Origin of the sequence: Pseudomonas sp. 2848, assembly GCF_003253945.1 — a bacterium.
Taxonomy (GTDB): domain Bacteria; phylum Pseudomonadota; class Gammaproteobacteria; order Pseudomonadales; family Pseudomonadaceae; genus Aquipseudomonas.
The window spans coordinates 57,672-173,014 of sequence record NZ_QKZD01000006.1 but is presented as its reverse complement, the minus strand read 5'-3'; the positions used below and the strand labels follow the sequence as shown (position 1 = coordinate 173,014).

General features: G+C 64.8%; 99 protein-coding genes (1 of these 99 only partly in view). 51 read left to right on the top strand and 48 right to left on the bottom strand.

Annotated features, from left to right (window positions below; translation table 11 throughout):
* The 4 genes from DFS21_RS13820 to DFS21_RS13805 all read right to left on the bottom strand — a co-directional run.
* On the bottom strand, positions 1–304 hold the beginning of the coding sequence (locus tag DFS21_RS13820; RefSeq protein WP_371926838.1) for a TonB-dependent siderophore receptor. Its footprint begins 2,087 nt before the window's first position; the window shows 304 of its 2,391 coding nt (coding positions 1–304); it begins with the start codon at positions 302–304; its stop codon lies beyond the left edge, outside the window.
* Positions 305–424: 120 nt separating this feature from the next.
* Positions 425–1,408 carry a FecR family protein gene (locus DFS21_RS13815; RefSeq protein WP_250888391.1) on the bottom strand — a complete coding sequence of 328 codons (984 nt, stop codon included), beginning with the start codon at positions 1,406–1,408 and terminating at the stop codon, positions 425–427.
* Positions 1,405–1,938 carry an RNA polymerase sigma factor gene (locus tag DFS21_RS13810; RefSeq protein WP_110700260.1) on the bottom strand — a complete coding sequence of 178 codons (534 nt, stop codon included), beginning with the start codon at positions 1,936–1,938 and terminating at the stop codon, positions 1,405–1,407. Before DFS21_RS13810 ends, DFS21_RS13815 begins: the two co-directional genes overlap by 4 nt.
* Positions 1,939–2,037: 99 nt before the next feature.
* Positions 2,038–2,553 (bottom strand): dihydrofolate reductase, encoded by a 516-nt coding sequence (locus tag DFS21_RS13805; RefSeq protein WP_110700258.1) that lies wholly within the window; start codon positions 2,551–2,553, stop codon positions 2,038–2,040.
* A 54-nt stretch (positions 2,554–2,607) separates the two neighbouring features.
* Between DFS21_RS13805 and DFS21_RS13800 the strand changes: the two genes are divergently transcribed.
* Together DFS21_RS13800 and DFS21_RS13795 are read left to right on the top strand one after the other, a co-directional pair.
* Positions 2,608–3,999: a DUF2868 domain-containing protein gene (locus DFS21_RS13800; protein ID WP_111532513.1), complete on the top strand. Its 1,392-nt coding sequence runs from the start codon at positions 2,608–2,610 to the stop codon at positions 3,997–3,999.
* On the top strand, positions 3,992–5,356 hold the full coding sequence (locus tag DFS21_RS13795; protein ID WP_110700254.1) for a GTPase/DUF3482 domain-containing protein: 1,365 nt from the start codon (positions 3,992–3,994) through the stop codon (positions 5,354–5,356). Before DFS21_RS13800 ends, DFS21_RS13795 begins: the two co-directional genes overlap by 8 nt.
* A 31-nt stretch (positions 5,357–5,387) precedes the next feature.
* Here the strand turns inward: DFS21_RS13795 and DFS21_RS13790 are convergent, their stop codons facing one another.
* The 15 genes from DFS21_RS13790 to tagH form a co-directional block, all read right to left on the bottom strand.
* Positions 5,388–5,801: a hypothetical protein gene (locus tag DFS21_RS13790; RefSeq protein ID WP_110700253.1), complete on the bottom strand. Its 414-nt coding sequence runs from the start codon at positions 5,799–5,801 to the stop codon at positions 5,388–5,390.
* Between the two features lie 4 nt (positions 5,802–5,805).
* Entirely contained in the window at positions 5,806–6,222 is a 417-nt protein-coding gene (locus tag DFS21_RS13785) for a hypothetical protein (protein WP_111532512.1), read from the bottom strand.
* The gene (locus DFS21_RS13780) at positions 6,222–7,124 is read right to left on the bottom strand and encodes an NAD synthetase (protein WP_046857471.1); all 903 of its coding nucleotides are present in this window, start codon (positions 7,122–7,124) and stop codon (positions 6,222–6,224) included. Before DFS21_RS13780 ends, DFS21_RS13785 begins: the two co-directional genes overlap by 1 nt.
* A 95-nt stretch (positions 7,125–7,219) precedes the next feature.
* Positions 7,220–8,146: a type VI secretion system-associated lipoprotein TagQ gene (tagQ, locus tag DFS21_RS13775; protein WP_102681842.1), complete on the bottom strand. Its 927-nt coding sequence runs from the start codon at positions 8,144–8,146 to the stop codon at positions 7,220–7,222.
* Between the two features lie 78 nt (positions 8,147–8,224).
* Positions 8,225–9,991, bottom strand: a complete 1,767-nt coding sequence (locus DFS21_RS13770) for an SUMF1/EgtB/PvdO family nonheme iron enzyme (protein ID WP_110700248.1) — start codon at positions 9,989–9,991, stop codon at positions 8,225–8,227.
* A complete protein-coding gene (locus tag DFS21_RS13765; protein ID WP_111532511.1) occupies positions 9,984–11,186 on the bottom strand; it encodes an FtsX-like permease family protein in 1,203 nt (400 codons plus the stop codon). The genes DFS21_RS13770 and DFS21_RS13765 overlap by 8 nt, the downstream gene beginning before the upstream one ends.
* Positions 11,186–11,890, bottom strand: a complete 705-nt coding sequence (locus DFS21_RS13760; RefSeq protein ID WP_110700244.1) for an ABC transporter ATP-binding protein — start codon at positions 11,888–11,890, stop codon at positions 11,186–11,188. The genes DFS21_RS13765 and DFS21_RS13760 overlap by 1 nt, the downstream gene beginning before the upstream one ends.
* On the bottom strand, positions 11,890–14,886 hold the full coding sequence (locus DFS21_RS13755) for a serine/threonine-protein kinase (protein WP_111532510.1): 2,997 nt from the start codon (positions 14,884–14,886) through the stop codon (positions 11,890–11,892). Before DFS21_RS13755 ends, DFS21_RS13760 begins: the two co-directional genes overlap by 1 nt.
* Positions 14,887–14,894: 8 nt before the next feature.
* Positions 14,895–15,614: a PP2C family serine/threonine-protein phosphatase gene (locus tag DFS21_RS13750; protein WP_111532509.1), complete on the bottom strand. Its 720-nt coding sequence runs from the start codon at positions 15,612–15,614 to the stop codon at positions 14,895–14,897.
* Positions 15,611–16,267 (bottom strand): type VI secretion system-associated protein TagF, encoded by a 657-nt coding sequence (gene tagF / locus DFS21_RS13745; protein ID WP_111532508.1) that lies wholly within the window; start codon positions 16,265–16,267, stop codon positions 15,611–15,613. Before tagF ends, DFS21_RS13750 begins: the two co-directional genes overlap by 4 nt.
* Entirely contained in the window at positions 16,264–19,770 is a 3,507-nt protein-coding gene (gene tssM, locus DFS21_RS13740) for a type VI secretion system membrane subunit TssM (protein ID WP_111532507.1), read from the bottom strand. Before tssM ends, tagF begins: the two co-directional genes overlap by 4 nt.
* Positions 19,767–21,083, bottom strand: coding sequence for a DotU family type VI secretion system protein (locus DFS21_RS13735; RefSeq protein WP_111532506.1), 1,317 nt, complete (start codon positions 21,081–21,083; stop codon positions 19,767–19,769). The genes tssM and DFS21_RS13735 overlap by 4 nt, the downstream gene beginning before the upstream one ends.
* Before the next feature lie 6 nt (positions 21,084–21,089).
* Positions 21,090–22,424 (bottom strand): type VI secretion system baseplate subunit TssK, encoded by a 1,335-nt coding sequence (tssK, locus tag DFS21_RS13730; protein ID WP_102683421.1) that lies wholly within the window; start codon positions 22,422–22,424, stop codon positions 21,090–21,092.
* A 15-nt stretch (positions 22,425–22,439) separates the two neighbouring features.
* Positions 22,440–22,934 carry a type VI secretion system lipoprotein TssJ gene (gene tssJ, locus DFS21_RS13725; RefSeq protein WP_110700234.1) on the bottom strand — a complete coding sequence of 165 codons (495 nt, stop codon included), beginning with the start codon at positions 22,932–22,934 and terminating at the stop codon, positions 22,440–22,442.
* A 49-nt stretch (positions 22,935–22,983) separates the two neighbouring features.
* The gene (gene tagH, locus DFS21_RS13720) at positions 22,984–24,351 is read right to left on the bottom strand and encodes a type VI secretion system-associated FHA domain protein TagH (RefSeq protein WP_110700232.1); all 1,368 of its coding nucleotides are present in this window, start codon (positions 24,349–24,351) and stop codon (positions 22,984–22,986) included.
* A 395-nt stretch (positions 24,352–24,746) separates the two neighbouring features.
* Here tagH and tssA point away from each other — a divergent pair, with 395 nt between their 5' ends.
* The 19 genes from tssA to DFS21_RS13625 all read left to right on the top strand — a co-directional run bounded on the left by tssA (position 24,747) and on the right by DFS21_RS13625 (position 48,480).
* Entirely contained in the window at positions 24,747–25,784 is a 1,038-nt protein-coding gene (gene tssA, locus DFS21_RS13715; RefSeq protein WP_111532505.1) for a type VI secretion system protein TssA, read from the top strand.
* 72 nt (positions 25,785–25,856) lie between these two features.
* Positions 25,857–26,372 carry a type VI secretion system contractile sheath small subunit gene (gene tssB, locus DFS21_RS13710; protein WP_023632506.1) on the top strand — a complete coding sequence of 172 codons (516 nt, stop codon included), beginning with the start codon at positions 25,857–25,859 and terminating at the stop codon, positions 26,370–26,372.
* A gap of 11 nt (positions 26,373–26,383) precedes the next feature.
* Positions 26,384–27,877 carry a type VI secretion system contractile sheath large subunit gene (gene tssC, locus DFS21_RS13705; protein ID WP_023632507.1) on the top strand — a complete coding sequence of 498 codons (1,494 nt, stop codon included), beginning with the start codon at positions 26,384–26,386 and terminating at the stop codon, positions 27,875–27,877.
* Between the two features lie 90 nt (positions 27,878–27,967).
* Positions 27,968–28,456 carry a type VI secretion system tube protein Hcp gene (locus DFS21_RS13700; protein WP_023632508.1) on the top strand — a complete coding sequence of 163 codons (489 nt, stop codon included), beginning with the start codon at positions 27,968–27,970 and terminating at the stop codon, positions 28,454–28,456.
* Between the two features lie 75 nt (positions 28,457–28,531).
* The gene (locus tag DFS21_RS13695; RefSeq protein WP_110700228.1) at positions 28,532–28,966 is read left to right on the top strand and encodes a type VI secretion system amidase effector protein Tae4; all 435 of its coding nucleotides are present in this window, start codon (positions 28,532–28,534) and stop codon (positions 28,964–28,966) included.
* Positions 28,963–29,373 carry a hypothetical protein gene (locus tag DFS21_RS13690; RefSeq protein WP_111532504.1) on the top strand — a complete coding sequence of 137 codons (411 nt, stop codon included), beginning with the start codon at positions 28,963–28,965 and terminating at the stop codon, positions 29,371–29,373. The genes DFS21_RS13695 and DFS21_RS13690 overlap by 4 nt, the downstream gene beginning before the upstream one ends.
* A complete protein-coding gene (gene tssE, locus DFS21_RS13685; protein WP_038707176.1) occupies positions 29,367–29,882 on the top strand; it encodes a type VI secretion system baseplate subunit TssE in 516 nt (171 codons plus the stop codon). Before DFS21_RS13690 ends, tssE begins: the two co-directional genes overlap by 7 nt.
* Entirely contained in the window at positions 29,879–31,741 is a 1,863-nt protein-coding gene (gene tssF / locus DFS21_RS13680) for a type VI secretion system baseplate subunit TssF (protein WP_110700225.1), read from the top strand. Before tssE ends, tssF begins: the two co-directional genes overlap by 4 nt.
* On the top strand, positions 31,705–32,754 hold the full coding sequence (tssG, locus tag DFS21_RS13675; RefSeq protein ID WP_111532503.1) for a type VI secretion system baseplate subunit TssG: 1,050 nt from the start codon (positions 31,705–31,707) through the stop codon (positions 32,752–32,754). Before tssF ends, tssG begins: the two co-directional genes overlap by 37 nt.
* Complete coding sequence (gene tssH, locus DFS21_RS13670; protein ID WP_111532502.1) at positions 32,747–35,422, top strand: type VI secretion system ATPase TssH; 2,676 nt, start codon at positions 32,747–32,749, stop codon at positions 35,420–35,422. The genes tssG and tssH overlap by 8 nt, the downstream gene beginning before the upstream one ends.
* A gap of 11 nt (positions 35,423–35,433) precedes the next feature.
* Positions 35,434–37,371 carry a type VI secretion system Vgr family protein gene (locus tag DFS21_RS13665; RefSeq protein ID WP_110700219.1) on the top strand — a complete coding sequence of 646 codons (1,938 nt, stop codon included), beginning with the start codon at positions 35,434–35,436 and terminating at the stop codon, positions 37,369–37,371.
* A gap of 12 nt (positions 37,372–37,383) precedes the next feature.
* Entirely contained in the window at positions 37,384–37,818 is a 435-nt protein-coding gene (locus DFS21_RS13660) for a DcrB-related protein (protein ID WP_111532501.1), read from the top strand.
* A 9-nt stretch (positions 37,819–37,827) separates the two neighbouring features.
* Positions 37,828–42,234, top strand: a complete 4,407-nt coding sequence (locus tag DFS21_RS13655) for an RHS repeat-associated core domain-containing protein (protein ID WP_111532500.1) — start codon at positions 37,828–37,830, stop codon at positions 42,232–42,234.
* Positions 42,235–42,236: 2 nt separating this feature from the next.
* Positions 42,237–43,022, top strand: a complete 786-nt coding sequence (locus DFS21_RS13650) for a hypothetical protein (RefSeq protein WP_110700215.1) — start codon at positions 42,237–42,239, stop codon at positions 43,020–43,022.
* Between the two features lie 124 nt (positions 43,023–43,146).
* Positions 43,147–43,749 (top strand): hypothetical protein, encoded by a 603-nt coding sequence (locus tag DFS21_RS13645; RefSeq protein ID WP_178082019.1) that lies wholly within the window; start codon positions 43,147–43,149, stop codon positions 43,747–43,749.
* Between the two features lie 69 nt (positions 43,750–43,818).
* Positions 43,819–44,961: an ankyrin repeat domain-containing protein gene (locus DFS21_RS13640; protein ID WP_111532499.1), complete on the top strand. Its 1,143-nt coding sequence runs from the start codon at positions 43,819–43,821 to the stop codon at positions 44,959–44,961.
* Positions 44,962–45,116: 155 nt separating this feature from the next.
* On the top strand, positions 45,117–45,902 hold the full coding sequence (locus DFS21_RS13635; protein ID WP_111532498.1) for a hypothetical protein: 786 nt from the start codon (positions 45,117–45,119) through the stop codon (positions 45,900–45,902).
* Between the two features lie 88 nt (positions 45,903–45,990).
* Complete coding sequence (locus DFS21_RS13630; protein WP_111532497.1) at positions 45,991–46,656, top strand: hypothetical protein; 666 nt, start codon at positions 45,991–45,993, stop codon at positions 46,654–46,656.
* A 153-nt stretch (positions 46,657–46,809) separates the two neighbouring features.
* Positions 46,810–48,480, top strand: coding sequence for an FMN-binding glutamate synthase family protein (locus DFS21_RS13625; RefSeq protein WP_111532496.1), 1,671 nt, complete (start codon positions 46,810–46,812; stop codon positions 48,478–48,480).
* Between the two features lie 30 nt (positions 48,481–48,510).
* Here DFS21_RS13625 and DFS21_RS13620 read toward each other — a convergent pair whose 3' ends face one another.
* Positions 48,511–49,830, bottom strand: a complete 1,320-nt coding sequence (locus DFS21_RS13620; RefSeq protein ID WP_110700207.1) for an OprD family porin — start codon at positions 49,828–49,830, stop codon at positions 48,511–48,513.
* A 609-nt stretch (positions 49,831–50,439) separates the two neighbouring features.
* Here DFS21_RS13620 and DFS21_RS13615 point away from each other — a divergent pair.
* Positions 50,440–52,530, top strand: a complete 2,091-nt coding sequence (locus DFS21_RS13615) for a TonB-dependent siderophore receptor (RefSeq protein ID WP_111532495.1) — start codon at positions 50,440–50,442, stop codon at positions 52,528–52,530.
* A 477-nt stretch (positions 52,531–53,007) separates the two neighbouring features.
* On the opposite strand, the gene aguA is transcribed toward DFS21_RS13615, so the two are convergent.
* Positions 53,008–54,114 carry an agmatine deiminase gene (gene aguA / locus DFS21_RS13605; protein WP_111532493.1) on the bottom strand — a complete coding sequence of 369 codons (1,107 nt, stop codon included), beginning with the start codon at positions 54,112–54,114 and terminating at the stop codon, positions 53,008–53,010.
* Positions 54,115–54,318: 204 nt separating this feature from the next.
* Complete coding sequence (locus DFS21_RS13600) at positions 54,319–57,219, bottom strand: aminotransferase (RefSeq protein ID WP_111532492.1); 2,901 nt, start codon at positions 57,217–57,219, stop codon at positions 54,319–54,321.
* 169 nt (positions 57,220–57,388) lie between these two features.
* On the opposite strand from DFS21_RS13600, the gene rfbB reads away from it, so the two are divergent.
* Genes rfbB through DFS21_RS13565 form a run of 7 tightly spaced genes read left to right on the top strand, consistent with a single transcriptional unit; the run spans position 57,389 to position 64,449 of the window.
* Positions 57,389–58,471, top strand: a complete 1,083-nt coding sequence (gene rfbB / locus DFS21_RS13595) for a dTDP-glucose 4,6-dehydratase (RefSeq protein ID WP_111532491.1) — start codon at positions 57,389–57,391, stop codon at positions 58,469–58,471.
* Complete coding sequence (rfbA, locus tag DFS21_RS13590; RefSeq protein WP_111532490.1) at positions 58,468–59,343, top strand: glucose-1-phosphate thymidylyltransferase RfbA; 876 nt, start codon at positions 58,468–58,470, stop codon at positions 59,341–59,343. Before rfbB ends, rfbA begins: the two co-directional genes overlap by 4 nt.
* Entirely contained in the window at positions 59,340–59,888 is a 549-nt protein-coding gene (gene rfbC, locus DFS21_RS13585) for a dTDP-4-dehydrorhamnose 3,5-epimerase (RefSeq protein WP_111532489.1), read from the top strand. Before rfbA ends, rfbC begins: the two co-directional genes overlap by 4 nt.
* Positions 59,885–60,745 (top strand): dTDP-4-dehydrorhamnose reductase, encoded by an 861-nt coding sequence (rfbD, locus tag DFS21_RS13580; protein WP_111532488.1) that lies wholly within the window; start codon positions 59,885–59,887, stop codon positions 60,743–60,745. The genes rfbC and rfbD overlap by 4 nt, the downstream gene beginning before the upstream one ends.
* Positions 60,746–60,785: 40 nt before the next feature.
* Positions 60,786–62,600, top strand: a complete 1,815-nt coding sequence (locus DFS21_RS13575) for an ATP-binding protein (protein WP_110700193.1) — start codon at positions 60,786–60,788, stop codon at positions 62,598–62,600.
* A complete protein-coding gene (locus tag DFS21_RS13570; protein ID WP_102683446.1) occupies positions 62,597–63,997 on the top strand; it encodes a sigma-54 dependent transcriptional regulator in 1,401 nt (466 codons plus the stop codon). The genes DFS21_RS13575 and DFS21_RS13570 overlap by 4 nt, the downstream gene beginning before the upstream one ends.
* A complete protein-coding gene (locus DFS21_RS13565; RefSeq protein ID WP_110700188.1) occupies positions 63,994–64,449 on the top strand; it encodes a YiiD C-terminal domain-containing protein in 456 nt (151 codons plus the stop codon). Before DFS21_RS13570 ends, DFS21_RS13565 begins: the two co-directional genes overlap by 4 nt.
* A gap of 109 nt (positions 64,450–64,558) precedes the next feature.
* Here the strand turns inward: DFS21_RS13565 and cysQ are convergent, their stop codons facing one another.
* Together cysQ and nudE are read right to left on the bottom strand one after the other, a co-directional pair.
* A complete protein-coding gene (gene cysQ / locus DFS21_RS13560; RefSeq protein ID WP_111532487.1) occupies positions 64,559–65,392 on the bottom strand; it encodes a 3'(2'),5'-bisphosphate nucleotidase CysQ in 834 nt (277 codons plus the stop codon).
* The gene (nudE, locus tag DFS21_RS13555) at positions 65,389–65,955 is read right to left on the bottom strand and encodes an ADP compounds hydrolase NudE (RefSeq protein WP_023630347.1); all 567 of its coding nucleotides are present in this window, start codon (positions 65,953–65,955) and stop codon (positions 65,389–65,391) included. The genes cysQ and nudE overlap by 4 nt, the downstream gene beginning before the upstream one ends.
* Positions 65,956–66,019: 64 nt before the next feature.
* On the opposite strand from nudE, the gene yrfG reads away from it, so the two are divergent.
* On the top strand, positions 66,020–66,682 hold the full coding sequence (gene yrfG / locus DFS21_RS13550; RefSeq protein WP_111532486.1) for a GMP/IMP nucleotidase: 663 nt from the start codon (positions 66,020–66,022) through the stop codon (positions 66,680–66,682).
* A 95-nt stretch (positions 66,683–66,777) separates the two neighbouring features.
* Here the strand turns inward: yrfG and lysM are convergent, their stop codons facing one another.
* Entirely contained in the window at positions 66,778–67,218 is a 441-nt protein-coding gene (gene lysM, locus DFS21_RS13545) for a peptidoglycan-binding protein LysM (RefSeq protein WP_111532485.1), read from the bottom strand.
* Positions 67,219–67,393: 175 nt separating this feature from the next.
* Between lysM and fdhD the strand changes: the two genes are divergently transcribed.
* The 5 genes from fdhD to DFS21_RS13520 all read left to right on the top strand — a co-directional run bounded on the left by fdhD (position 67,394) and on the right by DFS21_RS13520 (position 73,075).
* Positions 67,394–68,221, top strand: a complete 828-nt coding sequence (gene fdhD, locus DFS21_RS13540; protein WP_102683452.1) for a formate dehydrogenase accessory sulfurtransferase FdhD — start codon at positions 67,394–67,396, stop codon at positions 68,219–68,221.
* 8 nt (positions 68,222–68,229) lie between these two features.
* Positions 68,230–70,575, top strand: coding sequence for an FdhF/YdeP family oxidoreductase (locus DFS21_RS13535; protein ID WP_110700180.1), 2,346 nt, complete (start codon positions 68,230–68,232; stop codon positions 70,573–70,575).
* A gap of 223 nt (positions 70,576–70,798) precedes the next feature.
* Positions 70,799–71,281: a glycine zipper domain-containing protein gene (locus DFS21_RS13530; RefSeq protein ID WP_046857505.1), complete on the top strand. Its 483-nt coding sequence runs from the start codon at positions 70,799–70,801 to the stop codon at positions 71,279–71,281.
* Positions 71,282–71,490: 209 nt separating this feature from the next.
* On the top strand, positions 71,491–72,300 hold the full coding sequence (locus DFS21_RS13525) for a protein-glutamate O-methyltransferase CheR (RefSeq protein ID WP_110700178.1): 810 nt from the start codon (positions 71,491–71,493) through the stop codon (positions 72,298–72,300).
* 118 nt (positions 72,301–72,418) lie between these two features.
* Positions 72,419–73,075, top strand: a complete 657-nt coding sequence (locus tag DFS21_RS13520) for a response regulator transcription factor (protein WP_102683455.1) — start codon at positions 72,419–72,421, stop codon at positions 73,073–73,075.
* On the opposite strand, the gene DFS21_RS13515 is transcribed toward DFS21_RS13520, so the two are convergent.
* The 3 genes from DFS21_RS13515 to hslO all read right to left on the bottom strand — a co-directional run bounded on the left by DFS21_RS13515 (position 73,065) and on the right by hslO (position 76,272).
* Positions 73,065–73,499, bottom strand: coding sequence for a thioesterase family protein (locus tag DFS21_RS13515; protein WP_110700176.1), 435 nt, complete (start codon positions 73,497–73,499; stop codon positions 73,065–73,067). The two genes, DFS21_RS13520 and DFS21_RS13515, sit on opposite strands and share 11 nt — an antisense overlap.
* 149 nt (positions 73,500–73,648) lie before the next feature.
* Positions 73,649–75,190, bottom strand: a complete 1,542-nt coding sequence (locus tag DFS21_RS13510) for a phosphoenolpyruvate carboxykinase (protein WP_110700174.1) — start codon at positions 75,188–75,190, stop codon at positions 73,649–73,651.
* A 179-nt stretch (positions 75,191–75,369) separates the two neighbouring features.
* Positions 75,370–76,272 carry an Hsp33 family molecular chaperone HslO gene (gene hslO, locus DFS21_RS13500; protein ID WP_110700172.1) on the bottom strand — a complete coding sequence of 301 codons (903 nt, stop codon included), beginning with the start codon at positions 76,270–76,272 and terminating at the stop codon, positions 75,370–75,372.
* A gap of 108 nt (positions 76,273–76,380) precedes the next feature.
* Between hslO and DFS21_RS13495 the strand changes: the two genes are divergently transcribed.
* Positions 76,381–77,181: a phosphatase PAP2 family protein gene (locus DFS21_RS13495; RefSeq protein WP_110700170.1), complete on the top strand. Its 801-nt coding sequence runs from the start codon at positions 76,381–76,383 to the stop codon at positions 77,179–77,181.
* 30 nt (positions 77,182–77,211) lie between these two features.
* Here DFS21_RS13495 and DFS21_RS13490 read toward each other — a convergent pair whose 3' ends face one another.
* Entirely contained in the window at positions 77,212–77,613 is a 402-nt protein-coding gene (locus DFS21_RS13490; RefSeq protein ID WP_038707163.1) for an RNA-binding S4 domain-containing protein, read from the bottom strand.
* Between the two features lie 109 nt (positions 77,614–77,722).
* Between DFS21_RS13490 and DFS21_RS13485 the strand changes: the two genes are divergently transcribed.
* On the top strand, positions 77,723–78,205 hold the full coding sequence (locus DFS21_RS13485; protein ID WP_110700168.1) for an ATP-dependent zinc protease: 483 nt from the start codon (positions 77,723–77,725) through the stop codon (positions 78,203–78,205).
* On the top strand, positions 78,202–79,107 hold the full coding sequence (gene rimK / locus DFS21_RS13480) for a 30S ribosomal protein S6--L-glutamate ligase (protein ID WP_046857513.1): 906 nt from the start codon (positions 78,202–78,204) through the stop codon (positions 79,105–79,107). The genes DFS21_RS13485 and rimK overlap by 4 nt, the downstream gene beginning before the upstream one ends.
* A 30-nt stretch (positions 79,108–79,137) precedes the next feature.
* Here the strand turns inward: rimK and DFS21_RS13475 are convergent, their stop codons facing one another.
* Both DFS21_RS13475 and ompR read right to left on the bottom strand, forming a co-directional pair.
* Complete coding sequence (locus DFS21_RS13475; protein WP_102683459.1) at positions 79,138–80,451, bottom strand: ATP-binding protein; 1,314 nt, start codon at positions 80,449–80,451, stop codon at positions 79,138–79,140.
* Positions 80,452–80,545: 94 nt separating this feature from the next.
* Positions 80,546–81,286: a two-component system response regulator OmpR gene (gene ompR, locus DFS21_RS13470; RefSeq protein WP_102683460.1), complete on the bottom strand. Its 741-nt coding sequence runs from the start codon at positions 81,284–81,286 to the stop codon at positions 80,546–80,548.
* Between the two features lie 229 nt (positions 81,287–81,515).
* On the opposite strand from ompR, the gene DFS21_RS13465 reads away from it, so the two are divergent.
* From DFS21_RS13465 to DFS21_RS13450, 4 genes are all read left to right on the top strand, one after another.
* Positions 81,516–83,840, top strand: coding sequence for a Tex family protein (locus DFS21_RS13465; protein WP_111532484.1), 2,325 nt, complete (start codon positions 81,516–81,518; stop codon positions 83,838–83,840).
* On the top strand, positions 83,840–84,223 hold the full coding sequence (locus DFS21_RS13460) for a PaaI family thioesterase (protein ID WP_023630730.1): 384 nt from the start codon (positions 83,840–83,842) through the stop codon (positions 84,221–84,223). Before DFS21_RS13465 ends, DFS21_RS13460 begins: the two co-directional genes overlap by 1 nt.
* Positions 84,224–84,464: 241 nt before the next feature.
* The gene (gene gshA, locus DFS21_RS13455) at positions 84,465–86,042 is read left to right on the top strand and encodes a glutamate--cysteine ligase (protein WP_371926834.1); all 1,578 of its coding nucleotides are present in this window, start codon (positions 84,465–84,467) and stop codon (positions 86,040–86,042) included.
* Positions 86,042–86,668, top strand: coding sequence for a TetR/AcrR family transcriptional regulator (locus DFS21_RS13450; protein WP_110700160.1), 627 nt, complete (start codon positions 86,042–86,044; stop codon positions 86,666–86,668). The genes gshA and DFS21_RS13450 overlap by 1 nt, the downstream gene beginning before the upstream one ends.
* 122 nt (positions 86,669–86,790) lie before the next feature.
* On the opposite strand, the gene DFS21_RS13440 is transcribed toward DFS21_RS13450, so the two are convergent.
* The 8 genes from DFS21_RS13440 to DFS21_RS13405 form a co-directional block, all read right to left on the bottom strand.
* A complete protein-coding gene (locus tag DFS21_RS13440; RefSeq protein ID WP_008095172.1) occupies positions 86,791–87,006 on the bottom strand; it encodes a molybdopterin-binding protein in 216 nt (71 codons plus the stop codon).
* Between the two features lie 30 nt (positions 87,007–87,036).
* Complete coding sequence (gene ssuB / locus DFS21_RS13435; RefSeq protein ID WP_038707158.1) at positions 87,037–87,849, bottom strand: aliphatic sulfonates ABC transporter ATP-binding protein; 813 nt, start codon at positions 87,847–87,849, stop codon at positions 87,037–87,039.
* Complete coding sequence (ssuC, locus tag DFS21_RS13430) at positions 87,849–88,646, bottom strand: aliphatic sulfonate ABC transporter permease SsuC (protein WP_046857519.1); 798 nt, start codon at positions 88,644–88,646, stop codon at positions 87,849–87,851. Before ssuC ends, ssuB begins: the two co-directional genes overlap by 1 nt.
* 11 nt (positions 88,647–88,657) lie before the next feature.
* A complete protein-coding gene (gene ssuD, locus DFS21_RS13425) occupies positions 88,658–89,806 on the bottom strand; it encodes an FMNH2-dependent alkanesulfonate monooxygenase (RefSeq protein ID WP_038707156.1) in 1,149 nt (382 codons plus the stop codon).
* A 60-nt stretch (positions 89,807–89,866) separates the two neighbouring features.
* Complete coding sequence (locus DFS21_RS13420) at positions 89,867–90,832, bottom strand: sulfonate ABC transporter substrate-binding protein (RefSeq protein ID WP_111532481.1); 966 nt, start codon at positions 90,830–90,832, stop codon at positions 89,867–89,869.
* 95 nt (positions 90,833–90,927) lie between these two features.
* On the bottom strand, positions 90,928–91,521 hold the full coding sequence (gene ssuE / locus DFS21_RS13415) for an NADPH-dependent FMN reductase (protein ID WP_104444633.1): 594 nt from the start codon (positions 91,519–91,521) through the stop codon (positions 90,928–90,930).
* Positions 91,522–91,740: 219 nt separating this feature from the next.
* The gene (locus DFS21_RS13410; protein WP_046857522.1) at positions 91,741–92,379 is read right to left on the bottom strand and encodes a peroxiredoxin; all 639 of its coding nucleotides are present in this window, start codon (positions 92,377–92,379) and stop codon (positions 91,741–91,743) included.
* A gap of 164 nt (positions 92,380–92,543) precedes the next feature.
* Positions 92,544–93,872: an OprD family porin gene (locus tag DFS21_RS13405; protein WP_111532480.1), complete on the bottom strand. Its 1,329-nt coding sequence runs from the start codon at positions 93,870–93,872 to the stop codon at positions 92,544–92,546.
* Between the two features lie 501 nt (positions 93,873–94,373).
* Between DFS21_RS13405 and tauA the strand changes: the two genes are divergently transcribed.
* The 4 genes from tauA to tauD are packed head-to-tail and all read left to right on the top strand — an operon-like array spanning position 94,374 to position 97,856.
* Entirely contained in the window at positions 94,374–95,345 is a 972-nt protein-coding gene (tauA, locus tag DFS21_RS13400; protein WP_111532479.1) for a taurine ABC transporter substrate-binding protein, read from the top strand.
* A gap of 13 nt (positions 95,346–95,358) precedes the next feature.
* The gene (gene tauB / locus DFS21_RS13395) at positions 95,359–96,138 is read left to right on the top strand and encodes a taurine ABC transporter ATP-binding subunit (RefSeq protein ID WP_111532478.1); all 780 of its coding nucleotides are present in this window, start codon (positions 95,359–95,361) and stop codon (positions 96,136–96,138) included.
* Positions 96,135–96,974, top strand: a complete 840-nt coding sequence (gene tauC / locus DFS21_RS13390) for a taurine ABC transporter permease TauC (protein ID WP_110700150.1) — start codon at positions 96,135–96,137, stop codon at positions 96,972–96,974. Before tauB ends, tauC begins: the two co-directional genes overlap by 4 nt.
* A gap of 48 nt (positions 96,975–97,022) precedes the next feature.
* Positions 97,023–97,856 (top strand): taurine dioxygenase, encoded by an 834-nt coding sequence (gene tauD / locus DFS21_RS13385; RefSeq protein ID WP_111532477.1) that lies wholly within the window; start codon positions 97,023–97,025, stop codon positions 97,854–97,856.
* A gap of 88 nt (positions 97,857–97,944) precedes the next feature.
* Here tauD and betT read toward each other — a convergent pair whose 3' ends face one another.
* On the bottom strand, positions 97,945–99,906 hold the full coding sequence (betT, locus tag DFS21_RS13380) for a choline transporter BetT (RefSeq protein WP_173862440.1): 1,962 nt from the start codon (positions 99,904–99,906) through the stop codon (positions 97,945–97,947).
* Positions 99,907–100,162: 256 nt separating this feature from the next.
* Positions 100,163–101,101 carry a serine O-acetyltransferase EpsC gene (gene epsC, locus DFS21_RS13375; protein ID WP_046857529.1) on the bottom strand — a complete coding sequence of 313 codons (939 nt, stop codon included), beginning with the start codon at positions 101,099–101,101 and terminating at the stop codon, positions 100,163–100,165.
* A gap of 246 nt (positions 101,102–101,347) precedes the next feature.
* Here epsC and tcyJ point away from each other — a divergent pair, with 246 nt between their 5' ends.
* From tcyJ to tcyN, 3 genes are read left to right on the top strand one after another with little or no spacing between them, the layout of a single operon-like run.
* Positions 101,348–102,154 (top strand): cystine ABC transporter substrate-binding protein, encoded by an 807-nt coding sequence (gene tcyJ / locus DFS21_RS13370; RefSeq protein WP_111532476.1) that lies wholly within the window; start codon positions 101,348–101,350, stop codon positions 102,152–102,154.
* The gene (gene tcyL / locus DFS21_RS13365) at positions 102,151–102,819 is read left to right on the top strand and encodes a cystine ABC transporter permease (protein WP_046857530.1); all 669 of its coding nucleotides are present in this window, start codon (positions 102,151–102,153) and stop codon (positions 102,817–102,819) included. Before tcyJ ends, tcyL begins: the two co-directional genes overlap by 4 nt.
* 1 nt (position 102,820) lies before the next feature.
* Positions 102,821–103,582 carry an L-cystine ABC transporter ATP-binding protein TcyN gene (gene tcyN, locus DFS21_RS13360; protein WP_111532475.1) on the top strand — a complete coding sequence of 254 codons (762 nt, stop codon included), beginning with the start codon at positions 102,821–102,823 and terminating at the stop codon, positions 103,580–103,582.
* 16 nt (positions 103,583–103,598) lie between these two features.
* On the opposite strand, the gene DFS21_RS13355 is transcribed toward tcyN, so the two are convergent.
* The 5 genes from DFS21_RS13355 to trxA all read right to left on the bottom strand — a co-directional run bounded on the left by DFS21_RS13355 (position 103,599) and on the right by trxA (position 109,116).
* On the bottom strand, positions 103,599–104,249 hold the full coding sequence (locus tag DFS21_RS13355) for a gamma-glutamylcyclotransferase (RefSeq protein ID WP_110700140.1): 651 nt from the start codon (positions 104,247–104,249) through the stop codon (positions 103,599–103,601).
* 336 nt (positions 104,250–104,585) lie between these two features.
* Complete coding sequence (locus tag DFS21_RS13350) at positions 104,586–105,554, bottom strand: CDP-6-deoxy-delta-3,4-glucoseen reductase (protein WP_102683474.1); 969 nt, start codon at positions 105,552–105,554, stop codon at positions 104,586–104,588.
* Complete coding sequence (ubiD, locus tag DFS21_RS13345) at positions 105,554–107,020, bottom strand: 4-hydroxy-3-polyprenylbenzoate decarboxylase (protein ID WP_046857534.1); 1,467 nt, start codon at positions 107,018–107,020, stop codon at positions 105,554–105,556. The genes DFS21_RS13350 and ubiD overlap by 1 nt, the downstream gene beginning before the upstream one ends.
* Positions 107,021–107,216: 196 nt before the next feature.
* Entirely contained in the window at positions 107,217–108,476 is a 1,260-nt protein-coding gene (rho, locus tag DFS21_RS13340) for a transcription termination factor Rho (RefSeq protein ID WP_011536308.1), read from the bottom strand.
* A 310-nt stretch (positions 108,477–108,786) separates the two neighbouring features.
* Positions 108,787–109,116, bottom strand: coding sequence for a thioredoxin TrxA (trxA, locus tag DFS21_RS13335; RefSeq protein ID WP_110700138.1), 330 nt, complete (start codon positions 109,114–109,116; stop codon positions 108,787–108,789).
* Positions 109,117–109,360: 244 nt separating this feature from the next.
* On the opposite strand from trxA, the gene ppx reads away from it, so the two are divergent.
* A complete protein-coding gene (gene ppx, locus DFS21_RS13330) occupies positions 109,361–110,863 on the top strand; it encodes an exopolyphosphatase (protein WP_102684972.1) in 1,503 nt (500 codons plus the stop codon).
* On the opposite strand, the gene ppk1 is transcribed toward ppx, so the two are convergent.
* Positions 110,850–113,030 carry a polyphosphate kinase 1 gene (ppk1, locus tag DFS21_RS13325; RefSeq protein ID WP_371918078.1) on the bottom strand — a complete coding sequence of 727 codons (2,181 nt, stop codon included), beginning with the start codon at positions 113,028–113,030 and terminating at the stop codon, positions 110,850–110,852. The genes ppx and ppk1 overlap by 14 nt on opposite strands.
* A 79-nt stretch (positions 113,031–113,109) precedes the next feature.
* Positions 113,110–114,120 (bottom strand): porphobilinogen synthase, encoded by a 1,011-nt coding sequence (gene hemB, locus DFS21_RS13320; RefSeq protein ID WP_023631873.1) that lies wholly within the window; start codon positions 114,118–114,120, stop codon positions 113,110–113,112.
* Between the two features lie 208 nt (positions 114,121–114,328).
* Here hemB and DFS21_RS13315 point away from each other — a divergent pair, with 208 nt between their 5' ends.
* Positions 114,329–114,973, top strand: a complete 645-nt coding sequence (locus DFS21_RS13315) for a DedA family protein (protein WP_178082018.1) — start codon at positions 114,329–114,331, stop codon at positions 114,971–114,973.
* The last annotated feature ends 370 nt before the right edge of the window (positions 114,974–115,343 follow it).

Sequence of the window (115,343 nt, the reverse complement as noted above, 5' to 3'; positions counted from 1 at the left end):
TGTCGATGTAGGCGGCATTCAGGCCAGTGCCCTGGAGCAGGCGGGCCAGTGCCTGGTCCTGTGGATAACTGCCACTCAGGCCCGGCGAGCGCAGGCCCTGGGTGAACTCACCGGGTACCAGCACCTGGATCCGGGTAACCGCACTGAAGGCCGCCAGGGCCGAGTCCAGCGACTGCGCCGGTATGTCGAAACGGTAGACCTGAGCCTGCGTGGCGGCCTGGGCCTGCAAGGGTCCGGCCAGCGCGGCGCTGCCAAGCGCGATGGCCAGGCCGAGCACGGCCCGAGTGGCGGTGGTTTTCATCAACGGGGCTCCCCGAAAGCGTCAAAGTGATCAACTGGCGCGGCACTGTCTGAGAGTGCTTATTATTTGCGCCTACGAGATCAAGGACGTCGGTGCGACGGGAATCCCCGAAAATATTTTCAATCAGCCTTCGCGCAGGATGCGCAGGTACGGTGTGTACTGGTCGGCACGCACGCCCAGGGTATGGGTCAAAGCCTTGAGCACGGCGTCCGGCTTGTCGATGTCGAACACGCCGGAGACCTTGCGCTGGCGCAGGCCGTCGCCCAGCACCAGGGTCTGTCCGGGCCAGTAGCGATTGAGTTCGGTCACCACCTCACCCAGCGGCTGCTGGCTGAATACCAGTTGCCGCTCGCGCCAGGCGAAGGCGCGGGCGGGCTCGAAGCCATGCACCGCACCCGGCCCGCCTGCCGCGTACTCCACGGCTTGCCCGGGCTCGAGGAACAACCCCTGGCCGGCGCCGGCGCGAACTTCGACCTTGCCCTGGGCCAGTTGCACACGGGTCTGCCCGCCCGTCTCGGCCACGCTGAAACGCGTACCGACTACCCGCACCCAGCCCTCACCGGCACGCACCACGAAAGGCCGGGCCATATCGCGGGTCACCTCGAACCAGGCCTCGCCGCGCAACAGCCGGACACGCCGCTCGGTGGCCCCCAGCTCGACCTGTAAGGCGCTGTCGGTGTTGAGCTGGATGCGCGAGCCATCCTCCAGCTGCAGGCTGCGCGTCTCGCCCGTGGCGGTGGCGTAATCGGCGCGCCAGCGGTCGAGCCAGGGCGTCTGGACGAGCAGCACACCCAGCAGCACCGCCGCCGCGGCAACACTTGCCACCTTGGGCCAGATCCGGCGTCGGGGGGAGTGCCAAGCCGCCTGCTGGTCTTCCCGCAGGCGCCTGGCCGGGCCCTGCAAAGCCCCCAACAGGTCGAGCACTTCCTCCCAGGCCTTGGCATGCGTCGCCCCCTGCGCGCGCCACACGGCGAACGCCTGGCGTTCGTCCAGGGTGACGTCATCGGCGTGCAGACGGTAATACCAGGCTGTGGCTTCGGCGAACAGGCGCTCGCTGTCGGACAGGTCGCTCATGGGATCGGTCGCACTCTCGGGATGACGGCTCATGGACGTTGCCCTCTCGCGTCACCGGCCAGCCGCGCCTGGATGAAGGCGCGGCAGTCGAGCAATGCCCGGCGCAGCTGGTACTCGACACTGCGGGGCGTGACGTTCATGCGCTCGGCGATCTCACGGTAGGTGCAACCGTCGACATGATAGAGCAGGAAGATGTGCCGGGTCGCCTCGGGCAGGGCCTGGATCGCCGCCTGCATCAGCGCCTGCTCCTGCTGCGCGGCCAACTGGTCGTCGGCGCCGGGGGCTTCGCTGGCCAGTTCGTCGCTGGGCTCGCCGCCATCCAGCCGCTCGCGGCGAATGGCCTGGCGCTGGTGATCGCGCACCAGGTTGCTGGCAATCGTGAAGAGGAAGGCCGGCAGGTTGTCGATCTGCTTGTCGGCAGGCAGCCGCGCCAGGCGCAGGAAGGACTCCTGGGTCAGGTCGGCGGCCACTTGGCTATTGCCGGTGCGCCGTGCGACGAACGCCTCCAGGGCCTTCTTGTGCTCGGTGAACAACCGGGCGATCTGCTTGTTCCACGAAGACACGGCACATCCTGGCTCTGGGTCTCAAGAGGAGCGAACGCTAGCAGAAGATGATATTTGTTCGCAATTGCAGTTATCGCGTATCAGCGGCCCCGAACACACTCAAGCCTTGTCCCAGACTTCGAAGTGATAGGCCGGCTTGTCCGCTTCGGACTGCGCGTCGCTCGAGGTCAACTGCCACTGCCCGTGGTCGAACTCCGGGAACCAGGCATCACCCTGCGGCGACAGCGCCACCCGGGTCAGGTACATCCGGCTCACCAGCCCTTTCTCCAACGCCTGCCCATACAGCTGCGCACCGCCGATCAGCATCAATTCCCCGACGCCCTGCTCCCGCGCCCACTGCTCGGCGCGCACCAGCGCCGCCTCCAGCGACGCGAACACCTCGGCGCCGGCCAGTTGCAGCCCGGGTTGACGGCTGACGACGATGTTCAGCCGCCCCGGCAATGGCCGGCCCAGCGAATCCCAGGTCTTGCGCCCCATGATGATCGGCTTGCCCAGGGTGGTGGCCTTGAAGTACTTGAAATCCCCCGGCAGGTGCCAGGGCATGGAGTTGTCGATGCCGATCACACGGTTCTCGGCGAGCGCCGCGATCAGGCTGAGGGGGAGTGATGTATTCATGCCGGCGAGGATAGCATCGGGCGCGTGGGTTATGCTTGCGGCCAGACCTGTGCAATGGAAGAGCTTGTGACTGCACCCACTCCACTCGACAAGCGCTGGCTCACCGAAGCGGTACGCCTGCGCGAGGAACACGCCGGGCCCCTGGAGGACCAGGAGGCCAACCGCCGCGCCCGCCAGCAGGGCGGCGACCTGGCCACGCGCATCGAGGCCCGCGCTCTGTGGCTGGCCGAGCGCGACGGCATGGACGCGGCGCTGCGCCACTGGAAGCAGGGCGCACGGCTGGCATTGCTGAGCTTGATGGTCCTGGCTCTGTTCAGTGGCGCCGGCCTGGGGCTGGCGGCCCTGGGCGACGGCCAGCGGCCGGTGAACGTGTTCTGGGCCCTGGGCAGCCTGCTCGGGCTGAATCTCGTGCTGCTGCTTGGCTGGGCCGTGGGTTTCTTCTTCGCCGGTGAGCATGGCGCGGCGCTGGGCCGCCTGTGGCTGTGGCTAAGCGAGCGTTTTGCCCGTGACGCCAAGGCCGCGCAACTGGCTCCCGCGCTGCTGGTGCTGTTGCAGCGCCAGCGCCTGAACCGCTGGCTGCTCGGCCTGCTGGTGCATGGCCTGTGGTCGCTGGCAATGCTCGCGGCGCTGGGCATGCTCCTGGCGCTGCTGGCGACGCGACGCTACGGCTTCGTCTGGGAAACCACGCTGCTTGCCGCCGAACCTTTCATCACGCTGACCCAGGCCCTTGGCGCCCTGCCCTCGCTGCTCGGTTTCGCCGTCCCCGACGAGGCGATGATTCGCGCCAGCGGCGACACCCTGCCTGCACTCGATCTGGCGCGCCAAGCCTGGGCCAGCTGGCTGCTCGGCGTGGTGCTGGTCTATGGCCTGCTGCCCCGCATGCTGCTGGCCGCGCTGTGCCTGTGGCGCTGGCGCCAGGGCCGCGAGCGCCTGGCGCTGGACCTCAATCTGCCAGGCTACGCGCAACTGCGCGAAGCCCTGATGCCGCGCAGCGAACGCCTCGGCGTGCAGGATGCAGCCCCCGACACCCTGCCCCGCTTCGAGGCCGGCCAACTGGAACGCGACGGTGGCGGTGCGCTGCTGGTCGGCCTGGAACTGGACGACCAGCGCCCCTGGCCACCCGCACTGCCCCGCTCGGTCACCCATGCGGGCGTGCTCGACAGCCGCGAATCGCGCAACAAGCTGCTCGAGCAACTCAGCCGTTTCCCCCCGGCGCGCCTGGCCATCGCTTGCGACCCGCGCCGCTCGCCCGACCGTGGCAGCCTGGCCTTGCTCGCTGAGCTGGCGCGCAACGCCGGCGCCACGCGTATCTGGCTGCTGCAGGCGCAGCCCGGCCAGGCCCTGGACGCGGCACGCCTGGGCGACTGGCACGAGGCCCTCGACCGCCTGGGCCTGCCCCATGCCGACACCTCGCCCCTGACCTGGCTGGAGCATGGCCATGACTGAGCCGCTGAAACTGGCCGTGGTCGGCCACACCAACGTCGGCAAGACCTCGCTGCTGCGCACCCTCACCCGCGACGTCGGCTTCGGCGAGGTCTCGCACCGCCCCAGCACCACCCGCCATGTCGAAGGCGCCCGCCTGTCGGTGGACGGCGAACCGTTGCTCGAGCTCTACGACACCCCCGGCCTGGAGGACGCCATTGCCCTGCTCGACTACCTGGAGCGCCTCGAACGCCCGGGCGAGCGCCTGGACGGCCCCGCTCGCCTTGAGCGTTTCCTCCAGGGCAGCGAGGCGCGCCAGCGTTTCGAGCAGGAAGCCAAGGTGCTGCGCCAGCTGCTGGCGAGCCATGCCGGTCTGTATGTGATCGACGCCCGCGAACCGGTGCTGGCCAAGTACCGCGACGAGCTTGAGGTGCTGGCCAGCTGCGGCAAACCGCTGTTGCCGGTGCTCAACTTCGTTGCCAGCAACCAGCACCGCGAGCCCGAATGGCGCGAGGCCTTGGCGCGCCTGGGCCTGCATGCGCTGGTGCGTTTCGACAGCGTGGCCCCGCCCGAGGATGGCGAGCGCCGCCTCTACGAAAGCCTGGCGCTGCTGCTGGAAGAGGCCCGCCCTGCCCTGCAACGGCTGATCGATGACCAGCAGGCCCAGCGCGAAGCCCGTCGCCACAGCGGCAAGCGTTTGGTCGCCGAGCTGCTGCTCGACTGCGCTGCCTGCCGGCGCAGCGTAGAGGCCGAGCCCGCCGCCGAGGCGCAGGCCATCGAAGCGCTACGCCAGGCGGTGCGTCAGCGCGAGCAACGCTGTGTCGAGGCGCTGCTCAAGCTGTATGCGTTCCGTCGCGAGGACGCCAATGCCGGCGACTTGCCGCTGCTCGATGGGCGCTGGGGCGACGACCTGTTCAATCCGGAGACCCTGAAGCTGCTCGGTGTGCGCCTGGGCAGCGGCGTGGCGGCGGGCGCGGCGGCAGGTGCCGGCGTCGACCTGCTGGTTGGCGGCCTGACCCTGGGCGCCGCCGCGCTTGCCGGGGCCATTGCTGGCGGCGCGCTGCAGACCGCGCGCAACTATGGCTCGCGCCTGATGGGCAAGCTCAAGGGCCAGCGCGAGCTGACGGTGGATGACGCCGTGCTGCGCCTGCTGGCGCTGCGTCAGCAACAGTTGATACTGGCCCTGGAGGCACGCGGGCACGCGGCGCAGGACAGCATCCGCCTCGCGGCGCCGGAGGACAAAGGCTGGCGCGAAGGCAAGCTGCCCGAGGCCTTGCGCAAGGCGCGGGCGCATCCACAGTGGTCGACGCTCAATCCCGGGGCACGGGTCAACCAGGCCGAGCGGCAGGAGCAACTGGAAGCCCTGGTGGCGGAACTGTAGCTCCGTGCGCGGCGCCAACCCGCGATGATGGCTAGGGCTTTGCCTTGCGCCTTTGCTCCCGGTACTGCGCCAGGAGAACGCGCATTTCTCTGTACCTGTTGCTATTGATCAACAGCAACGCTACCAGCGCTGCCAGCAGGCAGCTCGCGTAGATGAACATGTTGGGACGATATCCATAGGCCGGCAACGCGATCACCATGCTGGCCAGGCACATCCCGGCCACGAGCCAGGCCCCCCACGTCCGCCCTCGAACCACAGCGCCATGGCCCAACATGAAGACTGCCAACGTCAGGAGCAGACTCGAAGCAAAGGCGCCATCCTTCAGGCAGTTCCGGCAATACGTGCTCCACACCAGCGCAAATGTCCAGGACACGGCAATGATCGACGAGAAATAGGCGCCGATGAATACGCCGAAGTAACGCTTCAGAAAAGGCTTGAGCGTCATTGCGCTAGCGCCGCACCTTGCGCAGCTCCACCAACCGCCGCCGCATCTCTCGATGCCGCTGGCTGTTGAATACCAGCAGCGCGAGCAATGGCAGCGCCAGCAGGATTGCCAGCAACACGGCATTCACTCCACTACCGAGCAGGCTCAACGCCATCAGCAAGGCCACAGTCGGTACAGGGAGCACCACCCATACTGCCCATGTGAAGCCCCGGACCATCGCGAAATGCCCGGAACACAGCAGCAAGACCAGCACCGCGCTGGACATCATGGTGAACAAGGGGTTATCCGGGTGATTGCGCCAGTGACTGTCGATCCACAGAGTCGCTGACAACGCCGCCGACAGGAGGCAAATGAAAAACCCCAGCAAGAACGTCGGGAAGTAACCGCGCATGAAAGTCTGGAATTGCGCAGGCTTCATCATCACTCGATCTCTTCGTATAGCCCTACGGCTATGCTCTGCACCGTGGCACTCCCGGCCAACCCGAAGGTGGCGCCGAGCGAGTCGCGCATCAGGGTCTGCGTGGCGTGGCTTATCTCGGTCGGGGTGTAGCGCTTGGTCATGGTCCCTGCCGCCTGCTGCAACTTGATCTGCCTGGCCGTCAGGCTCGGGTGCTTGATCGACAGCAGCTCGTCGGTCAGCGCCTTGCGCTGCTGGCGGCTGAGGCTCTTGGACAACTCCAGCCAGCTGCGACCCGTGGCGGCCTTGTGTACTTGCAGGTACTTCAACGTGCTCAGGCCCGACGCGCCGACACCCAGCAACGAGACGCCATCGAGCACCATCGAGGCGGCCTGGTACCACTGGTTCTCATCGAGGGCATCGTTAGCCGCTGGGTTGGTCACTTCACGCACCGTGCGCATTACACCGATGCCGCACTGGATGCTGCTGGCGGTGGCGGCGGCGCCACCGACATAGGTCAGTACCAGGCTGGTACCACCGGAAAAGGGCGCGGCAATGGTGCCACTGAACACCACGAACCAGCCGATCACAGCGCCCGCACAGGAAAGGGTCGTGTTGACCGCCTCCTTGACCACCCGCGACTCGCGCGGATTGTGCTGCAACTGCTGGGTGTACTGGTCAGGTGTCTGGTACTTCTTGATCTCGCGCAGGATCACGCGCTTGGGGCGGATGCTGCAGATCGGCTGAAACTCACGCAGGGTGACAATGTTGTATTCGGCGTCGATGTAAACCACACCGGCACCGACGATACGCGGGTCGGCGTCGATGGCGGCGAACATCTGCGGCAGGTTGATCCGCGCCTGGATACGCTGACGGGCAAGAAACTGGGAGTTGTTGGCCAGGGAATTGACCAGAAGATCTGTCACGAATAGGTTTCCTTGCACAAAGCCTGGCCAAGTCGCATGACCTGCAGGCGTGGGCTTGCCCCGCGCCTACAGGTCATGCAAGCAGCCTCAACGGATCACACGTTCGGGCACGGCACCGGCGCCCAATCACCCATGTCCGGGTTGCGGCACATGGCGTTGACCTGGTCGGCGCCCGCCTTGGCCACCTGCTGGGCCTCGGCTTTCTTGCCGTTGGCGTTCTGCAGGGTCTTCTCGGTGGCCACCGCTTCCTGTGGCACCTTGGTGTTGGTCTTGGCCGGCTGGACCTTCTTCACATCCTTCTTCTTGCCGGTGGTCGCCACCTTCGGCGGCTCGGCCACGGCGACCACTTCGGTGCGCTGCACGCCCACCTGCTTGAGGTCCTGCTCGTAGGCCTGGGTGTAGTTGTTCAGGTTCTCACCCAAACGCCCGTTCACGGTGGTCAGCAGGTTGTTCGACTCCTGCAGGCCGGCGACGATCTCGGCCAGGCGCTTGCGGCCCTCGGTGTCGTTGATGCGGCCAGCCTTGCGGTTCTGGATCAGGCTGGCGAACTCGCGCTGGTAGCAGCTCTGCGACGACTTGGCGTAGGCCGTGGTGCGGTCCATGTCGGCCGCGCTCTTGTCGATGTCGGTGGCGTACGAGGCGATGCGCTGCTTGTCGTCGCTGATCTGTTTCTGGCGCTCGGTGTAGTAACCGGCCGCGCCGCCAACCAACGCGCCGCCAGCGGCACCGATGGCGGCATTGCGGCCGCGGTTTTCCTTGTCGACCAGGGCACCGGTGAGGGCACCGCCGACCGCGCCGAGCAGCGCGCCGGTGGCGACCGAGCGGGTCATGTCACCGTCGGTGGAGCGCAAGTGCTGCACCGGCTCGTAGCAGTTGGGGTAGTACTCGACCTTGGTCGTGGCGCCAACCTTGGACGCCGGCGAGCTGGCGCAACCGCTCAACAGCACGGTGCTGAAACCGGCTGCCAGCAGCAGTGCGGTACGGGCCTGGGATGCGGTGATCAGGGGTTTGCGGGTGAACATGGTCTGGTTTCTCTTCTTGGGTTTCTGGGTGACCGGGGGCTTCGTGCCACCCGGGAGTCCTTTCTATGGGAACTGTCCTTAGGGTCGCGGGGCGGCCGATGCCAGCAGCTCCTTGAGGATCGTCGCCGGATCGGCCCGCCGGTTCTGGCGGTACTCCCCGACGTGGCGGACGAACAGGGTGGCGCGGGTGACCAGGCTGTTGCCCAGCACCGGCTTGCGATTGAGCTCTTCCTTGACCCGCTGGAACTGCGCCTGGATCACCGCGTCGGTGTAGCGCGTGCCACTGGCCAGGTTGTCGATGTAGATCGCCACGGCGCCGTCGAGGGCGGCGCGGCCATTGGCGATGGCGGCGCCGTACATGCGCGCGCTGGTCTGGTCGCCGGCAGCCTCGGCCTTGGCCTGGGTGTTCTGCAGGTTGGTCAGGCGGATGTTGTAGTTGTTGACGGTCTCGGCCACCAGGGCGGCGGACTGGATCAGGTTGCCGGCCGCTTCCTCGCGCTGGCGGGCGATCAACGACACGTTGCGCTTGAGCTCTTCGTTGACCAGCCCCAGCTCGGCCTGCTGGCGCGGGTCGGTGGCGGCGGCGATGATGCTGTCCAGGCGCTTGGTCGGGTCCTGGGCGGCGTCGATGTCGTCGGTCAGGCCGGCCAGGCGCCCCTCCTTCTGCCACTGCTCGAACAGTTCCTGGTAGCGCGAGCGCGGCGCCGACAAGGCGCCGATGGCCACGCGGAAACCGGTGGTCTCGTTGCGTTGCTCGGTACCGTCGGCGCCGAACAGCGGATACTCGCGGCGCATGCCGGTGAACAAGGTGCCCTCGCCTTCGAGGTAGTTGCCGCCCTTGACCACGAAGCCGCCGTAGGCACCCTGCAGGCGCCCGGCGTTGACCAGCTGGAACGACTCCTGGACCATCTCGGCGGCGTTGCCGATCACGTCGAACAAGCCCAGCGGGTTAGGCTGTTTGCTGCCGATCGGCATCAGCCGCGCCGCCTGCCCGGTGCCACCGGCGACCTGGTTGAATACCGCGAAGTCAGCCAGCGGCCCCTCGCTGTCGGCGCCTTCGACCTTGCGCGGGAACAACCGCCCTTCCAGCTCCTGGCGGCTGACCGCCGAACCGCCACGGGCGGCAAACTCCCATTCCACCTCGGTGGGCAGGCGCACGAAGCCCACGCCACCATCCTCGGCCTTGCTGCCTCGGCCGCTGACCGGCAGCAGGTCGCGGTGGTGCTTCATCAGCCAGGCGCTGTAGACGGCGGCGAAGCGTTCGGCCTCGAAGCGCGACAGTTTTACCTTGGGCAGGCGCCCCGCCGCGTCGTTGTTCGCCTCGCAGGCCGGTGCCGCGTCGCCGCCGGCCAGCGACGGCGCCTGGGCCATCACCTGGGCGTATTGGCGGGCGGTCACTTCGTACTTGCCGATGAAGTACATCATCGGCGTGAGCGGGCTGCCTTTCTCGACCTTGGGCAGGCTCGGGCCGACGGCCTTCTGCCACTGTGGCGCCAGGTCCTGCAGGCTGAACTGGCCGTTGATGAAGTCGCGCCGGTAACCGGAGATGAACGACTGCTTGTAGCCGGCCTCGCCTTCGCTGAACGGGTAGCCGAGGTTGACCTCGCGGTCGTCGAGGCTGCCCTGGGCCAGCACATAGACACTGCGCAGCACCAGCTCACCGCCACAGGGCAGCGGCAGGCTGACATCGCCCGGCAACGGTTTGGGGTTGTCGAACTTGCTTTCAGTCCCCGGCTGCGCCTGGGCAACTGGCTTGGCCTTGTCGTCGCCATCGGCCGGGGAACAGGCGCCCAGGCTCAAAGCGGTCAGGAGCAGGGCGGCAGCCCCGAGGCGGCGATCAGACATCACGTATTCCTTGGCAAGCCTCGATGCGCGCCACCCGCCAGCCGCCCAGGGCGGCGGCGGCGGTGCTGGCCAGCAGCACGGCACACAACGCAACGAGGTAGTGCATGGGCAGCAGGTGGCTGGCGAACTCGCCGGGCACCTGCATGAAAAGTCGGTTCAGGCCGTGTTCGGCGAGCAGGTACAACAGCCCTGCCACGGCGGCGGCCAGCAGCCCGCTGTAGAGTGCCTGGAGCACCACGAACAACAGCAGCGCAGCAGTGCCGAAGCCCAGCAGACGCAGCACTGCCAGTTCACGCTGCTTGCGCTCGACCGCCGCCACTGCGCCTGCGGCGATGGCCGCTACGGCGCCGGCCACAGCCAGGCTGGCGATGATCCAGAACACCAGGTCAAGATTGCGGCTGAGCGATTGCACCTGGGCGATCTGCGCGGCCTGGGTCGAGACCAGCAGCTTGCGTTCGGCGAAAAACTGGCGCAGCGGCTCGACATCGCTCAGTTCGCGGGCATACAGGCGGAAGGCCGGGTACACCCGCTGTGCCCCGCTGCCTTGCGCCTCCCCCTGCCAGCCCAGCGCAGCCACGGCGCGGCCATCGCGGTAATCCTCGACGGCTTCGAGCAGTTGCAGCGAGGCAAACAGGCCATCGCGCTCGAACGCCGCCAAGGGCAGCACGCTGCTGACCTGCAGGCTTGTGCGTCGCCATTGCATCTGCCCGGCCTGCTGGCGACTGAAGCTGGCCTGCAGTTCGTCCCCGGCCTTGGCACCGAGTTTTTCCGCAGCGGTAAAGCTCAGCACCACCTGTTGCAGGCCGTCCGGGGGAGAGACCTGCGCCAGCAAGGGATCGCCCTCGGCAGTGGGCAGCATCTCGACCGTCAGGCCACGTCCATGAACCGGCAGCAACAGCTCGGCGGTGGCAGCGATCTGCCGGGTCCGCGGGATGGCGAAGGCCACTCGTGGGTGCTGGGCCAGCTCCGCGATGAATTCGGCACGCAAGCGCCCACCGCCCAGCGGGATGATCTCGCGCACACCAGGATCGCGCTGCAGACGCTCGGTCAGGCTGCCGACCAGGCCGAACTTGAGGCCGAACAGCACCAGCAGCGGCGCGATCACCGCCACCAGCGCGAGCACGGCGCACGCCGACAGCCGCGCATCGTTGCGGTAGTCCTGCCAGGCCAGCCCGGCGATCAGCAGCGGGCGCATCAGGCCGCCCGCTCCAGGCACGCCGTGACGCCGCCATCGGCTTCGCGCCGGCAGGCCATGCGCAGCACTGTCAACCCGGCGTGGCGGGCCAGGGCCTCGTCGTGGGTGGCGACCACACAGGTCACCTGCCGCGCTTCGGCCTCGCACAGCAACAGCTGCATCACCCGCTCGGCGTTGACCGGGTCGAGCGAGGCGGTCGGTTCATCAGCCAGAAGCAGCGTCGGGGCATGGGCCAGGGCACGGGCACAGCTGACCCGCTGGCGCTGGCCGAGAGACAGGGTGGCGGGTTTCTTACCCAGCTGGTCGTGTACATCCAGCGCCTCGGCCAGGCGCTCGACACTGCCGTCATCGCCGAGCCCCAGCAACTGGCGCGGCAGAGAGATATTGCCGCGCACATCGAGAAAACCCAGCAGCCCACCCGCCTGCAGCACGTAGCCGAGGTGGCGGCTGCGCCAGTTGGCCAAACGGTCGAGCTGCCGGCCGCGCCACAGCCCGGCGACATCCTCGCCGCCGAGGACGAAGCCCTCTGCCGCATCCGGCGCCAGCACCAGCGCCAGAAGGTCGAGCAAGGTGCTCTTGCCGCAGCCGCTGGGGCCGACCAGCGCCACCCGCTCGCCCACCGCCAGGTGCAGCCGGTCGATCTGCAGGCTGTAGCGCTGGGCACCCTGCCCGCGTGTCTTGCGCACTCCGTCCAGGCGGATCATCACGGCAGCGTCGACAGCGGGACACGGTACAGGGCGTCGCCCGGTTCGGCCTTGCCGAAGCGCACCCAGTTGGCCATGTCGTTGTGGAAGGTCTCGTACAGGCGGATCTTCGAGTCCAGTTCGTCGATGAAGTCTTCCTGCTCGGCCACCGACAGCGACAGCCACAGGTCCTGGGTCATGCTCAGGGACTTGCTGCGGTACGGCAGGCCGTCGAGGTATTCGCCGAGCACACCGCCCTGGGCCAGGTTGGCGCCCTTGCGCAACGCGCCGGGGTCGCGGCTCATGTAGGCACTGGCGCTGGCGATCTCGTTGAAGAAGTCGCCTGGCGAGCTGCGGGTCTTGCGCGCGGCATCGACGATCAGCTTGAGCGACTGCTGCAAGTCGTTGAGCTGCAGCTTGGTCAGCATCACGCACACCTGCAGGGTCGGCAGCATCGGGTTGGTCAGGTCGCGGTCGGCGGTCCAGGCGCTGACCAGTTGCGGCGCCTGGCTGGCGCCGTGGCGGCCAAGGAAGTCCATGTGCATGGCGTAGCCGATGGCCTGCGACTTGGCCGCCAGGCTCGAGGCCGAGGTCAGCAGCGGCACGGGTTGCGGTTGCTGGTTGCGCACCTGGTGCACCAGGTCGGCAAAGGTCGAGCCGATCTCGCGCACGCGGTCGCCGAAGGCACCGACTTCACCGCCCGGCACGCTGACGTAGAGGTCGCCGATCTGCGGGTTGCTGTCGGCGGTGAGCACACGGTACTGGGTCTCGGCCGCGCCGTGGTTCTTGAGCCCGGCGGGGGTGCGCAGGTGCAGGGCGTAGATCTTGATCTGCTTGCTCAGGGCGGCCTGGCGCACTTCGGCTTCGTTCATCTGGGTGCTGCTGAACGGGTCGTTCTTGCGCAGCGCGCCGGCATCGCTGACCAGCAGGATCAGGCGCCCGCCGTAGCCGGACCAGTCCATGCCCTCGACCGCCTGCATCACGCCGGCGAAGGCGTCCTCGTTGAACGAGTGGCTGGAGACGCTGGTGGCCTTGACCTGCGAGGCGGCCTTGAGGAAACGCGCCGGATCGCGGCCCTGCTCGAGGCTGACCAGGGTCTTGCTCAGGTACTCCAGGCCCGGGGTACGCTTGACACTGTTGCGAAAGCCGACCAAGCCGAAGCTGACGCTGTCCAGCTCGCCACGGGCCGCCAGTTGCTGCTGCAGCTCGCTGACCACCTGGCGCACCCGATCGATGTACGGCTGCATGGACACCGAAGTGTCCACCACCAGGACGATGCCGGTACGGAAGCTGTTGTCGCCGACCGCCGCGACGCCGGCCGCCTTGGGCGCGCTGTCGCGGGCGCTGGCACCGGGGTCGATGGAGGCGATGTTGAGCAATTGCACCGGCTGGCCGCCGGCGTCGAAGCTTTCGCGGTAGTCGAAGATCGGCATCAGGTAGAACTGGTTCTGCGGCACGGCGCTGGCCGCCGGTTCCAGGGCCATGACCTGGGGCACCTGGTCGGGGTTGTTCTGCGCCTTGAGCAGGCTGTCGCGGGCTTGGGCGGTGTCGTCGAGCAGATGCTGCACATCGTCCACCTGGCGCATGAACATCACCGGCGAGCGCCCCGAGCGTTCGGTGAACTTGAGCACCAGGCTCTGTTTCCAGTCGCTGGTCTGCGCCGCCGGCAGCCAACCCTCGCGCTGGCCGTCGCTGGCGGCGCCGACCTGGACCCAGGCCTGGCCGCCGACGTCCTTGCGCTGGTAGACATAGAGCACGGAGAAAGCTGGCAGTGCCTCGCCCGCGACATCGCCAGGCTGAGCCACCAGCTGGGCGTTGGGCTTGGTCAGCACACGCTGGAACAGGGTCTTCTTGCCGGGCATCAGCAGTGGACGGCCGTCGTCCGAGGCGGCCACCGGCGTGACTTTGGGTTCGGTGGGGGCCACGCTGTCGGCGGGCGCCTGCACCACCGGCGCTTCAGGCGCGGGCGCGTCACTGCCGCCGAGCAACCAGAAGAACGCGCCCCCCAGACCCAGCGCCGCCGCTATCGCCACCGCCAGCACGGCCTTGGCCGGCTTGTTCGAGGCAGGCTTCACAGCGGGCGCTGGCTTGGGTTCGGACCGCCGGGCAGGCTCGGCCACAGGGCGGGCCTGCGGAATGTCGATGGACACCGGTTGCGGGGTGGCTGGTGGCGGGATCGGCAGCGGACGGACCAGGGTGCTGTCGTTTTCCTCGACCGGCGCCTGGACCGTCAGGCGATCCAGCGCGGCCAGCAACGCCGCCGCGTCGGCGAAGCGCTCGTTGGGATCCTTGGCCAGCAGACCGCGCAGGATGTCCTGGTAGCGGCCATGTTCGATGGGCAGTTCCGGCAGCGGCTCGGTCAGGTGCGCCAGCGCCGTGGACAGCGCATCGGTGCCATTGTACGGCAGCTTGCCGACGAGGATTTCGTACAGCACCACACCCAGTGCATACAGGTCGGCGCGCCCGTCGATGTCCATGCCGCGTGCCTGTTCCGGGCTCATGTAGCTCGGCGTGCCGACGGCGAAACCGGCCTGGGTGAACTGGGTGCGGTCATCCAGCGACTTGGCGATGCCGAAGTCCGATAGCACCGCGGTGCCATCGGCGCGGAACAGGATGTTGGCGGGCTTGACGTCGCGGTGCACCAGGCCCTGGGCGTGGGCATAACCCAACGCCTGGGCGATCTGGCGCACGTAGACGAGGCCCTGCTCGGGCGTCAGCCCCTCGGCTATCCGCTCCTTCAGCGTGCCGCTGGGCAGGTACTCCATGGCCATGTAGTACAACTCGCCGACATTGCCGATGTCATGGATGGTGGCGATGTTCGGGTGCGCCAGCCGCGCCAGGGTGCGACCCTCGCGCAGGAAGCGCTCGCAGAAGGTCGGGTCGGCGGCCAGGCTCGCCGCCATGATCTTCAGCGCCACCTTGCGCTCCAGGGAGCGCTGGGTGGCGAGGTACACGCTGGCCATGGCGCCTTGGCCAAGCTCGCTGTCGATGTCGAATCCGGGAATCTGCATGTCCATGGGGGTCTTCAGCTGGCCTTCACGACGACGGCGGTGATGTTGTCGGGGGCGCCGCGGGTCAGCCCCAGGTGTACGAGGCTGCGCACCACCTCATAAGGATCGGCGTGGCCGAGCACCTCGGCGATCTCGTGGTCTTCGGCGGTCTTGTTCAGGCCGTCGCTGCACAGCAGGTAGGTGTCGCCGGGCTGCACCTGCAAGGCGACGGCCTGCAGCTCGAGGTGGTCCTCGACGCCGATGGCGCGGGTGACGATGTTGCCGCGAGGATGCACACGGGCTTCGGCTTCGTTGAGCAGGCCGCTGTCCTGCAGCTCCTGGACATAGCTATGGTCGTGGCTCAGGCGCTCGATGCGGCCGTCGCGCAGGCGGTACAGGCGGCTGTCGCCGGCCCACAGGCCAATCGCCTGGTCGCCACGCGCCGCCAGCACCACCACCGTGCTGCCCATCATCGCCACGCCACGGCGCGCGGTTTCCTCGCGCACGATGCCGTTGACCCAGGCCAGGCCGTCGCGCACCTCGCCGCTGAAGTCGTCGAGCGAGTCGAGCATCGGCAAGCTGCGCAGGCTGTCCATGGCCAGGCTGCTGACATAATCGCCCGCCGCATGTCCGCCCATGCCGTCGGCCACCGCCCACAGGCCTGCCCAGGTCAACTCCAGGCAGGCGTCCTCGTTGATCTTGCGCACCATGCCGACATGGCTGTAGCTGGCCGCTGTGTACTGCATGCCGGTCATCCGATCCGCGCCTCGCTACCCAATAGAAAACCGGCGAAATCCTCGCTGCGCGGCAAGCCCGCGCAGCGCATCAACCCCGGGGCGATCCGTTCGGAACCCTTGCCCCACCAAAGGCTCATGCCTTCGCAGGCGCATTCGGCCAAGGCCAGTGCGCGCCCCTGCGGCGTGGTCGCATCCAACCGCTGCAGCCCGCCCACCGTCGCACGCGGCTCTTGCACAAGTGGCCTCGCGCCGCGAAATGGCTGCAAGGCAGCCTCGAAATCCTCAAAGGCAGCGCCTGGCTCAAGCGTCGCCAGCAAGGTCTCCTCGACCACCTCGAACCATTCCTCGGCCCCGGCCACCAAAGGCGCCAGCGGCTCCCCCGGCTCCAGCACCTGGGCCACGGTCAGCGGGAAGTACCGCCCCACCCGGTCGATGCTCGGCATCAGCACCCCGACCACCCCCTCGGGCCCGCAAAGCCCCGGCGCCAGGGCGAAACGCCACAAGGGGCTCACCAGATAGGCCTCGAGCCAGCGCTCGCCCAGGGCCTGCTGGCTCGCCTGGATCCCCGCCGCCAGCCACTGGTCCCAGGGCTGGATGAAACCGTGCGGCAGGCCGCGGCTGACAAAGTCGCCGCGGCAGGCCAGCTTTCCGTAGAAACCCACGTCGTTCACAGATGCTCCGGCAGGCTGAAACCGCTGAGCACTCGGCTGCGGAACGGGTTGAAGGCGCTGCTGGCACGCAGCTCGTAGGACACGCTGGCGCCGTCGACGCGCAGGCGCAGGTTGAAGCGCTCCGGCGAGCCGCCGGCCACCAGGTCGGACTGGTCAAGCAGGCGGAACCAGGCCCACGGCCCTTCCACGGTCAGCCCCGAACGGCCGGAGGCCGAGGGCGGCGAGATCGACAGGCGCACCACGCCGATGCTGTTGGGGTTCGGCCACTGCAACGCCACCGGCCGGCTCGGGCCGTGGTCGTAGCTCACCTGCTGGCCGTCGAGGTCCAGCAGGAACTGGGTGATGGTCGCGTCCATCGCCACCGGCTTGAGCTCGAAGCGCACCCCCGGCTGCACGCCGTTGCTGTTGCGGAAGAACGCGTCGCGGATGCTCGCCGCGCGCTGGAAGGTGTACAGCACGTTGCTGTTGATTCCCAGCTTCTGCGCCGCGCCGGGCTGCCAGCTCCAGGGCGTGCTCGACGTGTTGACGTAGGGTTGCAGGTACTTGCGGAAGTAGTTGTCCATGACCCCGCCGACGCCGAAGAACAGGCCGAAGTCTTCCAGGGTCGCATCCCGCGAACTGCCGGCCACCAACGGGTAGCGGCCGCTGAGGGACTGACGGTAGACATTGACCACTTCGCTGGTCCAGGCGGCGTTGAGCTGGTTGCGCACCCCACCCATGACCAGGTTGTGGGTCGAGCCAAGCACCGAGCTCACCAGGTTCTGCACCACCTTCGGCTGACGCGCGGCCCCCAGGGCAACACGCTGCGCCGCGGCCTGGGCCTGGTTCTTGGCCTCGCCCAGCAGCGCGTCGCCGCTGGCGCCGACCATGGCGCTGACCTGCACGTACAGGGCGTTGAGGTCGGTAAGCAGGCCATCGATGGCCGCAGGCTGGCCTTCGCCGGTTTCCACCAGGCCGGCCAGCTCGGCGAAGTGCGCGGTGACCGGGTCCACCTCACGGGCGGCCGGGTTGTCGCTGGGCAGCGGCGCATCGCCGAGCAGGCCGCCCAAGCGTTGGCGCAGTTGATCGACACCGGCCTGCTCGGCTTTGGCCTGGACCTTGTCGAGGGTGGTCGGCTGAGCCAGGTTGGTCTCCTTGGCGACCGCCTGCAGCAGCTTCTTCATCGGCGATGTCGGCCCGGACAGCACCCGCAGCACATCGGCGGCCTGGCCGACACTGGTGATCGGCACGAAGTCCAGGTCGGCCAGCAAGGCATCCCAATGGCGGATGTAGTCCTGGTAGTACAGCTGCAGCACATCGTCGGCCAGGCGCTTGGCATCGGCCGACTCGCTGGCCTCGCGGCCCAGCACCCAGCGCTCCTCGGCCAAGGTCTCGCTGTGGGCCAGGCTGGCGGCGAGGAAGGCCTTGCGGTAACCCTCGACGGTGAAGATACCCGGCAGCGGCTCGCTCAATGGCTTGCCGTCCTTGAAGCGGAACACCAGCGCGGCGTCACGCCCGGCGGCATCGCTGACCCGGAAGTCGCTGACCCCGGCGGGCAGCTTCTGGCGCTTGACCCGGTCGTAGACCCGTTGGGCCACCGGCAGTTGCTGCAGCTGGCGACGGGTGTCGTCGATCAGGCGCTGGTCCAGGCGGGCGTTCGGCGGACGCTTGTCGAACAGCGCCGCCAGGTGCTGCTCCAGGGCCTGGCGCAGGTCCGGCGCCAGGTCGCGCGGCAGGCTGCGCTCCCAGTCCAGGGTGACCCAGGCCTTGATGAACTCGGCATCGTAGTGTTCGCCGTCGGCCAGCATCAGGTAGGCCTTGAGCCCCTCGTAGAGGTAGTCCGACGGACCACCGGCGTACAGCTGCTCCTCGATACGGGTGACCAGGCGCGGGGCGAAGATGGCGATCAGCAGCTTGCGGTAGACGCTGTCCGACTCGCCTTCGAGCATGTCGCCCTGGTACAACCCCAGGCCCTCGGCCCAGCCGGGCGGATCTTCGGCCAGGCGGCGCACGCCATTGAGCAGCGGCAGCACCTCGACCACGTTGCGCTGCGCCGGGCTCAGCTCCTGCACGCTCTTGCCCAGTGGTTTGAGGCGGCTGTCGACCTCGGCGATGTATTGCTGGTTGGCACGATAGCTCAGGGTCCACAGGGTACCGACCACCAGCACCAGGGCCACGCTCAGGGCCAGGGCGCCACGGGCGATCCACTTGCGCCGCTGCTCGACCTTCGGGTTGCTGCCGACCAGGCCGCGCTCGGCGAAGGCCACGGCGCTGAACAGCTTCTCGATGAAGTAGCTGCGCCCGGTGCCGTTCTGTCGCGCCAGGTGGGCACGGTCCAGGCCCATGCTCTGGGCCATGCTGCCGATCAGGCGGTCGATGGGGCTGCCTTCCTGGGTACCGCTGGTGAAGTACACACCGCGCAGCAGGGCGCGCTCTTCGAAGGCGTTGGGTTTGAAGATGCCGTCGAGGAAGGTTTTCAGGTTGCCGCGCAAGGCGGCGAACTGCTGGACGAAGCCGTAGACCAGGTCGCGCCGCGCCGGATCGCGCTCCTGCTGCAGGCGCTCGACCAGGCGTTGGTTCAGGCGCTGCTCCAGCAAGGCGAACTCGCCGCCGAACAGCGCCAGCGCCCCGTCGCCTTGCTGGCCATCGTCGAGCGGGAAGGTCATGCCCCACACCTGGGCGCGCTCCTCCTTGCTCAGGGTGTCGAAGAACTCCATGAACCCGGGCACCAGGTCGAGCTTGGTCAGCATCAGGTAGATCGGGAAGCGCACCCCCAGCTGGCTGTACAGTTCCTGGATGCGGGTACGGATCGCCGCCGCGTGCGCGGCACGCTCGGCGTCACTGCCCAGCAGCAGGTCGGACAGGCTGATGGCGATGAACGCGCCGTCGATGGGGCGGCGTGAGCGTTGGCTCTTGAGCAGGTCGAGGAAGCCCAACCAGGCCGCCTTGTCCACCTGGGCATGGCTGTCCTGGGTGGTGTAGCGGCCGGCGGTGTCCAGCAGCACGGCCTGGTCGGTGAACCACCAGTCGCAGTTGCGCGTCCCGCCAACACCACGGATGGCGCCTTCGCCCAGCTGCGCCGCCAGCGGGAAGTGCAGGCCGGAATTGACCAACGCAGTGGTCTTGCCCGAGCCGGGCGGGCCGATGATCACGTACCACGGCAGTTCATACAGGTTGCGTCGCTCGTCGCCGCCCAGGCGTGCCCTCTTCAGCAGCACCAGGGCTTCGTCCATGCGTTGGCGCAGGGTCGCCAACTCTTCGGCGGTGGCCACGCTGGCGGGGTCCGGCGCGGTCTCTGCGGCCAGGCTCTGCATGACCTTGGCCGCCTGACGGCGGGCCTGGACGATGCGCCACACGCGGTAGGCGATCCACACCGTGAACAAAAGGCCGATCAGCACCAGGCGCGGGGCGGCCGGCACCAGCATGTCCAGCAACGGGCCGAGGAACCAGATGATCAGGCTCAGGGCCAGCAGGCCCAGCAGCGGAATCACCCAGCGAATGACAAAACTGAAAAACGCCTTCACTCGACGCCCTCCGCCAGAACGGTGATTTCAACCCGGCGATTCTTCGCCCGGCCTTGCGCGCTGTCGTTCGACGCCAGCGGTTCGGTGTCGCTCAGGCCCTGCGCGGTGAAGCGCTCGGGCTGGCCGGTGCGGGCGGCGAGGATATTCTTCACCTCTTCGGCGCGGGCCTGGGACAACGCCCAGTTGGACGGGAAGCGCAGCGTGGCGATGCGCTGGTTGTCGCTGTGGCCGGTGACTTTCACGTTGCCTTTCACTTTCGCCACGGCTTCGGCGATGCGCAGCATCAACGGCTCGAAGTCACCCTTGATGCTGGCGCTGGCCGAGGCGAACAGTTCGTCGCCACGGATGGTCACCACCGAACGGTCCACCGCGTCCTGCACGGCGACCCGCCCGGCCTTGATGTCTTCGGCAAGGAAACCGGCCAGGCGCGGACGCTCCACGGGCTTGGGCTGCACCACCGGACGATCCATGGCCTGCACCGGGATCTCGCCCAGGGCATGAATGCCGCGGAACACCGGCTCGGCGTCGGCCGCCAGCTTCAGGCGCAGGCCGAACAGCACCAGCAGCAACAACGCCAGGGCCACTGCCAGGCCGACCCAGGGCGGCACGAACTGCGCCAGGCGATCGCGGGCCACGGTGACACCGCGCCAGTGCGGTGACAGCTCGCGCTCGAACTCGCCACGGGCGCTGCGGATAGTCGCGGCGGTGCGCTCGCGCAAGGCTTCGAGCTGGGCGCGGCCACCGTTCATCACCCGGTAACGGCCTTCGAAGCCGAGGCTGGTGCACAGGTACAGCAACTCCAGCAGATGCAGGCGTTCACGCGGGCTCTGCAGGCAATGCTCCATCAGCTGGAACACCTTCTCGCCGCCCCAGGCCTCGTTGTGCACGGTGATCAGCAGGCTCTGCTTGCCCCAGTCACTGGCGCTGCCCCAGGGCGTGCTCAGTACCGCCTCGTCGAGCGCGGTGCACAAGGCATAGCGCGCCAGCAGCACCTCGTTGCGCGGCACCCCGGCGGCCTCGGCGCGCTCTTCGAACTGGCGCAGGTAGGCCAGCAGTTGCGCACGCAGGCTGGCCGGGGCCGGATGGGCGATGGTGTTGCGCAGGCGCGTGAGCAGCGCCAGCAATGGACCGGCCGCTTGCTCCAGCGGGTTCAGGCCCGCCGCCTGCCCAGGCGCCAGTGGTTCGGCCGGCACGTTCAGGGGTGGCGGCGGCGCAGCTTGCGCAGGCCCCGGCGCGGCCGGTTGCGGGCCACGGCCACCGGGGCGCGGCATGAACTGGGTGCGGTCGTTGGCGAGCGGATCGTCCGATTGCATCGCGGCTTATCCTCGAATGGCCCAGAAGGCCAGGTTCAGGCCGGGGAACTCGCCGGCGACGTAGAAGGCAAAACCACCGGAATGCTGCAGCTGCTTCCAGTGTTCGCTGCCCCGGTCGAGCTCGAAGTAGGTGGAACCGGCATGGAACGGAATCTGACGTGGCGCCACCGGCAGCGGCAGCAGGCCGATGCCCGGCAGTTGCAGGTTGACCAGGTCGCGGATGTGCTCCACCGCGCCGATCTTGCTCTGTTGGCCAAAGCGGCTGCGCAGGGTTTCGCTGGGCACGTCGGCGCGCACCACCAGGATGAAGCTGGCGCTGTCGAGCAGGCTGCGGTCGGCGAGCATGCCGACGTGGATGCCGTAGGCCTTCTCGACCAGTGGGATGGCCACGGCCTTGCTGTCGATCAGCATCGACAGCGCCTCGCGCAGCGCGGCCATTACCGGGGCAAAGGTCGCCGCCAGGTCGTCGTGCTGGTACACCGGGTAGCTGTCCGGACGGCGGCCATCGCGGGTGAAGGTGGCGAACTCGCCGGCCAAAGCCACCAGCTCGCTGTACAGCCGCTCGGGGTGCAGCGGCGTCAGCTGGTTGAGGTGCTCGACCAGTGGCTGGGCGCGGTTGACCAATTGCAGCAGCATGAAGTCGGCGATCTCCGAGGCGCCGCCATTGGCCGAGGCGACCACGCGCCCGGCCAGGGCTTCGCCGCGCTGGTGCAGCAAGCCCAGCAGCTCACCACGAAAGCCTGAGAGCGGGTTGCTGGCGGCCACGTCAAGCAGTGGCGGGATGTAGCTGTCATCCAGCACCAGTGCGCGATCGGCACGTTTCTCGCGGATACGCACCACGCCCAGCGCGGCATAGTCGCTCAAGCCATCTTCGGCGCGCAGCAGGCGCAATGCACGGCTGCCCAGGGCAAGCGGCGCGCGGTTCTCGAACGGGGCGTTGTCGTCGCGCACTTCGCTGACACGGCTGACGTAGCGCGCGCCGTCAGGCACCTCGCCGTCGTCGACGGTATCGCGGGCGCCGGCACGCTTGAGCGGCAGGCCGAGGTGGATCACACCGTTGCGCAGGTCGTCGGGAATCTCCAGCGGCGCGGGCGGCAGGTCGTCACGGGGAATATCGAACGGCGTGCCATCCGGCAGCAGGCCACGGGCGCTGAGGATCGCCAGCTTGCCTTGGGCCAGCAGGCCCTGATCGATCAGCAGTTCGGAAAACCCCCAGGCGGCGGCGCTGAGCGGCCGGCTGCGGGCATCGACGAAGTTTTCCAGGTAGCGGTCGTGCTGCTGGAAGTGCTGGGTGGTGATGAACATCCCTTCCGACCAGACCACGCGATTGTTCCAGGACATGCTTTCTCCGATTGCCTAGCGGGCAGGCTCAGGTTGTGGGGCGGCCACGGCGCTGCGCACGGCGCGCACATCGAGGCTGATCTGATAATCACGGGGCGGTACCGGCAGCACGCTGCGCCACTGGGCGCGATCGACCTCGCGGTAACCGACCACCAGGCCGATCTGGCGCGTGGCCGGGTCGAGCGGGCGCTCCAGGCGCAGCTGCTCGCCGGGCTGGAGCAGGACTTCGTCCTGGTCGATCAGGTCGGTGCCCAAGGTGGCCTGGGCGCGTTCGGCCAAGGCGAAATAGTCGGCGCGGGCGAAGGCGGCGCTGTTCTTCAGCTCGTAGATGCGCACCCGTACCGGCGCGGGCATGCCGCTGGCACCGGGGTTGAGCCCGGCGGCGGCGCTGAAGTACAGGGTGACCCCCGTGGCGGGCGCCGCCTCGGGGGCTGGCTCGCTCGGCGTGTCCTTGCTGCAGGCACTGAGCAGCACCATGGCCAGGGCTGCGATCAGTCTTGTTGCACTCATCCTCGTCCTCATGACGTCTTGTGTTCTTCCTGTGTCCCGGGCATTGGCCTCAGGAACGTTGAATGCGTTGGCTGTGGGCCTCGTAGGCGCGGCTGAACTCGCGGCCGAACAGGTCCTGGAAGTCGTCTTCGGCTTCCCGGGAAATCTGGCTGTAGAGCTCGGTGAATTGCTGCCAGCAATGGGCCTGGCGTGAACCGCCGAACAGCTTGGCCAGCCCGGCCGCTGGCGCCAGGCGTTCCTCCAGGCGGGCGGGTTCGAAGCGTTTGAGCAGGTGCTTGAGCGCCGCCTCGATACCCGCCATCACCGCCAGTTGGTGGGCGCGCAGGTCGTCGAAACTGTCGCGTACCGCCTGGTCGGGGGCCATGAACGCCTGGTTGCCCTCGCGCAGCAGCAACAACAGCGCTTCGTCGGCATTGGGGGCGAACTTCAGCGGGTTGTTCTGTACCGGGGCGATGGTGGTCTGCTGCATGCGGAACTCGCCTTTGAGGCTGCTGCGCGCGCGCAACACATCGATCAGGCCCTCGACCATGAGCCGGTAGCTGCGGCCAATGGCCTCCATCTGCGCGGCGGCATCGACGGCGTCGATGCGCAGGTGCTCGATGCCTGCGCCACGCAGGAAAGCCTGGAGCAGCGCATCGCTGTCAGCAGGCGCGGCAACCGTCACGACGGGTTGCGGCCGAACAACAGGCTCGCTCGGGGTCAGTGGCTCCGGCAGCGGCGGTGGCGGTGCTGGCGCCAGTACAGGGGCGGGCTGGATAACAGGTGCCGGGGTTTCATCGAACAGGTTCCAGTCATCCGGGATCACGCCCGGCGCGCCGGGCATGGCTACCGGTAAAGGCGCGGGCGGCGGCGCCACCGGCGTGGGCGGTCGAAAATCATGCTGCTGCGCGGGGACATGATCCGGCTGGCTGACAGGCGGCACGCTGGAAGGGCCGAGAAAATCGAACAGATCCGGCAAGGTGTCGTGGCTCGACGCCCCCTGCAGGAAGGCGGCGGGTGCACCGGCGATGGGCGCGCTCGGAGTGGCCACCTGGTTGGCCATCAAGGCCTCGAAACTATGGGCCTCGGACTGCCCGGCAATCGGGATCGACAAGCCGGAATCAATACGTGCCTGGATCTCGTAATCGCCAATTCGAATAACTTCGCCGTCCATCAACGGCTCACTGTTACCGCGACGCAGGCGAATGCCAGCATGCACCAATTCCACGCCATTGGTGCTGTTATCGGTCAAATAGTAGCGACCATCCTTGAACTGGATCACACAATGTTTCGAAGAAACAAGGCGTTCCGGATCGGGAAGTACCCAATCATTATCCGCGGCCCGACCGACGCTGATGGCACCGTTTTCCAGCAACTTCTCCGGGCACTGCCCCGGGGTGATCTTGTGATAACTGGTAATGGTCAGGCAAAGTGCCATCATGCCTCCTTGCATATATATGAAACACCCATCCATCCATTTGAGTGGATAAACGAGCCCACCTGGCATTTCGACCAAGCCCTTTGAAATCAAGGGCTGGATGCCAAAACACGCTTCCCGGAAGGCCGTATTAAACCCTATCGGCAAGGCACTTTGATGGCACCTGACCAATGGACGCCAAGGGTTGCCAACTGGTTCACAGTCGCCTTGCGCGGCGCGTAGCTTACCTTGACAGCAATTTGGAAATAAACCATAAATGCGCAACTTAAGAGTGCCAAAGTGATATCACCGTGATATCAACTTCGCATTCTTTGACAAGTTTGTGCGCCAATTCACATTTGCAACTTGGCGCATACGAAGCCCTCGCCAAGGGCCGATATGGAGATCGATTTCTGGTGAACTCACCGCAGCTGCTCGCCGCTGTTTCCGCAGACTTCCCGTGCGGCGATGACCTCGAATACGACGCCGATTTCCTGCAACTGGAACGCGATGCCCAGGGCCGCCCCGAGCGCGTGATGGGCGATGCCGTGCAAGCAGCCGAACCGCCGCAGTGGCGCGCCATCGAACAGTCCTGCACCGACCTGCTGCAACGCAGCAAGGACCTGCGCATCACCCACTTTTTGGTCCAGGCCAACCTGGCCCTGCACGGCCTGCCGGGCCTGGCCGCCAGTCTCGAGCTGATCCGCGACTTGCTCGGCGAATACTGGCTGCACCTGCACCCGCAGCTGGATGCCGCCGACGACAACGACCCTACCGTACGCATCAACGCCCTGGCCGGCCTTACCTGCGACACCAACATCGGCCTGCTGCGCGACGCCGTGCTGGTGCGCTCCCGGGCGTTCGGCCCGGTGACCCTGCGCGCCGCCCTGCATGCAGCTGGTGTGCAGCACTTCGCCAGCGAGCAGCTGAGCGCAGAGGAACTGGCCGCCGCCCTGCGCGATGCCGACCCCGAGCAGCTCGAACAGTGCCGCCAGGCGCTGCATCTGGCCCGCGACGCCCTTGACGTCATCGAGAGCCGGGTCAATGACCAGGTCGGCTCGTCCAGCGGCGTCGATCTGTCCGCGTTGCGCCAGCCGCTGCGCCAGGTCCAGCAGGTGCTGGCCGACTACAGCCCGGAAGGCGCAGCGCCGCCTTCGAGCAGCAGCGAAGACCAACCCGCCAGCAGCAGCCATGACGACCGGCAACCCGTTGCCAGCGCCGCCGCGCCACGCCCGACGGCGCGGCCCGGCGAAGTGAACAGCCGCGACGACGTGCTGCAGAGCCTTGAACGCCTGCTGCAGTACTACGCCCGCCACGAGCCCTCGAGCCCGTTGCCGGTGCTGCTGCGCCGGGCGAAGAACCTGGTCAACGCCGATTTCGCGACCATCGTCCGCGACCTGATCCCCGAGGGTCTGTCGCAATTCGAGAACCTGCGCGGCCCCGAAGGCGACTGACGCCTCGACACCGCATCAACACCGACGCCTGCAACAAGCAACGCCGCCTTACCGGCGACCAGGAGGAACAACGTGGCGAAAGACAGCTCCCAGAAGTTCATCGCGCGCAACCGTGCGCCGCGGGTGCAGATCGAATATGACGTCGAGCTGTACGGCGCCGAGAAGAAGGTCCAGCTGCCCTTCGTCATGGGCGTGCTCTCGGACCTCGCCGGCAAGCCCGCCGAACCACTGCCGGCGGTGGCCGACCGCAAGTTCCTGGAGATCGACGTCGACAATTTCGACTCGCGCCTCAAGGCGATGAAGCCCCGCGTGGCGTTCAACGTGCCCAACGAGCTGACCGGTGAGGGCAACCTGAGCCTGGACATCACCTTCGAGAGCATGGACGACTTCAGCCCCGCCGCCGTGGCACGCAAGGTCGACGCGCTGAACCAGCTGCTCGAGGCCCGCACCCAGCTGGCCAACCTGCTGACCTACATGGACGGCAAGACCGGTGCCGAGGACATCATCCTCAAGGCCATCAAGGACCCGGCCCTGCTGCAGGCCCTGGCCAGCGCGCCGAAACCCGCCGACACCGAGCCGAAGGCCTGAGGAGACCGACCATGAACGATCCGTTGCGCGACAGCCAGGCCCCGCAGGCGGCCACCCAGGACCCGAGCGAGTTCGCCAGCCTCCTGCTGCAGGAATTCAAGCCCAAGACCGAGCGGGCCAAGGAAGCCGTCGAGAGCGCCGTGCGCACCCTCGCCGAGCAGGCCCTGGCGCAGACCAGCCTGGTGTCCAACGATGCCATCGGCTCGATCGAGCAGATCATCGCCGCCATCGACGCCAAGCTCACCGCCCAGGTCAACCAGATCATCCACCACGATGACTTCCAGAAACTGGAAAGCGCCTGGCGTGGCCTGCACTACCTGGTCAACAACACCGAGAGCGACGAGCAGCTGAAGATCCGCGTGCTCAACATCTCGAAGACCGACCTGCACAAGACCCTGAAGAAGTTCAAGGGCACCGCCTGGGACCAGAGCCCGGTGTTCAAGAAGCTCTACGAAGAGGAATACGGCCAGTTCGGCGGCGAGCCGTACGGCTGCCTGGTGGGCGACTACTACTTCGACCAGTCGCCGCCCGACGTCGAGCTGCTCGGCGAGGTGTCGAAGGTTTGCGCCTCTATGCACGCGCCGTTCATCTCCGCCGCCTCGCCGACGGTGATGGGCATGGGCTCGTGGCAGGAGCTGAGCAACCCCCGTGACCTGACCAAGATCTTCACCACTCCGGAATACGCCGGCTGGCGCTCGCTGCGCGAATCGGAAGACTCGCGCTACATCGGCCTGACCATGCCGCGCTTCCTGGCGCGCCTGCCCTACGGCGCCAAGACCGATCCGGTGGAGGCCTTCGCCTTCGAGGAAGACACCGACGGCGCCGACAGCAGCAAGTACACCTGGGCCAACGCCGCCTACGCCATGGCGGTGAACATCAACCGCTCGTTCAAGCACTACGGCTGGTGCTCGCGCATCCGCGGCGTGGAATCGGGTGGCGAAGTCGAAGGCCTGCCAGCGCACACCTTCCCCACCGACGACGGTGGCGTGGACATGAAGTGCCCGACCGAGATCGCCATTTCCGACCGCCGCGAAGCGGAGCTGGCCAAGAACGGCTTCATGCCGCTGCTGCACAAGAAGAACACCGACTTCGCCGCCTTCATCGGCGCCCAGTCGCTGCAGAAACCGGCCGAGTACGACGACCCGGACGCCACCGCCAACGCCAACCTGGCCGCGCGTCTGCCGTACCTGTTCGCCACCTGCCGCTTCGCCCATTACCTGAAGTGCATCGTTCGCGACAAGATCGGCTCGTTCAAGGAAAAGGACGAGATGCAGCGCTGGCTGCAGGACTGGATCCTCAACTACGTCGACGGCGACCCGGCGCACTCCACCGAGACCACCAAGGCCCAGCACCCGCTGGCGGCCGCCGAAGTGGTGGTCGAGGAAGTCGAAGGCAATCCGGGTTACTACAACTCGCGCTTCTACCTGCGCCCGCACTACCAGCTCGAAGGGCTGACCGTGTCGCTGCGCCTGGTGTCGAAGCTGCCTTCGGCCAAAGGGGCCTGATCATCGCGGGCCAGCCCGCTCCCACGCTGGGGGCGGGCTGAACCGCGATTAGCCACTCAACGCTAACCGACGCGAAATCCCGAGGACATCATGGCTGTAGATATTTTCATCAAGATCGGCGACATCAAGGGCGAGTCCCACGACAAGGCCCACAAGGACGAAATCGACGTGCTGAACTGGAGCTGGGGCATGTCCCAGTCCGGCAACATGCACCTGGGCAGCGGTGGCGGCTCGGGCAAGGTCAACATCCAGGACCTGTCCATCACCAAGTACATCGACAAGTCCAGCCCCAACCTGATGGCCCACTGCTCCAGCGGCAAGCACATCGACAAGGTCAAGCTGACGGTGCGCAAGGCCGGCGGTGAAAGCCAGGTCGAGTACCTGATCATCAACCTCGAAGAGGTGATCATCAGCTCGCTGAGCACCGGCGGTTCGGGCAGCGACGACCGCCTGACCGAGAACGTGACCCTGAACTTCGCCAAGGTCACCGTCGACTACCAGCCACAGAAAGCCGACGGCACCAAGGAAGGCGGCCCGATCAAGTACGGCTGGAACATCCGCTCGAACGTCAAGATCTGATCGACCGCGCCCGTGCCGCGCCACCGTGCGGCGCGGGTGCACCTCCCCACGCGTCACCCGCTCACGGTGAACATCATGGCCAAGCCTTCTTTCATCAACCTGTGGAATGCCTACCCCAGCGTGTCATCGCCCTGCGACGGCGGGTGGGACAACCAGTGCGCCATCCGCATGAGCATCGCGCTCAACGGCGAGATGAGCCTCAAGGTCAACAAGTCGACCTATACCGAACCCAAGTGCGCCCACGACCATGCCCGTGGCGCCGAATCCCTGGCCAACTGGCTGGAGACACGATTGTTCTACCCGCTGAAGATTGCCGGTACCGCCAAGGCCCGCGAGGCGCTCAAGGCCAAGACCGGGATCATCTTCTACAAGGACTGCTTCGCCCGCAACGGGCAAAGCCAGGAGAACCGCACGGGCGACCATATCGACCTGTGGAACCGCGGCCTGACCAAAGGTTTCTCCGACCACAACTACCAGTCGAAGCAAGTCTGGTTCTGGGAGCTCACATGACCCGCGCTGTCCTGGCCGGCGCCCTGCTGCTGGCCCTGAGCGCCTGCGCCGACGCCGAACTGCTGAACCAGGCCAACCTGGATGGGCAGACCGTGACGTTGAGCCAGAATGCCGGCCAGTGTGTGCTCGATCGCGGCGAACAGCGCCTGGCGCTGGGCATGCAATGGCCCTGCGGCCTGAGCCCGGACCACGCCGGCAAGGCGCGGGTCGAGCAGTTCAATGGCACGCCGATCGTGCTGGTGACCCATGTGCAGCCGCACCCGACGCTCAAGGGTGAATGCCTGAAGACCTCGCGCGCCGTGCGCCTGACCCAGGCCGGCCTGGAAGCCTCCACGCCCGCGCCGAGCGCCTCGTGCGACACCGGCTTCGAAGACCAGAAAATGTTCACAGGGATGTTCCAGTGGTAGCCGAAATCGCCACCCGCGACCGCCTGCAGCCTTCGCTGCTGGATCGCCTGACCGACGATGACCCGGGCAACCCGCAGGAAGCCCCCGACAAGCGCGTGCTCAGCCTGCAGCAGCTCAAGGCCTCGGTACTGCGCGACCTGGCCTGGCTGCTCAACACCACGTCGCTGCTCGACACCGGCGCCACGCTGAACTCCCCGGCCGGCGCCTCGGTGATCAACTACGGGTTGCCGGCATTGGCCGGCAACAGCGCGTCGAACATCGACCTCAACGCGCTCGAACGCATCATCCACCAGGCCATCGCCACCTACGAGCCGCGCATCCTCGCCCATACCCTGAAAGTACGCGCCCAGGCCGCGCCCGGCGAGATGAACGCCAACGCCCTGAGCTTCGAGATCGAAGGCGACCTGTGGGCCCAGCCGGCGGCCCTGCCGCTGCTGCTGCAGACCGACGTCGACCTGGAATCCGGGCACGTGCGTGTGGCCCCCGCCGACCGCCGGAGGCGCGCATGAACCCGCGCCTGCTCGAGCTGTACAACCAGGAACTGCAGCACATCCGCGAGGGTGCCGCGGAGTTCGCCAAGGAATACCCGAAGATCGCCGGGCGCCTGACGCTGTCCGGGATCGAGTGCGCCGACCCTTACGTCGAGCGCCTGCTTGAAGGCTTCGCCTACCTCACCGCGCGGGTGCAGCTCAAGCTCGACGCCGAATACCCGACCTTCACCCACAACCTGCTGGAAATCGCCTACCCGCACTACCTGGCGCCGACCCCGTCGATGACCGTGGTGCAACTGCAGACCGATCCCGACGAAGGCTCGCTGGCCGCCGGGTTCCAGCTACCCCGCGACAGCGTCCTGCGCGCCAATCTCGGGCGCAATTCGCAGACGCCCTGCGAATTTCGCAGCACCCAGGACGTCACCCTGTGGCCGTTGCAGGTGGCCCGGGCCGAGTACTTCGGCAACCCCGGCGCCGTGCTCGGGCGCCTGGCCGCCAGCGAACCGAAAGCCCGCGCCGGGTTGCGCCTGACCCTGCGCAGCGGCGCCGAGATTCCGTTCTCCAGCCTGCCGCTGACGCACTTGCCGCTGTACCTCAACGGTGCCGACGAAGCCCCGTTCCGCCTGTACGAACAACTGCTGGGCAGCGCCTGCGCGGTGTTCGCGCGCCAGCCGGGCGCCGACTGGGTCGAACGCATCCCGGTCGAGGACGCCTTGCTGCCCTGTGGCTTCGATGACCGCGAAGCGGCGTTGCCGGTGGTGCCGCAGGCCTTCCAGGGCTACCGCCTGCTGCAGGAGTACTTCGCCCTGCCCCAGCGCTACCTGTTCGTCGACTTCGCCGGGCTCGAGCGCGCGGTCAAGCGCTGCGACGGCCAGGAGCTGGAGCTGCTGGTGCTGTTCGACCGCATCGACGCCGCGCTGGAAAGCAGCGTGGGACCTGCCCAGTTCGTGCCGTTCTGCACCCCGGCGATCAACCTGTTCCCGCGCCGGGTGGATCGCATCCACCTGACCGACCGGGTCCACGAGCACCATGTGATCGCCGACCGTACCCGGCCCACCGATTTCGAGATCCACTCATTGCAGCGGGTCACCGGCCACGGTACCGGGCCGGACCAGGAGTTCCTGCCGTTCTACGCGGTGCGCGACCCGTCGCGCTATGGCCGTGACCAGGCGTACTACCTGGTGCGCCGCGAACCGCGCGTGCTCTCCAGCGAGCAGCGGCGCAACGGTACGCGCTCCAGCTACATGGGCAGCGAGACCTTCGTCAGCCTGGTCGATGGCAACCAGGCGCCATACCGCCATGACCTGCGCCAGCTGGGCATCAGCGCGCTGTGCAGCAACCGCGACCTGCCGCTGTTCATGAATGTCGGCGACGGACGCAGCGATTTCAGCCTGGCCGACAGCGCCCCGGTATCCGCCGTGCGCTGCCTGGCCGGCCCCAGCCGACCGAAGGCCAGCCACGCCCACGACAACAGGGCCTGGCGCCTGATCAGCCAACTGTCGCTGAACTACCTTTCGCTGGCCGAACAGGGCCAGGGCGCCGCCGCCCTGCGCGAACTGCTGCGCCTGTACGGTGACCAGCAGGACAGCGCCCTGCAGCTGCAGATCGACGGCCTGCGCGAAGTCAGCTGCAAACCCTGCACGCGGCGCCTGCCGATGCCCGGGCCGATCGTCTTCGGCCGTGGCCTGGAGATCACCCTGACGTTCGACGAGAACGCCTTCCGCGGTACCGGCGTGTTCCTGCTGGGCGCGGTGTTCGAGCGCTTCCTGACCCGTTACGTGTCGATCAACAGCTTCACCGAAACCGTGCTGCGCACCAGCGAACGAGGCGAGATCATGCGCTGGAAAGCCAAGCCCGGGCGCAGGCCGAACCTGTGAACACGCTACAGGCCATGCAGGCTGAGCCCTGGGAGTACGACTTCTTCCAGGCGCTGCGCCGTCTCGAGGCGGAGAACCCCGAGCTGCCCCGCTTCGGCCACTCGCTGCGCCTGGCTGACGAACCGGTGCGCCTAGGCCAGCGCCTGGACTGCGGCTTCGCCCCGGCGACGCTGGCCTCGGTCACGGCCAACGACGACCAGCCAGCGCGCCTGGAGCAGTTTTTCTTCGGCCTCGGCGGCCCCAACGGCCCCCTGCCGCTGCACCTGACCGAGTACATGCGCGAGCGCCAGCGCAACCACGCCGACCCAACCAGCAAGCGCTTTCTCGATGTCTTCCACCACCGCTTGCTGAGCCTGTTTTATCGCGCCTGGGCCGAGGCCCGTCCAACCGTCAGCCATGACCGCCCGGGCGACGATTACTGGGCCACGCGCTTGGCGGCCCTCAGCGGTCGTGGTCAACCGGAGCTGCAAGGCCAGGGGCCGCTGGCCGATACCGCCAAGCTGCACTGGTCCGGTCACCTGGCCGCGCAGACCCGCTACCCGGATGGCCTGTGCAGCATCCTGGCCAACTACTTCGGCGTGCCGGTGAAGCTGGAGGAATACGTCGGCCAGTGGCTGGAGCTGCCTGAACGCAGCCAGCTCGGCGTGCGCGCCAACCGCCTGGGCGTCGACCTGTGCCTGGGCCGCTACGTCTGGGACCGCCAGCACAAGTTCCGCCTGTGCCTGGGCCCGCTCACCCTTGACCAGTACCACGCCCTGCTCCCCGGCGGTCAGGCGTTCGTCGAGCTGGCTGCGTGGGTCGCCGAGTACCTGGGCCAGGAGCTGGACTGGGACCTCAACCTCATCCTCGCGCAGGGCCAGGTGCCCGCGCTGCAACTCAATGCCGACCAACGCCTGGGGTTCGACACCTGGCTCGGCCGGCCGTCGCACGATGCCAACGACCTGAAGCTCGCCCGGTACTACGCCGAGCGGCCGGTCAACGCCCCGCCAACAAGGAGTCAGGACCATGGGTGAAATCAGCCGCGCCGCGCTGTTCGGCAAACTCAACAGCGTCGCCTACAAGGCCATCGAGGCCGCCACGGTGTTCTGCAAGCTGCGGGGCAACCCCTATGTCGAGCTGGCGCACTGGCTGCACCAGTTGCTTCAGCTGCAGGACAGCGACCTGCATCGCATCATCCGTCAGTTCAACATCGAGCCGGCGCGCCTGGCCCGCGACCTGACGGACGCCCTGGACCGCCTGCCGCGGGGCTCGACGTCGATCACCGACCTATCCTCCCAGGTCGAGGAAGCCGTTGAGCGCGGCTGGGTGTACGGCAGCCTGATGTTCGGTGAAAGCCAAGTGCGCACCGGCTACCTGCTGGTTGGCATCCTCAAGACCCCGAGCCTGCGCAACGCCCTGCTGGGGCTGTCCAGCGAGTTCGCCAAGCTGAAGGTCGAGGCCCTGAGCGAACGCTTCGACGAGTACGTGGGCGATTCGCCGGAAAACAACCTGGCCGCCAGCGATGGTTTCAGCGCCGCCGCCCCCGGCGAGGCCAGCGGCGCGGTGGCGCCGGCGGCGATGGGCAAGCAGGAGGCGCTCAAGCGCTTCACCGTCGATCTCACCGAGCAGGCGCGCAGCGGCAAGCTCGACCCCATCGTCGGCCGTGACGAGGAAATCCGCCAGCTGGTGGACATCCTCATGCGCCGCCGCCAGAACAACCCGATCCTTACCGGCGAGGCCGGCGTCGGCAAGACCGCCGTGGTCGAAGGCTTCGCCCTGCGCATCGTCGCCGGCGACGTGCCGCCGGCCCTGAAAGACGTCGAACTGCGCAGCCTGGACGTCGGCCTGCTGCAGGCCGGCGCCAGCATGAAGGGCGAGTTCGAGCAGCGCCTGCGCCAGGTCATCGAAGACGTGCAGGCCTCGCCCAAGCCGATCATCCTGTTCATCGACGAAGCCCACACCCTGGTCGGCGCCGGTGGCGCGGCCGGCACGGGCGATGCCGCCAACCTGCTCAAACCGGCCCTTGCCCGTGGCAGCCTGCGCACCGTGGCGGCGACTACCTGGGCCGAGTACAAGAAGCACATCGAGAAGGACCCGGCGCTGACCCGGCGCTTCCAAGTGGTCCAAGTGGACGAGCCGAGCGAGGCCAAGGCGCTGCTGATGATGCGCGGCGTGGCCTCGACCATGGAGAAGCACCACAAGGTGCAGATCCTCGACGAAGCGCTGGAAGCCGCCGTGAAGCTGTCGCACCGCTACATTCCGGCGCGCCAGTTGCCCGACAAGTCGGTGAGCCTGCTCGACACCGCCTGCGCCCGCGTGGCCATCAGCCTGCACGCGGTGCCGGCCGAGGTGGACGACAGCCGTCGGCGCATCGAGGCGCTGGGAGTCGAGCTGCAGATCATCGCCCGCGAGGCCGCCATCGGTGTGAACACCGGGCAACGTCAGCCCCAGGCCGACAGCCTGCTGGCCGAAGAGCGCGAGCGCCTGGCCGCCCTGGAAAGCCGTTGGGCCGAGGAGAAAGCCCTGGTCGACGAGCTGCTGGCCACCCGCGCGCAACTGCGTGAACAGGTCGGTGTGGTAGATCAGGAAGTGGACGTGCAGGGCAGCCATGAGCTGCGCGAAAAACTCATCGACCTGCAGCAGCGCCTGAGCCAGCTGCAAGGCGAGAGCCCGCTGATCCTGCCAACCGTGGATTACCAGGCGGTGGCCTCGGTGGTCGCCGACTGGACCGGTATCCCGGTGGGGCGCATGGCGCGCAACGAGATCGAGACCGTGCTCAACCTCGACTCGCATTTGGCCAAGCGCATCATCGGCCAGGATCACGCGCTGAAGATGATCGCCAAGCGCATCCAGACCTCCCGCGCAGGCCTCGACAACCCGAACAAGCCGATCGGCGTGTTCATGCTCGCCGGCACCTCCGGCGTGGGCAAGACCGAGACCGCCCTGGCCCTGGCCGAGGCCATGTATGGCGGTGAACAGAACCTGATCACCATCAACATGAGCGAATTCCAGGAAGCCCATACCGTCTCGACCCTCAAGGGCGCGCCACCCGGCTACGTCGGCTACGGCGAAGGCGGCGTGCTGACCGAGGCCGTGCGCCGTCGCCCGTACAGCGTGGTGTTGCTGGACGAGGTGGAAAAAGCCCACCCCGACGTGCACGAAATTTTCTTCCAGGTGTTCGACAAGGGCGTGATGGAAGACGGCGAAGGCCGCCAGATCGACTTCCGCAATACCCTGATCCTGCTCACCACCAACGCCGGTACCGAGCTGATCGCCAACACCTGCAAGGACCCGCAGGCCCTGCCCGACCCCGAGGCCGTGGCCACTTCGCTGCGCAAGCCGCTGCTGGAGATCTTCCCACCAGCGCTGCTTGGCCGCCTGGTGACCATCCCCTACTACCCGCTCAGCGACACCATGCTCAAGGCCATCACCCGCCTGCAGCTGGAGCGCATTCGCAAGCGTGTGGAAGGTACCCACAAGGTCGGCTTCGCCTACGACGACGACGTGGTCGAGCTGATTGTCTCGCGCTGCACCGAGACCGAAAGCGGTGGCCGCATGATCGACGCCATCCTCACCAACGGCCTGCTGCCGGACATGAGCCGCGAGTTCCTGACCCGCCTGCTCGAGGGCAAGCCGCTGGCCAGCGTCAGCATCAGCCGTCGCGACAGCGACTTGCACTATGACTTCGGCGCCGCCGACTGACAGGACCGACCATGCTGTTCAAGCAGTTCACGCGCCTGGCGCAAATCAACAGCCCCCTGGGGCCGGACAAGCTGATCCTTGCCGAGATGGGCGGCAGCGAGGAGCTTGGCCGCCTGTTCGACTACGAGCTGCAGCTGACCAGCGACGACCCAGCCATCGACCTCAACCAGCTGCTGGGCAAGCCCATGAGCCTGAGCGTGCAGCAGAGCCTCGGCACATCGCGGCACTTCCACGGCATCGTCGCCCGCTGCAGCCAGTCGGTGGATCAGGGCCAGTTCGCCAGCTACCGCGTCACCCTGCGCCCCTGGCTGTGGTTGCTGACGCGCACCAGCGACTGCCGGATCTTCCAGCACCTGAGCGCGCCGCAGATCATCAAGCAAGTGTTCCGCGACCTGGGTTTCTCGGATTTCGAGGACCTGCTCAGCCGCAACTACCGCGAGCGCGAGTACTGCGTGCAGTACCGCGAGACCAGCTTCGACTTCGTCAGCCGGCTGATGGAGGAGGAAGGCATCTACTACTTCTTCCGCCACGAGCAGGAACGCCACGTACTGGTGCTCGCCGACGCCTATGGCGCGCACCAGAAAGCCCCCGGCTACGAGACCGTGCCCTACTACCCGCCGGACGGCCAGCACCGCGAGCGCGACCACATCAACGACTGGCACCTGGCTCAGGAAGTCCAGCCCGGCTCCCTGGAGCTAAACGACTACGACTTCCAGCGCCCCAGCGCGCGCATCGACGTGCGCTCGGCCATGCCCCGGCCGCACCAGGCCGGCGACTACCCGCTGTACGACTACCCCGGTGCCTATGAGCAGACCCAAGATGGCGAGCACTACGCCCGCACCCGCCTGGAATCGCTGCAAAGCCTGCACGAGCGCGTCGAGCTGCGCGGCAACGCCCGGGGCCTGGGCAGCGGCCATCTGTTCAGCCTGAGCAACTTCAGCCGCCAGGACCAGAACCGCGAGTACCTGATCGTCGCCGCCCGCTACTACGTGCACCAGGAACGCCTGGAAAGCGGTGGCGGCAGCGGCGCGGCGCAGTTCGAGAGCAACCTGAGCTGCATCGACGCGCAGCAGAGCTACCGCCCGGTGAGCAGTTCGCTGCGCCCGATCGTCAAGGGGCCGCAGACCGCCGTGGTGGTCGGCCCGGCTGGCGAGGAGATCTGGACCGACCAGTATGGCCGGGTGAAGGTGCACTTCCACTGGGACCGCCACGACCAGTCCAACGAGAACAGCTCGTGCTGGATCCGCGTATCCCAGGCCACGGCCGGCAAGAACTGGGGCTCGATCCAGGTCCCGCGCATCGGCCAGGAAGTCATCGTCAGCTTCCTCGAAGGCGACCCCGATCGGCCGATCATCACCGGACGGGTGTACAACGCCGAACAGACCGTGCCCTACGACCTGCCCGGCGGCGCCACCCAGAGCGGCATGAAGAGCCGTTCCAGCAAGGGCGGCAGCCCGGCCAACTTCAACGAAATCCGCATGGAGGACAAGAAGGGCGCCGAGCAACTGTACATGCATGCCGAACGCAACATGGACACCGTGGTCGAGCAGAGCGAGACCCTGTCGGTGGGCGTCAACCGCACCCAGACCGTCGGCATGCTCGAGACCATCACCATCGGCCAGGACCGCATCCGCGCCGTGCGCCGCGACGACATGCTGCTGGTCGGCGCGAGCAAGACCGACAGTGTCAGCACCAGCTACCTGATCGAAGTCGGCGAGAACCTGCGCCTGGTCTGCGGCAAGAGCGTGATCGAGCTCAACGCCAGCGGGCAGATCAACATCAGCTGCGAGCAGTTCAGCTTCCACGCCAACGCCGACGCCGAGATCAACACCGGCGGCACCCTTGACCTGAACGTGGGCAGCGGCGCGCAGACCGACCCGAACAACCAGGGCGTGAAAACGGCCATCGACGGCGCGGTGAAGGCCCTCTTCCCCGGCGCCGGCAAGTAACGAGACCAAACCATGAGCTACCGCGTCAACGAATTCCGCTTCGCCCTGCCCGATGCGCAGGTGCGCGACACCAGCATCAACATCCTGCGCTTCGAAGCCCTGGGCACCTCGCTGATCGTCAGCCGCAGCCTGCTCGAAGAGGGCGAGACCCTGCAGAGCAACTTCGACGGCCAGTTGCAGCGCCTGCAGCAGCAGGTCAAGGACCTGCAGTTCCAGCCGGCCCGCGCCACCCAGGTGGGCGCGGCGCAGCCGATCCAGGCGATCGAGCTGAGCAGCCAGTTCAGCAAGGGCCAGGAAAAGGTCTACCAGTACCAGCTGGCGCTGGTGCTGCCGGGCACGCGCAAGATGTTCGCCCTGAGCTACGTCAAACCCACCCCCCTGGGTGAGGCCGAGGCGACGCACTGGGCGGCGCTCAAGCAGTCCCTCGACTTCGACAACCTGGGCTGACCCCGCACCATGTCCGACGCACTCTGGGCCGCACGCGAAGGCGATGCGCTGCTGCACACCTCGGTGATGGCCGACATCATCGGCGGCGTGCTGGAAGTGGCCGCCAACGTCGCCATCGGCGCCCTGGCCACCGCCGCGGTGGCCGCGGCATTGGGCATTACCGTGGTCACCGGCGGCCTGGGCTGCTTCGTGCTGGGCGCGGTGGTGGGCCTGGTGGTCGGTGTGGTCATGGCCAAGACCGGCGCGGACACCGGGCTCAGTCGATTATGCGAGGGCATCGGCAACGCCCTGTTCCCGCCGACCGTGCAGGCCACCATCGTCAGTGGCTCGCCCAACACCAAGACCAACGGCAAGCGCGCCGCGCGCGCGGCCGGCGTGGTGACCGCTCCCTCCGCCCCGGCCAGTGGCGGGGGCGGTGGCGCGCAGGCCGAGGAACAGGAAGAGACCTTCCTCGACATGGCCAAGGGCTTCTTCTCACAGATGTGGCGGCCGACCGTCGCCAGCCCTGCGGCCAACACCCAGGAAGCCCCCGACGACAAGGTGCTGTGCACCAAGCACCCGCCGATGCCACCGCAGTACCTGGCCGAGGGTTCGAGCAAGGTGCTGATCAACGGCCACCCGGCCTGCCGCAGCGGCGACCGCAGCACCTGCGAGGCGGTGATCGTCGATGGCGGGCTGGTGTCGGACAACGTGCGCATCGGCGGCGGGCCGATCGTGGTGCGCGAGATCCGCAGCGGCAAGACGCCGGGGATCGGCCTGGCGATCACGGCGTTGATGATGTTGCGGGGGCGGGGGGGGAAGTTTTATAGCAAGTTTGGGTGCATGCTCGTCGGAGGCGTGGTCAGTTTTGCCAGCAGTCAGGTGACCGCCGCCCTGACTTCGGCCATCGTCGGCTCGCCAAACCCTGTCCACGCGCCTACTGGTGCGAAGATTCTGAGCGACGAACACGACCTCGACTTCACCCTCCAGGCCATGATCCCGCTGGACTGGCAACGCTACTACAACAGTCGCGATGAACGCCGCGAGGGTCTGTTCGGTGCCGGTTGGAGCGTCCCCTATGAAGTGTCTGTAAGGGTCGAGCACGACCGTCTGCTGTATACAGACGAGCAAGCTCGTGTCATCGACATGGGAATGATCGCCCTCGGCGACGCCGTCTTCAGCGCTGGCGAAGGCATTAGCGTGCGACGCGCCCTTGATGGCGAGCTGCTGATCGAAGACATCAGCAGCGGCCTCTATCGATTGTTCGAACCCAGTCCACAGGACGCCAACCACCTGCGTCTGGCGAAACTGGGGGATCGCAACGACAACCGCATCCACCTGGACTATGACGATCTCGGGCGCCTGATGTGGCTACGCGACACCTTTGACCGCGTGCGGATCAAGCTGCACTACAGCGGCGCTTGGCCACGTCGAGTCAGCCATATCGAACGGGTGTTCGTCGATGACGATGCTGAAACGCTCGCCAGCTATCGCTACGACGCCGCTGGCGATCTGGCCGAGGTCCACGATGCACTGGGGCAATTGCAGCGTCGATTCATGTATGACGAAGGTCGGCGCATGGTCGGGCATCAAACAGCCAATGGCCTGCTTTGCCATTACCAGTGGCAGAAACTGGACGACTGGCGGGTGATCCGGCACTGGACCAACGCCGGCGACGAGTATCACTTCGAATACGATATCGAGGCTGGCATCACCTGCATCACCGACCCGCTGCTACGCACCAGTGTGCGGCGCTGGAACGCGCAGTTCCAGATCATCGAGTCGAGTAACGCGCTGGGCCAGACCTGGCGCTTCCACTGGAACGATGAACGTCAGCTGCTTGCCGCCACCGATCCTGAAGGCGGTAAATGGCGCTTCAGCTACGACGAATCCGGCAACCTATGCGAAACCATCGATCCGTTGGGACGCAGTGAATCGACCCAGTGGCTTGAGCATTGGGCGTTGCCTCGCAGTGAAACCAATGCCGCCGGGGCAACCTGGACCTATCGCTACGACCAGCACGGCAACTGTATTCGCGAAACCGACCCCTTGGGCGAGGTGACGCGCTACCGCCATGACGAACATGGCCTACCGCTGGAAACCATCGACGCCACGGGCAAGCGCCAACGTCAGCGCTGGAACGAACAAGGTCTGCTGATCGAGCAGGTGGACTGCTCAGGCTACGCTACACGGTTGCGCTACGACCGGCGCGGCCATTTGCAGAGTCTGACCAACGCCCTCGGCCAGACCAGCCACTTCCAACACGATGCCTTGGGACATCGGATACGCCAGGAGCTGGCGGATGGGCGCATTGTCCAGTACAGGTACACCGCCTCGGGCCTGCTCGAATGCTTCATCGATCCGCTCGGCAACGTCGAGCATTTTCGCTATGACCTGAATGGCCAGCTCATCGAGCAGCGGGACAACCTCGGCCGTCCGACACTGTTTACCTATGACCGTTGCACACGGCTGGTGGCACTGACCAACAGCAACGGTGAGTCCTATCGTTTCACCTGGGATGAGGCGAACCGCCTAGCCGTGCATGAAAATCTGGATGGCAGTCGCAAGGCCTACCAGTACGATGGACTCGGCCAGATCATCGCCATGGACTTCATTCCGGCGCCGGGCGCCGGAGAGGCGCCGATCCATCACCGCCTTCGACGTGACGCCGCCGGCAGGCTGGTTGCGTTGCTTACCGAGGACGACAGCACTACCTACAGTCTCGATCCGATGGACCGGTTGATGGAGGTGATCAGCGAGGATCGTCAGGGGAATGTGCAACGCGTCGCGTTCGAGCATGATGCCTGCGGACGCCGCACTGCCGAAAGCAACAGTGCCGGAAGGCTGGAGCACACCTACGACGCACTGGACAATCGCTTGCAGACGCGGCTGCCCGATGGCCGCCAACTGAACCGCCTGGTGTATGGCTCGGGACACCTCCATCAGATCAACATCGACGGGCAGGTGATCTGCGATTTCGAGCGCGATCGCCTGCACCGTGAGGTCTCGCGAACCCAGGGACGGCTGCTTACCCGTAGCCAATATGACCTCAGTGGCCGGCCGAGCGCCCGTCTGCGCTGGGGCGCCGACCACAACGAACACCTGCCCGCGCCCTGGCAGCAGCGCTTCGACTTCGATGATCGCGACAATCTGGTGCGCTACCTGCGCCAGCAACCCGATCATCAGCATCAGTTGCTGATGCATTACGACGCAACGGATCGCCTGCTCGCCAACCAGGGATCGTTGCCAGGCCAAAACGAACAGTACCTCTATGACGCTGCGGCAAACCGTGTGCCCGGCGCTGGGCAAGTCGCCCGCCATGACCAGTTGCTCCAACTGGAAGATCGCCACTACCGCTATGACGGTTTCGGACGCCTTTCGGAAAAACGCAGCACGCTGTATGGCGAACAGCATATGAGCTACGACCAGCATCATCGCCTTGTTCAAGTGCGCTCTATACGCGGCGGACGCGAGCGCATCGTCAAGCTGCACTACGACCCTCTCGGACGCCGCATCGGCAAGACCGAACACGACGATCAGGGCAATCTGCTGGGCAGCACCGACTTTGGCTGGGACGGTCTCAAATTGCTGCAAGAGCGCTGCAACGGCCACCTCACCCTATATGTCTATGAACCGGGCTACAGAGTCCTGGCACGTGTCGACGGTCAAGGTGCGCATCAACGCACGTTCCATTACCACAACGCCCTCAACGGTCTGCCCGAGCAACTGACCGACAGTGACGGTACGTTGGCCTGGGAGGGCGAATGCTCCGCCTGGGGCATGACCTTACGCGAGTGGCGGGCTGACGACTTCATCGAACAGCAAAACCTGCGCTTTCAAGGTCAGTACCTGGACCGTGAGACAGGCCTGCACTACAACCTGTTCCGCTACTATGACCCACAGAGCGGCCGCTTCACTCAGCCCGACCCTATCGGCCTGGAAGGCGGCATCAACCTGTACCGCTATGCACCGAACCCTATCGGCGGGATAGATCCGCACGGGTTGGACTGGAGCTATTTCCTTTCCGACGAGAAAGGCAACCCGTATTACAACGGGCGAGCCTCGGACAACGATACGCTCGAAGGCGTGGTACGCCGACATATGGAAACCAAAGGCGCAGACGGCCCACGCCTCAAGGAAGGTGACCGCATCAACCGCGTGACACCGATTGGTACCGACTACGACACGATACGCGGCATCGAAGATTCAGGGATCCGCGAGCGAGAAGTGCTCGGCAGGAAGAACCCGAACGTGCGAGGCAACAAGATCTATGGCATCTCCGACGCCAAGGCGAAAAAAGACCCTGGCCTCGAGCGGATAGCGCTCGCCAACGACTTCCTGAAGGCACGCGGTGTCAGCAAAGTCACGCAACTGCCCGTGCTCGACAGCCGTGGCGCCCTGCCCCCCAAGGCCAACAAAAGCTCCTGCGGGAAATGAACATGACTGCAACTCCGGAACAACTTTGCAAGATCCTCAAGGCCCAGCATCCCAGCGAGCCACCAAGCTCGGCGCTGGTAGCCACAGGCCTGGCGACCGAGACCCGCAGGATGAGCCATGACCAGGTGCTTACCTGGCTGTTCAAGGAGCGAGAGACCGTGGTGAAGAAAGAGGTGGTCGCCAACTTTCTCACCGGTGTCGAGCGCAACCAGGCCTACCTGCGCGCGGCTCTGTCGGCCTATGCTTGCGCGACACACCTGCCGCAACACGCCTTCACGGCGCAGGACCAACTGAACTGTCAGGTCTGCAGTTTCTTCAAGGAGCGCGAAGTCAACTTCATTGCCCTCAACAGGGTGCGTTTTCTGATCGGCGCAGCGCTTTTCGGCAGCCCCTCCCACATCGCGTTCCAGTTGCAGGAACATAACGCCGGGCCGAGAGAACGGCCGGGTAACCTGGACCTGATGGTGTCGATTCTGGACCTGATCCGTAACGTGCCTGCCGTGACCAAACCCAAGGACCTGCTCAAGCTGCTGCGTAAACTACCCGGCATCAAGATGAGCGAAGAAGAAGGCCGGGGTTTCCTCGACCTGCTTGGACACTGCGGGATACTGCAGACCCCGGAGCACCCTGGCCTGCTGTACCGCTACACCAACCTCGGCCTGGCGCCACGCAGCGCGCGATCGTCGGACTGGAGCTACCCGATGGACTTCTGGCGCGGAGAGCATGGTCTCAACCAGGATGCCCTGGACTATTGGTTCAGTGACTATCCCGAGCTGCTCAAGGTTTAAGTCCTTGGCAGCCAATCTGCTCGCTGGGCGTCGCATGGGCAGTACAACTGTTGCACGGCCCCCTCATGGCAATGGCTCCATGAAAGATGTTGCGACCAGAACAGCAAGAGCCGTGAAGCCTAATATGAACATCTATTTTGTCAGCAACGCACAAACACCCTGGGGCGATTGGGGTGAAGTGCTAGCCTACGGCATGATCGCCTGGGACGAAGATACCGACATTGACAGCATCGAGCGTACCGGTCCCTACACACCGCCCGCCTACATCCGCTCTGGCCTGCTGGTACTGACCGAGCCGACAAAGGAGGCGTTGGAGAACTCTGGCCTGAAAGGTATCAGCCGCTTCGAGCATCTGGAAAAGTCCCATATTGTCGAACTCGACTGGCAGCAATGGGACGCGGCCAAGGGCATCAGCGTCTACCTGGAGCTGGATGGCGAGCCCGAATCGATCATCGAGTCACGCCCCCATGACCCACAACTGGCGGCACGCATGCCGGCGTTCTGGTGCGCCTACGTCGCTGGCAAGGTCGCCTTGCGCATGGACGAGAGTGTAAAGAGCAATGATCCCTCTCATTACCTGGAGGTAGTCCGTGCTGATGAGCACGCCGACTTCTTCAAGGCCGATGTGCACGGCGGCTATCTCGTCAGTGAACGGGCAAAGAACTGGCTCGAGCAGCACTGCCCGGAAGCATTCCAGTTTGCCTTGATCCCCCGCCCGGGCAAGTGATATTTCCGTGGGGCTGACAAGGGCCTTACTTAACCTGAACCAGACCCTCGGACGGGGAACCGCTATTTGATGATCGGTTGGCAACAACTCTACGAAAAGCATGAGACCAAGCTCGACCGCCTCTATGACGATGTAGAAGAGGGCAAGCTGGAGCGGCTACGTGCGTTCGCACAGAAATACCCCGAGCTGCTGGTGCTGCCCCGCTATGGCGAGGCCGACGAGGAAGGGCTGCTGCATATGGCTGCCCGGGCCGGACAGACTGCGAACTGTGGCCTGCTCCTGGAGCTGGGCCTGGCGCCTAACCAGCCGTATGTAGACGAGGGCCATGCCAGCGCTCTCGAACTGGCAGCCAGTGAAGGGCACCTTGAAACCTGCGTTTGCCTGCTCGATGCCGGTGCTCTGGTCGACGGCTTGCCGCTCAGCGTCTGCCCACCGCTATACGCAGCGGCCCAATCGGGCCACAACGAGGTCGTTGCACTGCTGCTGACGCGAGGCGCACAGGTCAATCGCCTGCACCGACGCGCCAATGACAGCGCACTGGACGCTGCACGCGAATGGGGGCATCAGCGCACGGTCGATCTGCTGCTCGAACACGGGGCACGCAGCATCAACGATGTCGAGGGCGCTGATGCCGAAGGCGCCGGACAGGCCATTGTCACCTTCGTGCACAATACCGCTGGGTGGGTCCTGCCCACCGCGTTCTGTCCTCCCAGTGAAGACCCACACAGCACGCTGCATGTCAGCCTGATCGATGGCAAGACCGACTACAAGCTGCTGTTCACCTCCGGTCTGTACCAAGTTGCCCCGATGACCGAGTTGTTTCTCTGCCTGCCAGGTGACTGGGCACTGCCCCAGATCGGATTGCCGGTGCCTGACGCCTGGAGTTTTCCGGTAGGAATGCTGGCACGCCTCGCCGCCAGAACCTTCGAGCACGGCCCTGTGGCCGAGGGCATGCTGTTCCAGCGTGACGATGCACAGTTTGCCGACCTGCACTGGCCTGGCGAGGTGGATGCGCTGTTGGCGGTGGACAAGCCCTGGAACAAGCATGGTGATGGCGAGCGGATTCCCGAAAACGAGAAGGTCACACTGCTGACCCTGGCACCGGTGAAGTTCACCGGCAAGGGTGCTCCGACCGCCAAGGCCCTGGCCGCACTCATCGAGCGTAAACGCAAGGCGAGCTGGAAGGTCCTGGCACTGGAGACGCCGACTTGAAGCAGCACTGCTCGCCCACGATAGCAGCAGGTGCCAGCAGTTAGCACGTAACGTCGCGCGCGCCTGGAAGTGACCTGATGGAAACCATCGCATTCAATGGCTCTCCAGCAAGCGTCATCGATAAAGACCAAGGCAAGTAGCTGCGGAGGATGAACATGTATGAGAACACTGCCGAACTACGCAAGGCCCTGAAGGCCCAGAACCCTCTGGAACCACCCAGCGAGAGATTACTTGCAACAGGCCTGGCGACCGGGCGCTGCCATCAAGGACACGATCAGGTTCTTGACTGTTTGTTCACCGAGCAAGCCAAGGCACGTAAGAGCGAGATCGTTGGCAACTTTCTTGTAGGTGTCGAACGTAATGAAGCGAGTCTGCGCGCGGCAATGTCGGCCTTGGCGTGCGCTACACACCTGCCCAAACATCCCTTCACGGTGCACGATCAACTGACTTGCCAGGTTTGCAGCGCGTTCGAGCAGATCGATGTCAACTTCATGCAACTCAACCGGGTTCGTTTTTTCGTCGGAGCCGTATTAGGTGGCGATATCCTGCACATCGCGTTCATGCTGCAAGAGTACAACGCTGCGGCGAAGCTGCGACCGGAAAATTTCGACTTGATGGTCTCTGTCATTGATCTTATCCGTAATGTTCCGGCCCCGACCAAGCCCAAGGAATTGCTCAAGCTACTGCGCAAACTACCCGGCATCAAGATGAGCGAAGAAGAAGGCCGGGGGTTCCTCGACCTGCTTGGGCACTGCGGCATACTGCAGACGCCAGAGCACCCTGGCCTGCTGTACCGCTATACCAACCTCGGCCTGGCACCACGCAGCGCACGCTCGTCGGACTGGAGTTACCCGATGGACTTCTGGCGCGGTGAGCATGGCCTCAACCAGGACGCCCTGCGCTATTGGTTCAGCGACTACCCCGATTTACTCAAGGCGTAGGCCATTGGCAGGAGATCACACAGCAACAGACACGACCATTGCGGTACTGCACAATCAGACTCGCCAAAAGCAAAGGATGCTATCGACCATGACCTCGCAAAAAATCGTGCTTTCCGGCCAGGATCACGGTCTGGGCCAGATCGGCGGCGGTGCCCGCCTCAAGGATGCTTCGCTGTGGCCAAGAAGTCCGGACACCGGTGAGCCGATGACCCCGCTGCTGACATTGAGCGAACGCTTCCTGCCCGTCACCTTCATTCCACCCGGCATGGCAATCACGGTGTTCATCACCGCGCGTCAGCATGACGGCGCCTTCAGTCGATCCACCCAGCGCCATTACACCGTCAACCAGCAGAGTGAGCTCGACGAAAAACGCGCCAATGGTTTTGCCCGGGTCATCCTGCATGAGCTGGCCGACCAGTCGATCGCGCCGCCAACCGCAGCCCTCCTGCTGGAACGTGCCTACATCCAGTTCGAACCGTTCAGCGATGAAGAGGAAGAGCAGGAACTGGAGGACGAGGACAGCGGCATCGACCTGAGCAAGCCCGTCGGGCGGCCTTGCTGGCTGCAGGATCCGATCTACGAGCCCCAGCGCTTCCTGTTCCTGATGCAACTGCTCGACAGTGATGTGGCCAGCGCCAGCCCACAGCACGTGGGATTGTTCTCGGACGGTATCGGCTACCTGTATATCGACAGGCAAGCACGGCGCGGCAAGCACGGTGATGAAGCCGGCTTCTTCTTCATCCAGTTCACCTGATCGGATACCGCGACCTTGGCTGCCATCGAAACTGGCCGTAGCTACCGCCCCAGGCAATTCCGCGTCGAGTAACAGTCTTTTACCGAAACCCCAGGTTTTCCCTGCGCAGCCTTTGCCTATCCTAGGCCGGGTCATCCCGCCTGCGATGGACCCATGAAAGACTCGCTCCCCAGCCGCTATGCCTGCCTGTTCCTGTGTCTGGTCTTCACGATTGCCAGTGCCCCTTTCCTGCTTGCCCACACCTGGCTCTGGCCCTTCACCGTCGTCAGCGCCCTGCTCAGCCTGGTCGGCCTCAACGACCTGCGCCAACGCCACCACGCCGTGCGCCGCAACTATCCGATCCTGGGCAATATCCGCTACCTGATCGAGACCATCCGCCCGGAGATCCGCCAGTACCTGATCGAGGGCGACGACGACAAGCTGCCGTTCTCCCGCGCCCAGCGTTCACTGGTCTACGCCAGGGCCAAGAACGAGAGTGCCGAGAAAGCCTTCGGCACGCTCAACGATGCCTACAAGCCGGGCTTCGAGTTCATCAGCCACTCGATGCTGCCGGTGCCGATGCCCGACCCTGCGTCGTTCCGCATTCGCATCGGCGGCCCACAGTGCCGCCAACCGTACTCGGCGTCGATCTTCAACATCTCGGCCATGAGCTTCGGCGCCCTCAGCGCCAATGCCATCGCCGCGCTGAACAAGGGCGCGCGCCTGGGCCGCTTCGCCCATGACACCGGCGAGGGCAGCATCAGCCCCTACCACCGCGAACACGGCGGCGACCTGATCTGGGAAATCGGTAGCGGCTATTTCGGCTGCCGCAGCGAAGACGGCCAGTTCGACCCCGAGCGCTTCGCCGAGCAGGCCCGCGCCGCCCAGGTGAAGATGATCGAGATCAAGCTCAGCCAGGGCGCCAAGCCGGGCCATGGCGGGATCCTGCCGGGGCACAAGGTCAGCGCCGAGATTGCCGCCACCCGAGGCGTGCGCGAGGGCGAGGACTGCATCTCGCCGGCCGCCCACAGTGCTTTCGCCACACCGCGGGAACTGCTGCAGTTCGTCGCCCGGCTGCGCGAGCTGTCCGGCGGCAAGCCGGTGGGCTTCAAGTTCTGCCTGGGCCACCCGTGGGAGTTCATGGGCATCGCCAAGGCCATGCTGGCCACCGGCATCACCCCGGACTTCATCGTCGTCGACGGCAAGGAAGGCGGCACCGGCGCGGCGCCCCGGGAGTTCTCCGACAACATGGGCGTGCCGCTGCGCGAGGGCCTGATGTTCGTGCACAACACCCTGGTGGGGTTGAACCTGCGCGAGCGCATCCGCATCGGCGCGGCGGGCAAGCTGGTCAGCGCCTTCGACATCGCCAGCGTGCTGGCCATCGGCGCCGACTGGGTCAACTCGGCCCGGGGCTTCATGTTCGCCATCGGCTGCATCCAGTCGCAAAGCTGCCACACCAACAAGTGCCCGACCGGCGTGGCGACCCAGGATGCGTTGCGCCAGCGCGCGCTGGTGGTGCCGGAGAAGGCCGAGCGGGTCGCAAGCTTCCACCGCAATACCCTGCATGCCCTGGCCGAGATGCTTGCCGCTGCCGGCCTGGACCATCCTACTGAACTCAAGCCCAAGCACCTGGCGCGGCGTATCAGCGCCAGCGAGATCGGCCTGTTCTCGCAACTGCACACCTTCCTCAAGCCGGGCGAATTGCTCAGCGGTGCGATCGACAGCGAGTTCTATGCACGGATGTGGCGGATGGCGCGCAGTGACAGCTTTGCGCCGGAGACGGGGGAAATCGAGGTGGCGCCGGTGACGGCCAGCGTGCTGCGGAAAGAAACAGCCCCGGCATAGGCCGGGGCTGCGGGTGACGCAAGATCAGGATCAGAAGATGCTGATCGGGTACTCGACGAATACGCGGACTTCGTTGCCGTCGTCGTTGTAACCGTTCTGCTGGACAGCATTGTTGGTCCGCAGGAAGGAGCTACGCAGTTTGACGGACAGGTCCTTGGCCGGGCCTTCCTGAACCACGTAACGGATCTGGTTGAAGATCTCGCGCTCTTTACCTTCACCGAAGCCTTGTGGGGCGCCGACTTTACGGGTGTTGATGTTATCACCCACGACATAGGCAAACTTGTAGGTCAGCCCCGGAACGCCGAAGGCGCCAAAGTCCAGGCCATAGCCCAGCTGCCAGGAGCGCTCGTCTTCTGCGTTGAAGTCGGACCAGTAGGAGTTGGCCAGGTAGATGGTCGAGCCACCGTCACCCACGCCACCATCGTTCTGGTACCAGCCGTAGTTGTAGCCGGTGCTGCCGGTGCTGCGCTGGTGCGCCAGGGTGAACGAGTGCGGGCCGTAGGCGTAGGTGGCGGCCAGGCTCCAGATGGTGTTGGAGTCGCCGTTGAGCTTGGCGGCACGCACGTACTTGTTGTCGATGTCCGACTTGTAGCCGTTGAAGTCCAGGGTCAGGGACTGGTCGCTGGCAATCGGGAAGACGTAGTTCAGGCCCAGGTAGTGCTTCTTCATCACGTCTTCGTTGTCGGCGGTGTACAGCGACGCGGTGAAGTTGTCGGTGAACTTGTAGCTGCCGCCGAGCACGTTGATCGACTTCAGCCCGCCGCCATCACGACGCTCGGCGCTCTTGCGCGCTTCCTGGGTGAAGCGGCCGGCGTTGATTTCCAGGCCCTTGATCTCCTTGGAGGTGATCATGGTGCCGGTGAAGCTTTCTGGCAGCAGGCGACCGTCGTCGTACTGCAGAACCGGCAAGGCCGGCATCTGGTCACCGTACTTGAGCACAGTGTTGGACACACGGAACTTCACCGCAGCGCCACCACGGGCCAGGTTATGCGAAGCGTTGGTTTTTTCGTCAGGAAGGGTGGGGTCCGAACGCTTGAAGAAGTCGACACCGCCACCCTGGTTACGGCCCTTGCCGCCATCGAGGCGCAAGGCGTACAGGCCGAACGCGTCGACACCTACACCGACGGTACCCTGGGTGAAACCGGAGGAGAAGTTGGCGATGACGCCCTGGCCCCACTGGGACTGGTCGTTGGTGTGATGCTTCTTGTCACGGTTGATGAAGGCGTTGCGCAGAAGGACGTTGGCGTGGCTGTCCTCGATGAAGCCCTTGCTCTCGGCCTGGTCATTGGCCTGTGCCTGGGTCGCGGCGATCATCGCCAGGGCGACCAGGCTGATCCTGGTTTTCAACATGTTATTTTCCTTATTTCGTATTCAAAAACGCTCTGCATCAGAACGCCAGGAACCAACGCCCCTTCGTAGGTTCGACGCTATGCGGATCCAAGCCGAAGGCCCGCCAATTGTCTGCAACGGGCCTTGCAGCCGCATGGCCAGAGAATGGCCAGCAGGCGTAGAGCCCGAATCCTAGCCCTGCCTGCTTATACATGTCAAAAAAACGTGAAATGCAGGTTGATATAACCAAAAACAAGGTCAGCGCTGGTGCATTTCCATGCATATCTGCCGTGGGTCAGCGCAAATTTGTCTCTTTTGTGCAAAGCAGCCGAAATCCATAAAACCGTCATACGGCCATGCTTCCGCAGGCCTTCCGAAAGCCTGTTGGAAAGTGCCCTGCCCTTCCGGCTGCGCTGTCACGCGCAGAGCAGCATTGCACGCACCGCCGCTCCCACAAGCCATTCCGGAAATGCACCCCCATGAATGCCAAGATAATTTCAAATCAATCCGAATGAATAGCAACATCTTGAAACATTTGTAAAGACAACCCTTTACAAATGTCGATGCAACAGCAAATAGCAAGCATTACCATTCGCGCCCAATTTCTCACTCCTCCCTTGGACGCCTTCGATGCCTGCCCCCTGCCGCCTTTCACCCTTGACCCTGGGCCTGTCGCTGCTGTTCAGCGCCGGCCTGGCCAGTGCTGCCACCACGACCCTGCCGGAAACCTCGGTGACAGCCGACAGCACCCGCGAAGAGGACAACCCGCGAGTCAAGGACGTGACCACCGCGACCCGCACCTCGACCCCCGCGCGCTACGTGCCACAGGCCATCGATTCGGTGAAGACCCGCAACGTGCTGGACTACGGCAGCAGCAACCTGGGCAAGGCACTGGAAGGCATCCCCAACGTCAGCAGCGGCGCCGACACCCGCTTCGACAGCCTGCGCATTCGCGGCTTCGACGCCAGCAACGACTTCTACCTGGACGGTGTCCGCGACGACAGCCAGTACACCCGTGATCTGCACAACATCGAGCGGGTCGAGGTGCTCAAGGGCCCGGCCGCGGTGCTTTATGGCCGTGGCAGCCAGGGCGGTATCGTCAACCGGGTGAGCAAGGCGCCGGAGCACGGCCGCCGCTCGACCATCGAGGCACAAGGTGGCAGCCAGGACCTGCGCAGCCTGTATGCCGACCTCAGCGCCGACCCCAGTGATACCCTCAGCCTGCGCCTGAACCTGGGCAACGAGGACAAGAACAGCTTCCGCGACGGGATCGATGGCAACCACCGCCAACTGTTCGCCCCGTCCATGAGCTGGCAGATCACCCCCGAACTGAACTGGCTGGTGCAGTACGAGTACAGCCGCTACGACCGCACACCCGACCGTGGCATCCCCGGCAACCCGCTCACCGGGCGCCCCGCCGATGTCAGCCGCAAGACCACCTACGGCGACACCCAGCGCGACTACATCAACGACCGCGCCGAGTCGCTGCGCTCGCGCCTGAACTACGAGCTGAACGATCAGTGGCAACTGCGCCACACCTTCAGCCTGTTCACCCTGGAGAGCGACTTCGACAACACCTACCTGACCGCCTACCGCCCCGCTGCCGGTCTGGTGGACCGCCAGCGCTGGCAGCAGGACCTGAGCACCCGCAACCTCTACAACACCATCGAACTCGAAGGTCATGTAGAAACCTTCGGTCTGGAGCACACGCTGCTGGTTGGCCTGGAAATGGGCGAGCAGCGTCGCAACTCGCTGCTGAGCCAAGGCGTAGGCGTTCCCTCGGTACCGCTGCAGGGGGCCACGGCCAGCCAACAGCACAACGGCATCATGCGGGTGTCCAGCAACAACCACACTGATGTCGAGAGCCGAGGGATCTACCTGCAGGACCAGATCCGCCTCAACGACCAGTGGCAGCTGCTGGCCGGCGTGCGCTTCGACCAGTTCGAGGTGGACACCACCAACAAACTGCGCAACATCTCGGAAAAGCAGAAGGACAACAGTTTCAGTCCGCGTATCGGCGTGGTGTACACCCCCTGGCAGGACCACTCCTTCTATGCCTCCTGGAGCAAGACCTACTCTCCGGTCGGTGGCGGCCTGATCGGCATCACCCCCGGCGCGGCCGGCAACGCCAACCAGACCGACCCGGAACAGACCCGGCAGAAGGAAATCGGGGTCAAGAGCGAATGGTTCGACGAACGCCTGAGCACCACCCTGGCGATCTACGAACTGGAACTGTACAACCGCCGTACCCGCGACCCGATCAACCCGGAACTGATCCAGCTCAGCGGCCTGCAACGCTCGCGCGGCATCGAGCTGACCGCCACCGGCAACGTGGTGGGCAACTGGTACGTGCGCGGCGGCATCGGTCTGCAGGACGCGACCATCGTCAAGGACAACAACGGCCAGCAGGGCAACCGCATCAATGATGTGGCCAAACGTAACGCCAGCCTGTTCGTGACCTGGAAGCCGGAGCTGGGCTGGTACGCCGAAACCGGTTTGACCCTGGTCGGCGACCGCTACGCCGACAACCAGAACACCGTGATCCTGCCGGGCTACGGCCGCTGGGACGCGCTGGCCGGTTATCGCACCCACGACTGGGATGTTCGCGCGGCGTTGAGCAACATCACCGACAAGACCTACTACAGCTCGGCCACCAGCGCGGCGCAGATCCAGGTGGGCGATCCGCGCAGCCTGGTGGTGACCGGGACCTACAGCTTCTGAGTTGCAATCCGGAGCGGACGTCAAGGACGGGTCGCCCAAACGAAAACGCCACCGCAATTGCGGTGGCGTTTTTTTCTGCGGCGGGATCCTTCCCGGTCAATGCCAGACAGCCAGCAGAGCGTCGAGCTCTTCCTCGCTGATCAGGCCTTGGGGGTATCGCCCATCCAGCAGGCGTCGTGGGTCGGTCGTCCTGACCCGATCGTCTCCATGACGTTTCAACCACTGAGCCAGGATTCTGAGCGATTGGTGACTGGCCGCCGTTGAGGGCAAAGCCGACTCACTTGCTGCGTTCATTTCCTCACGTACTCCCTGGGCCGAGTGAGCGGCTAAGTTACTTCAGATGCGTTACAGAATGGCGTAGGCCCATTCGTCTGAAGTACGAGGAAAAATCAATACAATTGCTGTGCCATGCCGCCCGACCGACTATCGCGAGCAAAAAAAACCCGCCTTTCGACGGGTTTTTCACTCATTGGCCGATCAACGTTTTACCGGAGCCGGTTGCTGCTGGGTCAGGCAGTGGATGTTGCCACCGCCTAACAGCAGCTCACGCCCCGGGATCATCACCACTTCGTGATCCGGGAAGACCTTGGCCAGGATAGCTCTGGCTTGCGCATCAGCAGGGTCGTCGAAGCTCGGCGCGATGATGCCGCCATTGACGATCAGGAAGTTCACATAGGACCCGGCCAGGCGTACCGAAGGGTCACGCTCTTGGCTGCCCACCACATGATCGACGCCATCGCATTCGGCCTGGGTGGCGTAAAGCGGCCCCGGAATCGGCATCTTGTGCACCACGAACTCGCGCCCTTTGGCGTCGCGGGTGTTTTTCAGCACCTCGTAGGCGGCGTGGCAGCGCGCATAGTTGGGGTCATTGGAATCATCGGTCCAGGCCAGTAACACTTCGCCTGGGCTGACGTAACAGCAGAAGTTGTCGACGTGGCCATCGGTCTCGTCGTTGTACAGGCCGTCCGGCAGCCAGACGATGGTCTCGACCGCCAGGTGCTCGCGCAGGATCTCCTCGATCTGTTCGCGATCCAGGTGCGGGTTGCGGTTGCGGTTGAGCAGGCATTCTTCGGTGGTGATCAGGGTGCCTTCGCCATCGACGTGGATCGAACCGCCTTCGAGCACGAAGCCTTCGGTGTGGTAACGCTGCACGCGCTCCATCTCCATGACCTTGGCGGCCAGCTCCTCGTCACGGTTCCAGGGCGCGTACAGGCCGCCATCGAAGCCGCCCCAGGCGTTGAAGCCCCAGTCCACGCCGCGTACCTCGCCGTGGTCGTTGATGACGAAGGTCGGGCCGGTGTCACGCACCCAGGCGTCGTCGTTGCTGATCTCGACCACGCGGATGTTGGGCAGGTCGAGCTGGCGACGGGCGTTCTCGTACTGGCCGGCGGACACCGCCACGGTGACCGGCTCGAAGCGGGCGATGGCCTTGGCCAGGGTCACATGCGCGGCCTGTGCCGGCTTGCCGCCCAGGCGCCAGTTGTCCGGACGCTCCGGCCAGACCATCCACACCTGGGTCTGCGGGGCCCATTCGGCGGGCATGTGGAAACCGTCGGCGCGGGGGGTCGAGTTGAGGGTCTTCATGGGTAACCTCTGCGAAGGCCCGGTGCCAGGGGCGCCAGGTCAGTGATCGAAAAAGATGCAGGCTCGCCAGTATAGGCAGCGTAATGATCAGCCGATATTACAACCGATAAATATCGACTTTAAATAGCTGATCACAAAATATTTAGGCATAAAAAAGCCTGGCAAACCGATAACAATCGACTTGCCAGGCCCGCATGCCGTGACTCAGAGCCCTTCGCCGAGGACCCGCTCCACGCTGTCGACGAAGTAGTCCACGCTGGCCCGCGTGGTGCACATCGGTGGCTTGATCTTCAGGATGTTCAGGTAGTCGCCGGTCGGTTGCATGAAGATCCCCAGGTCACGCAGGCGATCGCACAGAATCATGGTCTCCTCGGTCGCTGGTTCCAGCGTCTGGCGATCGCGCACCAACTCCAGTCCCAGGTAGAACCCGGAACCATGGGCGGCGCCGGCAAGCGGATATTTATCGACCAATGCCTGCAGGCGAGCCTTGAAGTAACGGCCCACGTCTCGGGCGTTGTCCCACAACCCTTCATCACGCATTACGTCCAGCACCGCCATGCCGATGCGGCAACTGACCGGGCTGCCACCGGCCGACGAGAAGAAGTAGCCCTCGGCCTCCAGCGCCTCGGCGATCTCGCGCCGGGTGATCACCGCACCCAGCGGCTGGCCGTTGCCCATGCCCTTGGCCATGGTGATGATGTCCGGCACCACGTCCTGCTCCTCGAAACCCCAGAAATACTCGCCCAGGCGCCCGTAACCGACCTGCACCTCGTCGGCGATGCACACCCCGCCGCGCTGGCGCACCTTGGCGTAGGCCTCGCGCAGGTAGCCCGGCGGCAGCGAGATGCCCCCGGCGTTTCCGTATACCGGCTCGCAGATAATCCCGGCCAGCTGGCGACCACGGGCGTCGAGGTCGGCCAGCTTGGCATCGACATCGCGCAGGTAGTCGGCGGCGCTGTCGGCGCCCCGGTAGCGCCCGCGGAAGGTATTCGGCGCCTCCACCGGATGCACCCAGTCCGGCCGGGTCTCCAGGGCCTGGGGGTTGTCGGCGATGGAGGTGGAGATCGCGTCAGTAGCCACCGACCAGCCGTGGTAGGCCTCCAGCACGCTGAGCAGATCGCGCCCGCCGCTATAGGCCCAGGCCAGACGGATCGCCAGGTCATTGGCCTCGGTGCCGCTGTTGACCAGGAACACCCGGTCGAAGCCCTCCGGGGCCACTTCCAGCAAGCGCTCGGAAAACTCGGCAATGGCCGCATAGTGGAAGCGCGAGTTGGTGTTGACCAGCGACCACTGGCGCGCCGACTCGGCGGCCATGCGCGGATGACCATGGCCAAGCACCGCGACATTGTTGAGCATGTCCAGATAGGAACGGCCCTGCATGTCGATCAGGTAGTTGCGCCAGCCACGCTCGATATGCGGAGGCTGGGCGTAGTAATGCTTCTGCGAGCGGGCGAAGCTGGCATCGCGACGGGCCAGCAGGGCTTGCGCGTCGGCCAGCGGCTCGGCATCGCAGTCGAAGCCCAGCAGGGTGCGCGGTGACGGGCACAGGGCCAGCCAGGCGGCAGCGTGAGAAGGCGTGGCGAAAAACGGTGGACAGGTATCGGTATCCACGCACAGTTGCACGCGGATAAACCCACAGGTCGCGCCGATGGCCTGGCCCTTGAGCAACGCCTGCCCATCGGTCGGTGCCTCCTCCAGGCCATCGAGCCACAGGCTCCAGTGCGCGGTGCGCAGGCAGCCACGGCCATCGCCGATGCATTGCCATACCCCAGCAGCGGGCGCCTGCAACGCGGTGCCGGGCAACAGGTTCAGCTCCACGCCCAGGGCGCAGGTAGCCGGTTCTTCAGGCCGGTCGATGTGGGTTTGCGACAGGCGGTACTGCCCATGCAGGCTGCTCGCCGGCCCCGGCTGGGCAGCAAGCTGGCGCTGGTCAAAGCCGGGTTGCTCCCAGTTGCCCGCCTCGCAGCAGGGGCTGAGCACGCCCAGGTCGACCCGGGTCACCGCCTCGCTGTTCAGCGTCGGCAGCAACACGGCGCAATCGCCAAGATCGATGCCGGCCGGCTTGCGCCCAGCCGCCTGGAGGATCGCCGCCTCCATCAAAGCCGCGGGCACGGAGCAAGCGGTATCGAAGATTTCCCATTCATGGGCGATGTTGTCGCGGGTGTATCGGTTGTCCGGATCGATGGCCAGTTGCTGCTCGCTGCTGAGCACCAGCACGGCCGCGCGGTTGAGTACCAGCGGCCAGAGGGCACGCAACTCGGCATCATGCAGGGGATTCACGGCATGATAGGCGCTGACCGCCGGCAAGATCCGCAGCGGGTCGCCCTCGGCGTGATGCAGCAAGGCCGCGCAGGTCACCGACAGATCGGCGATGCGCCAGGTACGCACCAGGTCACCGAAGTCGATGACACCCTGCACCTGCCACTGCCGCTCTGCATCGCGCGCCCAGACCACGTTGTCGTCGGTGATGTCCAGGTGCACGGCCTGGATCGGCAGCAGGTCGACCAACGGTTGCAGACGTGCGGCTGCCGCCTGGGCGACCTGCTCCACCTGCGCCCGGCGCTGGGCATCCTGCAACACGGGCGACAAATGCGGGATCAGTACCTGGGCATGGCGCGGATCCCACTGCAAGGTGCGCTCGAGGCCTGGATGGTCGAAATCGGCCAGCGCCTTATCGACACGGGCGCAAAGCGTACCGAGCTCAACCATCACCCGCGCCGGCAGGTGGCCCAGGCGGGTCAGTGGCTGCCCGTCGATGAAATCGAGCAGGCGGGCCCGCAGCGGCTGGTCATCGACCTCGAGGTCCAGCAATAGCCCGCCGGTACTGGCTGTGCGCACTACCGGCACTGGCACGCCTTGCCCATGCAGGAACGCCAGCGCCGCGTGCTGGGCCTGCAGTTCGACTTGCGCATAGCTGCCATGGCAGACCTTGAGCACGAAGCGGCCCTGGTCGCTGTCCACGCGGAAGTTGAGGTCCTGCTGGCTGCCCAGCACCTGCAACGTGCCCTGCAAGTCGTAGTACGACCTCAGCAGGGCATGGGCATGGGCCTCGCCAAGTGAAGGACTGGGCTGGCTCGAACGCTGGATCAGGGTGCTCAGGGGCATGAACGGGGAACCTCGTTTTTTTGTCGCTTATATCGCCACCACCGAGGGTGATAAGCAAGTGGCAGCCTTGCACAGACGACAGGCCGTCGTGCATTCACGACTTGCCACGAGCGGCCCCAGCCAACAAGCTAGGCATCTGGCAATACACTTTCCGCACAGGCACCCGCACATGCGCATTCTCGTCACCGGCGGCGCCGGCTTCATCGGCTCGGCCCTGGTCCGCTATCTGATCGAACACACCGATCATGAAGTGCTCAATCTCGACAAGTTGACCTACGCGGGCAACCTGCAGTCGCTGCAGCGAATCGCCGACCACCCCCGCTATGAATTTGTCCAGGCCGATATCGCCGACCAAGTCAGTGTCAGCGCCATGCTTGCCAGGTTCCAGCCACACGCCATCATGCATCTGGCCGCGGAGTCGCACGTCGACCGCTCCATTGATGGCCCAGCGGACTTCATCCACACCAATATCGTCGGCACCTACAGCCTGCTGGAGGCCGCTCGCGGCTACTGGAGCTCGCTGGAAAAGCCTGCCCGCGACAGATTCCGCTTCCACCACGTTTCCACCGACGAAGTGTTCGGCGACCTGCACGGCCCCGACGGACTGTTCGATGAAAATACCCCGTACGCCCCGAGCTCTCCCTACTCGGCCAGCAAGGCGGCAGCCGATCATCTGGTCCGCGCCTGGCAACGTACCTACGGCCTGCCGACAGTGATCAGCAACTGCTCCAACAACTACGGCCCATATCACTTCCCCGAGAAACTGATCCCGTTGATCATCCTCAATGCCCTGGCCGGCAAACCGCTTGCGGTGTACGGCGATGGTCAGCAAGTCCGCGACTGGCTGTACGTCGAGGATCACGTCCGCGCCCTGCTCCGGATCGTAACCACTGGAGAGGTCGGCCAGACCTACACCATCGGTGGCCACAACGAGCAGAAGAACATCGACGTGGTGCAGGCCGTGTGTGCGCTGCTGGAAGAGCTGGCCCCTGCGCACCCCGCCGGGGTGACCCGCTACGCCGACCTGATCACCCACGTCCAGGATCGCCCAGGACATGACCTGCGCTACGCTATCGATGCTGGCAGGATCGAGCGTGAGCTCGGCTGGGTACCGCAGGAAACCTTTGCCTCGGGCTTGCGCAAGACCGTGCAATGGTACCTGGACAATCTCGAGTGGTGCCGCCAGGTCCAGGATGGCAGCTATCAAGGTCAGCGCCTGGGCAATTCAGACTTCAAGGACCTGATCGCATGACCAAAGGAATCGTCCTGGCCGGCGGCACGGGCACCCGCCTGCACCCCATCACCCTCGGTGTCTCCAAGCAGCTGCTGCCGATCTACGACAAACCGATGATCTACTACCCGATCTCGGTGCTGATGCTCGCCGGCATCCGCGACATCCTGCTGATCTCCACGCCACAGGATCTGCTGCAGTACCGCCAGTTGTTCGGTGACGGCAGCCAGCTCGGCATTCACATAAGCTATGCCGAACAGCCGTCCCCCGACGGGCTGGCACAGGCGTTCCTGATCGGCGAATCGTTCATCGGTGACGATGCCGTGTGCCTGATCCTCGGCGACAACGTTTTCCACGGCCAGGGTTTCAGCGAACAGCTGCAACGTGCGGTGCGCCAGCCCTCGGGCGCCACCGTGTTCGGCTATCGGGTCAAGGACCCGGAGCGCTTCGGCGTGATCGAGTTCGACGCCGATGGCCGGGCGTTGTCGATCGAGGAAAAACCCAGGCAACCCAAATCCAGCTATGCCGTGACCGGCCTGTACTTCTACGACAACGATGTGGTGAACATCGCCAAGAGTATCCGCCCGTCAGCCCGCGGCGAACTGGAGATCACCGACATCAACAACGCCTACCTGGCACGCGGCGACCTGCGCGTAGAACGCTTCGGCCGTGGCTTCGCCTGGCTCGACACCGGCACCCATGACAGCCTGCTGGAAGCCTCGCAGTACGTGCAGACCCTCGAGCATCGCCAGGGGCTGAAGGTGGCCTGCCTGGAAGAGATCGCCTTCCAGAACGGTTGGATCAGCCGTGAGCAACTGCTGGCCAAGGCCTGCGAACTGCAAAAGACCGGCTACGGCCAATACCTGAGCCAGCTGGCCGAAGAACAGCCATGAATGTCATCGCCACCGCACTCCCCGGCGTCCTGATCATCGAGCCCAAGGTGTTCGGTGACAGCCGCGGATTCTTCTACGAAAGCTACAACGCCCGCGACTTCGCCCTGCGCACCGGCATCGACACGCCATTCGTCCAGGACAACCACTCTCGCTCCCGACACGGCGTGCTGCGTGGGCTGCACTACCAGTTGCAGAATGCCCAGGGCAAGCTGGTCCGCGTGCTGCAAGGCGATATCCTCGACGTGGCGGTGGACATCCGTCGCAGCTCGCCAACCCTGGGCCAGTGGGTGGCGGTGCGACTGTCTGCCAACAACCACCGCCAGCTGTGGCTGCCACCCGGTTTCGCCCATGGTTTCCGGGTGTTGAGCGAATCGGCCGAGGTGCTCTACAAGACCACCGACTACTACAACCCCGACGCCGAGCACAGCATACGCTGGGACGACCCGCAGTTGGCCATCGACTGGCAGCTGAACGGCCTGCAACCGTTGCTGTCGGCCAAAGACCAGGCCGCCATGTCATTTGCCGATGCGCAGCTGCTCCCATGAAGATCCTCGTCTGCGGCCGCCACGGCCAGGTTGCACTGGCACTCAAGGAATCATTGCACGGCCTGGGCGATGTACAGCGGCTCGGTCGTGACGGGTTCGACATGGCCCAACCGGAGCAACTGCGCGCCTCGCTGCGTCAGATGGCGCCCGACCTGATCATCAATGCCGCCGCCTACACGGCAGTCGACCAGGCCGAAAGCGAAATACAGCAGGCCCACGCCATCAACGCCGAAGCGCCCCGGGTACTGGCCGAAGAAGCCGCACGGCTCGGCGCACCGCTGATCCACTACTCCACCGACTATGTCTTCGACGGCAGCAAACCAGCCCCCTACAACGAGGATGACGCCCCCAATCCACTGGGCGTCTATGGCCGAAGCAAGCTGGCGGGCGAACAGGCCATCACCGCAGTCGCCGGTGAACATCTGATACTGCGCACGAGCTGGGTCTATTCGTTGCATGGACGCAACTTCCTGCTGACCATGCAGCGCCTGCTTCAGGAACGTCCACAGCTGAAAGTCGTCAACGACCAGATCGGCGCCCCAACCTGGGCGGGCACCCTCGCCGCCAGCACCCGCGCGCTGATCGAGCGCTGGTGCAACGGCCAGGCAGGCGCCTGGGGCACCTACCACCTGACCGCCCAGGGTGAAACTTCCTGGTTCGGCTTCGCCCAGGCAATCGCTGACCAGCTCAAGGCCCAGGGGCGGTCTTGCGCCGAGCTGCTGCCGATCCCTTCCAGCGAGTACCCGACACCGGCAAGACGACCGCTCAACTCACGCCTGGATTGTTCGCGCCTGGCCCGTGAATGGCACGTCTGCCAACCGCACTGGCACGATGCACTCATCGACTGCCTCAAGTAGCGCATAATTGCGCCAGACCTTTCTGGCGCAATCAACCGCGATGATCCCAAGACCCACGCCTCCCCGCCGCCCCCGCTGGCGCAGCCTGGCCCTGCTGGCGCTGTGCCTGGCCCCGCTGCTGTGGCCGCTGCACCACCTGGCCGAGCGCTACTACCAGGATGAACTGGCCTCGCAGAACCGCCAGACCCTCGACCTCTACGTCGCCAACCTGCTGGGCACCCTGCACCGCTACGAAACCCTGCCAAAGATCCTCGGCGACCTGCCGGCGCTGCGCGGCGTGCTGGCCGACCCGTTGCGCCTCGAGGCGGTGACCAACGCCAACCGGTTGCTCAAGGGCATCACCCAGCAGACCGGTGCCGAGGTGATGTACCTGATGGATATCAGCGGCAACACTCTGGCCGCGTCCAACTGGGACAAGCAGGACAGCTTCGTCGGCCGCAACTTCTCGTTCCGCCCGTACTTCATCGAGGCGATGGAGGGGCGGCTGGGGCGGTTCTTCGGCCAGGGCACCACTTCGGCCAAGCGCGGCTACTTCTTCGCTGCCGCCGTCCATGATCGCGACAAGGTAATCGGCGTGCTGGTGGTCAAAGTCGACCTCGACCACACCGAAACCCTGTGGGGCCGCACGCCGGAACAACTGCTGCTGACCGACCAGAACGGCGTGGTGGTGCTCACCTCGCGCCCGGACTGGCGTTTCCGCGCCACCCGCGAATTGACCGCGGCCGAGCGCCAGGCCATCGTCGCCATCCAGCCCTACCCGACCCAGGCCCCGCAGCCGTTGAGCCTCAACCGCGACGCCTGGCTGGTCCAGACCCGCGACATCAAGGAAACCGGCTGGCAAGTGAACATCCTCGCCCCGCGCCTGCTGGTCGATCGCTCAGTGCAGACGGTCATGGCCATCGGTGGCGGTGCGCTGCTGGTGACCATGCTCCTGGCTGGCCTGGTGATGCAGCGCCGACGCCACTATATCGACCGCATCGACTTCGAGGCCCTTGCCCGGCAAGAGCTGGAAAAGCGCGTGATCGAGCGCACCGCCGACCTGGAAGGCCTCAATACCCGCCTCAAGAGCGCGGTGCTGGAGCGCGAAAGCGCCCAGCAGGAGCTGGTGCGCGCCCAGGACGAACTGGTCCAGGCCGGTAAACTGTCGGTACTGGGCACCATGTCGGCGAGCATCAGCCATGAGCTCAATCAACCGCTGGCGGCGATTCGCAGTTATGCCGAGAACGCCGAGATTCTCCTCGACCATCAGCGCACCGAAGATGTGCGCGGCAACCTCAAGCTGATTGGCGAACTGACCGGGCGCATGGCTTCGATCATCGCCCACCTGCGCGCCTTCGCCCGCCGCGACCAGCACGCCCCGGAGAGCGTTGCCCTGCAACCGGCCCTGGATGATGCCCTGGCGCTGCTGGCCAAGCGTCGCCGAGCCATGGCCGTGGAACTGGTGCGCGACCTGCCCGAGGCCACGCTGTGGGTACAGGCCGGCGAGACCCGCCTGCGCCAAGTGCTGGGCAACCTGCTGGCCAACGCCCTCGATGCCCTGACCGAAAAAGCCAACCCGCGCAGGCTGTGGCTGAGTGCCGAGCGCCAAGACGGCTGCGTCTACCTGTACATTCGCGACAATGGCCCAGGCTTCAGCCGCCAGGCGCTGGAGCACGCCAAGGAGCCGTTCTTCACCACCAAGACCCGCACCCAGGGCCTCGGCTTGGGGCTGGCCATCTGCGAAAGCCTGATGCACGCGCTCGGCGGCGAGCTACTGCTGGGCAACCACCCGGAAGGCGGCGCCCTGCTGACCCTGAAACTGCGCGTGGCCAAGCCCGGCGCCAACCTGCAATCTTCGGAGGATACCTCGGCATGAGCACCGAGACACCGATCGACAGCCGTGCCCAGGTGATCCTGGTCGATGATGACCCGCACCTGCGCCAAGCCCTGAGCCAGACCCTGGACCTGGCCGGGCTCAAGGTGGTGGCCTTGGCCGACGCCCAGGGCCTGGCCGAACGCCTGGAGGAGGACTGGCCGGGCGTGGTGGTCAGCGATATCCGCATGCCCGGCATCGATGGCCTGCAACTGCTGGAGCAACTGCACGCCCGTGACAGCGAACTGCCGGTGCTGCTGATTACCGGCCACGGCGATGTGCCACTGGCAGTGCAGGCCATGCGCGCCGGGGCATATGACTTCCTGGAGAAACCCTTCGCCAGCGACGCCCTGCTCGACAGCGTGCGCCGCGCCCTGGCCCTGCGCCGCCTGGTGCTGGACAATCGTAGCCTGCGCCTGGCCCTGAGCGATCGCCAGCAGTTGGCCACGCGCCTGGTCGGGCAATCCCCCGGCATGCAGCGCCTGCGCGAGCAGATCGGCGCCCTGGCCGGCACTCGCGCCGACGTGCTGATCCTTGGCGAGACCGGCGCCGGCAAGGAAGTGGTGGCGCGTGCCCTGCACGACCTGTCGAGCCGACGCGACGGCCCGTTCGTGGCGATCAATGCCGGCGCCCTGGCCGAGTCGGTGGTCGAGAGCGAACTGTTCGGCCATGAGCCGGGCGCTTTCACCGGTGCGCAGAAGCGCCGCATCGGCAAGTTCGAATTCGCCAATGGCGGCACGCTGTTCCTCGACGAAATCGAAAGCATGAGCCTGGATGTTCAGGTCAAGCTGCTGCGCCTGCTGCAGGAGCGGGTGGTCGAGCGCCTGGGCGGCAACCAGCTGATCCCGCTGGATATCCGTATCATCGCCGCCACCAAGGAAGACCTGCGCCAAGCCGCCGACCAAGGGCGTTTCCGTGCAGACCTGTACTACCGCCTGAACGTCGCACCGCTGCGTATCCCCGCGCTGCGTGAGCGCGGCGACGACATCCTGGTGCTGTTCCAGCACTTCGCCGACGCCGCCAGCGAACGCCATGGCCTGCCGCCCCACAACCTGCAACCGGCGCAGCGTGCCCTGCTGCTGCGCCACGACTGGCCGGGCAATGTACGCGAGCTACAGAATGCCGCCGAACGCTTCGCCCTTGGCCTGGAGCTGGCCCTTGATGGCCAGGCGCCTGCGGCGGCCAACGATATCCATGTCCCGGTGCCGGCCGGTAACCTCAGCGAGCAGGTCGAGCAGTTCGAGCGCTCGCTGATCGCCGCCGAGCTGATGCAGCCGCACAGCTCCATGCGCAGCCTCGCCGAGGCCCTTGGCATCCCGCGCAAGACCCTGCACGACAAACTGCGCAAGCACAGCCTGAGCTTTGGCGGGCACGACGACCAGGAGGACAACCGTCAATGAGCAACGACAGCCAGTACCTGCAGTCCGTACTGCACAGCGATATTCCGCTGACCCGCGAGATGGGCATGGAAGTCATCGATTGGCAGGCGCACACCTTGCGCCTGAAGCTGCCATTGGCGCCCAACGTCAACCACAAGAGCACCATGTTCGGCGGCAGCCTGTATTGCGGCGCGGTGCTGGTGGGCTGGGGCTGGCTGCACCTGCGTCTGCGCGAGCTGGGGATCGATGACGGGCATATCGTCATCCAGGAAGGGCAGATCAGCTACCCGCTGCCAGTCACCGGGGCTGCCGTGGCGCGTTGCCCGGCGCCGGACGAGAAGACCTGGGAGCGGTTCCTGACGATGTACCAGCGTCGCGGGCGGGCGCGGCTGACGCTGGAGACGATGGTGAGCAACGAGGGTAGTGACGAGACTGCGGTGACGTTCAGCGGGCAGTACGTGCTGCATCGCTGAAAGGATCGTTCTAAAAAAATCCCCTCAAGACAGTTGCTCCCACAAAGATAACGGTGACTCCTGTGGGAGCCGGCTTGCCGGCGATGGGCGCGTAGCGGCCCCGACGAGCTCAAGCTTTGATCGCACTCGCCAGTTCGACGAGCGCCTGACGCCATTCAGCCGCGCGGGGCAACGCCAGGAAGAACGGATTGAGCAGCGACTCACGCGGTGGGTAGCGGAACGGCAACCCGTCCAGCCCGATCACTTCGCCCCCGGCTCCCTCCAGCACGCCCTGGGCAGCCGCAGTATCCCACTGCGAGGTCGGCGCCAGCCGCGGATAACAGTCGGCACTGCCTTCGGCCAGCAGGCAGAACTTCAGCGAGCTGCCGATGTTGGCCAGTTCCAGCTCCCCCACCGCACTCCCAAGCCCCGCCAGCAGCGCTTCCTGCTCCGGACTCGAATGCCGACGGCTGGCGACAACGGTAAACCGCTCCTGTGCCGGTGGGGCATTACGCACCTGGATCGTTTGAGCCTCTTCGTTACGCTCGGCCCTCCAGGCACCGAACTCGCGCCCACCGGAGTAACAGCGGCCATTGGTTGGCATCGCCACCACACCGAACACCACCTCGCCGTTTTCGATCAGCGCGATGTTGACGGTGAACTCCTCGCTACCGGCGATGAACTCCTTGGTGCCATCCAAAGGATCGACCAGCCACCAGCGCTGCCAGCCTGCGCGGGTTGCCAGCGGGATGTCGCAGTCCTCTTCGGAGAGCACCGGAATCTGCGGCGCCAACGCCTGCAAGCCATCGGCGATAACCCGATGGGCCGCCAGGTCGGCAGCGGTCACCGGTGAATCGTCGGCCTTGTTGCTTACCGCCACGTCAGCGCGCCAGAACGGCAAGGTCGCCTCGCCGGCCAACAAGGCGAGCTTGGCGATGTCCTGCATCAGTTGCCGATCATTCATACGCTCAACACCCCACGCTGGATCAGCAGGTCACGGGCCAGGTACAGCGCCGCCAGCGCCCGGCCTTCGCTGAACTGCGGGTGCATGGCCAGGGCCGAGAGCTCGCGCAGGTTGACCTTGTCGACGCGCATCGGCTCGGGTTCGTCGCCCTCCAGACGCTCTTCGTACAGATCGGTGGCCAGGACCACCTGGATCTTCTGGCTCATGTAACCGGGCGACAACGACAGCTCTGTCAGGTGTTCCAGCTGACGCGCGCCGAAACCGGCCTCTTCCTTGAGCTCCCGGTCGGCGGCGGCGAGCACGTCCTCGCCCGGTTCGATCAGGCCCTTGGGCAACGACAGCTCGTATTCGTCGGTACCGCCGCAATATTCCTCGACCAGCACGGCATGCTCGGCATCGAGCATGGCCACGATCATCACTGCGCCATAGCCGTTGCCACGGCCGACCAGTCGCTCATAGGTGCGCTCGGTACCGTTGGAGAAGCGCAACTGCACGGCTTCGACGCGGAACAGGCGGCTGCTGGCGACGATCTCGCGGCTGAGGACGGTGGGTTTCTGGCGCATGGGGCGGCTCCTTGGCGTGAACGGGTTACTATACCGTGGCTTGCCGACTGATCGAGAATTTCCCATGCCCGTTCTTCCCTGGTCCGCCATCGATACCGTCCTGCTGGACATGGACGGCACCCTGCTCGACCTGCATTACGACAACCGCTTCTGGCTGGAGCACTTGCCCCAGCGCTACGCCGAGCTGCATGGCGTGAGCCGGGCCATGGCCGAGCTCGAGCTGCGCCCGCTGTTCGAACAGCATGCCGGCACGCTCAACTGGTACTGCCTGGACTTCTGGAGCCGTGAACTGCGCCTGCCAATCCGCGAGCTCAAGCTGGAGATCGCCGACCTGATCGCCTTGAAGCCGGATGCCGATACCTTCCTCGCCGCCATTCGCAAGGCCGGCAAGCGGGTGGTGATGATCACCAACGCGCACCGTGACTCGCTGTCGTTGAAGCTGGAGCGGGTTGAACTGGCGCCTTACTTCGAACGGCTGATCAGCTCGCACGACTATGGCTATCCAAAGGAGAGCCCGCAGTTCTGGGATGCGTTGCAGGCAGACATCGGCTTCGAGCCGACGCGCAGCCTGTTCATCGATGACACCCTGGCGATTCTGCGCAGTGCCCGGCAATTTGGCGTGGGGCACCTGCTGGCTGTGCGCCAGCCGGATAGTCGGGCCGAGCCACGCGATACCCAGGAGTTCGGGGCAGTAGAGGATTATCGGGCGTTGCTGGCAGGGTTGTAACTGCGCATTCGCCCCGTAGGGGCGGCTTCAGCCGCGATCACCCGCGACGCGGGTGCCAGGCACCGCGGGCTAAAGCCGCTCCTACAAGCGCCCCCTCAGTCAGGAATACGCAGCACTTGCCCCGGATAGATCTTGTCCGGATGTTTGAGCATCGGCTTGTTAGCCTCGAAGATCTTGTTGTACTTGTTGGCGTCGCCATAGACACGCTTGGAGATGGCACTCAAGGTGTCACCCTTCTCGACCTCGATGAACCGGGCCGCCTGGGCCACCGGCCCGGTGACGGTGATCTGGTCATCCACCGAGGCCACGCCAGCGATATTGCCGGCCGCCAGGATGATCTTCTCTTTCTCTTCCTGGCTGCTTACCTCGCCCTTGAGGATGACCTTGTCACCCTCTACAGTGGCCGAGATGTTCGGGTTGCCCAAACCAACGTCCTGGACGTGTTTCTTCAACTGTTCCTCGGCATTGGCATTGCCGGGGGTCAGCAGGTCGATCAACTTCTCGCCGGCTTCCTTCACGAAACTGAACAGGCTCATGTGGCGCTCCTTTGATGGTGAATCCATGGAAGCAGGAGTCTAGGCCAGGATCGGCCATCCCGCCCCGCTGCGACCAATCGACGCGCTCTATCACGACATAGACGCTAGCGATTAGACGCCACCGGTACAGGGGCCTAGGCTTGTGGGGTCAAACTGCCAGCCGGTATTCGCCCCGATGAACAGCAAGCCACCGGTCTGCGCGGCGTCCACGCCCTTTGCCCTGCCCGCCGCCAGCAACACCTACGACTATGTCCAGCTTTCCGATGCCGCCCGCGACAATACCCCGCTGGCCGAGGAAGTGGCGCTGGCGATCGTCTACAACGGCCTGAACCAGGCGGTGATGCTGGTCAGCCCGACCGACCTGGAAGACTTCGCCGTCGGCTTCAGCGTGGGCAGCGGCATCGTCGCCGGTACCGAGGAAATCTACGATGTGAAGCTCTCCGGCAGCGGTTCGGCGCTGTATGCCGACCTGGAGATCTCCAGCCGCGCTTTCTGGAACCTGAAGAATCAGCGCCGTCAGCTGGCCGGCACCAGCGGCTGCGGCCTATGCGGCGTCGAGGCCCTGGAGCAGGCATTGCCCGAACTGAAGGTGCTGCCCGGGGCGCCGTTGCCGCCCGCGCACTGGCTGAAAGACCTGCGCCAGCGCATCGATGCCTTCCAGCCACTGGGCCAGCACTGCGGCGCGGTGCACGCGGCACTGTTCATGGACCGCGACGGCCAGCTGCTGCTGGGCCGCGAGGACATTGGCCGGCACAACGCCCTGGACAAGCTGATCGGCGCCCTGCTGCGCCAGCGCATCGACACCCAAGGGGGGCTGGCCATCGTCACCAGCCGCTGCAGCCTGGAACTGATCCAGAAGGTCCTGCGCGCCGGCATCCAGACCCTGGTGAGCCTTTCCGCGCCCACCGGCCTGGCCCTGCAATGGGCCCGCAAGCACAACCTCAACCTCATTCATCTGCCCAAACACAGCGCACCGCGGGTGTTCAGCCCAGCGGCGGAGTAGCAACAGCCGTGACCTCCTACGAAAAACTGCCAGACAACGCCCCCGCCTCCACCCCTCGCTACAAACCTTATCCCGGCCCCGCCGGAGGCTGGGGTGCGCTGCGCAGCGTGGCCAAGGCCTGGGTGGGCAGCGACAACGCCCTGAAGAACATCCGCGCCCTGCTCAAGACCAACCAGAACGGCGGCTTCGACTGCCCCGGCTGCGCCTGGGGCGACTCGCCCGAAAGCGGCATGGTCAAGTTCTGCGAGAACGGCGCCAAGGCGGTCAACTGGGAAGCCACCAAGCGCCGGGTGGACGCCGCGTTCTTCGCCCGCTACAGCGTGAGCGCGCTGCTGGGGCAGAGCGACTACTGGCTCGAGTATCAGGGCCGACTGACCGAGCCGATGGTCTATGACCCGCTCACCGACCGTTACCGGCCGATCGACTGGGACGCCGCCTTCGCCCTGATCGCCCGGCACCTGAACAACCTGGCAAGCCCCGACCAGGCCGAGTTCTATACCTCCGGCCGGGCCAGCAACGAGGCGGCCTATCTCTATCAGCTGTTCGTGCGCGCCTACGGCACCAACAATTTCCCCGACTGCTCGAACATGTGCCACGAGGCCAGCGGCGTGGCCCTGGGCCAGAGCGTCGGCGTGGGCAAGGGCACGGTCACCTACGACGATTTCGAGCACGCCGACACGATCTTCGTCTGGGGCCAGAATCCCGGCACCAACCACCCCCGCATGCTCGACCCGCTGCGTGACGCGGTGAAACGCGGCGCCCAGGTGGTGTGCGTCAACCCGCTCAAGGAGCGTGGCCTGGAGCGTTTCCAGCACCCGCAGAACCCGTTGGAGATGCTGACAAACAGCGACCGTCCGACCAACACGGCATTCTTCCGCCCGGCGCTGGGCGGCGACATGGCGCTGCTGCGCGGCATGGCCAAGTTCCTGCTGCAGTGGGAGCGCGAAGCCCAGGCCAACGGTGCGCCGGGGGTCTTCGACCATGCCTTCATCGCCGAACACGGCCATGGCGTGGACGACTACCTGGCGGTGGTCGACGCTACTCCATGGGAGCAGATCCAGGCCCAGTCCGGACTGATCCTAGCCGATATCGAGCTGTCGGCACGCATGTACTGCAAAGGCAAACGCGTGATCATGTGCTGGGCCATGGGCATCACCCAGCACCGCCACTCGGTGCCGACCATCCAGGAAATCGTCAACCTGATGCTGCTGCGCGGCAACCTCGGGGTACCGGGCGCCGGCCTGTGCCCGGTGCGCGGCCACAGCAACGTGCAGGGCGACCGCACCATGGGCATCAACGAACGCCCACCGGTGTTCCTGCTCGATGCCATCGAAAAACGCTTCGGCTTCCCGGTGCCACGCCACAACGGTCACAACACCGTCGAGGCCATCCACGCCATGCTGGAAGGCCGGGCCAAGGTGTTCATCGGCTTGGGCGGCAACTTCGCCCAGGCCACACCGGACACCGAGCGCACCGCCCAGGCGCTGCGCAACTGCGAGTTGACCGTGCACATCAGCACCAAGCTCAACCGCAGCCACCTGATTCACGGCAAACAGGCGTTGATCCTGCCATGCCTGGGCCGCACCGATATCGACCTGCAGGGCGAAGGCCCGCAGGCGGTGACGGTGGAGGACTCCTTCAGCATGGTCCACGCCTCCAACGGCCAGCTCAAGCCGCTGTCTCGACAGATGCGCTCGGAGCCAGCCGTGGTTGCCGGCATCGCCGCCGCCACCCTGGGCAAGCAGCCAGTGGACTGGCACTGGCTGGTGGCCGACTACGACCGCATCCGCGACCTGATCGCCGACACCATACCGGGCTTCACCGACTTCAACGAGCGTCTGCGACTGCCCGGCGGCTTCTATCTCGGCAACAGCGCCGGCAGCCGCCAGTGGAAGACCGCCAGCGGCCGCGCCAACTTCAAGGCCAACCTCCTACCGGACAGCCTGCTCGACGAACGCGTGCGCGCCAGCGGCCAGCTCCCGGACCTGATCATGCAGTCGATGCGCTCGCACGATCAGTACAACACCACCATCTATGGCATGGATGATCGCTACCGCGGCGTGCGCGGCCAACGCGACGTGCTGTTCGCCAACGAAGCCGACATCGTCCGTCTGGGCTTCCAGCCGGGGCAGAAGGTCGACATCGTGTCACTGTGGGGTGATGAGCACGTACGCCGGGTGCATGGCTTCACCCTCCTGGCGTTCGACATCCCCGCCGGCCAGGCGGCGGCGTACTACCCTGAGGTGAACCCGCTGGTGCCGCTGGAGAGCATCGGTGACGGCAGCCACACGCCGACGTCGAAGTTCATCGCCATCAAGCTGGAGCGCGCGCGGGACGACGGGCGCATCATCTGATTCGCGCCCGGCAAAGCTGAACGCCGCCCACAAAAAAGCCCTGTTCCACAACGGTTCAGGGCTTTGTCATAAGTACCTCAGACAAGCAAAAATCGAGAAAGTTTCATACATAATTCAATAACTTAGAGAATTGTGTACAACTCGTGCTACTCGTCGGATTCCGATTGCCAGCCGCTTCGCCGAGCTTCAAATTCCGCTTCGTCATCCCTCTGAGGCTCTCTTGATGAAGAAGTACTCCTCGATTCTGTTGTTGTCTTTCGGTCTGCTCAGCGGCGTTGCCATGGCAGGCGGCACCACCGAGGCCGGCATTGGCGGCGCATTGGGTGGGGTACTGGGCTCCGTGGTGGGCAACTCCATCGGTGGTAGCACCGGCGGCGCCATTGGTGCCGGCCTGGGCGGCGCGGCCGGCGGTGCCCTGGGTGCCGACAAGCGCCAGCGCGGCGAAGCGGCCATCGGTGGCGCACTGGGCGCGGCCGGCGGCAACGTGGTTGGTCGCTCGGTGGGCGGTACCACCGGTAGCTACATCGGTGCGGCGGCCGGCGGTGGCGCCGGGGGCGCACTGGGTAACTACATGGGCAACAAGGCCGACGAAGACGAGCGCCATGAATCGCGCCGCTACCGTCGTGACTACGATGACCGCCGCCATTACGACCGCGGCCATCACTACGGCCACCGCAAGCACAAACGCCACTGGCGCCATGACTGATCGCCAGGCTTAAGCCTGACGCCTAAGGCCCTGCCCTCACCGGCAGGGCCTTTTCGTTTGCAGACAAGCCAGGGGATTAAGGGCCACCCCGATATGGAGGCCACTAGCCACTAGTTATCATCGCTGTTTCGACCACGTACAGGACGCAGGGAATGCGCGCGACCTTCACCGATCTCATCTGTCTGCCCCGAGCCAGGAGAGGCTGAAGGATGCCCAGCCGCCGCCCGCCACTGCTCAGCGAAGCCGGCTTTGCTTCGATACGCCAGCGCGTGATGCAGGCTACCGGCGTGCAACTGGCCGATGATCGCCGGGCCGTGGTCGCGGCACGTCTGCACAAGCGCCTGAAGGCGCTGGGCCTGGCTAGCTTCGAGCATTACCTCAGCTTGCTCGAAAGCCCACAGGGCACAAACGAGCACGAGCACCTGCTGCGCCTGCTGGTCGCCCGCGACAGCTACTTCTTTCGCGAACATCGCCATTTCGAATGCCTGGCCCGCTGGCTGGCCGAGCTCGACCACCCCGCTCGCCTGTGGAGCGCAGCCTGCGCCACCGGCGAGGAGGCCTGGAGCCTGGCCATGGTCGCCGCAGAAAAAGCCCGCCACCCAGGCTGGCAGCTGGTGGCCAGCGATTTCGACCCGCAACTGCTGGAAACCGCAGGCGCCGGGATCTACGACATCGCCCAGGCCCGCTACTTCCCCGAGGGCTGGCTGACCCGGCACTGCCTGTGCGGCGTCGGCGAGACGGCCGGGCGACTGCGCATCGCACCCGCCCTGCGCGAGCAGGTACGCTTCGAGGCCATCAACCTGATCCGGCCCCTGCCTGCCCACCTCGGCAGCTTCGACGTCATCTTGTTGCGCAACCTGCTGTCGAGCCTGGCGCCACGCTACAAGAGCGAGATGCTCCAGCAGTTGCTAGCGCACCTGCGCCCCGGTGGCCTGCTGATCATCGGCCACAGCGAAAGCGTCCACGCACTGGGCCTGCCCCTGCGCCCGCTACTGCCGTCGGTGTTCGAACGCCTATGATAATAGGCACTGCCGCGCCAATCGGCAGACAAGGACTGATCGCGCAGTTGCGCGGCAGTGCGCTTTCGGATCGAGCAGGCCTGCCGCCCCCCTTCCCTTGCGAAACAGGCCCTAATCCATGCCTTGCCGAATCCTGCTTGCCGATCATTCGCCCCTCTTCCGCGCCGGCCTGCGTGCCTTGCTGGAGCAGAAGAAAGATTTCGTCGTTGTGGGCGACACCGGTGATGCCATGAATGCCGTGAGCCTGGCCGAAAAGCTCAAGCCGGACATCGTGGTGCTCGACATGAGCGGCGAACTGGACGGCCAACAGGCCCTGCAGGAACTGTTCATCCGCGCTCCCGCCAGCCGGGTGCTGATGTTCTCGCCACGCTCGGAGCTTGAGCATGTAATGAGCTGCCTGCAGCTCGGCGCCCATGGTTTCCTGCTCAAGAACGCCACGGTGACCGAGCTGGAGCAGGCCCTGCAGACCCTGCGCGGCGGTGGCCAGTACCTGTCTTCGGCGGTGCTGCCGATGGTCATCGGCCAGGCCCTCAAGCACAGCCGCAAGCGCGTTGCCAACCAGGTCCAGCCGCCGCCCCTGACCACCCGCCAGCTGGAGATCCTGCGCCTGATCGCCCGGGGCGAGACCACTCGCTCCATCGCCGACGGCCTGGGGTTGAGCATCAAGACCGTAGAGGCGCACCGCTCGCAGATCATGCACCGCCTGCAGATCCACGACGTGCCCGGCCTGGTGCTGTTCGCCGTGCGCGAAGGGATCATTCGCCTCAACGATTGAGTGACAGCCCGGCGAGGATCAGTTGCAGCGTTTCCGGAAGTGCCGCCGGGCGGCCCGACACGCGTTCGATGAACACCTGCACCACCCCACCCGCCGCGCAGGCTTCGGTCTCGCCCGGGCGGAACAGCGCCAGGCTGAACTCAACGGTGCTGCCCGCCAGACGGGTCACCCCCAGGCCCACCTCAAGCACGTCGGGAAAGCCAGGCAAGGCGAAGAAGTCTGCCGCAGAACTCACGACGAAAGCGGCCAGCTCACCGTCGCGCAGGTCCAGCTCGGCCTGTTCGACCAGGAAAGCCTGGATCGCGGTTTCGAAGAAGGCATGCACGGTTGAGCCAGCGAGGTGGCCGTTGTGGTCGTTGTCCTGGGGACGGGTGAGGATGGGGTGGAAATGGGAGAAGGCGGAGCGTTGCGGAGACTCGGTCATGGGGCCATCTGCATTCTAGTGGGTACCCTGCCAGTGAAACAGATTCTGCCAGTACTGTATCGCCCCCATCGCAGACCAAACCCGTTCCTACATCGAATAACGAAAAAGCCGCCCCGAGGGGCGGCTTCCTTATCCGAACCGGCAGCAGCTTACAGCTGCGGACCAGCGGCCTTGATGGCGTCGGAAACGTCGAACTTCTTGAAGTTCTCGGTGAACAGTGTGGCCAGGCCCTTGGCAGCTTCGTCGTAGGCAGCCTTGTCAGCCCAAGTGTTGCGCGGGTTGAGCAGCTCGGTCTCGACGCCCGGAACGACCTTCGGCACGTCCAGGTTGATGATGTCCAGGTGCTCGGTCTCTGCACCGACGAGCGCGCCGCTCTGGATGGCAGCGATCACGCCACGGGTGGTGGGGATGCTGAAGCGCTTGCCAACGCCGTAGCCACCACCGGTCCAGCCAGTGTTGACCAGGTAGACCTTGGAGCCGAACGCCTTGATGCGCTTGATCAGCAGCTCGGCGTAGACGCCGGCTGGGCGCGGGAAGAACGGTGCGCCGAAGCAGGTGGAGAAGGTCGACTTGATGCCGCTGCCCGAACCCATTTCGGTGGAACCGACCAGCGCGGTGTAGCCGGACAGGAAGTGGTAGGCCGCCTGCTCGTTGTTCAGGATCGACACTGGCGGCAGCACGCCGGTCAGGTCGCAGGTCAGGAAGATGACCGCGTTCGGCTCGCCGCCCAGGTTCTTCTCGGATACCTTGGCTACGTGGGTCAGCGGGTAGGCTGCACGGCTGTTCTGGGTCAGGCTCACGTCGGCGTAGTCGGCGTGCTTGGCATCGTCGATGACGACGTTTTCCAGCACGGCGCCGTGCTTGATGGCTTTCCAGATGACCGGCTCGTTCTTCTCGGACAGGTCGATGCACTTGGCATAGCAACCGCCTTCGATGTTGAAGACCACGCCTTCGCCCCATCCGTGCTCGTCGTCACCGATCAGGTAGCGGCTTTCATCGGCCGACAGGGTGGTCTTGCCGGTGCCTGACAGGCCGAAGAACAGGGTGACGTCACCCGCTTCGCCGATGTTGGCGGCGCAGTGCATCGGCAGCACGTCGGCGGCCGGCAGCAGGAAGTTCTGCACCGAGAACATGGCTTTCTTCATTTCACCGGCGTAACGCATGCCGGCGATCAGCACTTTCTTCTGGGCGAAGTTGATGATCACGCAGCCGTCGGAGTTGGTGCCGTCACGCTCTGGCACGCACTCGAAGTTGGCGACGTTGAGAACCTGCCACTCATCGCGGCCAGCCGGGTTGTACTGGGCCGGGTTGATGAACAGGCAACGGCCGAACAGGTTCTGCCAGGCGGTCTGGGTGGTCATCTTGACCGGCAGGTAGTGCTCGGCGGCAGCGCCTACGTGAACGTAGGAAACGAAGTGATCCTGGGCGTTGTTGAACGCCTCGACGCGGTCCCACAGGGCATTGAACTTGTCGGCCGGGAACTTGCGGTTGATCGGGCCCCAGCCAATCTGGTCCTGGGTGGAAGGTTCTTCGACGATGAAACGGTCAGCCGGCGAACGGCCGGTGCGATGACCGGTTTCCACCACCAGCGCGCCGGTATCGGCCAGCACGCCTTCACCGCGGGACAGCGCTTCTTTTACCAGCTCATCGACGCTCAGGTCGGTGTACACGGTGTTGTTGGCTTGCGTCATGAGATACCCCATCCGGCCCGAGGCCGAGTGCTCCAAACGTTTTGTAGTTGTCTCGAAAAAACTACTACAGCGAAAAAAGTGGCCGGATTATGCCAGAAAAGCCCAAAAAAAGTAGGCCCCTCCTGTCAGAACTGCGCTTTTGCGCAATTCGACAGGAGTATTTCCTGTAGTGAACCGTTTCAGTGCTGAGTTTCTGATGGCGCCTCGGTGCCACCGCCAGCAAACAATTGCGCAACATCGCTCGCGTCGAACACATAACGCTCGTTGCAGAACTGGCAATCGATCTCGACCTGGCCGCCACATTCGGCCACCAGCGCATTGGCATCCTGCTCGCCGAGGCTGACCAGGGCGTTGCCGGAGCGCTCGCGCGAGCAGCTGCAGCGGAAGCGTAGCGGCTGGATATCGAACAGGCGAACCGCGTCCTCGTGGTACAGGCGGTGCAGCACGGTTTCGTTGTCCAGGCCGAGCAGTTCCTCGATCTTCACGGTGTTGGCCAGAGCCTTGACGTGAGCCCAGCTTTCCTCGCGCTCCTCGCTGTCCTTGTGGATCTCGGCCGGCAGCTGCTGCACCAGCAGGCCACGGGCGCGGGCGCCATCGGCGGCCAGGGAGATGCAGGTGTTCACCTGCTGCGACATGACGAAGTAGTTGGTGAAGCACTCCGACAGGTCCTTGCCGTCCAGCTCGACGGTGCCCTGGTAACGCTGGCCGTTGACCGGAATGATGGTCAGCACCAGGTGACCACCCGGCATCAGATCGGCAAGGCTGGCATCCGCCTTGATCTGCTCGGCCTCGTAGCGCGCCAGGCCACGGATGTCGTGCTCGCTGGTGTACTCGATGGCTAGCAGCGGAACCGGGCCCTGGGACTGCGCCTGGAGCACCAGCAACCCGTCGAACTTCAGGGTGCCGACCAGCAGCGCGGCGGCGGCCATCAGTTCACCGAGCAGATGCTTTACCGGCTGCGGGTAGTCGTGCTTGGCCAGCACCTCGGCGTAGCTGCTTTCGAGCACGACCATCTCGCCGCGCACATCGCGGTCGTCGAACAGGAAGCGTTGGGTGAAATCGGTATCTGGCAAGTCGCTCATGGTTGTCTGGCTTTCTGAAAATGGTTACAAAATAATTACAGGAGACTGAAAGGTCTGTCGCAGCGCGCTCACAAGGCGCTCATTTCCTGCTGGATATCGAGGTATTTTATGGACAATCGACCACTGTTCCAAGCAAGGTGGTCCTGGGGCCCGTTGGCAGCCTGCACCCTGCTGCCCATCGCACTACTGTGTTTCTGGTTGTGGCCCGTTGGCCAGATCCTTTGCCTGACATTCGACGAGTGGCTGTTCCACAGCCTGAATGCGCCGCTGGCCAACAACACCCCCTGGCGCTACATCTGGACCGTCGGCAGCCTGCGCCCGTTCGACATCGTCGTCGGCCTGATCCTTCTGGCAGTGCTTATCCGTGGTGACTGGGTGTTCAAGGCAGCCCAGGTCCGCCAGGCCTTTTTCGGTTTTCTGGTCACGCTACTCCTCTTAGTGGTGATTCGCGCGCTGTTTTCCAAGTGGGTCGATGCAGCGGGGTGGCAACACAAGAGCCCGTCAATGATGTTCGACGATGTGGTGCACCTCAGTGACTACTACCCGAACCTGGAGGCGGCCTGGGAGCTCAAGGACCGCTCGAGCAAGAGTTTCCCGGGGGATCACGCCTCGGTGCTGCTGGTCTGGGCACTGTTCATGAGCCTGTTCAGTCGTCGCCCGTTGCAGTACTTGCTCGTGTGGGGGCTGGCCCTGCTGTTCATGCTGCCGCGCCTGGTGGCCGGCGCCCACTGGGGCCAGGATGACTACATCGGTGGTTTGCTGATGGCGGTGCTGGCGTTGGGCTGGAGCTGCTACACGCCGCTGGCGGCCAAAGGCAGCGCAGCGTTGCTGCGCTGGACGACACCGCTGTTCGACCTGCTGGGCACGTTGCCGTTGATCGGGCGGATGAGCGTGATTCGCGCCGCCTGATCGTTCACGGGGGCCGCTACGCGGCCCTCGTCACTCGAAACTGCCGTGCAACTGGTGAATCTGCCGGCGCTGCTTCTTGGTCGGCCGCCCGTCGGTGGTCACGCCCATTGCCCCTGCCTTGCGCATTTCAGCGGCCTGCTCGCGGCGCTTCACACTCTCGGCGGTTTCCTCGTACAACGTCTGTGCTTCGGGCGCGCCACGGCGCACCACCGACAATGCCCTGACCACCACGGTGCGCTCGTCGAAACCGGTGCGTAGCACGAACTCATCGCCCACCCGTGGCTCCTTGCCCGGCTTGCAGCGCTCGCCCCGGCAGTGCACCTTGCCACTTTCAATGGCCGCCTTGGCCAATGCGCGGGTCTTGTAGAAGCGCGCTGCCCACAGCCATTTGTCCAGGCGTACCTTGTCGTCGTCTTCAGGCTTTTGTGCCATGGTTTTTCCTCGAATTCTGTCTTTCACGGAACTGTACTACCGTGACTGACAGATGCAAAAAGTCCGTGCCGTCATTACAGTTCACCTCCTTATCCGCAGGGCACGCTTAGTGAAGACATTTGACCACCTGACTGTGATCGGCCTGCGCGAGTGGGTCGCCCTGCCCGGCCTCGGCGTCGCCGGCCTGCGCGCCAAGATCGACACCGGCGCCAGTACCTCCAGCCTGCACGCCACGGAGGTCGAGCCGTTCGAGCGCGATGGCCAGCAATGGGTACGCTTCACCGCTCACCTGGGCTCGGTGGTGCAACTGCGCCGCCGGCGCTGCGAAGCGCCCATGGTCACCATGAAGACGATCAAGAGCTCCAACGGCCATGCCCAGACCCGCTACGTGATCCGCACGCCCCTGGCGCTCGGTGACCGGGTCTGGGAGGTCGAGTTCACCCTGGCCTGCCGCAAGAGCATGCGCTATCGCCTGCTGCTCGGCTCGAAGGCGCTCATCCACGGCCAACTGGTAGTCAACCCCGGCCTCAAGTACGTTCAGGACAAACCGGCCTTCGCGGCCACCCTTTCCCCTGTCACAGGTGCTGCATGAAGATCGCTGTGCTGTCGCGCAATCCGCGTCTGTATTCCACCCGCCGCCTGGTCGAGGCCGGTACCCAGCGGGGCCACGAAGTGGTGGTGATCGACACGCTCCGGGCCTATATGAACATTGCCAGCCACAAGCCGCAGATCCACTACCGCGGCAAGCCCCTGGAAGGCTTCGACGCGGTCATACCGCGCATCGGCGCCTCGGTCACCTTCTATGGCTGCGCGGTGCTGCGCCAGTTCGAGATGATGGGCGTCTACCCGCTCAACGAATCGGTGGCCATCGCCCGCTCGCGGGACAAGCTGCGCTCGCTGCAATTGCTGTCGCGGCGCGGTATTGGCCTGCCGGTCACCGGCTTCGCCCACTCGCCGGACGACATCCCCGACCTGATCCAGATGGTCAACGGCGCGCCGCTGGTAATCAAGGTGCTCGAAGGCACACAGGGCATCGGCGTGGTGCTGTGCGAGACCACCAAGGCCGCCGAGTCGGTGATCGAGGCGTTCATGGGCCTGAAGCAGAACATCATGGTCCAGGAGTACATCAAGGAGGCCGGTGGCGCCGATATCCGCTGCTTCGTGGTCGGCGACAAGGTGATCGCCTCGATGAAGCGCCAGGCCAAGCCGGGCGAGTTCCGCTCCAACCTGCATCGCGGGGGCGTGGCCAGCCTGATCAAGATCACCCCTGAAGAACGCATGACCGCGATTCGCGCAGCAAAGGTGATGGGGCTGAGCGTGGCGGGTGTGGATATCCTGCGCTCGAATCATGGGCCGCTGGTGATGGAAGTGAACTCGTCGCCGGGCCTGGAGGGGATCGAGGTGACTACCGGCAAGGACGTGGCCGGGATGATCATCGAGCACCTGGAAAAGAACAGCGGGCCGAATCAGACGCGGACCAAGGGCAAGGGTTGATATTCCGGGGCCGCTTTGCGGCCCCGGCAATCACACGGCGTTACGCGGCAGCAACAACCCCAACGGTAACCGCACCCGCGCCTCGATCCCGCCACCGGAGCGGTTGCGCAACTCGACATTGCCGCCATGCTGCGCGGCGATACGCTTGACGATGGCCAGCCCCAGCCCGGTACCCTTGCCGCCCCGCGCCCGGTCGCCACGGATGAACGGGTTGAAGATGGTCTCCAGCTCCGACTCGTCGATGCCCGTCCCCCGATCCAGCACGCTGAGCACCACATAAGGCGCGCTCTGGTCACCCGACACATAGGCCGCTACCTCGACCCCCTTGCCGGCGTGATGCAGGGCGTTGCCGATCAGGTTGCCCAGCATGCGCTTGAGCGAGACACGGCGCAGCGGGAACGGTGGAATCGGCTCCAGGCACAGGCGCACCTGCTCCTTGTGCTGGTTGTAGGGGGCCACCACCTCGTAGATCAGGTCGTTCAGGTCGACCTCCTCCACCGGTTCGTCGCGCCCGTCGCGAATGAAGGCCAGGAACTGGTCGAGGATCGCGTCCATGTCCTCGATATCGCGGACCATGTCCTCGCTGAGGTCGCTTTCGTTGCCCATCAGCGACAGCGACAGCCGCAGCCGGGTCAGCGGCGTGCGCAAGTCGTGGGAAACGCCCGCCAGCATCAGCTCGCGTTCGCGCCCAGCCTGCTCGACATCTTCGGCCATCTGGTTGAACGCCCGATACACTTCGGTCATTTCGCTGGGTGTATCACTGATCGGCAAGCGCACGCTGCGCCCCTGGCCCAGCTGGCGGGCGGCGAACACCAGACGCTTGAGCGGCTGGTTGAGCTGGCGCACGAAGATCCAGGCCGAAGCCGTGGACAGCAAGCCGATGGCCAGGAACCAGCCAAGCACGTTCCAGATCTTCTGCCCGCGCAGCGGATGCGGATACAGCGGCACCTTGAGCCAGCCCGGGCCCAGGCTCGGGGCGTTCACCCACAGTGCGGGCGGCGCGTGGATACGCAACCGCACTTCGGTGTCCTCGCCCAGCTCGGCCTGCATCTGGCGCTGGTAGATCTCGCTGTAGGGCCAGTGCTGCTCGCCCTCCGGCACGCCGGCGCCGGTCACGCGGATCAGGCCGGCGGCCTCGGCAATCTGGTCGCGGTTCTCTTCATCCGCTGCCCAATAGGCACGCAGCGTCAGGGCCACGCCGTGGCTGTACTGGCGGTCGACCAGCACGTCCTCGTTCATCAGCAGGTACACGAGCGTCAGCGCCTTGGAGAACAGCACGACGATCAGCACCAGCCAGAGGGTGCGGGCGAAGAAGCTTTGCGGGAACCAGAGAGGCGTTTTCATCGATCAACTACTGTGCTGAAAAGGCCGGTCGCCGTAGACGAAAACAGGGCGACCCGCATGGGTCGCCCTGCTGCACCCTGACGAGCCGGCAGGCTCATTTGCCGGCGTTTCCGTCCGGCACGAAGACGTAGCCCACACCCCATACGGTCTGGATGTAACGCGGCTTGGAAGGATCGGGCTCGATCATCCGGCGCAGGCGCGAGATCTGCACGTCGATGGAACGCTCCAGGGCATCCCACTCACGGCCACGGGCCAGGTTCATCAGTTTGTCGCGGGTCAGCGGCTCGCGAGCATGCATCACCAGGGCCTTGAGCACGGCGAACTCGCCGGTGGTGAGCATGTGCGTTTCTTCACCGCGCTTGAGCTCGCGGGTGGCCAGCGACAATTCGTAGTCGCCAAAGGTGACGGTCTCTTCCTCGCTCCCCGGCGCGCCTGGCACAGCCGGGGCCTGGCGGCGCAGCACGGCCTTGACCCGGGCCACCAGCTCATCCGGGTTGAACGGCTTGGCCAGGTAGTCATCGGCACCAAGCTCCAGCCCCTTGATACGACTGAGCTCATCGCCCTTGGCGGTGAGCATGATGATCGGAATCTGGTTGTTCGAGGCGCGCAGGCGCTTGCACGCGGACAGGCCGTCCTCGCCAGGCAACATCAGGTCGAGCACCACCAGGTTGAACACTTCACGGGCCAGCAGGCGATCCATCTGTTCGACGTTGGGCACGCTGCGGACACGGAAGCCCTTGCTGGTGAAGAAACGGTCCAGCAGGCTGCTCAGGCCCGGATCGTCGTCGACGATGAGAATCTTGTCGCCTTCTACGGCGTTTGCGGTGCTGGTCATGAATTACTCCTCTGATATCGCCGCGCATTATGGCGTAGCCATTGCCGCGCGTGCCGTGTGCATTGTTAGCAGATTTTTCCCGCCGTGCCACTGTCGCCCCATCGACGACTGGCGCCGCGCCATCACCGCAAGCCCGGCCCGATGGGTATAATGCGCGGCTTTCACCCAGTGTCGCCGGGGCTGAACGCCCAACCGCGGCCTTGCATTCACTATTTGTCAGGTGGTTTTCATGGACAGCATCAACAGCCGTATCGCCGAGGAACTGGGCGTGCGCCCACAACAGGTCGAAGCGGCCGTGGGCCTGTTGGACGAAGGATCGACCGTGTCCTTCATCGCCCGTTACCGCAAGGAAGTGACCGGCAGCCTGGACGACACCCAATTGCGCCACCTGGAAGAGCGCCTGCGCTACCTGCGCGAGCTCGACGAGCGCCGTGCCAGCATCCTGGCCAGCATCGAGGAGCAGGGCAAGCTGACTCCGGAGCTGGCCCGCGAGATCAAGCTCGCCGACACCAAGACCCGCCTCGAAGACCTCTACCTGCCGTACAAGCAGAAGCGCCGCACCAAGGGCCAGATCGCCCTGGAAGCCGGCCTGGGCGAGCTGGCCGACGGGCTGTTCAACGACCCGCAACTGAACCCGGAAGCCGAAGCCGCGCGCTTCGTCGACGCGGACAAGGGCGTGGCTGACGCCAAGGCTGCCCTGGAAGGCGCCAAGTACATCCTCATGGAGCGCTTCGCCGAAGACGCCGGCCTGCTGGACAAGCTGCGCAACTTCCTCAAGCAGGAAGCGGTACTGACCGCCCGCGTGGTCGCTGGCAAGGAAGAGGAAGGCGCCAAGTTCCGCGACTACTTCGCCCACGACGAACTGCTGCGCACCGCGCCGTCGCACCGTGCCCTGGCGATCTTCCGCGGGCGCAACGAAGGCGTGCTGAGCGCCTCGCTGAAGGTCGGCGAAGAACTGCCGGGCACCCTGCACCCGTGCGAGGTGATGATCGGCAACCATGTCGGCATCGAAAACCGCAACCGCCCCGCCGACAAGTGGCTGGGCGAGGTGGTGCGCTGGACCTGGAAGGTCAAGCTCTACACCCACCTGGAAACCGACCTGTTCGGCGAGCTGCGCGACAACGCCGAAGGCGAGGCGATCAACGTCTTCGCCCACAACCTGCACGACCTGCTGCTGGCCGCCCCGGCCGGCCCGCGCGCCACCCTGGGCTTCGACCCGGGCCTGCGCACCGGCTGCAAGATTGCCGTGGTCGACGCCACCGGCAAGCTGCTGGACTACACCACGGTCTACCCGCACGCGCCCAAGAATGACTGGGACCGCACCATCTCCATCATGGCCGCGCTGTGCGCCAAGCACTCGGTGGAGCTGATCGCCATCGGCAACGGCACCGCCAGCCGCGAGAGCGACAAGCTGGTGGCGGAGCTGGTGAAGAAGTACCCGGCACTGAAGATCACCAAGATTATGGTTTCCGAGGCTGGCGCTTCGGTGTACTCGGCCTCTGAACTGGCCGCCCGCGAGTTCCCGGACCTGGACGTGTCGATCCGCGGCGCGGTGTCCATCGCCCGACGTCTGCAGGACCCGCTGGCCGAACTGGTGAAGATCGACCCGAAATCCATCGGTGTCGGCCAGTACCAGCACGACGTGTCGCAGGTGAAACTGGCCCGTGGCCTGGACGCCGTGGTCGAGGACTGCGTGAACGCCGTGGGCGTGGACGTCAACACCGCCTCGGTGGCGCTGCTGACGCGCATTTCCGGCCTCAATGCCACCCTGGCGCAGAATATCGTCGCCCACCGCGACGCCAACGGCCCGTTCGCCACCCGCGCCGCGCTGAAAAAGGTCAGCCGCCTGGGCGAGAAAACCTTCGAGCAGGCCGCCGGCTTCCTGCGCGTGATGAACGGCGACAACCCGCTGGACGCCTCGGCGGTGCACCCGGAAGCCTACCCACTGGTGCAGCGCATCGCCGCCGACACCGACCGCGACATCCGCTCGCTGATCGGCGACAGCAGCTTCCTCAAGCGCCTGGACCCGAAGAAATTCACCGACGAGTCCTTCGGCCTGCCGACCGTCACCGACATCCTCCAGGAACTCGACAAGCCAGGTCGCGACCCGCGTCCGGAGTTCAAGACTGCCACCTTCCAGGACGGCGTCGAGGACCTGAAGGACCTGGAACCCGGCATGATCCTCGAAGGCGTGGTGACCAACGTCACCAACTTCGGTGCTTTCGTCGACATCGGCGTGCACCAGGATGGCCTGGTACACATCTCGGCGCTGTCGGAGAAGTTCGTCAAGGATCCGCGTGAAGCGGTCAAGGCCGGCGACGTGGTCAAGGTCAAGGTCATGGAAGTGGACATCCCGCGCAAGCGCGTCGGCCTGTCCATGCGCATGAGCGATACCCCGGGCGAGAAGGTCGAGGGCAACCGTGGCGGCAACCGCGGCAATGGCGGCAACCGCCAGCAGCAGGCGCCTCGCCAGCGCGAGACCGCCACCGCCGCGCCGGCCAACAACGCCATGGCGGCGCTGTTCGCCAACGCCAAGCAACTGAAGAAGAAGTGATGGAAGTACCGAAGGAGTACGTCGAAAGCGCCTTCAGCCAGCTCCTCGGCTGCCGCCTGCAACGCCTGGAAACGGGTGTTGCAGAAGTGGCCCTGGCGCTCGAGCCGCACCTGCGCAACCGTGGCCAGAAGCTGCACGGCGGGGCGATCTTCAGCCTGGTCGATATCAGCATGGGCCTGGCCTGCTCGGCCAGCCATGGCTTCGACCAGCAGAGCGTGACCATCGAATGCAAGATCAACTACATGCGCGCTGTCAGCGAGGGCGAGGTCGTGTGTACCGCCCGGGTGCTGCATGCGGGACGGCGCACCCTCGTGGTCGACGCCGACGTGCTCCAGGACGACAAGCTGGTGGCCAAGGCGCAGGGAACCTTCGCGGTTCTCTAGCTGACAAGCCCCGATCTGCGGTATTTTCGGCGTAATGCTGTACACCTGATCGCGGGGCAAGCCCGCTCCCACGAATGCTTCTACGTTTCGTGGGAGTGGGCTTGCCCCGCGATCAGACGCATACAGGCCAGCGACGGAACCGCGTAAACCAGGCGACAACGCCAGTTCCTTTCCCAACTACCCTTGTAGACCGTCATCTCTACCCCCATATTGGGGCGACTGACGCGTGAAGGAATCCATCTTGAGCGACCTCCTCAACCGCCGCCTGAGCCTGCTCGGCGACAATATCGACCTGCTCAAGCAGTGCCTGCACGGCATTGAGCGCGAATGCCTGCGCGTGACCAAAGAAGGTCGCCTGGCCCAGACCCCACACCCCGAAGCACTGGGTTCGGCGCTGACCAACGAGCAGATCACCACCGACTATTCCGAGTCGCTGCTGGAGTTCATCACCCCAGCCCTGGCGGACCCTGCCAAAGTGCTCGAAAGCCTCGAACAGACCCACCGCTTCGTCTACAGCAAGCTGGGCGACGAACTGCTGTGGAGCCCGTCGATGCCCTGCGCACTGCCGGCCGAAGAAGACATCCCGATCGCCGAGTACGGCAGCTCGAACATCGGCAAGCTCAAGCACGTGTACCGCAAGGGCCTGGCCCTGCGTTACGGCCGCACCATGCAATGCATCGCCGGCATCCATTACAACTTCTCGCTGCCCGAGGCGCTGTGGCCGCTGTTGCGCGATGCCGAAGGCGGCGAGCAGGACGACCGCGACTACCAGTCCTCGGCCTATATCGCGCTGATCCGCAACTTCCGCCGCTACAGCTGGCTGCTGATGTACCTGTTCGGCGCGTCCCCGGCCCTGGACAAAGGCTTCCTGCGCGGCCGCCCGCACCAGCTCGAAGAGCTTGACGCCGAAACACTGTACCTGCCCTATGCCACCAGCCTGCGCATGAGCGACCTGGGCTACCAGAGCAACGCCCAGGCGGGCCTGACGCCCTGCTACAACAACCTGGCCAGCTACACCGACAGCCTGCGCAAGGCCGTGGGCACGCCCTACCCGCCCTATGTCGAGGTCGGCACGCACGTCGATGGCGAGTGGGTGCAGTTGAACACCAACATCCTGCAGATCGAGAACGAGTACTACTCGAATATCCGCCCCAAGCGCGTCACTTACACCGGCGAGCGGCCGATCCAGGCCCTGACCTCGCGTGGCGTGCAATACGTGGAAGTGCGCTGCCTGGACATCAACCCGTTCCTGCCAGTGGGCATCGACCTGACCGAAGCCCGTTTCCTCGACGCCTTCCTGCTGTTCTGCGCCCTCGAAGAAAGCCCGCAACTGGACAACGGCGAGTGCGGCCAGTGCACCGACAACTTCCTCACCGTGGTCAAGGAAGGTCGGCGCCCGGGCCTGGAGCTGCGCCGTGACGGCCAGCCGGTCGCGTTGAAGCAATGGGCAAGCGAACTGATCGAGCGGATCGGCCAGCTGGCCGGGCTGCTCGATCGTGCCCAGGGTGGCAATGACCACGCCAAGGCCCTGGAGGTACAGCAGGCCAAGGTCGAAGACCCCGAGCTGACGCCATCGGCCCAGGTGCTGGCGCGCATGACCGAACACGACGAAACTTTCGTCCAGTTCTCCCTGCGCCAGAGCCGCCTGCACGCCGAGAGCTTCCGCGAGCAACCACTGAGCAGCGCGCAGCAACAGGCCTTCGAAACCCTTGCACGCGAATCGATCGCCAAGCAGTCCGAGCTGGAACAGGAAGAGGTCGGTGACTTCGACCTGTTCGTTGGCGCCTACCAGGCCAGCATCCTGGCAATCAGCAACTGATGAACCGCACCGCCACCCCGCGCAAGCCACGCGCCAGCAGCCAGGCCAGGATCGAAGCGATCCTGGCCGCGGCGCGCGAGCTGCTGGCAGGCCAAGGTGTGGCGGGGTTGTCGATCTACAGCGTGGCCGAACGGGCGCAGATCCCGCCATCGTCGGTGTATCACTTCTTCGCCAGCGTGCCGGCCTTGCTGGAGGCGCTGACCGCCGACGTGCATCGGGCTTTTCGCGAAGCCTTGAGCGCACCGATCGACAGCGCGGCGTTCAGCACCTGGCATGGCCTGTCGCGGCTGATCGAGCAGCGCATGCTCGACATCTACAACGAGGACGCCGCGGCGCGGCAGCTGATCCTCGCCCAGCATGGTTTGAGCGAAGTGGTCCAGGCTGATCGCCAGCATGATCTGGAACTGGGCGAGTTGATGCACCAACTGTTCGACCGGCATTTTCAGTTGCCAGCGATGCCAGGAGATGTGCACGTGTTCGCCCTGGCGATGGAACTGAGCGATCGGGTGTATGCCCGCTCGATGCAGCTGCATGAGGCGATCACGCCACGCATGGCGGAGGAAGGGATGCGCGTGTTCGAGGCGTATCTGGGGCTGTATCTGCCGCCTTATCTGGCCAAGCGCTGACCCTGAGCCCTGCAAATATCCTGTAGGAGCGGCTTTAGCCGCAATGCAGCCAACGCGATGTCTGGCACCCGCTCCGCGGGTGATCGTGGCTAAAGCCGCCCCTAAAGGTACCGTGCAAGACTTCAGAGCTTGGCGATGGACACCTCGGTCGATTTCACGAAGGCGATCACCTCGCTGCCCACCTGCAACTCGAGCTCCTTCACGGAACGGGTGGTAATCACCGAAGTGACGATGCCAGAGGCGGTCTGCACGTCGATTTCCGAGAGTACCGGGCCTTCGAGAATTTCCTTCACGGTGCCTTTGAACTGGTTGCGAACGTTGATGGCTTTGATGGTCATGGCGTCATTCCTTTTTGCGGTTTCGGGGATTCAATGAGCCCAACGCAACTGCGTGGGCAACGGGGCGACAGGTTCCGGATCGGGCGGCGTGCCCGGGACGGAGAGAACACGGTTGAGCACTTCGCTTTCCAGCGCCGCCAAGCGGTGCGAACCCCGCACCCGGGGTCGCGGCAGGTCGATGACCAGGTCCAGGCCGACGGCGCCGTCTTCGATCAGGATCACCCGGTCGGCCACGGCGACGGCTTCGCTGACGTCGTGGGTGACCAGCAGCACGGTGAAACCGTGCTGGCGCCAAAGGCGCTCGATCAGTTGCTGCATCTCGATACGGGTCAGGGCGTCCAACGCGCCCAAGGGCTCATCCAGCAGCAGCAGACGCGGCTGATGAATGAGCGCCCGGGCCAGGGCCACCCGCTGTTTCTGGCCACCGGACAAGGCCGCCGGCCACTCATTGGCGCGATCGACCAGGCCGACCGCCTCCAGGGCTTCCAGGGCGCGTGGCCGCCAGTTGCCGGACAACCCCAGGCCGACGTTGTCGATCACCTTCTTCCAGGGCAGCAGGCGCGCGTCCTGGAACATCAGCCGGGTATCCTCGCGGGCCTCGGCAAGCGCCGCGGCGCCCGCCAGCAATTGGCCGCCGCTGGGCTGGTCGAGCCCGGCCAGCAGGCGCAGCAAGGTGCTTTTACCGCAACCACTGCGACCAACGATGGCGACAAACTGGCCAGCCGGAATGTGCAGGTCGATCCCGCGCAGCACTTCGCGCTGGCCGAACGTACGACGCAGGTCCCTGGCCGCCAGGGGGATACCACGCAGCAGGCGTGGCGGTTGTGCCTTGAGTACCGTCATCACGCGCCCTCCTTCTTCGCCACCTGGTAGGCCGGGTGCCAACGCAGCCACACACGCTCCAGGCCACGGGCGGCCAAGTCGGCCAGCTTGCCGAGCACCGCGTACAGGACGATGGCCAGCACCACCACGTCGGTCTGCAGGAATTCGCGGGCGTTCATCGCCAGATAGCCGATACCGGCATTGGCCGAGATGGTCTCGGCGACGATCAACGTCAGCCACATGAATCCCAGGGCGAAACGCACACCGACCAGGATCGAAGGCAGCGCCCCCGGCAGGATCACCTGACGGAACAGCGCGAAGCCCGACAGCCCGTAGCTGCGCGCCATCTCCACCAGCGCCGGATCGACATTGCGGATCCCGTGATAGGTGTTCAGGTAGATGGGGAACAGCGTCCCCAGGGCCACCAGGAAAATCTTTGCCGACTCGTCGATGCCGAACCACAGGATCACCAGCGGGATCAGCGCCAGGTGCGGCACGTTGCGGATCATCTGCACCGAACTGTCGAGCAGGCGCTCGCCCCAGTTCGACAGGCCGGTGATGAAGCCGAGCAACAGGCCGAGACTGCCGCCGATCACGAAGCCCAGGCCGGCACGCCAGCCGCTGATGGCCAGGTGGGTCCAGATCTGGCCACTGCGCACCAGCTCGACGCCGGCACTGACCACCGCGCTCGGCGCCGGCAGGATGCGGGTCGACAGCCAGCCTGCGCTGACCGCCAACTGCCATACCGCCAGCAGCAGGATCGGCAGGGCCCAGGGCGCCAGGCGCTTGGACCAGGTGGTGGTGGATGCACGACTCATGGCCCCGGCCCTCAGCTCTGCGACACGGACTTGGGCAGGATGTCGTTGGCGACCATTTCACCGAACGGGCTTACGTAGCCACCGGTTTTCGGCTGCTCCGGACGCTGCACGTCCAGATGCGGGAACAGCAGCTCGGCGACGCGGTACGACTCTTCGAGGTGTGGATAGCCCGAGAAGATGAAGGTATCGATGCCAAGATCGGCGTATTCCTTGACCCGCGCCGCGACGGTCGGGCCATCGCCCACCAGCGCGGTGCCGGCGCCACCCCGTACCAGGCCGACGCCGGCCCACAGGTTCGGCGCCACTTCGAGCTTGTCGCGCTTGCCACCGTGCAGCGCGGCCATGCGCTGCTGACCGACCGAGTCGAAGCGCGCCAGCGACGCCTGTGCGCGGGCGATGGTGTCGTCGTCCAGGTGCGAGATCAGCCTGTCGGCGGCAGCCCAGGCCTCCTCGTTGGTTTCCCGCACAATCACGTGCAAGCGAATGCCGAAGCGCACCTCACGGCCCTGGGCGGCCGCTTTCTCACGTACCGCAGCAATCTTCTCGGCCACCGCGGCCGGCGGCTCGCCCCAGGTCAGGTACAGCTCGACCTGTTCGGCGGCCAGGTCCTGGGCAGCGTCAGACGAGCCACCGAAGTACAGCGGTGGGCGCGGCTGCTGGATCGGCGGGTAGAGCAGCTTGGCGCCTTTCACCTGGATGTGCTTGCCGTCGTAGTCGACCGTTTCGCCTTCGAGCACCTTGCGCCAGATACGGGTGAATTCCACCGACGCCTCATAGCGTTCCTGGTGGTTCAGGTGCAGGCCATCACCGGCCAGTTCGTCCGGATCGCCACCGGTCACCAGGTTGAACAATGCACGGCCGTTGGACAGACGATCCAGGGTGGCGGCCTGGCGTGCAGCCACGGTCGGCGAGATGATCCCCGGGCGCAGGGCCACCAGGAACTTCAGGCGCTCGGTCACCGGGATCAGCGACGCCGCCACCAGCCAGGAGTCCTCGCAGGAACGTCCAGTGGGGATCAGCACGCCGCCGAAGCCCAGGCGGTCGGCGGCCTGGGCGATCTGGCTCAGGTAGCCGTGATCGACGGCACGGGCGCCTTCGCTGGTGCCCAGGTACTTGCCGTCACCATGGGTAGGGAGGAACCAGAAAATGTTAAGGCTCATTGGAGTTGTCTCCTCAAGGGTGGCTCATGCCGGGGCGACGCCCCGGCGCAGGCGAAACGTTCAAGGCGCACTGGCGACCTTGGCCGGGGGTGTCCAGATCACGTCCTTGATGCTCAAGGGCTTGGGAATCAGCTTCAGGGCCTGGAAGGTGTCGGCAATCTTCTGCTGTGCGGCGATCACTTCCGCGGTCAGCGGCGCGGCTCCGTAGCCTTGGCGCTTGACCGACGTCAGGGTGATGTCGGCGGGCAGGCCGAGCAGCGGCGCAACCTGGTCGGTGACCTGCTGCGGATTGGCCTGGGACCATTCGCCCACGGCGCGCACTTCTTCGACCAGGGTGTTGATCACCGCCGGGTGCTGGGTGGCATAGCTGCGGGTGGCGAGATAGAACTGATGGTTGTCGACCAGGTCCTTGCCGTCACGCAGGGTGCGTGCCTGCAGCTGTTGCTCGGCGGCGGCCTGGTACGGGTCCCAGATCACCCAGGCATCGACACTGCCGCGCTCGAAGGCGGCGCGGGCATCGGCCGGGGGCAGGTAGACGGGCTGGATATCGGTGTACTTGAGACCGGCGTCTTCAAGGGCACGCACCAGCAGGTAATGGACGTTGGAACCCTTGTTGAGGGCGACTTTCCTGCCCTTGAGTTCCTTCACAGACTGGATCGTCGACCCCTTCGGCACCAGGATCGCCTCGCTGTGCGGGGCTGGCGGCTCATAGGCGACGTAGAGCAGGTCGGCGCCCGCGGCCTGGGCGAACACCGGCGGCGTTTCGCCGGTCACGCCAAAGTCGATGGAGCCGACGTTGAGCCCCTCGAGCAGCTGTGGACCGCCGGGGAACTCGGTCCATTGCACGTCGATGCCCTGTTCCTTCAGGCGCTTTTCCAGCGAGCCCTTGGCCTTGAGCAGCACCAGGGTGCCGTATTTCTGGTAACCGATACGCAGGCTCTCGGCCTGGGCTTGGCTGATGGCGCCGAAGGACACAGCCGCCGCGAACAGGGCGACCAGACCACGACGCAAGAAGACTGTGCGCATGGCGCTCTCCTGTGCGAGTTGGGTTCGGGTAGCACCTGCTTGCCTCGTTGGCGGGCGAGTAAGGTGGGGACAGCGATGGAGCGGTCAAGCCTGGTTCAGATACTCCAGCGGGCACTGATCAGGCGTTCGTTGAGCACGCCGGGGGCGACAGGTTGGGGCCGGCGCGCCATGGCGCTGTGGAATGTTTCCAGCGAATCCTGCAGGCGCTGCTCCAGGGCAGCGGCCAGTTGCGCGGGCCTGGCGCCCTCACCGTAGGCAATCTGGCTGTCGTCGGCGAAGATCCCTTGCAGGGTCTCCTGCGCCTTGAGGGCCGACAGCACGGGCTTGAGCGCGTAGTCCACGGCCAACATGTGGGCGATGCTGCCACCGGTTGCGATCGGCAACACCACCTTGTGTTCCAGGGCCCGCTCGGGCAGCAGGTCGAGCAAGGTCTTCAAGGCCCCGGCGAAGGACGCCTTGTACACCGGGGTGGCCACCACCAGGCCGTCGGCCTGGGCTACAAGTTCGTTGAAGTGGCGCACCTGCGGGCTGTCGAAACGGGCATGCAGCAGATCTTCGGCGGGAAACTCACGCACCTGGAAGGTCACCACTTCGACGCCCCGCTCCTGCAGCCAGTCGCGCGAGCGTTCTAGCAGCACGCCGGAGCGTGAACGAAGACTGGGGCTACCACCGACAGAGACAACCAGCATTGAAAGCGCTTCCTTCGATTCGATTGCAGGGCCGCGAGGGGTTGTCCCCGCTGGATGTAACGACATTAACAGCTCGTCACATATACCTATAAATCATATTTTTTCATTTGTTTATTCCATTTATGAATTTATGATTTGTTGTAGTCACGCAATAAAAAAGGGCCGTCGAAACGGCCCGAAGATCCCTGCTTGGCTAAGAGCAATGCAACGAGGAATGCTTCAACGATTGGGTTGCGGGGTCAGCCGCAGATAGGGTTTCACCGCTCGATACCCTTTCGGGAAACGACGTTTGATTTCATCTTCGTCCTTGAGCGAAGGCACGATCACTACCTCATCGCCGTCCTGCCAGTTGCCCGGCGTGGCGACCTTGTAGTTGTCGGTCAGCTGCAGCGAATCGATCACCCGCAGGATCTCGTTGAAGTTGCGCCCGGTACTGGCCGGATAGGTAATGGTCAGGCGCACCTTCTTGTTCGGGTCGATGACGAACAGCGAGCGCACGGTCAGGGTGTCGCTGGCATTGGGGTGGATCAGGTCGTACAGGTCGGACACCTTGCGGTCGGCATCGGCGATGATCGGGAAGTTGACCACGGTGTTCTGGGTCTCGTTGATGTCGTCGATCCACTTGTGGTGCGAGTCCACCGGGTCCACCGACAGGGCGATGGCCTTGACCCCGCGCTTGGCGAAATCATCCTTGAGCTTGGCGGTCAGGCCCAGTTCGGTGGTGCACACCGGGGTGAAATCGGCCGGGTGGGAGAACAGCACGCCCCAGCTGTCGCCCAGCCATTCGTGGAAACGGATCTTGCCGGCGCTGGAATCCTGTTCGAAATCGGGGGCGATATCGCCGAGTTTGAGGCTCATGGAAGCGGCTCCTGTGCTGTGTCTGGCCTTGTGGGTTCAATGTGCCTGCTTCCGAATAAAAATAAAAAGAATATATATCGATTTATTTATAACTAGATTGCATACGGAATCGCAGACACAAAAAAGCCTCGCACTAGGCGAGGCTTTCTTTGTGCAGCTACGACTTACATGAAGGCGTAAGTGTAGTTGACGATGAAGCGAGTCTGGTCCTGGTCGGCTGCGGAACCCGAACCGGTACCACGGTAGACACCCTGGCGCAGGCTGAAGCCCAGGCCCTTGAGGGTACCTTCCTGCAGAACGTAGTCGACGCGAGCGTCACGTTCCCACTCGCTGAAGGTACCGTGGCCATTGGTGGCACGGCCATCTTCACCACGCAGGTAAGCAACCGATGCTTTCAGGCCCGGCACGCCCAGACGAGCGAAGTCGTAGGAGTACTGACCGAAGGTGGTGTTTTCACCGGCCTTGGCGAACTGGTTGATCATGCTGTCGGTGAACAGATAGAAGCTCGCGCCGCCAGCACCTTCGTCGACCAGGCTGCCTTGGTTCAGCCAGACGAAACCACCGTCATCGCTGACTTGCTGATGACCCAGCATCAGCGCATGGCCGCCAAGGGTATAAGTGAACATGGCCGACCAGGTCTTGTTGTCGACCTCGCCTGGGTTCTTGGCGTAACCGCCATTGTTCTTGAACTCGTAGCCCGCTTCACCGTTCTTGCCGTCATTGCTGCTCTTGAAGTAGCGCAGGTCGGTCTTGAACGACTGGTCATCAGCGATCTGGAACACGTGAGTCGCGCCCAGGAAGTGCTGCTTGTAGAAGTCTTCCAGGTTCGAGTAGTAGTACTGCAGGGTCAGGTCCTTGGTGACCTTCCAGTCAGCACCGGCGTAGCGGAACTTGTTGCTTTCCTGGGTAGCGCCCTGCACCGACAGACCGGTACGGTTGCTCGACGCACGGCCCATCGCATGGGTCAATTGACCGGCGTTGATGGTCAGGTTGTCGATCTCTTTCGAAGAGATGGTGCCACCTTCAAAGGTTTGTGGCAGCAGACGACCATCGTTGGACACGAGGATTGGCAGGTTAGGTGCCAGTGCGCTACCGAAGTGCGCCTCGGTCTTGGAGAAACGAGCCTTTGCATTGGCGCCCAGACGTGCCCACTGCTTCTCGGCAGAGCCGTCGGAGTCACTAGGGAAGAAGCTGCTGCCGTTCTGGTGGTAGCCCTTGCCGCCATCCAGGTGAATACCCCACAGGGCTTGAGCGTCCACACCAAAGCCAACGGTGCCTTGGGTAAAGCCGGAGATGTAGTCAAGCTTGAAACCTTGACCGGACTCACGAACGTCAGGACGTGGCTTGCTACCAGGCGCTTCACGGTTGTCGTTGTTGAAGTACATGGTGCGCGAGCTCAGGGACAGCTTGCTGTCCTCTACGAAACCTGCAGCGCCTGCTTGTTGGGCGAGAACCCCCAGTGCCACGGCCAGAGCCAGGCTGGACTTGTACATGTTTTGCTCCTCTACGTTCTAATTTTTGTGCGTCTCAAGCGGCGGAGTCTGCTGCCCCACTCACCCGGATTGGCGATTTAGCACCAAAGCGTGACCGCCAAGTCAATCGCTAACGATCGATTCGCGACTTTGGTCTAACCCGTCGATCTGCGCTACAGGATAATGACAATCCTATAAATCCAAAATGACCGTTTTATGAATCTGTAAGATTTTTACGGAATAACATCGGAACCATTCCTACAAATCGTTGTATCGACGCCGTCAATCATACCTTTAGGTTATGTGCAAACGTTTGCAGAGGTGGCGACCGACGGCCTCCCGTCGGAACCGATCAAGCCTAGCTGGCTTGGCAGATTCCGCCACCGGTACCGCCGCCCCATACGGGCGGGGGTCAGAGCAATTGGCTTTTAAGCTAATTCTAAAAAGTTATTTATTTCATATTTCTTAGATCATCTAGTCTTCTCGCCATCTATCCCCGAATGCCTGACGAGAGGTTCAACCATGATCCCGCATGCTCCGCTGCGCCTGTTCGCCGCCCTGACCCTCGCCAGTGCCAGCTGGCTGGCCCAGGCCGCCGACCTGACCGTTGCCTACCAGACCACCGTCGACCCGGCCAAGGTGGCCCAGGTCGATGGCACCTATGAAAAGGACAGCAAGGCCAGCATCGACTGGCGCAAGTTCGACAACGGCGCCGATGTGATCACCGCCGTTGCCTCGGGCGACGTGCAGATTGGCTACCTCGGCTCCAGCCCGCTGGCCGCCGCCGCCACCCGCAAATTGCCTGTGGAAACCTTCCTGATCGCCACCCAGATCGGCGCCGGTGAAGCCCTGGTCGCCCGCGACAGCATCAAGACCCCCCAGGACCTGGTGGGCAAGAAAGTCGCCGTGCCGTTCGTTTCCACCGGCCACTACAGCCTGTTGGCCGCGCTGAAGAGCTGGAACATCGACCCGTCGAAAGTGCAGATCCTCAACCTCGCGCCACCGGCGATCATCGCTGCCTGGAAACGCGGCGACATCGACGCCACCTACGTCTGGGACCCGGCCCTGGGCGTGGCCAAGGAGAACGGCAAGGTGCTGATCACCTCCGGCGAGCTGGCCGAGAAAGGCGCGCCGACCTTCGACGCCTGGATCGTGCGCAAGGACTTCGCCGCCAAGCACCCGGAGATCGTCAAGTCGTTCGCCAAAGTCACCCTCGACGCCTATGCCGACTACCGCAAGGACCCGCAAGCCTGGCTGGCCGACAAGGACAACGTCGCCAAGCTGGTCAAGCTGTCTGGCGCCAAGCCCGCCGATATTCCGGTGCTGCTGCAGGGCAACGTCTACCCACTGGCCGCCGACCAGGCCAATGCCCTTGGCGCACCGACCACCCAGGCGCTGACCGACACCGCCACCTTCCTCAAGCAGCAGGGCAAGGTTGATGCCGTGCTGCCGGACTACACGCCCTACGTCAGCGCCCAGTACCTGCCCAACTGATCCGGAGCCCGTCATGGCCTTGCTCGAGCTGGAGCGCATCAGCGCACAGTACCCCGGCGCCACCACCCCGGTGCTGGCCGATATCAACCTGAGCCTGGGTCCGCGCCAGCTGCTGGTGGCCCTCGGGCCTTCCGGCAGCGGCAAGACCTCGCTACTCAACCTGATCGCAGGCTTCGTCGCCCCCAGTGGCGGGCACATCACCCTCGATGGCGCACCGGTGCAAGGCCCGGGCGCCGAGCGCGGCGTGGTGTTCCAGGACGATGCGCTGCTGCCCTGGCAGGACGTGCTCGGCAACGTCGCCTTCGGCCTGGAGCTGACCGGCGTGCCGCGTGCGCAGCGTGAAGCCAAGGCGCGCGAGATGCTCACACTGGTCGACCTGGCCGGCTTCGGCGAGCGGCGTGTATGGCAATTGTCCGGCGGGCAGAAGCAGCGCGTGGGCCTTGCCCGGGCGCTGGCCGCCGACCCGCGGGTGCTGTTGATGGACGAACCGTTCGGCGCCCTCGATGCCTTTACCCGCGAACAGATGCAGGAGCTGCTGCTGCAGGTCTGGCAACGCACCGCCAAGCCAGTGTTCCTGATCACCCACGACATCGAGGAAGCGGTGTTCCTCGCCACCGAGCTGGTGCTCCTGGCGCCCAATCCGGGACGGGTGGTCGAGCGCCTGCAACTGGACTTCGGCCACCGCTACGCCGCTGGCGAGTCGGCCCGGGCGATCAAGTCCGATCCCCGTTTCATCGAAACCCGCGAGCACGTGCTGGCGCGGGTGTTCTCGCAACGTCAGGAGTCCGCATGAGCAGCATCGAATTGCCGGCCGCAGCCAAGCAGGCCCCCCGGACGCCACCTGTCGTGAAAACCCGCAAGCCCTTGCCGACCCGCTGGATCAGCGCCCTCACCCTGGCCTCCCTGCTGTTGGTATGGTGGCTGATTACCGCCGCCGGCTGGATCGAGCCGCTGTTCCTGCCCTCGCCCGCCGATATCCTGGCCAAGGGCTGGACGCTGCTCACCCAGGGCTACATGGACGCCAGCCTGTGGCAGCACCTGGGCGCCAGCCTGGGGCGCATCGGCCTGGCGCTGCTGTTCGCCACCCTGACCGCCATCCCGGTGGGCATCGCCATCGGCTACAGCCGCGTGGCCCGCGGCATCCTCGATCCGCTGATCGAATTCTACCGGCCGATTCCGCCGCTGGCCTACCTGCCACTGATCGTCATCTGGTGCGGCATAGGCGAGCTGTCGAAAGTCCTTTTGATCTACCTGGCAATCTTCGCCCCGATCGCCATCGCCACCGCCACAGGCGTGCGCACCGTCGACCCCGCCAAACTACGCGCCGCGCAGTCGCTGGGCGCCAGCAAAATCCAACTGATCCGCCACGTGATCCTGCCCAGCGCACTGCCCGACATCCTCACCGGCATCCGCATCGGCCTCGGTGTGGGCTGGTCGACACTGGTGGCCGCCGAGCTGATCGCCGCCACCAGTGGCCTGGGTTTCATGGTGCAGTCCGCCGCGCAGTTCCTGGTCACCGATGTGGTGGTCCTGGGGATTCTGCTGATCGCCCTGATCGCCTTCGCCCTGGAGATGGGCCTGCGCGCCCTGCAGCGCAAGCTGGTGCCCTGGCACGGCCAGAGCCATTGATCACCGAATGACCACGCCGGCAACCCGGCACCTGCAACGAGAAACCACATGAGCCTGACCGTTACCCCCTTGAGCCCGGCACTGGGCGCGCAGATCAGCGGCGTGGACATCAGCCGCGACATCACTGCCGAACAGCGTGACGCCATCGAGCAGGCGCTGCTCGAACACCAGGTGCTGTTCTTCCGCGATCAACCGATCACCCCCGAGCAGCAGGCGCGCTTCGCCGCCCGCTTCGGCGACCTGCATATCCACCCGATCTACCCCAATGTGCCGGAGACACCGCAGGTGTTGATCCTCGACACCGCAGTCACCGACGTGCGCGACAACGCCGTGTGGCACACCGACGTGACCTTCCTGCCGACCCCGGCGCTGGGCGCGGTGCTCAGTGCCAAGCAGCTGCCGGCCTATGGTGGCGATACCCTGTGGGCCAGCGGCATAGCTGCGTTCGAGGCGCTGTCGGCGCCACTGCGCGAGATGCTCGACGGCCTGACCGCCACCCATGACTTCACCAAGTCGTTCCCGCTGGAGCGTTTCGGCACCACGCCCGAGGACCTGGCACGCTGGGAGGCGACCCGGCGCAACAACCCGCCGCTGTCGCACCCGGTGGTACGCACCCACCCGGTCAGTGGACGCAAGGCATTGTTCGTCAATGAAGGGTTCACCACGCGGATCAACGAACTGAACGAACTGGAGAGCGAGGCGCTGCTCAAGCTGCTGTTCGCCCATGCGACGCGGCCAGAGTTCAGCATTCGCTGGCGTTGGCAGGAAAATGACGTGGCGTTCTGGGACAACCGCGTGACGCAGCACTTTGCGGTGGATGACTACCGCCCCAGCCGGCGGGTGATGCATCGGGCGACCATCCTGGGGGATGCGCCGTTCTGAAAGATCCGGGGAGGCCGTTGGCCTCCTTTCGCTGGCAGGCCAGCTCCCACAGGTTTTGCCACAAACCTGCGGGAGCGTCCCCAGCGTTCTACCTGACCAGGTGCAGGTACTGCATGTGCCGCTCGTACTGGTCGAGGATGTCGTTGATGATCTGTTCCTTGCTGTAGCCCACCAGGTCGTAGTTCTGGCTGCCCTCGGACAGATGCACCTCCGCACGGTAGTAGCGGCGGTTCTTCAAGTCCTGGGTCCCCAGCCCGCCCAAGGCGAACGATGGCGTGAAGTAGCCGCGCATCTGCACCTGGTAGATGAACGGCTGCTCCTCGCCATGGCCGATCTTCAGGCTGACGTTGTCATGGCTCGGGTCGTCCTGGGTGATCAACACCAGGCCCTTCTGCTCGAACACCTCGCGCACCTCGGCGATGGCCGGGCGCACCACGTCGTCCATGAAGCGATACACCTCGTCCCGAGACGGGAAGTGCACCGCCTGGCTCAGGCGTTGGCGCCAGCCACCACGCCCGCGCCGGGATTGGGCGAACGGCGCCAGCGAATGCATCTGTGCGATCTGCCGCTGGCTTTCCAGGTAGAAGGCCTTGTGCAGCCCCCACATCATGCACAGCAGGATCAGCGAGAACGGCAACGAGGTCAGCACCACCGCCGACTTCAGCGAGTCGATGCTGCCGGCGAACAGCAGGCTGCTGGTAATCAGCGCAGTCATCGCACCCCAGAAGATCCGCAGCCAGTTCGGGCCGTCCTCGTCGGCGCCGCCGCCCTTGGCCGACAGCGTCGACAGCACCACGGTGCCGGAGTCGGCAGAAGTGACGAAGAACACGAAACTGATGAACACCGTCACGGCGATCACCGTCTTGCTCCACGGGTAGGTTTCCAGCAGCAGGTACAGGCTCATCGACGGGTTGTCGAGGGCTGACTGGCCGAGCGCGGTCATGCCGTGGTTGATCACCTGGTCCAGGGCGCTGTTGCCGAAGATCGACATCCACGCCAGGGTGAAGCCCAGCGGGATCAGCAGCACGCCGAAGACGAACTCGCGAATGGTCCGGCCCCGCGAGATACGGGCGATGAACAACCCCACGAACGGCGCCCAGGCAATCCACCAGGCCCAGTAGAACACCGTCCAACCGCCCAGCCAGTCGCGCTGCTCGCCGTAGGCGTACACATCGAAGCTCTTGCGCGGCAGGGCGCCAAGGTAGTCACCGAGGTTCTGGATCAGCGTATTGAACAGGTGCTGGGTGGGCCCGGCGAACAGCACGAACAGCAGCAGCGCGCAGGCCAGGAACAGGTTGATGTCGCTCATCACCCGCACGCCCTTCTCTACCCCGGCGACCGCCACGGCCACGGCCGCGCCCATCATCAGGGTGATGAGGATCACCTGCACCCATTGGCTGTGGCTGATGCCGAACAGGTAGTCCAGGCCTGCGTTCAGGTGCAGTACGCCGAAGCCCATGTCGGCGCCCAGGCCGAATACCGTGGCGATGATGCCGAAGCCATCCACTGCGTAGCCGATCGGCCCGTTGATGCGCTTGCCGATCAGCGGGTATAGCGCCGAGCGCAGGGCCAGTGGCAGGTTGTGACGGTAGGCGAAGTAGGCGAGTGCCATGCCGACGAAGGCGAACACACCCCAGCCGTGCAGGCCCCAGTGCAGGAACAGGATCTGCATCGCCTGGCGCCCGGCCTCGGCCGTGCCCGCCTCACCTTGTGGCGGCTGGAGCATGTGGGTCAGCGGTTCGGAGACGCAGAAGAAGAACAGCGTGATGCTGATGCCGGCGGCGAACAGCATGCCGGCCCAGGACAGGTAGCTGAACTCGGGCTCGTCATGGTCGGCGCCGAGCTTGATCTTGCCGTAGCCCGACAAGGCGGTGACCACCACGAAGACCAGGTACAGGGTCATGGCCAGCATGTAGTACCAGCCGACCGTGTTGGCCGCCCAGTTCTGCGCGGCCAGCAACCACTCGCCGGCAGCCTGGGGCTGGGCGATGACGATCAGGCCGAAAATGAGGATGAAGCTTGCCGCGAAATAGAACACGGGGGGGTTCATGCGGATCTTGCCGTTGGCAAGATCGGGGGTCGGTGCACTCATCGAACAGGCACCTCGTCACGGGACGTGAGGTTCGGATTGAACGGGTTCAGCAAAGGCGATTCCTCCTTTTGAACACCGGCAATGGACCAGCGTTTTTCGTTGAACAAGCGTTCAAGTTAAACATGGATTGGATTTCAATGCGACCCGATGCCGCTCCAGGGCGTGATCGAGGTGGGGGCGGGAACTCCCGCCGCCACGCCTCAAAAGCCTTGAGCTAGAGGGCTTTCTTGCCCTCGCAATCGAGCTGCAGGTTCGCCTGGGTAATGTTGCTGTCAGCCGGCACGCTGCGGGTCAGCCAGACGTTGCCGCCAATGGTAGAACCCTTGCCGATGGTGATCCGCCCGAGGATGGTCGCGCCGGCGTAGATCACCACGTCGTCCTCGACGATCGGGTGCCGCGCCAGGCCCTTGTGCAAGGTGCCGGACTCGTCGCTGGGGAAGCGCTTGGCGCCCAGGGTCACCGCCTGGTAGATGCGCACCCGCTCACCGATGATCGCGGTCTCGCCGATCACCACGCCGGTGCCGTGGTCGATGAAGAAGCTCGGGCCGATCTGCGCACCGGGGTGGATGTCGATGCCGGTGGCCGAGTGCGCCAGCTCCGAACTGATCCGCGCCAGCAGCGGCAGGCCGGCTCGATAGAGGTGGTGGGCCAGCCGGTGGTGGATGATCGCCAGGATGCCGGGGTAGCACAGCAGCACCTCGTCGACGCTGCGCGCCGCCGGGTCACCGTGGAAGGCGGCGAGTACGTCGGTGTCCAGCAGCACGCGCAGCGCCGGCAGGGCCGCGGCGAAATCCTGGATCAGGCGCAGGGCGTGGGTATCGACATCGACCACATCGGTCTTGCCATGGCGCGCCGCGTAGCGCAGTTCCAGACGGGCCTGGGCCAGCAGCGCGGTGAGGGCGGCGTCGAGGGTATGGCCTACATAGAAGTCCTCGCTTTCCTCGCGCAGGTCCACCGGCCCCAGGCGCATGGGGAACAGCGCGCCGCACAGCTGTTCGAGAATCTGCCGCAGCGCCTCGCGCGACGGCAGTTCGCGCCCGCCCTGCTCGCCGCTGCTGCGGCCATTGCTGCTGCGCCACTGCTCGCGGGCGTTGCGCAGGCCACTGACGATACCCTGCAGTTGCCAGTGCCCGGTTGATGGTTGTTCGCTCACGGTGTTTCTCCTGCCAGGCGGCTTTCTCGATTTACATACGCTCCTACAAGGAGGTGCAAAACACGATACGTCAAATCTGCCTCTTGGAAAAAACAACGCTTTATTCCATCCTGAGCTAAGTCGGGTATAAGCCGTTGCAATTTGCAGCTTTGGAATAACAACCTGATTTTTTATTATTTCCCGGCCTATGAAGCCCACCTCTATAGTCGCCACCTCACTACTTCCACAACAAGCGCGGGGCATGCCATGACCAAATTCGCCAAACCCCTTCTCAACGCCAGCCTGGCGCTCCTGCTCGGCGCTGGCCTGCTCGGCCAGGCCTTTGCCGGCGAACAGTTGAAGACCATCCAGGAAAAAGGCGTGATCAACGTCGGCCTGGAAGGCACCTACCCACCGTTCAGCTTCCAGGACGAAAACGGCGAGCTGACCGGCTTCGAGGTCGAGCTGTCCGAGTTGCTGGCCAAGGAGCTGGGGGTCAAGGCCAAGGTCCAGCCGACCAAGTGGGACGGCATCCTCGCCGCACTGGAATCCAAGCGCCTCGACGTGGTGATCAACCAGGTGACCATCTCCGAGGAACGCAAGAAGAAGTACGATTTCTCCGAGCCCTACACCGTTTCCGGCATTCAGGCCCTGGTACTCAAGGGCAGCGACAACGAGAAAAACATCAAGACTGCCGCCGATCTCGGTGGCAAGAAGGTCGGTGTCGGCCTGGGCACCAACTATGAGCAATGGGTGAAACAGGATGTGCCGACAGCCGATGTGCGCACCTACGAAGATGACCCGACCAAGTTCGCCGACCTGCGCAACGGTCGTATCGACGCCATCCTGATCGATCGCCTGGCTGCACTCGAGTACGTCCAGAAAACCGCCAAGGACAAGAAACCGACCGCACTCGCTGGCGAGAAATTCTCCAAGCTGGAATCGGGCGTGGCCTTGCGCAAAGGCGAACCTGAACTGCTCGATGCGCTGAACAAGGCCATCGACAAGCTCAAGGCCGACGGCTCGCTGGCCAAGCTGTCCGAGAAATACTTCGGTGCCGATGTCACCAAATGATCGCTGAAAGCCTGCAACTCGTTGTCGATTCCGCGCCCTTCCTGTTGAAGGGCGCGGGTTATACCGTGCTGCTCAGCGTCGGCGGCATGTTCTTTGGCCTGGTGCTGGGCTTCGCCCTGGCGCTGATGCGGCTGTCGAAGATCCTGCCGCTGGACTGGCTGGCGCGTATCTATGTGTCGTTCTTCCGCGGCACGCCGCTGCTGGTGCAGCTGTTCGTGATCTACTTCGGCCTGCCGCAGATCGGCATCGAGCTCGATCCGATCCCGGCCTCGCTGATCGGCCTGTCGCTGAACATGGCGGCGTATATCTGCGAGATCCTCCGTGCGGCAATCTCCTCGATCGACCGTGGCCAGTGGGAAGCAGCCGCCAGCATTGGCATGACCCGCACCCAGGCCATGCGCCGGGCGATCCTGCCGCAGGCCCTGCGCACTGCCCTGCCACCGCTGGGCAATAGCTTCATCTCGCTGGTCAAGGACACCGCCCTGGCGGCGACCATCCAGGTGCCCGAGCTATTCCGCCAGGCGCAGCTGATCACCGCACGGACCTTCGAGGTCTTCACCATGTACCTGGCTGTCGCGGTGGTCTACTGGATCCTCTGCAGCATCCTGGCGCACTTCCAGAACCGCATGGAAGCGCGGGTCAACCAGCACGACCAGGAGCACTGAAATGATCGTCGTAGAAGGCCTGAGCAAGCAGTTCAAGGGCCAGACCGTGCTCAACGGCATCGACCTGAGCGTGCAGCCCGGCGAAGTGGTGGCCATCATCGGCCCCAGCGGCTCGGGCAAGACCACCTTCCTGCGCTGCCTGAACCTGCTGGAAACCCCCGATGCCGGGCGCATCCAGATCGGCGATATCAGCATCGATGCCAACCGTCCGTTGGGTGGCCAGCAGAGTGCGATCCGCCGCCTGCGCCAACAGGCCGGTTTCGTGTTCCAGAACTTCAACCTGTTCCCTCACCGCACCGCCCTGGAGAACGTCATCGAAGGGCCGGTGATCGTCAAGAAGACGCCCCGCGACAAGGCCATCGAGCTGGCCAGGCGCCTGCTGGCCAAAGTCGGCCTGGCAGGCAAGGAGGACGCCTACCCCAAGCGCCTGTCCGGTGGCCAGCAGCAACGGGTGGCCATCGCCCGGGCCCTGGCCATGGAGCCGGAAGTGATCCTTTTCGACGAGCCCACCTCGGCGCTCGACCCCGAACTGGTTGGCGAAGTGCTGGAAACCATCCGCGGCCTGGCCGAGGAGAAGCGCACCATGATCATCGTCACCCACGAGATGAGCTTCGCCCGCGATGTCGCCAACCGGGTGATCTTCTTCGACAAGGGCGTGATCGTCGAGCAGGGCGAGGCCAAGGCGCTGTTCGCCAACCCGAAGGAAGAGCGCACGCGCCAGTTCCTGCGCAAGTTCCTAGGCACCGCCGCCGGCCAGGAGTGAAGCCGATGCGCGGGGCTCACACCTCGCGCAGGTTGTGGCAACGCCTGAAGCGCGCTTCCAGGTTGCGATCGGGCATCTGGTGGTTGCGCAGGGCGTTGAGGGTCTGCTCCACGTAATCGCGCGTGGTGCCATATCGCCCCTTGGCGCTGGCGAGGATCTGGCTGAGCAGGGTGTCCGGCAGGTTGCCCGCGTAGCACGGCAGGTGCCGCTCCAGCACGAAACCCAGCGCCTGCACCTTGCTGCCGTCGTCCAGGCGGCAGCTCAGCCAATGCGGACGATAGGCCGGGAACGGCATTTCACGCTGCCACAGGGCCATCAGCGAGTCGTGCAGGTTGGTTTCGTCCAGACGGAAGGCGAAGCCGCTGCAGGAGCCGCCACGATCCAGGCCGAACACCAGGCCCGGGCACTCCGGAGTGCCACGGTGTTCGTGGGACCACAGGTAGAGGCCGCGGTGGTAACCATGCACCCGCGCCCGCTGGCGCTCGACCGAGTTGCATTCGGGGCGCCAGATCAGCGAACCATAGGCAAACAGCCAGACCGGGCCGCCCTCATGTTGCGACATCGTGTCCTGCATCGAGCGATGCAATTGTTCGGCGGTGAGTTGTTGGCCGAAGTCGAGCGACGGCGGATAGGAGACTTGCCAGGATGAACTTTCAAGTGTCGACATGAGCTGCCGCCATTAATTCCTGAGAACTACCAAAGTGCAGGTATTGCCGTGCCTGTTCGGATGCTATCGCGGGGCAAGCCCGCTTCCACAAAGGCCTACCAGGATCGCGTGGGAACGGGTTTGCCCGGCGATTTACCTGGCACCTAACGTAAGGCAGAACGCACTTTGCACTCAACCCCGAAAACAGGATTTCATTAAAGCATCCGCTGAACGGAAACTAATAGTCCGAGTATAGCGAAACTTATTACCCGCACCGGTAACAATCTCCGCCATATAATCAACAGGAAAACACTTGGTTATTAAACCCGACACGCCCTTGCAGCGTGCCGGGTTACTTCACCCGCGTGGCGCGTAGGCGAACACGTCAGCCCGCATGCGGTGGGCATCCATGCCTGCCTCGACCAATGCATCGAGGGTGGCGTAGACCATGTTCGGCGAGCCACTGGCATAGACATGCACCTGGTTGAGGTCGCCAATGTCCTCGCATACCGCTTCGTGGAGCAGGCCACACCGCCCTTCCCAACCGCACAGATCGCTGACCACCTTGTGCAGGAACAGGTTCGGCAGGCGCTCCCACTCGGCCCAGTGCTCGATCTGGTAGAAGTCTTCAGGCCGGCGCACCCCCCAGTACAAGTGCACCGGGTGCTTGAAGCCCTGCGCCCGGCAGTGCTCGATCAGGCTGTGCATCTGCCCCATACCGGTACCGGCGGCGATCAGTACCAGCGGGCCGTCGGGCAACTCTGCCAGGTGCGCATCACCAAATGGCAGTTCGATGCGGGCCAGGCCATTGCGCTGCAACTGCTGGATCAACTGCACGGCACTGCTTTCGCGGGCCAGCACATGTAGCTCCAGCTCACGCCCACCGTGGGGCGCCGAAGCGAGCGAAAAAGCTGCCTTGTCCATGCCCTCACGCTCGATCATCAGGTATTGCCCGGCGTGGTAGCGGGGCGGCTTGCCGGCCGGCGCGCGCAGGCGCACGCGCCAGACATCGCCACCGATCTCGACGCACTCGCTCACGGTACAGGCCAGCTTGCGCAGCGGCAGCTCGCCCAGGGCCAGCACACCATCCCACAGCAACACACAGTCCTCCAGCGGCTCGGCGATGCAGGTGAACAGCTCACCGTGATCGCGCACCTGGCCTTCCTGGCGAACACTGCCTTCCACCAGCAGCGCGGCACACACATGGCAGTTGCCGTTGCGGCAGCTATTCGGGCAGTCATAGCCCAGGCGCCGTGCCGCATCCAGAATCCTTTCACCCGGTTCGACCGCCAGTACCGCCCCGGAAGGCTGCAAGGTTACCTGCATCAATCTATTCCCAACTGGTCCCACAGCTCATCGATACGGCGGGTGACGGCCTCGTCCTTGACGATGACCCGGCCCCATTCGCGTGTAGTCTCGCCCGGCCATTTGTGCGTGGCGTCCAGGCCCATCTTCGACCCCAGCCCCGATACCGGCGACGCGAAGTCGAGGTAGTCGATCGGGGTATTGTCGATCATCACCGTATCACGCTTGGGGTCCATGCGCGTGGTGATAGCCCAGATCACATCGTTCCAGTCGCGAGCGTTGATATCGTCGTCGGTGACGATAACGAACTTGGTGTACATGAACTGTCGCAGGAACGACCACACACCCAGCATCACGCGCTTGGCATGGCCAGGGTACTGCTTCTTCATGGTCACCACCGCCATGCGGTACGAGCAGCCTTCCGGCGGCAGGTAGAAGTCGGTGATCTCGGGGAACTGCTTCTGCAGGATCGGCACGAACACTTCGTTCAGCGCCACGCCAAGGATCGCCGGCTCATCCGGCGGCCTGCCGGTGTAGGTGCTGTGGTAGATCGGCTTTTGCCGGTGGGTGATGCGCTCGACGGTAAACACCGGGAAGCTGTCCACTTCGTTGTAGTAGCCGGTGTGGTCGCCGTACGGGCCTTCCGGGGCCATCTCGCCGGGGTGGATCACGCCTTCGAGGATGATCTCGGCGGTGGCCGGTACCTGCAGGTCGTTGCCACGGCACTTGACCAGTTCGGTGCGGTTGCCACGCAACAGGCCAGCGAAGGCGTATTCGGAAAGCGTGTCCGGGACCGGGGTCACGGCACCGAGGATGGTCGCCGGGTCCGCGCCCAACGCCACGGCTACCGGGAACGGCTGGCCAGGATGCTTCTCGCACCATTCGCGGTAGTCCAGCGCCCCGCCGCGGTGGCTCAGCCAGCGCATGATCACCTTGTTGCGGCCAATCACCTGCTGGCGATAGATACCCAGGTTCTGGCGGTCCTTGTTCGGCCCGCGAGTCACGGTCAGGCCCCAGGTGATCAGTGGCGCAACATCGCCCGGCCAGCAGTGCTGGATCGGCAGCTGGCCGAGGTCGACATCATCGCCTTCGACCACGATTTCCTGGCACACCGCGTCCTTGACCACCTTCGGCGCCATGGACACGACCTTCTTGAAGATCGGCAGCTTCGACCAGGCGTCCTTCAGGCCCTTCGGCGGCTCGGGCTCCTTGAGAAACGCCAGCAGCTTGCCGATCTCGCGCAGTTCTTCGGTCGACTCGGCGCCCATGCCCATGGCCACGCGCTCGGGGGTCCCGAACAGGTTGCCCAGCACCGGCATGTCGAAGCCGGTGGGTTTTTCGAAGAGCAAGGCCGGACCCTTGGCGCGCAGCGTGCGGTCGCAGACTTCGGTCATTTCCAGAACTGGGGAGATGGGAACCTGGATGCGCTTGAGTTCACCGCGCTGTTCCAGGCCACGAATGAAGTCGCGCAAATCGCGATACTGCATGCAAGGGCCTCGTGTTGGGCGTATCGGTCGGGGTGCAGAGTGTAGCGCCGTTCACGCCTTGTTTGGGGGCAAAAAATGAAAAGGGGCCGCTTTGCGATCCCATCGCGGGGCAAGCCCGCTCCCACAGATTCCGTGGGAGCGGGCTTGCCCCGCGATGGGCTGCAAGGCAGCCCCAATCAATGCCGGTCTGAAACGCTTACTTGCGCTTCATCGACAGGAAGAACTCATCGTTGGTCTTGGTCTGCTTGAGCTTGTCGACCAGGAACTCGATGGCGGCGATCTCGTCCATCGGGTGCAGCAGCTTGCGCAGGATCCACATGCGCTGCAGTTCGTCGTCGGCGGTCAGCAGCTCTTCGCGACGGGTACCGGACTTGTTGATGTTGATGGCCGGGAACACACGCTTCTCGGCGATGCGGCGGTCCAGGGGCAGCTCCATGTTGCCGGTACCCTTGAACTCTTCGTAGATCACCTCGTCCATCTTCGAGCCGGTTTCGACCAGCGCGGTGGCGATGATGGTCAGCGAACCGCCTTCCTCGATGTTACGGGCGGCACCGAAGAAGCGCTTCGGCTTCTCCAGGGCGTGGGCGTCGACACCACCGGTCAGCACCTTGCCGGAGCTCGGGATCACGGTGTTGTAGGCACGCGCCAGACGGGTGATGGAGTCGAGCAGGATGACCACGTCTTTCTTGTGCTCGACCAGGCGCTTGGCCTTCTCGATGACCATCTCGGCAACCTGCACGTGGCGGGTCGGCGGCTCGTCGAAGGTCGAAGCGACCACTTCGCCGCGCACGGTGCGCTGCATCTCGGTCACTTCTTCCGGGCGCTCGTCGATCAGCAGGACGATCAGGTGGCACTCGGGGTTGTTACGGGTAATGTTGGCCGCGATGTTCTGCAGCATGATGGTCTTACCGGCTTTCGGCGGTGCGACGATCAGGCCACGCTGGCCTTTGCCGATCGGGGCGCACAGGTCGATCACACGACCGGTGAGGTCTTCGGTGGAGCCGTTACCGGCTTCCATCTTCAGGCGCTTGTTGGGGAACAGCGGCGTCAGGTTTTCGAAGAGGATCTTGTTCTTCGCGTTTTCCGGACGGTCGAAGTTGATGGTATCGACCTTCAGCAGCGCGAAGTAACGCTCGCCTTCCTTCGGTGGGCGGATCTTGCCGACGATGGTGTCGCCGGTGCGCAAGTTGAAGCGACGGATCTGGCTGGGCGAAACGTAGATGTCATCAGGGCCGGCCAGGTAAGAGGCATCCGCCGAACGCAGGAAACCGAAACCATCCTGGAGAATCTCCAGCACGCCGTCACCCGAGATCTCTTCGCCGCTTTTCGCATGCTTCTTCAGCAGGGCGAAAATCACGTCCTGTTTGCGCGAACGGGCCATGTTTTCGATGCCCATCTGTTCGGCCATTTCCAAAAGATCGGTAATCGGCTTTTGCTTGAGTTCTGTCAGGTTCATAAGGGGAGTGACGTAATCATGTAAGGAAGGGAAAAATTAAGCAGTTGGCTTAATGAGGCCGCGCCGCTAGATGGCGACAGGATCGCGTACTGATTCGAATTAGGGATGCTTCGGCGACGGCGTGCAGAGGGCACTGGAGAAGCAGTGCGAGGCCGAATGTAACACTTGCTTTTTTCGACGTCTAGTGGTTTTGGCCAGTGTTTTACGGGGCTATCCGACTGGATGGTCGCAAGGCCGGGGCTCGCCAGCCCTCAGGAAAACCACCTACAACAGATAAAGAAAAGCCCCGCATTTGCGGGGCTTCATCCAATCACAGGCTGGCGTCGAGGAACGCTTTGAGCTGCGACTTGGACAATGCGCCGACCTTGGTGGCCTCGACGTTGCCGTTCTTGAACAGCATCAGCGTCGGGATACCACGCACGCCGTGCTTGGCCGGGGTTTCCTGGTTTTCGTCGATGTTCAGCTTGGCGATGGTCACCTTGCCTTCATATTCCGAAGCGATGTCGTCCAGTACCGGCGCGATCATCTTGCATGGGCCGCACCATTCAGCCCAGTAGTCGACCAGCACCGCGCCTTCAGCCTTGAGTACGTCGGCTTCGAAGCTGGCGTCGGTGACATGTTTGATAAGATCGCTGCTCATGGATATCTCCAGGTCGTAAGCACAAAAAAACGTTGCCCATCATAGCCGCACCCAGGCGCGACAGGAAGCCACAGACGATTGAGTGTAACTATAGTTGTGCAAGACGCCACGAATCGAAACTGTCATATCACGGTCATAACATTGCTATGACATTGCCATGCATCAAGCCTTGCAGTGCCGCTCGTTGGCGTAGGACCACGATCGTGGCACGATTGCCGGGTTAACGACCGAGAACCTCCAGACCATGCCGCATACCACCGCGAAGAACCTGTCTCTGATCGCCGCCATCGACCTGGGCTCCAACAGCTTCCACATGGTCGTGGCCAAGGCCCATCACACGGAAATCCGCATCCTCGAAAGGCTTGGAGAAAAGGTTCAGCTCGCCGCCGGCATCGACGATGAGCGCAGGCTCAGCGAAGAAGCCATGCAACGCGGCCTGGAATGCCTCAAGCGCTTCGCCCAACTGATCAACGGCATGCCGCAGGGCGCGGTGCGCATCGTCGGCACCAACGCCTTGCGCGAAGCACGCAACCGCAACGAATTCATCCTGCGCGCCGAGGCCATCCTCGGCCACCCGGTCGAGGTGATTTCCGGCCGTGAAGAGGCGCGCCTGATCTACCTGGGCGTGTCCCACACCCTGGCCGACACCCCGGGCAAGCGCCTGGTCGCCGACATCGGCGGCGGCAGCACCGAGTTCATCATCGGCCAGCGTTTCGAGCCGCTGCTGCGCGAAAGCCTGCAGATGGGCTGCGTCAGCTTCACCCAGCGTTATTTCCGCGACGGCAAGATCACCCCGGCACGCTACGCCCAGGCCTACACCGCCGCGCGCCTGGAACTGATGAGCATCGAGAACGCCCTGCACCGCCTGACCTGGGACGAGGCGATCGGCTCATCCGGGACCATCCGTGCCATCGGCGCCGCCATCAAGTCCGGCGGCCTGGGCAATGGCGAGGTCAACGCCGAGGGCCTGGCCTGGGTCAAGCGCAAGCTGTTCAAGCTGGGCGAGACCGACAAGATCGACTTCGAAGGGGTCAAGCCCGATCGCCGCACCATCTTCCCGGCGGGGCTGGCCATCCTCGAGGCGATCTTCGACGCGCTGGAGCTGCAGCGCATGGAGCACTGCGACGGTGCCCTGCGTGAGGGCGTGCTGTTCGACCTGCTGGGCCGCCACCACCACGAGGACGTGCGCGAGCGCACCCTGAACTCGCTGATGGAGCGCTACCACGTCGATCAAGGCCAGGCCGCACGCGTGGAGCGCAAGGCGCTGCACGCCTTCGACCAGGTGGCCAAGGCATGGGACCTAGAAGAGGGCAACTGGCGCGATCTTCTGGGTTGGGCGGCGAAAGTGCATGAAGTGGGCTTGGATATCGCCCATTATCACTACCACAAGCACGGAGCCTACCTGATCGAGCACTCCGACCTGTCCGGCTTCTCCCGCGAAGACCAGCAGATGATGGCACTGCTGGTGCGCGGCCATCGCCGCAACATCCCCAAGGACAAGTTCGCCGAGTTCGGCGACGAAGGCATCAAGCTGATCCGCCTGTGCGTACTGCTGCGCTTCGCCATTCTCTTCCACCACATCCGCGGCACCCAGCAGATGCCGAAAGTGGTGCTGCACGCCGGCGACAACAGCCTGGAAGTGGTTTTCCCTGGCAACTGGCTGGAACAGAACCAGCTGACCCAGGCCGACTTCGCCAACGAGGCGGAGTGGCTGGCCCGGGTCGGCTTCGTCCTCAGCGTACGTTGAGCACCGGGTTGCTCAGGCGCTCCAGCAGGGTCGCCTGGGCACTGCGCGGGTTCTGGTTGCCGGTCGGGGTGCTGCGCACGTAGCGCCCGTCCGGCTGCAAGGTCCAGGCCTGGGTGTTGTCGGTCAGGTAGCCTTCCAGTTCCTTCTTGACCCGTAGCAACAGCTTCTTGCCTTCCACCGGGAAGCAGGTCTCGACGCGCTTGTCGAGGTTGCGCTCCATCCAGTCGGCACTGGACAGGTAGATCTGCTCCTCGCCGCCATTGAGGAAATAGAACACCCGGGTGTGCTCGAGGAAGCGGCCGATGATCGAGCGCACATGGATGTTGTGCGAAACGCCCGGGATGCCCGGACGCAGGCAGCACATGCCGCGCACCACCAGGTCGATGCGCACGCCCGACTGGCTGGCCTTGTACAGCGCCTTGATGATCTTGGCGTCGGTCAGCGAATTGAACTTGGCGATGATGTGTGCCGGCTTGCCCTCCAGGGCGAACTGGGTCTCCCGGGCGATCATGTCGAGCATGCCCTTCTTCAGGGTGAAGGGCGCGTGCAGCAGCTTCTTCATGCGCAGGGTCTTGCCCATGCCGATCAACTGGCTGAACAGTTTGCCGACGTCTTCGGTGAGGGCGTCGTCGGAGGTCAGCAGGCTGTAGTCGGTGTACAGGCGGGCGTTGCCGGCGTGGTAGTTGCCGGTCCCCAGGTGCGCGTAACGGACGATCTCGCCCTGCTCGCGGCGCAGGATCAGCATCATCTTGGCGTGGGTCTTGAAACCGACCACCCCGTAGATCACCACCGCGCCAGCGGCCTGCAGGCGGCTGGCCATCTGCAGGTTGGACTCTTCGTCGAAGCGGGCGCGCAATTCGATCACCGCGGTGACCTCCTTGCCGTTACGCGCCGCGTCCACCAGGGCGTCGACGATCTCCGAGTTGGCGCCCGAGCGATAGAGCGTCTGGCGCACGGCAAGCACGTGCGGGTCCTTGGCGGCCTGGCGCAGCAGGTCGATCACCGGGGTGAACGACTCGAACGGGTGCATCAGCAACACGTCCTGCTTGCCGATCACGCTGAAGATGTTGTCGGCATTGACGAGCAGCTTGGGGATCGCCGGGGTGAACGGCGTGTACTGCAGCTCCGGGTGGCTGTCGAGCCCGGTGATGCTGAACAGGCGGGTCAGGTTGACCGGGCCGTTGACCTGGTACAGCTCGCTCTCGCTCAGGCTGAACTGCTTGAGCAGGTAGTCGGAGAGGTGTTTCGGGCAAGTGTCGGCCACCTCGAGGCGCACCGCATCGCCGTAGCGGCGCGAGAACAGCTCGCCGCGCAGGGCCCGGGCCAGGTCGTCGACTTCTTCGGAGTCCAGCGCCAGGTCGGCGTTACGGGTCAGGCGGAACTGGTAGCAACCCTTGACCTTCATGCCCTGGAACAGGTCATCGGCATGGGCATGGATCATCGACGACAGGAACACATAGTTGTCGCCAGGCCCACCCACGTCTTCCGGCACGCGGATTACCCGCGGCAGCAGGCGCGGTGCCGGAATGATCGCCAGGCCCGAATCGCGGCCGAAGGCGTCGACACCCTCGAGCTCGACGATGAAGTTCAGGCTCTTGTTCACCAGCAGCGGGAACGGGTGGGTCGGGTCGAGGCCGATCGGGGTGATGATCGGCGCGATCTCGTCGCGGAAGAAGCGCCGTACCCAGGTCTTGAGCTTGGGCGTCCAGTAACGGCGGCGGATAAAGCGAATGGCGTGTTTTTCCAGCTCCGGCAGCAGCACGTCGTTGAGGATCGCGTACTGGCGATCCACTTCGAGATGCACCAGCTCGCTGATGCGCGCCAGCGCCTGGTGCGGCTGCAGGCCGTCGGCGCCGGCCTGTTCGCGGGCGAAGTTGATCTGCTTCTTCAGGCCGGCCACGCGGATTTCGAAGAACTCGTCCAGGTTGCTGGAGAAGATCAACAGGAACTTCAGGCGCTCGAGCAGCGGGTACGACTCGTCCAGCGCCTGCTCCAGCACGCGGATATTGAACTGCAGCTGCGAAAGCTCGCGATGAATGTACAGGCTGCTGTCGTCCAGGCTCGGCACGGCGATCGCCGGAGCCGGCGCAGGCGCTGGAGCAGGGGCGGCTTCAGCGACAGGTTCCGGCTGCGCTACCGCCGGCAGGTCGGGCGGCGTCTGCACCATCTCTTCGGGCACGGCCTGGGCATCCTTGATCGCGACAGGGTTGAGCACTTCGTTATTCATCTGACGTTCCTGGAGAGCGTTACTGCCCTCTCATCATTTGAGCGGCACGCACGGCGAAATAGGTCAGGATGCCGTCGGCGCCTGCCCGTTTGAATGCGGTGAGGGATTCAAGGATCACGGCTTCGCTGAGCCAGCCGTTCTGGATCGCGGCCATGTGCATGGCGTACTCGCCGCTGACCTGATAGACGAAGGTCGGCACCTTGAACTCGGTCTTCACCCGGTGAACGATGTCCAGGTACGGCATGCCCGGCTTGACCATGACCATGTCGGCGCCTTCGGCGAGGTCGGTGGCCACTTCGTGCAAGGCCTCGTCGCTGTTGGCCGGATCCATCTGGTAGGAGGCCTTGTTGGCCTTGCCCAGGTTCAGCGCCGAGCCGACCGCATCGCGGAACGGGCCGTAGTAGGCGCTGGCGTACTTGGCCGAGTAGGCCATGATGCGCACGTTGACGTGACCGGCAACTTCGAGGGCTTCGCGGATCGCGCCAAGACGGCCGTCCATCATGTCCGATGGGGCGACGACCTGGGCGCCAGCCTCGGCATGGGACAGCGCCTGACGCACCAGCGCGTCGACGGTGATGTCGTTCTGCACGTAGCCTTCCTCGTCGAGGATGCCGTCCTGACCGTGGGTGGTGAACGGGTCAAGGGCCACGTCGGTGATCACCCCCAGCTCCGGGAAGCGGGCACGCAGGGCACGGGTGGCGCGCTGGGCGATGCCGTCCGGGTTCCACGCTTCGGCGCCATCGAGGGATTTCTTTTCGGTCGGGGTCACCGGGAACAGCGCCAGCGCCGGAATGCCCAGCTCTACCCACCCCTGTGCGGCTTCCAGCAGCAGGTCGATCGACAGGCGCTCGACGCCCGGCATGGACGGCACTTCTTCACGGCGGCCTTCGCCGTCTAGTACGAATACCGGAAGAATCAGGTCATCGACGGTCAGGGTGTTTTCGCGAACCAGGCGACGGGAGAATTCGTCCCGACGGTTGCGACGCAGACGGGTGGCAGGAAACAGACGATTGGCGGGGGTAAAGCTCACGGCAGACTCCTGAGCCCGCGCAGGCGGGCGAGCGCGACAGTTATAAGCGGCCATTATGACGCCTGTGTGACACCCGAGGGCAACCCTGCGACTTGTGGCCGCAGTCATTGTCCTTGTAGGAAATGTTCACGTCGAGACACATTTGGACACTTTCCCGATCGCGCCCGAAGGGGTAGGCTGCGCGTTCATTTCGCCAGCACGCCAGAAAATGCTTCAACAATTCCTGAACGATTTCGGCTATTTTGCCCTTTTTCTCGGCACGTTCTTCGAGGGCGAGACGATCCTCGTGCTCGCCGGGTTTCTTGCGTTCCGCGAATACATGGATATCAAGCTGGTAGTCCTGGTGGCCTTTTGTGGCAGCTACGCCGGTGACCAACTGTGGTACTTCATGGGCCGCCGCCATGGGCGCAAGATCCTCGCCCGCAAGCCTCGCTGGCAGGCCATGGGCGACCGCGCGCTGGAGCATATCCGCCGCCATCCGGACATCTGGGTGCTGAGCTTCCGCTTCGTCTACGGCCTGCGCACGGTCATGCCGGTGGCCATCGGCCTGTCCGGCTACCCGCCACGCCGCTACCTGCTGCTCAATGGCATCGGCGCCGCAGTCTGGGCCATGGCCCTGGGCCTGGCCGCCTACCACTTCGGCGCCATCCTCGAAGGCATGCTGGGCAGCATCAAGAAATACGAGTTATGGGTGCTCGGCGGCCTGCTGGTGTTGGGCCTCACGCTCTGGCTGCGCCGGCGCTTTCGCAATAGCCGCGCCGAGCGTCGCGCGGCGGCAGAGGGCCAGGCCGCCGAGGCTGAGCAAGCTGTAGCCGAGCAGCAGCAGCCAGAACAACGGCGTGACCAGCACTAAGCCAAGCGCGCCGGCCAGATACAGCGCGGGCGCATTCGACAGCAGGCGCGCCAGTTCCAGGCGCCCTGCCCAGGCCCGGTCTTCCAGCGCCACGCCCAGCACGAACAGCCCGAACGCCATCACCATCCAGCCCAATGCCAGGGCCGCGGGCGTCACCTGCTCCGCCACCTCCATCAGATAACTGCCCAACGCCACGTAGAACGCGAACTGCGCCGTGACGTACAGCTGCTGCGCAGCGCCCAGCGGGATCGCGAACTTGCGAAACGCGGCGAGGTCCTGCTTGGCCTGTGGATAAGCGGCGGCCACGTCCGCCGGCCGCCAGCCGGTGGGCATGAACCAGATGCGCAGCTTGTCCCACCAACGGGCCGTT

Excerpts from the sequence above, each read along its gene's own strand:
- DFS21_RS13815 (WP_250888391.1), bottom strand. The coding sequence starts at position 1,408 with ATGAGCCGTCATCCCGAGAGTGCGACCGATCCCATGAGCGACCTGTCC.
- DFS21_RS13805 (WP_110700258.1), bottom strand. The coding sequence starts at position 2,553 with ATGAATACATCACTCCCCCTCAGCCTGATCGCGGCGCTCGCCGAGAAC.
- DFS21_RS13800 (WP_111532513.1), top strand. The coding sequence starts at position 2,608 with ATGGAAGAGCTTGTGACTGCACCCACTCCACTCGACAAGCGCTGGCTC.
- DFS21_RS13795 (WP_110700254.1), top strand. The coding sequence starts at position 3,992 with ATGACTGAGCCGCTGAAACTGGCCGTGGTCGGCCACACCAACGTCGGC.
- DFS21_RS13790 (WP_110700253.1), bottom strand. The coding sequence starts at position 5,801 with ATGACGCTCAAGCCTTTTCTGAAGCGTTACTTCGGCGTATTCATCGGC.
- DFS21_RS13785 (WP_111532512.1), bottom strand. The coding sequence starts at position 6,222 with ATGATGAAGCCTGCGCAATTCCAGACTTTCATGCGCGGTTACTTCCCG.
- tagQ (WP_102681842.1), bottom strand. The coding sequence starts at position 8,146 with ATGTTCACCCGCAAACCCCTGATCACCGCATCCCAGGCCCGTACCGCA.
- DFS21_RS13770 (WP_110700248.1), bottom strand. The coding sequence starts at position 9,991 with ATGTCTGATCGCCGCCTCGGGGCTGCCGCCCTGCTCCTGACCGCTTTG.
- DFS21_RS13765 (WP_111532511.1), bottom strand. The coding sequence starts at position 11,186 with ATGCGCCCGCTGCTGATCGCCGGGCTGGCCTGGCAGGACTACCGCAAC.
- DFS21_RS13760 (WP_110700244.1), bottom strand. The coding sequence starts at position 11,890 with ATGATCCGCCTGGACGGAGTGCGCAAGACACGCGGGCAGGGTGCCCAG.
- DFS21_RS13755 (WP_111532510.1), bottom strand. The coding sequence starts at position 14,886 with ATGGACATGCAGATTCCCGGATTCGACATCGACAGCGAGCTTGGCCAA.
- DFS21_RS13750 (WP_111532509.1), bottom strand. The coding sequence starts at position 15,614 with ATGACCGGCATGCAGTACACAGCGGCCAGCTACAGCCATGTCGGCATG.
- DFS21_RS13735 (WP_111532506.1), bottom strand. The coding sequence starts at position 21,083 with ATGCAATCGGACGATCCGCTCGCCAACGACCGCACCCAGTTCATGCCG.
- tssK (WP_102683421.1), bottom strand. The coding sequence starts at position 22,424 with ATGTCCTGGAACAATCGCGTGGTCTGGTCGGAAGGGATGTTCATCACC.
- tssJ (WP_110700234.1), bottom strand. The coding sequence starts at position 22,934 with ATGAGTGCAACAAGACTGATCGCAGCCCTGGCCATGGTGCTGCTCAGT.
- tagH (WP_110700232.1), bottom strand. The coding sequence starts at position 24,351 with ATGGCACTTTGCCTGACCATTACCAGTTATCACAAGATCACCCCGGGG.
- tssC (WP_023632507.1), top strand. The coding sequence starts at position 26,384 with ATGAACGATCCGTTGCGCGACAGCCAGGCCCCGCAGGCGGCCACCCAG.
- DFS21_RS13700 (WP_023632508.1), top strand. The coding sequence starts at position 27,968 with ATGGCTGTAGATATTTTCATCAAGATCGGCGACATCAAGGGCGAGTCC.
- DFS21_RS13695 (WP_110700228.1), top strand. The coding sequence starts at position 28,532 with ATGGCCAAGCCTTCTTTCATCAACCTGTGGAATGCCTACCCCAGCGTG.
- DFS21_RS13690 (WP_111532504.1), top strand. The coding sequence starts at position 28,963 with ATGACCCGCGCTGTCCTGGCCGGCGCCCTGCTGCTGGCCCTGAGCGCC.
- tssF (WP_110700225.1), top strand. The coding sequence starts at position 29,879 with ATGAACCCGCGCCTGCTCGAGCTGTACAACCAGGAACTGCAGCACATC.
- tssH (WP_111532502.1), top strand. The coding sequence starts at position 32,747 with ATGGGTGAAATCAGCCGCGCCGCGCTGTTCGGCAAACTCAACAGCGTC.
- DFS21_RS13665 (WP_110700219.1), top strand. The coding sequence starts at position 35,434 with ATGCTGTTCAAGCAGTTCACGCGCCTGGCGCAAATCAACAGCCCCCTG.
- DFS21_RS13660 (WP_111532501.1), top strand. The coding sequence starts at position 37,384 with ATGAGCTACCGCGTCAACGAATTCCGCTTCGCCCTGCCCGATGCGCAG.
- DFS21_RS13655 (WP_111532500.1), top strand. The coding sequence starts at position 37,828 with ATGTCCGACGCACTCTGGGCCGCACGCGAAGGCGATGCGCTGCTGCAC.
- DFS21_RS13650 (WP_110700215.1), top strand. The coding sequence starts at position 42,237 with ATGACTGCAACTCCGGAACAACTTTGCAAGATCCTCAAGGCCCAGCAT.
- DFS21_RS13645 (WP_178082019.1), top strand. The coding sequence starts at position 43,147 with ATGAACATCTATTTTGTCAGCAACGCACAAACACCCTGGGGCGATTGG.
- DFS21_RS13640 (WP_111532499.1), top strand. The coding sequence starts at position 43,819 with ATGATCGGTTGGCAACAACTCTACGAAAAGCATGAGACCAAGCTCGAC.
- DFS21_RS13635 (WP_111532498.1), top strand. The coding sequence starts at position 45,117 with ATGTATGAGAACACTGCCGAACTACGCAAGGCCCTGAAGGCCCAGAAC.
- DFS21_RS13630 (WP_111532497.1), top strand. The coding sequence starts at position 45,991 with ATGACCTCGCAAAAAATCGTGCTTTCCGGCCAGGATCACGGTCTGGGC.
- DFS21_RS13625 (WP_111532496.1), top strand. The coding sequence starts at position 46,810 with ATGAAAGACTCGCTCCCCAGCCGCTATGCCTGCCTGTTCCTGTGTCTG.
- DFS21_RS13620 (WP_110700207.1), bottom strand. The coding sequence starts at position 49,830 with ATGTTGAAAACCAGGATCAGCCTGGTCGCCCTGGCGATGATCGCCGCG.
- DFS21_RS13615 (WP_111532495.1), top strand. The coding sequence starts at position 50,440 with ATGCCTGCCCCCTGCCGCCTTTCACCCTTGACCCTGGGCCTGTCGCTG.
- aguA (WP_111532493.1), bottom strand. The coding sequence starts at position 54,114 with ATGAAGACCCTCAACTCGACCCCCCGCGCCGACGGTTTCCACATGCCC.
- DFS21_RS13600 (WP_111532492.1), bottom strand. The coding sequence starts at position 57,219 with ATGCCCCTGAGCACCCTGATCCAGCGTTCGAGCCAGCCCAGTCCTTCA.
- rfbB (WP_111532491.1), top strand. The coding sequence starts at position 57,389 with ATGCGCATTCTCGTCACCGGCGGCGCCGGCTTCATCGGCTCGGCCCTG.
- rfbA (WP_111532490.1), top strand. The coding sequence starts at position 58,468 with ATGACCAAAGGAATCGTCCTGGCCGGCGGCACGGGCACCCGCCTGCAC.
- rfbC (WP_111532489.1), top strand. The coding sequence starts at position 59,340 with ATGAATGTCATCGCCACCGCACTCCCCGGCGTCCTGATCATCGAGCCC.
- rfbD (WP_111532488.1), top strand. The coding sequence starts at position 59,885 with ATGAAGATCCTCGTCTGCGGCCGCCACGGCCAGGTTGCACTGGCACTC.
- DFS21_RS13575 (WP_110700193.1), top strand. The coding sequence starts at position 60,786 with ATGATCCCAAGACCCACGCCTCCCCGCCGCCCCCGCTGGCGCAGCCTG.
- DFS21_RS13570 (WP_102683446.1), top strand. The coding sequence starts at position 62,597 with ATGAGCACCGAGACACCGATCGACAGCCGTGCCCAGGTGATCCTGGTC.
- DFS21_RS13565 (WP_110700188.1), top strand. The coding sequence starts at position 63,994 with ATGAGCAACGACAGCCAGTACCTGCAGTCCGTACTGCACAGCGATATT.
- cysQ (WP_111532487.1), bottom strand. The coding sequence starts at position 65,392 with ATGAATGATCGGCAACTGATGCAGGACATCGCCAAGCTCGCCTTGTTG.
- nudE (WP_023630347.1), bottom strand. The coding sequence starts at position 65,955 with ATGCGCCAGAAACCCACCGTCCTCAGCCGCGAGATCGTCGCCAGCAGC.
- yrfG (WP_111532486.1), top strand. The coding sequence starts at position 66,020 with ATGCCCGTTCTTCCCTGGTCCGCCATCGATACCGTCCTGCTGGACATG.
- lysM (WP_111532485.1), bottom strand. The coding sequence starts at position 67,218 with ATGAGCCTGTTCAGTTTCGTGAAGGAAGCCGGCGAGAAGTTGATCGAC.
- fdhD (WP_102683452.1), top strand. The coding sequence starts at position 67,394 with ATGAACAGCAAGCCACCGGTCTGCGCGGCGTCCACGCCCTTTGCCCTG.
- DFS21_RS13530 (WP_046857505.1), top strand. The coding sequence starts at position 70,799 with ATGAAGAAGTACTCCTCGATTCTGTTGTTGTCTTTCGGTCTGCTCAGC.
- DFS21_RS13525 (WP_110700178.1), top strand. The coding sequence starts at position 71,491 with ATGCCCAGCCGCCGCCCGCCACTGCTCAGCGAAGCCGGCTTTGCTTCG.
- DFS21_RS13520 (WP_102683455.1), top strand. The coding sequence starts at position 72,419 with ATGCCTTGCCGAATCCTGCTTGCCGATCATTCGCCCCTCTTCCGCGCC.
- DFS21_RS13515 (WP_110700176.1), bottom strand. The coding sequence starts at position 73,499 with ATGACCGAGTCTCCGCAACGCTCCGCCTTCTCCCATTTCCACCCCATC.
- DFS21_RS13510 (WP_110700174.1), bottom strand. The coding sequence starts at position 75,190 with ATGACGCAAGCCAACAACACCGTGTACACCGACCTGAGCGTCGATGAG.
- hslO (WP_110700172.1), bottom strand. The coding sequence starts at position 76,272 with ATGAGCGACTTGCCAGATACCGATTTCACCCAACGCTTCCTGTTCGAC.
- DFS21_RS13495 (WP_110700170.1), top strand. The coding sequence starts at position 76,381 with ATGGACAATCGACCACTGTTCCAAGCAAGGTGGTCCTGGGGCCCGTTG.
- DFS21_RS13490 (WP_038707163.1), bottom strand. The coding sequence starts at position 77,613 with ATGGCACAAAAGCCTGAAGACGACGACAAGGTACGCCTGGACAAATGG.
- rimK (WP_046857513.1), top strand. The coding sequence starts at position 78,202 with ATGAAGATCGCTGTGCTGTCGCGCAATCCGCGTCTGTATTCCACCCGC.
- DFS21_RS13475 (WP_102683459.1), bottom strand. The coding sequence starts at position 80,451 with ATGAAAACGCCTCTCTGGTTCCCGCAAAGCTTCTTCGCCCGCACCCTC.
- ompR (WP_102683460.1), bottom strand. The coding sequence starts at position 81,286 with ATGACCAGCACCGCAAACGCCGTAGAAGGCGACAAGATTCTCATCGTC.
- DFS21_RS13465 (WP_111532484.1), top strand. The coding sequence starts at position 81,516 with ATGGACAGCATCAACAGCCGTATCGCCGAGGAACTGGGCGTGCGCCCA.
- DFS21_RS13460 (WP_023630730.1), top strand. The coding sequence starts at position 83,840 with ATGGAAGTACCGAAGGAGTACGTCGAAAGCGCCTTCAGCCAGCTCCTC.
- DFS21_RS13450 (WP_110700160.1), top strand. The coding sequence starts at position 86,042 with ATGAACCGCACCGCCACCCCGCGCAAGCCACGCGCCAGCAGCCAGGCC.
- DFS21_RS13440 (WP_008095172.1), bottom strand. The coding sequence starts at position 87,006 with ATGACCATCAAAGCCATCAACGTTCGCAACCAGTTCAAAGGCACCGTG.
- ssuB (WP_038707158.1), bottom strand. The coding sequence starts at position 87,849 with ATGACGGTACTCAAGGCACAACCGCCACGCCTGCTGCGTGGTATCCCC.
- ssuC (WP_046857519.1), bottom strand. The coding sequence starts at position 88,646 with ATGAGTCGTGCATCCACCACCACCTGGTCCAAGCGCCTGGCGCCCTGG.
- ssuD (WP_038707156.1), bottom strand. The coding sequence starts at position 89,806 with ATGAGCCTTAACATTTTCTGGTTCCTCCCTACCCATGGTGACGGCAAG.
- DFS21_RS13420 (WP_111532481.1), bottom strand. The coding sequence starts at position 90,832 with ATGCGCACAGTCTTCTTGCGTCGTGGTCTGGTCGCCCTGTTCGCGGCG.
- ssuE (WP_104444633.1), bottom strand. The coding sequence starts at position 91,521 with ATGCTGGTTGTCTCTGTCGGTGGTAGCCCCAGTCTTCGTTCACGCTCC.
- DFS21_RS13410 (WP_046857522.1), bottom strand. The coding sequence starts at position 92,379 with ATGAGCCTCAAACTCGGCGATATCGCCCCCGATTTCGAACAGGATTCC.
- DFS21_RS13405 (WP_111532480.1), bottom strand. The coding sequence starts at position 93,872 with ATGTACAAGTCCAGCCTGGCTCTGGCCGTGGCACTGGGGGTTCTCGCC.
- tauA (WP_111532479.1), top strand. The coding sequence starts at position 94,374 with ATGATCCCGCATGCTCCGCTGCGCCTGTTCGCCGCCCTGACCCTCGCC.
- tauB (WP_111532478.1), top strand. The coding sequence starts at position 95,359 with ATGGCCTTGCTCGAGCTGGAGCGCATCAGCGCACAGTACCCCGGCGCC.
- tauC (WP_110700150.1), top strand. The coding sequence starts at position 96,135 with ATGAGCAGCATCGAATTGCCGGCCGCAGCCAAGCAGGCCCCCCGGACG.
- tauD (WP_111532477.1), top strand. The coding sequence starts at position 97,023 with ATGAGCCTGACCGTTACCCCCTTGAGCCCGGCACTGGGCGCGCAGATC.
- betT (WP_173862440.1), bottom strand. The coding sequence starts at position 99,906 with ATGAACCCCCCCGTGTTCTATTTCGCGGCAAGCTTCATCCTCATTTTC.
- tcyJ (WP_111532476.1), top strand. The coding sequence starts at position 101,348 with ATGACCAAATTCGCCAAACCCCTTCTCAACGCCAGCCTGGCGCTCCTG.
- tcyL (WP_046857530.1), top strand. The coding sequence starts at position 102,151 with ATGATCGCTGAAAGCCTGCAACTCGTTGTCGATTCCGCGCCCTTCCTG.
- tcyN (WP_111532475.1), top strand. The coding sequence starts at position 102,821 with ATGATCGTCGTAGAAGGCCTGAGCAAGCAGTTCAAGGGCCAGACCGTG.
- DFS21_RS13355 (WP_110700140.1), bottom strand. The coding sequence starts at position 104,249 with ATGTCGACACTTGAAAGTTCATCCTGGCAAGTCTCCTATCCGCCGTCG.
- DFS21_RS13350 (WP_102683474.1), bottom strand. The coding sequence starts at position 105,554 with ATGCAGGTAACCTTGCAGCCTTCCGGGGCGGTACTGGCGGTCGAACCG.
- ubiD (WP_046857534.1), bottom strand. The coding sequence starts at position 107,020 with ATGCAGTATCGCGATTTGCGCGACTTCATTCGTGGCCTGGAACAGCGC.
- rho (WP_011536308.1), bottom strand. The coding sequence starts at position 108,476 with ATGAACCTGACAGAACTCAAGCAAAAGCCGATTACCGATCTTTTGGAA.
- trxA (WP_110700138.1), bottom strand. The coding sequence starts at position 109,116 with ATGAGCAGCGATCTTATCAAACATGTCACCGACGCCAGCTTCGAAGCC.
- ppx (WP_102684972.1), top strand. The coding sequence starts at position 109,361 with ATGCCGCATACCACCGCGAAGAACCTGTCTCTGATCGCCGCCATCGAC.
- ppk1 (WP_371918078.1), bottom strand. The coding sequence starts at position 113,030 with ATGGTGCAGACGCCGCCCGACCTGCCGGCGGTAGCGCAGCCGGAACCT.
- DFS21_RS13315 (WP_178082018.1), top strand. The coding sequence starts at position 114,329 with ATGCTTCAACAATTCCTGAACGATTTCGGCTATTTTGCCCTTTTTCTC.